General features: G+C 68.5%; 109 protein-coding genes, 1 tRNA gene and 2 pseudogenes (2 of these 112 cut by a window edge). 46 read left to right on the forward strand and 66 right to left on the reverse strand.

Annotated features, from left to right (window positions below; genetic code table 11):
• The 3 genes from K883_RS06420 to K883_RS06430 form a co-directional block, all read left to right on the forward strand.
• On the forward strand, positions 1-559 hold the 3' portion of the coding sequence (locus K883_RS06420; protein WP_036454047.1) for a TetR/AcrR family transcriptional regulator. 113 nt of this gene lie to the left of the window's left edge; the window shows 559 of its 672 coding nt (coding positions 114-672); the start codon falls outside the window, past its left edge; the stop codon is at positions 557-559.
• 5 nt (positions 560-564) lie between these two features.
• Positions 565-1,191, forward strand: a complete 627-nt coding sequence (locus K883_RS06425; RefSeq protein ID WP_036454049.1) for a hypothetical protein — start codon at positions 565-567, stop codon at positions 1,189-1,191.
• 808 nt (positions 1,192-1,999) lie between these two features.
• Positions 2,000-3,394 carry an NAD(P)/FAD-dependent oxidoreductase gene (locus K883_RS06430; RefSeq protein ID WP_009952488.1) on the forward strand — a complete coding sequence of 465 codons (1,395 nt, stop codon included), beginning with the start codon at positions 2,000-2,002 and terminating at the stop codon, positions 3,392-3,394.
• Here K883_RS06430 and K883_RS06435 read toward each other — a convergent pair.
• From K883_RS06435 to K883_RS06460, 6 genes are all read right to left on the reverse strand, one after another.
• Complete coding sequence (locus K883_RS06435) at positions 3,391-4,635, reverse strand: O-succinylhomoserine sulfhydrylase (RefSeq protein WP_036454051.1); 1,245 nt, start codon at positions 4,633-4,635, stop codon at positions 3,391-3,393. The genes K883_RS06430 and K883_RS06435 overlap by 4 nt on opposite strands.
• A 7-nt stretch (positions 4,636-4,642) precedes the next feature.
• A complete protein-coding gene (locus K883_RS06440) occupies positions 4,643-5,083 on the reverse strand; it encodes a rhodanese-like domain-containing protein (protein ID WP_036454053.1) in 441 nt (146 codons plus the stop codon).
• Between the two features lie 115 nt (positions 5,084-5,198).
• Positions 5,199-6,395, reverse strand: coding sequence for a formate-dependent phosphoribosylglycinamide formyltransferase (purT, locus tag K883_RS06445; protein WP_036454054.1), 1,197 nt, complete (start codon positions 6,393-6,395; stop codon positions 5,199-5,201).
• 29 nt (positions 6,396-6,424) lie between these two features.
• Positions 6,425-7,072 carry a PaaI family thioesterase gene (locus tag K883_RS06450; protein WP_009956038.1) on the reverse strand — a complete coding sequence of 216 codons (648 nt, stop codon included), beginning with the start codon at positions 7,070-7,072 and terminating at the stop codon, positions 6,425-6,427.
• Positions 7,069-8,367: an adenylosuccinate synthase gene (locus K883_RS06455; RefSeq protein WP_014385923.1), complete on the reverse strand. Its 1,299-nt coding sequence runs from the start codon at positions 8,365-8,367 to the stop codon at positions 7,069-7,071. Before K883_RS06455 ends, K883_RS06450 begins: the two co-directional genes overlap by 4 nt.
• A gap of 208 nt (positions 8,368-8,575) precedes the next feature.
• Positions 8,576-9,490 carry a histidine phosphatase family protein gene (locus K883_RS06460; protein WP_014385924.1) on the reverse strand — a complete coding sequence of 305 codons (915 nt, stop codon included), beginning with the start codon at positions 9,488-9,490 and terminating at the stop codon, positions 8,576-8,578.
• A 285-nt stretch (positions 9,491-9,775) separates the two neighbouring features.
• On the opposite strand from K883_RS06460, the gene K883_RS06465 reads away from it, so the two are divergent.
• The 3 genes and pseudogenes from K883_RS06465 (at position 9,776) to K883_RS06475 (ending at position 12,151) form a co-directional block, all read left to right on the forward strand.
• Positions 9,776-10,423, forward strand: coding sequence for a hypothetical protein (locus K883_RS06465; RefSeq protein WP_014383409.1), 648 nt, complete (start codon positions 9,776-9,778; stop codon positions 10,421-10,423).
• A 9-nt stretch (positions 10,424-10,432) separates the two neighbouring features.
• A complete protein-coding gene (locus tag K883_RS06470; RefSeq protein ID WP_009957199.1) occupies positions 10,433-11,215 on the forward strand; it encodes a site-2 protease family protein in 783 nt (260 codons plus the stop codon).
• Between the two features lie 40 nt (positions 11,216-11,255).
• Positions 11,256-12,151, forward strand: a pseudogene (locus tag K883_RS06475) (cation diffusion facilitator family transporter).
• 4 nt (positions 12,152-12,155) lie between these two features.
• On the opposite strand, the gene K883_RS06480 reads toward K883_RS06475, so the two are convergent.
• On the reverse strand, positions 12,156-12,569 hold the full coding sequence (locus tag K883_RS06480) for a DUF3151 domain-containing protein (protein WP_014381301.1): 414 nt from the start codon (positions 12,567-12,569) through the stop codon (positions 12,156-12,158).
• A gap of 123 nt (positions 12,570-12,692) precedes the next feature.
• Between K883_RS06480 and K883_RS06485 the strand changes: the two genes are divergently transcribed.
• On the forward strand, positions 12,693-13,574 hold the full coding sequence (locus K883_RS06485) for an Rv0361 family membrane protein (protein ID WP_009957195.1): 882 nt from the start codon (positions 12,693-12,695) through the stop codon (positions 13,572-13,574).
• An 86-nt stretch (positions 13,575-13,660) separates the two neighbouring features.
• Here the strand turns inward: K883_RS06485 and fbaA are convergent, their stop codons facing one another.
• Entirely contained in the window at positions 13,661-14,692 is a 1,032-nt protein-coding gene (gene fbaA, locus K883_RS06490; protein ID WP_014385926.1) for a class II fructose-bisphosphate aldolase, read from the reverse strand.
• Between the two features lie 92 nt (positions 14,693-14,784).
• On the opposite strand from fbaA, the gene K883_RS06495 reads away from it, so the two are divergent.
• Positions 14,785-15,477 carry a DedA family protein gene (locus tag K883_RS06495; RefSeq protein ID WP_009957193.1) on the forward strand — a complete coding sequence of 231 codons (693 nt, stop codon included), beginning with the start codon at positions 14,785-14,787 and terminating at the stop codon, positions 15,475-15,477.
• 15 nt (positions 15,478-15,492) lie between these two features.
• Here the strand turns inward: K883_RS06495 and K883_RS28495 are convergent, their stop codons facing one another.
• The 9 genes from K883_RS28495 to clpB all read right to left on the reverse strand — a co-directional run bounded on the left by K883_RS28495 (position 15,493) and on the right by clpB (position 26,183).
• The gene (locus tag K883_RS28495) at positions 15,493-16,842 is read right to left on the reverse strand and encodes a 3-oxoacid CoA-transferase (protein WP_009957192.1); all 1,350 of its coding nucleotides are present in this window, start codon (positions 16,840-16,842) and stop codon (positions 15,493-15,495) included.
• On the reverse strand, positions 16,839-17,978 hold the full coding sequence (locus K883_RS06505) for a glycoside hydrolase family 76 protein (protein ID WP_009957191.1): 1,140 nt from the start codon (positions 17,976-17,978) through the stop codon (positions 16,839-16,841). Before K883_RS06505 ends, K883_RS28495 begins: the two co-directional genes overlap by 4 nt.
• A 152-nt stretch (positions 17,979-18,130) precedes the next feature.
• Positions 18,131-18,778 carry a TrmH family RNA methyltransferase gene (locus K883_RS06510; protein WP_014381302.1) on the reverse strand — a complete coding sequence of 216 codons (648 nt, stop codon included), beginning with the start codon at positions 18,776-18,778 and terminating at the stop codon, positions 18,131-18,133.
• Positions 18,775-19,686 carry a hypothetical protein gene (locus tag K883_RS06515; RefSeq protein ID WP_036454058.1) on the reverse strand — a complete coding sequence of 304 codons (912 nt, stop codon included), beginning with the start codon at positions 19,684-19,686 and terminating at the stop codon, positions 18,775-18,777. The genes K883_RS06510 and K883_RS06515 overlap by 4 nt, the downstream gene beginning before the upstream one ends.
• Positions 19,687-19,915: 229 nt before the next feature.
• A complete protein-coding gene (pyrE, locus tag K883_RS06520) occupies positions 19,916-20,455 on the reverse strand; it encodes an orotate phosphoribosyltransferase (RefSeq protein ID WP_008261506.1) in 540 nt (179 codons plus the stop codon).
• Positions 20,442-21,215, reverse strand: a complete 774-nt coding sequence (locus K883_RS06525) for an SDR family NAD(P)-dependent oxidoreductase (protein ID WP_008261508.1) — start codon at positions 21,213-21,215, stop codon at positions 20,442-20,444. Before K883_RS06525 ends, pyrE begins: the two co-directional genes overlap by 14 nt.
• 50 nt (positions 21,216-21,265) lie before the next feature.
• Entirely contained in the window at positions 21,266-22,144 is an 879-nt protein-coding gene (gene ttfA, locus K883_RS06530; protein ID WP_020823691.1) for a trehalose monomycolate transport factor TtfA, read from the reverse strand.
• An 89-nt stretch (positions 22,145-22,233) separates the two neighbouring features.
• Complete coding sequence (locus K883_RS06535; RefSeq protein WP_008261510.1) at positions 22,234-23,517, reverse strand: acyl-CoA dehydrogenase family protein; 1,284 nt, start codon at positions 23,515-23,517, stop codon at positions 22,234-22,236.
• Positions 23,518-23,636: 119 nt separating this feature from the next.
• On the reverse strand, positions 23,637-26,183 hold the full coding sequence (gene clpB / locus K883_RS06540) for an ATP-dependent chaperone ClpB (RefSeq protein ID WP_008261516.1): 2,547 nt from the start codon (positions 26,181-26,183) through the stop codon (positions 23,637-23,639).
• A gap of 133 nt (positions 26,184-26,316) precedes the next feature.
• Here clpB and K883_RS06545 point away from each other — a divergent pair, with 133 nt between their 5' ends.
• From K883_RS06545 to K883_RS06555, 3 genes are read left to right on the forward strand one after another with little or no spacing between them, the layout of a single operon-like run.
• Positions 26,317-26,751 (forward strand): DUF3060 domain-containing protein, encoded by a 435-nt coding sequence (locus K883_RS06545; RefSeq protein WP_008261517.1) that lies wholly within the window; start codon positions 26,317-26,319, stop codon positions 26,749-26,751.
• Positions 26,752-26,783: 32 nt separating this feature from the next.
• A complete protein-coding gene (locus tag K883_RS06550) occupies positions 26,784-27,974 on the forward strand; it encodes an FAD-binding oxidoreductase (RefSeq protein WP_020823693.1) in 1,191 nt (396 codons plus the stop codon).
• 2 nt (positions 27,975-27,976) lie between these two features.
• Complete coding sequence (locus K883_RS06555) at positions 27,977-28,888, forward strand: aldose 1-epimerase (RefSeq protein WP_020823694.1); 912 nt, start codon at positions 27,977-27,979, stop codon at positions 28,886-28,888.
• 137 nt (positions 28,889-29,025) lie between these two features.
• Here K883_RS06555 and K883_RS06560 read toward each other — a convergent pair whose 3' ends face one another.
• The 4 genes from K883_RS06560 to dnaK are packed head-to-tail and all read right to left on the reverse strand — an operon-like array spanning position 29,026 to position 33,143.
• On the reverse strand, positions 29,026-29,421 hold the full coding sequence (locus tag K883_RS06560; protein WP_008261523.1) for a heat shock protein transcriptional repressor HspR: 396 nt from the start codon (positions 29,419-29,421) through the stop codon (positions 29,026-29,028).
• Complete coding sequence (dnaJ, locus tag K883_RS06565; protein WP_020823695.1) at positions 29,421-30,599, reverse strand: molecular chaperone DnaJ; 1,179 nt, start codon at positions 30,597-30,599, stop codon at positions 29,421-29,423. The genes K883_RS06560 and dnaJ overlap by 1 nt, the downstream gene beginning before the upstream one ends.
• Positions 30,600-30,648: 49 nt before the next feature.
• A complete protein-coding gene (gene grpE / locus K883_RS06570; RefSeq protein WP_036454061.1) occupies positions 30,649-31,287 on the reverse strand; it encodes a nucleotide exchange factor GrpE in 639 nt (212 codons plus the stop codon).
• Positions 31,284-33,143, reverse strand: a complete 1,860-nt coding sequence (gene dnaK, locus K883_RS06575; RefSeq protein ID WP_014385934.1) for a molecular chaperone DnaK — start codon at positions 33,141-33,143, stop codon at positions 31,284-31,286. The genes grpE and dnaK overlap by 4 nt, the downstream gene beginning before the upstream one ends.
• Positions 33,144-33,461: 318 nt before the next feature.
• Between dnaK and K883_RS06580 the strand changes: the two genes are divergently transcribed.
• From K883_RS06580 to K883_RS06600, 5 genes and pseudogenes are all read left to right on the forward strand, one after another.
• Entirely contained in the window at positions 33,462-34,055 is a 594-nt protein-coding gene (locus K883_RS06580; RefSeq protein ID WP_020823697.1) for a hypothetical protein, read from the forward strand.
• 111 nt (positions 34,056-34,166) lie between these two features.
• Positions 34,167-35,360 (forward strand): putative alpha/beta hydrolase, encoded by a 1,194-nt coding sequence (locus K883_RS06585; protein ID WP_020823698.1) that lies wholly within the window; start codon positions 34,167-34,169, stop codon positions 35,358-35,360.
• 10 nt (positions 35,361-35,370) lie between these two features.
• A complete protein-coding gene (locus K883_RS06590) occupies positions 35,371-35,931 on the forward strand; it encodes a hypothetical protein (protein ID WP_014712488.1) in 561 nt (186 codons plus the stop codon).
• Positions 35,931-36,647, forward strand: coding sequence for a hypothetical protein (locus tag K883_RS06595; protein ID WP_014712489.1), 717 nt, complete (start codon positions 35,931-35,933; stop codon positions 36,645-36,647). The genes K883_RS06590 and K883_RS06595 overlap by 1 nt, the downstream gene beginning before the upstream one ends.
• Before the next feature lie 79 nt (positions 36,648-36,726).
• A pseudogene (locus K883_RS06600) lies at positions 36,727-37,460 on the forward strand (hypothetical protein).
• A 44-nt stretch (positions 37,461-37,504) separates the two neighbouring features.
• Here K883_RS06600 and K883_RS06605 read toward each other — a convergent pair.
• The gene (locus tag K883_RS06605) at positions 37,505-38,854 is read right to left on the reverse strand and encodes a sugar porter family MFS transporter (protein ID WP_179945085.1); all 1,350 of its coding nucleotides are present in this window, start codon (positions 38,852-38,854) and stop codon (positions 37,505-37,507) included.
• 705 nt (positions 38,855-39,559) lie between these two features.
• Here K883_RS06605 and K883_RS06610 point away from each other — a divergent pair.
• The 5 genes from K883_RS06610 (at position 39,560) to K883_RS06630 (ending at position 47,741) form a co-directional block, all read left to right on the forward strand.
• Positions 39,560-40,108 (forward strand): hypothetical protein, encoded by a 549-nt coding sequence (locus tag K883_RS06610; RefSeq protein ID WP_020823703.1) that lies wholly within the window; start codon positions 39,560-39,562, stop codon positions 40,106-40,108.
• Positions 40,109-40,204: 96 nt separating this feature from the next.
• A complete protein-coding gene (locus K883_RS06615) occupies positions 40,205-41,860 on the forward strand; it encodes an Hsp70 family protein (protein ID WP_020823704.1) in 1,656 nt (551 codons plus the stop codon).
• 249 nt (positions 41,861-42,109) lie between these two features.
• A complete protein-coding gene (locus tag K883_RS06620) occupies positions 42,110-45,091 on the forward strand; it encodes a (Fe-S)-binding protein (RefSeq protein WP_036454066.1) in 2,982 nt (993 codons plus the stop codon).
• Between the two features lie 32 nt (positions 45,092-45,123).
• A complete protein-coding gene (locus K883_RS06625; RefSeq protein ID WP_008261567.1) occupies positions 45,124-46,428 on the forward strand; it encodes a pyridoxal phosphate-dependent aminotransferase in 1,305 nt (434 codons plus the stop codon).
• Between the two features lie 32 nt (positions 46,429-46,460).
• Positions 46,461-47,741, forward strand: coding sequence for a YibE/F family protein (locus K883_RS06630; protein ID WP_020823706.1), 1,281 nt, complete (start codon positions 46,461-46,463; stop codon positions 47,739-47,741).
• Between the two features lie 59 nt (positions 47,742-47,800).
• On the opposite strand, the gene rfbA is transcribed toward K883_RS06630, so the two are convergent.
• The 3 genes from rfbA to K883_RS06645 are packed head-to-tail and all read right to left on the reverse strand — an operon-like array spanning position 47,801 to position 49,871.
• A complete protein-coding gene (gene rfbA / locus K883_RS06635; RefSeq protein WP_008261569.1) occupies positions 47,801-48,676 on the reverse strand; it encodes a glucose-1-phosphate thymidylyltransferase RfbA in 876 nt (291 codons plus the stop codon).
• A 35-nt stretch (positions 48,677-48,711) separates the two neighbouring features.
• Complete coding sequence (locus K883_RS06640) at positions 48,712-49,086, reverse strand: nuclear transport factor 2 family protein (protein ID WP_020823707.1); 375 nt, start codon at positions 49,084-49,086, stop codon at positions 48,712-48,714.
• Between the two features lie 29 nt (positions 49,087-49,115).
• Positions 49,116-49,871, reverse strand: a complete 756-nt coding sequence (locus K883_RS06645) for a maleylpyruvate isomerase family mycothiol-dependent enzyme (protein WP_020823708.1) — start codon at positions 49,869-49,871, stop codon at positions 49,116-49,118.
• A 100-nt stretch (positions 49,872-49,971) separates the two neighbouring features.
• On the opposite strand from K883_RS06645, the gene K883_RS06650 reads away from it, so the two are divergent.
• Positions 49,972-50,628: a class I SAM-dependent methyltransferase gene (locus K883_RS06650; protein WP_036454068.1), complete on the forward strand. Its 657-nt coding sequence runs from the start codon at positions 49,972-49,974 to the stop codon at positions 50,626-50,628.
• Positions 50,629-50,877: 249 nt separating this feature from the next.
• The gene (locus K883_RS06655) at positions 50,878-52,200 is read left to right on the forward strand and encodes an MFS transporter (RefSeq protein ID WP_020823710.1); all 1,323 of its coding nucleotides are present in this window, start codon (positions 50,878-50,880) and stop codon (positions 52,198-52,200) included.
• Between the two features lie 18 nt (positions 52,201-52,218).
• Here K883_RS06655 and K883_RS06660 read toward each other — a convergent pair whose 3' ends face one another.
• From K883_RS06660 to K883_RS06690, 7 genes are all read right to left on the reverse strand, one after another.
• Entirely contained in the window at positions 52,219-53,178 is a 960-nt protein-coding gene (locus K883_RS06660) for a TauD/TfdA dioxygenase family protein (RefSeq protein ID WP_020823711.1), read from the reverse strand.
• Positions 53,179-53,297: 119 nt separating this feature from the next.
• Positions 53,298-54,623 (reverse strand): UDP-glucose dehydrogenase family protein, encoded by a 1,326-nt coding sequence (locus K883_RS06665; RefSeq protein ID WP_036454069.1) that lies wholly within the window; start codon positions 54,621-54,623, stop codon positions 53,298-53,300.
• A 96-nt stretch (positions 54,624-54,719) separates the two neighbouring features.
• A complete protein-coding gene (locus K883_RS06670) occupies positions 54,720-56,162 on the reverse strand; it encodes a DUF7159 family protein (RefSeq protein ID WP_231504807.1) in 1,443 nt (480 codons plus the stop codon).
• Positions 56,163-56,350: 188 nt separating this feature from the next.
• Positions 56,351-57,457: a DUF7159 family protein gene (locus K883_RS06675; protein WP_036454072.1), complete on the reverse strand. Its 1,107-nt coding sequence runs from the start codon at positions 57,455-57,457 to the stop codon at positions 56,351-56,353.
• 170 nt (positions 57,458-57,627) lie between these two features.
• A complete protein-coding gene (locus K883_RS06680; protein ID WP_051701146.1) occupies positions 57,628-59,772 on the reverse strand; it encodes a DUF7159 family protein in 2,145 nt (714 codons plus the stop codon).
• Positions 59,773-59,820: 48 nt separating this feature from the next.
• Positions 59,821-60,393, reverse strand: coding sequence for a dCTP deaminase (gene dcd / locus K883_RS06685; RefSeq protein WP_036454075.1), 573 nt, complete (start codon positions 60,391-60,393; stop codon positions 59,821-59,823).
• Positions 60,394-60,422: 29 nt separating this feature from the next.
• Positions 60,423-61,058, reverse strand: a complete 636-nt coding sequence (locus K883_RS06690; protein WP_179300167.1) for a hypothetical protein — start codon at positions 61,056-61,058, stop codon at positions 60,423-60,425.
• A gap of 174 nt (positions 61,059-61,232) precedes the next feature.
• Between K883_RS06690 and K883_RS06695 the strand changes: the two genes are divergently transcribed.
• Positions 61,233-61,306: transfer RNA gene (locus K883_RS06695), tRNA-Gly, on the forward strand.
• 55 nt (positions 61,307-61,361) lie between these two features.
• Here the strand turns inward: K883_RS06695 and K883_RS06700 are convergent.
• Complete coding sequence (locus K883_RS06700) at positions 61,362-62,558, reverse strand: site-specific integrase (protein WP_036454076.1); 1,197 nt, start codon at positions 62,556-62,558, stop codon at positions 61,362-61,364.
• On the reverse strand, positions 62,551-63,066 hold the full coding sequence (locus K883_RS26240; protein WP_218917175.1) for a helix-turn-helix domain-containing protein: 516 nt from the start codon (positions 63,064-63,066) through the stop codon (positions 62,551-62,553). Before K883_RS26240 ends, K883_RS06700 begins: the two co-directional genes overlap by 8 nt.
• A gap of 136 nt (positions 63,067-63,202) precedes the next feature.
• Here K883_RS26240 and K883_RS06710 point away from each other — a divergent pair, with 136 nt between their 5' ends.
• The 8 genes from K883_RS06710 (at position 63,203) to K883_RS26520 (ending at position 69,266) form a co-directional block, all read left to right on the forward strand.
• Complete coding sequence (locus K883_RS06710) at positions 63,203-63,391, forward strand: helix-turn-helix domain-containing protein (protein ID WP_036454077.1); 189 nt, start codon at positions 63,203-63,205, stop codon at positions 63,389-63,391.
• A 9-nt stretch (positions 63,392-63,400) separates the two neighbouring features.
• Entirely contained in the window at positions 63,401-63,715 is a 315-nt protein-coding gene (locus K883_RS06715) for an HNH endonuclease signature motif containing protein (protein WP_036454079.1), read from the forward strand.
• Positions 63,716-63,767: 52 nt separating this feature from the next.
• Positions 63,768-65,189 (forward strand): hypothetical protein, encoded by a 1,422-nt coding sequence (locus K883_RS06720; RefSeq protein WP_156035619.1) that lies wholly within the window; start codon positions 63,768-63,770, stop codon positions 65,187-65,189.
• Positions 65,190-65,315: 126 nt separating this feature from the next.
• Positions 65,316-65,705: a hypothetical protein gene (locus K883_RS27450; RefSeq protein ID WP_156035621.1), complete on the forward strand. Its 390-nt coding sequence runs from the start codon at positions 65,316-65,318 to the stop codon at positions 65,703-65,705.
• Positions 65,702-65,941 carry a hypothetical protein gene (locus tag K883_RS06730; RefSeq protein WP_036454084.1) on the forward strand — a complete coding sequence of 80 codons (240 nt, stop codon included), beginning with the start codon at positions 65,702-65,704 and terminating at the stop codon, positions 65,939-65,941. Before K883_RS27450 ends, K883_RS06730 begins: the two co-directional genes overlap by 4 nt.
• Positions 65,942-66,438: 497 nt before the next feature.
• Positions 66,439-67,143 carry a phage major capsid protein gene (locus K883_RS06735; RefSeq protein WP_179945047.1) on the forward strand — a complete coding sequence of 235 codons (705 nt, stop codon included), beginning with the start codon at positions 66,439-66,441 and terminating at the stop codon, positions 67,141-67,143.
• A gap of 229 nt (positions 67,144-67,372) precedes the next feature.
• Positions 67,373-67,588 (forward strand): hypothetical protein, encoded by a 216-nt coding sequence (locus K883_RS06740; protein ID WP_036454086.1) that lies wholly within the window; start codon positions 67,373-67,375, stop codon positions 67,586-67,588.
• A gap of 514 nt (positions 67,589-68,102) precedes the next feature.
• Positions 68,103-69,266 (forward strand): helix-turn-helix domain-containing protein, encoded by a 1,164-nt coding sequence (locus K883_RS26520; protein ID WP_179945048.1) that lies wholly within the window; start codon positions 68,103-68,105, stop codon positions 69,264-69,266.
• Here K883_RS26520 and K883_RS06750 read toward each other — a convergent pair.
• From K883_RS06750 to K883_RS28165, 3 genes are all read right to left on the reverse strand, one after another.
• Positions 69,252-70,136, reverse strand: coding sequence for a DNA-methyltransferase (locus K883_RS06750; RefSeq protein WP_036454088.1), 885 nt, complete (start codon positions 70,134-70,136; stop codon positions 69,252-69,254). The genes K883_RS26520 and K883_RS06750 overlap by 15 nt on opposite strands.
• A gap of 120 nt (positions 70,137-70,256) precedes the next feature.
• Positions 70,257-70,490, reverse strand: coding sequence for a hypothetical protein (locus K883_RS06755; RefSeq protein WP_036454090.1), 234 nt, complete (start codon positions 70,488-70,490; stop codon positions 70,257-70,259).
• 278 nt (positions 70,491-70,768) lie between these two features.
• Positions 70,769-71,155 (reverse strand): hypothetical protein, encoded by a 387-nt coding sequence (locus K883_RS28165; RefSeq protein WP_008261595.1) that lies wholly within the window; start codon positions 71,153-71,155, stop codon positions 70,769-70,771.
• Between the two features lie 255 nt (positions 71,156-71,410).
• Between K883_RS28165 and K883_RS06765 the strand changes: the two genes are divergently transcribed.
• Complete coding sequence (locus K883_RS06765) at positions 71,411-72,217, forward strand: L,D-transpeptidase (protein WP_036454092.1); 807 nt, start codon at positions 71,411-71,413, stop codon at positions 72,215-72,217.
• Positions 72,218-72,352: 135 nt separating this feature from the next.
• Here K883_RS06765 and K883_RS06770 read toward each other — a convergent pair whose 3' ends face one another.
• Positions 72,353-72,850 (reverse strand): hypothetical protein, encoded by a 498-nt coding sequence (locus K883_RS06770; protein ID WP_036389690.1) that lies wholly within the window; start codon positions 72,848-72,850, stop codon positions 72,353-72,355.
• A gap of 390 nt (positions 72,851-73,240) precedes the next feature.
• Here K883_RS06770 and K883_RS06775 point away from each other — a divergent pair, with 390 nt between their 5' ends.
• The 4 genes from K883_RS06775 to K883_RS06790 all read left to right on the forward strand — a co-directional run bounded on the left by K883_RS06775 (position 73,241) and on the right by K883_RS06790 (position 76,961).
• Positions 73,241-73,579 carry a DUF732 domain-containing protein gene (locus K883_RS06775; protein ID WP_036454094.1) on the forward strand — a complete coding sequence of 113 codons (339 nt, stop codon included), beginning with the start codon at positions 73,241-73,243 and terminating at the stop codon, positions 73,577-73,579.
• 153 nt (positions 73,580-73,732) lie between these two features.
• Positions 73,733-74,077 (forward strand): DUF732 domain-containing protein, encoded by a 345-nt coding sequence (locus K883_RS06780; RefSeq protein ID WP_036454096.1) that lies wholly within the window; start codon positions 73,733-73,735, stop codon positions 74,075-74,077.
• A 44-nt stretch (positions 74,078-74,121) separates the two neighbouring features.
• A complete protein-coding gene (locus tag K883_RS06785; RefSeq protein WP_036454098.1) occupies positions 74,122-75,525 on the forward strand; it encodes a mannitol dehydrogenase family protein in 1,404 nt (467 codons plus the stop codon).
• Positions 75,522-76,961 (forward strand): FGGY family carbohydrate kinase, encoded by a 1,440-nt coding sequence (locus tag K883_RS06790; RefSeq protein WP_036454100.1) that lies wholly within the window; start codon positions 75,522-75,524, stop codon positions 76,959-76,961. The genes K883_RS06785 and K883_RS06790 overlap by 4 nt, the downstream gene beginning before the upstream one ends.
• Here K883_RS06790 and K883_RS06795 read toward each other — a convergent pair.
• The gene (locus K883_RS06795) at positions 76,897-78,405 is read right to left on the reverse strand and encodes a bifunctional phosphatase PAP2/diacylglycerol kinase family protein (RefSeq protein ID WP_036454102.1); all 1,509 of its coding nucleotides are present in this window, start codon (positions 78,403-78,405) and stop codon (positions 76,897-76,899) included. The genes K883_RS06790 and K883_RS06795 overlap by 65 nt on opposite strands.
• Before the next feature lie 41 nt (positions 78,406-78,446).
• Between K883_RS06795 and K883_RS06800 the strand changes: the two genes are divergently transcribed.
• Entirely contained in the window at positions 78,447-79,220 is a 774-nt protein-coding gene (locus K883_RS06800; protein WP_036454104.1) for a hypothetical protein, read from the forward strand.
• Here K883_RS06800 and K883_RS06805 read toward each other — a convergent pair.
• From K883_RS06805 to K883_RS06815, 3 genes are all read right to left on the reverse strand, one after another.
• Positions 79,208-79,879, reverse strand: coding sequence for a GAP family protein (locus K883_RS06805; protein WP_036454106.1), 672 nt, complete (start codon positions 79,877-79,879; stop codon positions 79,208-79,210). The genes K883_RS06800 and K883_RS06805 overlap by 13 nt on opposite strands.
• 67 nt (positions 79,880-79,946) lie before the next feature.
• The gene (locus K883_RS06810; protein WP_036454108.1) at positions 79,947-80,621 is read right to left on the reverse strand and encodes a GAP family protein; all 675 of its coding nucleotides are present in this window, start codon (positions 80,619-80,621) and stop codon (positions 79,947-79,949) included.
• A gap of 30 nt (positions 80,622-80,651) precedes the next feature.
• Positions 80,652-80,957 carry a hypothetical protein gene (locus K883_RS06815; RefSeq protein ID WP_036454109.1) on the reverse strand — a complete coding sequence of 102 codons (306 nt, stop codon included), beginning with the start codon at positions 80,955-80,957 and terminating at the stop codon, positions 80,652-80,654.
• A 72-nt stretch (positions 80,958-81,029) separates the two neighbouring features.
• Between K883_RS06815 and K883_RS06820 the strand changes: the two genes are divergently transcribed.
• On the forward strand, positions 81,030-82,565 hold the full coding sequence (locus K883_RS06820; protein WP_036454111.1) for a glycosyltransferase family 39 protein: 1,536 nt from the start codon (positions 81,030-81,032) through the stop codon (positions 82,563-82,565).
• Between the two features lie 3 nt (positions 82,566-82,568).
• On the opposite strand, the gene K883_RS06825 is transcribed toward K883_RS06820, so the two are convergent.
• Entirely contained in the window at positions 82,569-83,396 is an 828-nt protein-coding gene (locus tag K883_RS06825) for a glycoside hydrolase family 16 protein (protein ID WP_009956078.1), read from the reverse strand.
• Between the two features lie 116 nt (positions 83,397-83,512).
• Positions 83,513-84,532, reverse strand: a complete 1,020-nt coding sequence (locus K883_RS06830; RefSeq protein WP_008261621.1) for an NADP-dependent oxidoreductase — start codon at positions 84,530-84,532, stop codon at positions 83,513-83,515.
• A 57-nt stretch (positions 84,533-84,589) separates the two neighbouring features.
• Here K883_RS06830 and K883_RS06835 point away from each other — a divergent pair, with 57 nt between their 5' ends.
• Positions 84,590-85,249: a DUF3060 domain-containing protein gene (locus tag K883_RS06835; protein ID WP_008261624.1), complete on the forward strand. Its 660-nt coding sequence runs from the start codon at positions 84,590-84,592 to the stop codon at positions 85,247-85,249.
• A 14-nt stretch (positions 85,250-85,263) separates the two neighbouring features.
• Here the strand turns inward: K883_RS06835 and K883_RS06840 are convergent, their stop codons facing one another.
• The 4 genes from K883_RS06840 to K883_RS06855 all read right to left on the reverse strand — a co-directional run bounded on the left by K883_RS06840 (position 85,264) and on the right by K883_RS06855 (position 90,613).
• Positions 85,264-85,650 (reverse strand): hypothetical protein, encoded by a 387-nt coding sequence (locus K883_RS06840; RefSeq protein ID WP_008261626.1) that lies wholly within the window; start codon positions 85,648-85,650, stop codon positions 85,264-85,266.
• 66 nt (positions 85,651-85,716) lie between these two features.
• A complete protein-coding gene (locus tag K883_RS06845; RefSeq protein ID WP_008261628.1) occupies positions 85,717-87,108 on the reverse strand; it encodes a DUF7159 family protein in 1,392 nt (463 codons plus the stop codon).
• Between the two features lie 132 nt (positions 87,109-87,240).
• Positions 87,241-89,229: an Hsp70 family protein gene (locus K883_RS06850; protein WP_014385958.1), complete on the reverse strand. Its 1,989-nt coding sequence runs from the start codon at positions 89,227-89,229 to the stop codon at positions 87,241-87,243.
• A 154-nt stretch (positions 89,230-89,383) separates the two neighbouring features.
• Positions 89,384-90,613 (reverse strand): hypothetical protein, encoded by a 1,230-nt coding sequence (locus K883_RS06855; protein WP_008261630.1) that lies wholly within the window; start codon positions 90,611-90,613, stop codon positions 89,384-89,386.
• 38 nt (positions 90,614-90,651) lie between these two features.
• On the opposite strand from K883_RS06855, the gene K883_RS06860 reads away from it, so the two are divergent.
• Together K883_RS06860 and K883_RS06865 are read left to right on the forward strand one after the other, a co-directional pair.
• Positions 90,652-91,284, forward strand: coding sequence for a TetR/AcrR family transcriptional regulator (locus K883_RS06860; RefSeq protein WP_008261631.1), 633 nt, complete (start codon positions 90,652-90,654; stop codon positions 91,282-91,284).
• Between the two features lie 105 nt (positions 91,285-91,389).
• Positions 91,390-91,866, forward strand: coding sequence for a nuclear transport factor 2 family protein (locus K883_RS06865; RefSeq protein ID WP_170320616.1), 477 nt, complete (start codon positions 91,390-91,392; stop codon positions 91,864-91,866).
• Between the two features lie 4 nt (positions 91,867-91,870).
• Here K883_RS06865 and K883_RS06870 read toward each other — a convergent pair whose 3' ends face one another.
• A complete protein-coding gene (locus K883_RS06870) occupies positions 91,871-92,530 on the reverse strand; it encodes a L,D-transpeptidase family protein (protein ID WP_008261633.1) in 660 nt (219 codons plus the stop codon).
• A 98-nt stretch (positions 92,531-92,628) separates the two neighbouring features.
• The gene (locus tag K883_RS06875; RefSeq protein WP_036429544.1) at positions 92,629-93,273 is read right to left on the reverse strand and encodes a phosphatase PAP2 family protein; all 645 of its coding nucleotides are present in this window, start codon (positions 93,271-93,273) and stop codon (positions 92,629-92,631) included.
• Between the two features lie 80 nt (positions 93,274-93,353).
• Here K883_RS06875 and K883_RS06880 point away from each other — a divergent pair, with 80 nt between their 5' ends.
• Positions 93,354-93,836: a hypothetical protein gene (locus K883_RS06880; protein ID WP_008261638.1), complete on the forward strand. Its 483-nt coding sequence runs from the start codon at positions 93,354-93,356 to the stop codon at positions 93,834-93,836.
• On the opposite strand, the gene K883_RS06885 is transcribed toward K883_RS06880, so the two are convergent.
• Positions 93,820-94,104: a hypothetical protein gene (locus K883_RS06885; protein ID WP_008261641.1), complete on the reverse strand. Its 285-nt coding sequence runs from the start codon at positions 94,102-94,104 to the stop codon at positions 93,820-93,822. The genes K883_RS06880 and K883_RS06885 overlap by 17 nt on opposite strands.
• A 47-nt stretch (positions 94,105-94,151) precedes the next feature.
• Here K883_RS06885 and bluB point away from each other — a divergent pair, with 47 nt between their 5' ends.
• Both bluB and K883_RS06895 read left to right on the forward strand, forming a co-directional pair.
• Positions 94,152-94,820, forward strand: a complete 669-nt coding sequence (gene bluB, locus K883_RS06890) for a 5,6-dimethylbenzimidazole synthase (RefSeq protein ID WP_008261643.1) — start codon at positions 94,152-94,154, stop codon at positions 94,818-94,820.
• 69 nt (positions 94,821-94,889) lie between these two features.
• On the forward strand, positions 94,890-96,296 hold the full coding sequence (locus K883_RS06895) for a sulfatase family protein (RefSeq protein ID WP_008261645.1): 1,407 nt from the start codon (positions 94,890-94,892) through the stop codon (positions 96,294-96,296).
• 28 nt (positions 96,297-96,324) lie between these two features.
• Here the strand turns inward: K883_RS06895 and K883_RS06900 are convergent, their stop codons facing one another.
• Positions 96,325-97,104, reverse strand: a complete 780-nt coding sequence (locus tag K883_RS06900) for a trans-aconitate 2-methyltransferase (protein WP_008261646.1) — start codon at positions 97,102-97,104, stop codon at positions 96,325-96,327.
• 176 nt (positions 97,105-97,280) lie between these two features.
• Between K883_RS06900 and K883_RS06905 the strand changes: the two genes are divergently transcribed.
• On the forward strand, positions 97,281-98,468 hold the full coding sequence (locus K883_RS06905) for an alpha/beta hydrolase family protein (RefSeq protein WP_008261648.1): 1,188 nt from the start codon (positions 97,281-97,283) through the stop codon (positions 98,466-98,468).
• Here K883_RS06905 and eccE read toward each other — a convergent pair.
• The 14 genes from eccE to mrf form a co-directional block, all read right to left on the reverse strand.
• Positions 98,458-99,480, reverse strand: a complete 1,023-nt coding sequence (gene eccE / locus K883_RS06910) for a type VII secretion protein EccE (RefSeq protein WP_036429549.1) — start codon at positions 99,478-99,480, stop codon at positions 98,458-98,460. The genes K883_RS06905 and eccE overlap by 11 nt on opposite strands.
• Positions 99,481-99,482: 2 nt before the next feature.
• The gene (gene mycP, locus K883_RS06915; RefSeq protein ID WP_008261653.1) at positions 99,483-100,892 is read right to left on the reverse strand and encodes a type VII secretion-associated serine protease mycosin; all 1,410 of its coding nucleotides are present in this window, start codon (positions 100,890-100,892) and stop codon (positions 99,483-99,485) included.
• On the reverse strand, positions 100,889-102,313 hold the full coding sequence (gene eccD / locus K883_RS06920; RefSeq protein ID WP_085976522.1) for a type VII secretion integral membrane protein EccD: 1,425 nt from the start codon (positions 102,311-102,313) through the stop codon (positions 100,889-100,891). Before eccD ends, mycP begins: the two co-directional genes overlap by 4 nt.
• Before the next feature lie 78 nt (positions 102,314-102,391).
• Positions 102,392-103,315, reverse strand: a complete 924-nt coding sequence (locus K883_RS06925; RefSeq protein WP_020823732.1) for an ESX secretion-associated protein EspG — start codon at positions 103,313-103,315, stop codon at positions 102,392-102,394.
• A gap of 20 nt (positions 103,316-103,335) precedes the next feature.
• Positions 103,336-103,626, reverse strand: coding sequence for a WXG100 family type VII secretion target (locus K883_RS06930; protein WP_008261663.1), 291 nt, complete (start codon positions 103,624-103,626; stop codon positions 103,336-103,338).
• A 43-nt stretch (positions 103,627-103,669) separates the two neighbouring features.
• Positions 103,670-103,963: a type VII secretion system protein EsxG gene (esxG, locus tag K883_RS06935; RefSeq protein ID WP_008261664.1), complete on the reverse strand. Its 294-nt coding sequence runs from the start codon at positions 103,961-103,963 to the stop codon at positions 103,670-103,672.
• Between the two features lie 64 nt (positions 103,964-104,027).
• Positions 104,028-105,518: a PPE family protein gene (locus K883_RS06940; protein WP_036454114.1), complete on the reverse strand. Its 1,491-nt coding sequence runs from the start codon at positions 105,516-105,518 to the stop codon at positions 104,028-104,030.
• Between the two features lie 2 nt (positions 105,519-105,520).
• Positions 105,521-105,829 (reverse strand): PE family protein, encoded by a 309-nt coding sequence (locus K883_RS06945; protein ID WP_008261668.1) that lies wholly within the window; start codon positions 105,827-105,829, stop codon positions 105,521-105,523.
• 2 nt (positions 105,830-105,831) lie between these two features.
• Positions 105,832-109,821, reverse strand: a complete 3,990-nt coding sequence (locus K883_RS06950; RefSeq protein ID WP_020823734.1) for a type VII secretion protein EccC — start codon at positions 109,819-109,821, stop codon at positions 105,832-105,834.
• On the reverse strand, positions 109,818-111,437 hold the full coding sequence (eccB, locus tag K883_RS06955) for a type VII secretion protein EccB (RefSeq protein WP_020823735.1): 1,620 nt from the start codon (positions 111,435-111,437) through the stop codon (positions 109,818-109,820). Before eccB ends, K883_RS06950 begins: the two co-directional genes overlap by 4 nt.
• Positions 111,434-113,287 carry a type VII secretion system ESX-3 AAA family ATPase EccA3 gene (eccA3, locus tag K883_RS06960; RefSeq protein ID WP_003879178.1) on the reverse strand — a complete coding sequence of 618 codons (1,854 nt, stop codon included), beginning with the start codon at positions 113,285-113,287 and terminating at the stop codon, positions 111,434-111,436. The genes eccB and eccA3 overlap by 4 nt, the downstream gene beginning before the upstream one ends.
• 479 nt (positions 113,288-113,766) lie before the next feature.
• Complete coding sequence (locus K883_RS06965; protein WP_008261692.1) at positions 113,767-114,672, reverse strand: class I SAM-dependent methyltransferase; 906 nt, start codon at positions 114,670-114,672, stop codon at positions 113,767-113,769.
• Between the two features lie 81 nt (positions 114,673-114,753).
• Positions 114,754-115,008, reverse strand: coding sequence for a type B 50S ribosomal protein L31 (locus K883_RS06970; RefSeq protein WP_020823736.1), 255 nt, complete (start codon positions 115,006-115,008; stop codon positions 114,754-114,756).
• Positions 115,005-115,343 carry the end of a ribosome hibernation factor-recruiting GTPase MRF gene (mrf, locus tag K883_RS06975; RefSeq protein WP_020823737.1) on the reverse strand. 861 nt of this gene lie beyond the right edge of the window, so only the last 339 of its 1,200 coding nucleotides appear in the window; the start codon falls outside the window, past its right edge — the gene reads right to left on this strand; the stop codon is at positions 115,005-115,007. Before mrf ends, K883_RS06970 begins: the two co-directional genes overlap by 4 nt.

A 115,343-nucleotide genomic window follows, 5' to 3' on the forward strand; every position in this document is an offset into this window, starting at 1 on the left:
CAGGACCGGGTTTCACCAGATGTCCATGCAGGACCTGGCCACCGAGGCCGAGGTCAGCGTCGGCCTGCTCTACAAATACTTCGGCGGCAAGGAAGACCTGCTGCTCGCCACGATCGTGCGGATCCTCGACGCGTTCCGCGATCAGCTGGCGCCGGTCATCGCCGCCGCCGGCGACGACGTCGTGGACCAGCTGACCGCGGGGGTCCGACGCTACATCCAGATCGTCGACGAGAACCTCGACGGCGTGGTCCTGACCTACCGGGAGAGCCGAACCCTCGGGGCGCCCGGCCGCACCCAGATCAAGGACCTCGAAATCGCCACGGCCGCACCGCTGCGCGCGGTGATCGAGGCCGGCGTCGCCCAGGGCGTCTTCCGCGGGGTCGACGTCGACCTCGCCGTGTTCGACATCATGCTGCTGGCCCACGGCTGGGCGCTGAAGCACTGGCACTTCGGGCCGACCTACACCCTCGACGAATACATCGCGTTGCAGATCCGCCACGTGCTGGGCGGATTGATCGCCGACGACCGCCGCGTCGACTACGCGCACGTGCTGGAATGAGGGGCATGGGAGTCACCGCACGCCGCGTCCGCGGCACGATCGCCTTGTTGGCCCTGGGAGCCGCCGCCGGCCTGCCCGCGGCGGGCGCCGATCCGGCCGCGGCGCTGCCCCCGATGGCGTCCAGCGGCAGCGGGCCGATCATCGGCGGGGGTTCCGCGGCGGCGCAGGGAATCGCCCAGCAGCTCTTCAGCTTTGGCAATCCTAACGTCGTTCAGGAGGTCGACGGCTCGGACGCGGCGCAGTTCATCACGTCAGCGGCGGGAGCCGCCGACCCGCAACTCGCGGGGCCCTTCTCGCTGCTGCGCCGGGCGTTGGCGTGCCAGACCGACAATTCGGGATTCGGGGCGCGCGCCTATCGCCGCACCGACGGGCAGTGGGGCGGCGCGATGCTGGTCGCGGCCAAGAGCGCGACGCCGAGCCTCGACGGCCTGGTGGGCTGCGTGAAGACCAATTGGCGAAGGACCGCCGCGGGCGGCGAAACCGCCATGTGCAACAACGGCTGGACAACGCCGACGTCCTACGACAGCCGCCGCGGCGAGACCTATTACATCCTGCTCGCCGGCACCGCCGCCGACTTCTGCAGCGACCTCAACGCCAAGTACAAGAGCGACGCCGGCGCGTGGCCGTTCTGAGCGGCCGCGATGCCCTCCCACCCGTCGCTGAAACAAATTGCCATCCCGACGGTTTCGCCGCGCATCGGGCGGCGCGAGCTCGGGACGTATTTGAATTCATATCCAATTTGCGCAGCCGCGCCGCCGAGCGGCGGGTAAATAGCGATCCAATATAGCCGCGACATGGGCCCCGCGCAGGATAATTCCCATTCACCGGGCCACCGGATTTTGCTGAATTCCGTTCGCGGCCAGGCGGATGGATCCGAGCTGGGTTCGTCGGTCATCCGTTTGACGAATTGGTCGGAAATATTCGCGAAATCGCTTATCTGCGAGCGATTGACAACGTAAGCTCGCCGACATCGGGCCTTAGAATGTCGTCTCCCAGACGTAGGGGGTTCTAATGTCACGTCGTACTAGCAAAATCGTCGTCGCTGTGGTGCTGGCTTTCGCAGCGCCAATGACCTCGGCGTGCACGATTCCGCTCGTAATCGACTGTGGACCCGGTTTGACCTGCACCGGATAGCGGTAACCGAACGGGCCCCGAGCTCAATTGGGGCCCGTTCACTCACATCACGCTTCGCGTAGCGAAGACCACAAGGTGATCGGCCCGGGCCGCAGCATGCCCTGATCCGCGACGCGGCCCGGCCGGGATCCGTTACCACACACGTCATTTCGGGTTATGGCGTCCGTAGAGATGTCGAGATCGGCTTGGCCGCAGGCATTTTCGGCCTCTGCGGCTCCTTCTGCCGGCCCGGTGGCTCCGACGCGCCGCGCATCCGCGCGCACGCCGGCCTCGCCTTTCGTGGGTGCGGCGTCGTACGGTGGAGGCATGTCGCGCCATCGTGTGGTCATCATCGGAAGCGGTTTCGGCGGGTTGACCGCGGCAAAGGCGCTCAAACGCGCCCCCAAGGGCACCGAAGTCGAGGTCACCGTGATCTCGAAGACGACCACGCACCTTTTCCAGCCGCTGCTGTATCAGGTGGCCACGGGCATCCTGTCCGAAGGCGACATCGCGCCGACCACCAGACTGATCCTGCGCCGGCAGCGCAACGTCCGGGTGCTGTGGGGCGAAGTCTCCGCCATCGACCTCACCGCCAAGACGGTCACATCGCACCTGATGGGCATGGAGACGGTGACGCCCTACGACAGCCTGATCGTGGCCGCCGGCGCACAGCAGTCCTACTTCGGCCACGACGAGTACGCCGCCTTCGCGCCCGGGATGAAGAGCATCGACGACGCCCTGGAGTTGCGCGGCCGCATCCTCGGCGCCTTCGAGGCCGCCGAGGTCGCCACCGACCCGGCCGAGCGCAAACGCCGCCTGACCTTCGTGGTGGTCGGCGCCGGGCCCACCGGCGTCGAGCTGGCCGGCGAGATCGTCCAGCTGGCCGAGCGCACCCTGGCCGGCGCGTTCCGGACGATCACCCCCAGCGAGTGCCGCGTCATCCTGCTCGACGCGGCGCCCGCGGTGTTGCCGCCGATGGGCACCAAGCTGGGCCTCAAGGCCCAGCGGCGGCTGGAGAAGATGGACGTCGAGGTCCAGCTCAATGCGATGGTGACCGCGGTCGACTACATGGGCATCACGATCAAGGAGAAGGACGGCGGCGAGCGCCGCATCGAATGCGCGTGCAAGGTGTGGGCGGCCGGCGTGCAGGCCAGCTCGCTGGGCGCGATGCTCGCCGAACAGTCCGACGGAACCGAAACCGACCGCGCCGGAAGGGTGATCGTCGAACCCGACCTCACCGTCAAGGGGCACCCGTATGTGTTCGTCGTCGGCGACCTGATGTCGGTGCCCGGCGTGCCCGGGATGGCGCAGGGCGCGATCCAAGGCGCGAAATACGCCGCCACCGTCATCAAGCACGCGCTCAAGGGTGAGGACAATCCCGCCGACCGCAAGCCCTTCCGGTACGTGAACAAGGGCAGCATGGCGCTCATCTCCCGCTACAGTGCCGTCGCGCAGGTCGGCAAGGTGGAATTCGCCGGGTTCTTCGCCTGGCTGGCGTGGCTGGTGCTGCACCTGTACTACCTCATCGGCCACCGGAACCGGCTGGCCGCCATGTTCGCCTGGGGGATCTCGTTCCTGGGCCGCACCCGCGGCCAGATGGCCATCACCAGCCAGATGATCTACGCCCGGCCGCTGGTGAACTGGGTGGAGCAGCAGGCCGCCGAAGGCACGCTCGCGGCCGCCGAGCGCGCCGAGACGGCCGAGCAGAAGGCGGCCGGCTAGCTCAGGGCCCGATCGATGTCGGCGATCAGGTCGTCGGTGCCTTCCAGGCCGACGGAGATGCGGACCACGCCGTCGCCGAGCCCGATCGCCGCGCGGCCCTCCGGGCCCATCGCCCGGTGAGTGGTGGTCGCGGGATGTGTGACAAGGGATTTGGCGTCGCCGAGGTTGTTGGAGATGTCGATCAGCGTCAACTTGTCCAACACCTCGAAAGCCCGCTGTTTGGCAGAGTTTTTTGAGCTGTCCGGCACTTCGAGCGCGAAGGTGATCACCGTTCCGCCGCCCGACATCTGGCGCTTGGCCAGGTCGTATTGCGGGTGTGAGGACAGATAGGGGTAGCGCACCCAGCTCACCGCCGGATGGGTCTCGAGGAATTCGGCGATCCGGTACGCCGAGGAATTGCTGTGCTCGACCCGGATGGCCATCGTCTCAAGGCCTTTCAGCAACACCCAGGCATTGAACGCGCTCATCGCCGGGCCGGTGTGCCGCATCAGTTTCTGCACCGGGCCGTCGATGTACTCCTTGTCGCCGAGGATGGCCCCGCCCAGCACCCGGCCCTGGCCGTCGATGTGCTTGGTGCCCGAGTACACCACCACGTCGACGCCGAGCGGGACGCCCTGCTGCAGCAGCGGTGTGGCGAAAACGTTGTCCAGCACCACCTTTGCGCCCGCGGCGTGGGCCAGCTCGGTCACCGCGGCGATGTCCACCAGCGACTGCATCGGATTCGACGGGGTTTCGAAGAACACTGCTCGAGTGGGCTTGGAGGGGTCGGTCAACGCCTGTTCCCACTGGGACAGGTCGTCGCCGTCGACGAAGACGGTCTCGACACCCCAGCGCGGCAGGATCTCGTTGCACACCACGAAACACGAGCCGAACAGGCTGCGCGACGCGACCAACCGGTCCCCCGCGCCCAGCAGCGCGCCCAATGACGTGAACACCGCCGCCATGCCGCTCGCGGTGGCAAACGCCGCCGGTGCCCCTTCGAGCAGGCGCAGCCGCTCCTCGAACATCGTCACAGTCGGGTTGCCGTACCGCGAGTAGACGAAGCGGTCAACCTCGCCGGTGAACGACTGCTCGGCGACCGCCGCGGTTTCGTAGACGTAGCCCGACGTCAGGTACAGCGCCTCGGCGGTCTCGTCGAACCCCGAGCGCAGCAGCCCACCGCGCACGCCGATGGTCGCCTGGCTGACGCCTTCGGGCAACGGTGCGGGAGTGCGAACCGAGTCGTGTTCGGCGGGCGTCATGCCCGGATCAACCTTGCTTCCAAGGCAATCCGATCGCCCGCCACCCCGACTCGCCGCGATGACCGTTGGCGTCCAGCTGGCCCTCGAAGCCGTCCAGGATGTTGTAGGCCGGCGTGATGCCCAGCTGGGTCGCCACCTCGGCGGCGCCGATGGAGCGGTTTCCGGAGCGACACAAAAACAGCACCGGGCGATCCGCGCCGGTTTCGGCCGGCGCCACCTGCTCGCGCAGCTGGTCGGCGAAATTCGCGTTGGGCCTGCCGTCGGAGGAATTCCATTCGAGGAACAGCACCTCGCGGCCGAGGCTGGACAGATCGGGCACCCCGACGAATCGCCATTCGGCGTCGGTGCGCACGTCGACCAGCACGGCGTTCGGATTGTCGCTGAGCAGTTTCCATGCCTCCAGGGGCGAGATGTCGCCCGCGTAGGAGTGTCCGCGCTCTGTGCTCATGCTCGTATTCCCTCGTCCTTCGTACGCATCGTCAGCCACCCCGGCGAGATTGCCCCCGCGCGGCGCTACCTGACCTGCGATCGTATCGAGACCGGCGCCGCGCGCATCTCGGGGCTCAGCCGCGGGGCGCCGGGGCGGTCAGCCGTTCGGCGGCCTGGCCGGCGCGTTCGCGGGCCGCCGTCACCTCCGGCGCGGTCGCCAGCGCCCGGAACCCGCTGCCGGAGACGCGCAGGTCGCTCTCCGGGACGCTCAGCGCGCCGATCAACGCGGCGGGGTCATGGGGACCGGCCGGGCCCGCCACCCGGGCGGCGGCCGGCGACACCATCATGGTGTCCACCGGCAGGCCCAGGATGGTGCGGGCCTGCAGCTCGAACGCCGAAAGTCGCTGGCTGCGCAGGGTCACCCAGGCGCTGTCGGCCGGGCGCGACGTGACGTCGGCGAAGTACACCTCGTCGCCGTTGACCATCAGTTCGACCCCGAACACGCCACGCCCGCCCAGCGCCTTGACGATCCGCGCGGCGATCGACCTCGCGGCATCCGTCGCGGCCGCGCTCATCTTCTGCGGCTGCCACGATTCCAGCACCTGCCCGTCGGACGCGCGATGCCCGATGGGTGAGCAGAATTCGATCGCCGGCCCCGACGGGCCCTCGCTGCGCACCGCCAGCAGGGTCACGTAGAACTCGACCTCGACCACGGTTTCGGCCAGCACCCGGGCGGAGGACTGGTCGCCCACCGCGCGGCGCCAGGCGGGTTCGATGTCCTCGCGGCGCGCCACCACCGACTGCCGCTGCCCGGTCGGCCCGGCCACCGGCTTGACCAGCAGCGGGTACCCGGCGTGCGCGCCGACCGCCTCGAGTTCGCCCAGCGATCCGACGAACCAGAACGGCGCGGTGGGCAGCCCCAGCTCGTCGGCGGCCAGCCGGCGCAGCCCTTCGCGGTCGGCGGTGAGCCGCACGGCGCGGGCGCTGGGCACCAGCTCGCCGTCGAGGGCGTCGAGGGCCCCGGTGGCGACCGCGTCGGTGGTGGTGACGACGAGGGTGGGTTGCAGCCGCCCGATCGCCTGCGCCAGCTCGTCGGCGTCGGTCATGTCGAGCACCAGCGCCTGGTCGGCGACCCCGTGCGCGGGCGCGTGGGGGTACCGGTCGGCGGCGATCACCCGGGCCCCGAGGCGTCCCAGGGCGATCGCCAGCTCCCGGCTGATCTCGCCGGAACCCAGCAGCAGCACCGTCGGGCGCGCGTCGGCGGGGGCCGGTGGGGGCACGACGAGCGCCGTCGTCTCGTCGTCGCGTCCGTCCGTCACGCCGTCAGTCACGGCTCAAGGATAGGTCGGTTCGGCGAGTGCTAGGGCTGACCGGGAAGCAGCCGCACCATCAGGCCGTTGCCCTCGGCCAGCACGGTCTGCTCCTCGTCGACCAATTCGGCGGAGACGAACGCCTTGCGGCCCTCGGTGCCGGTGACCCGGCCACGCACCAGCAGCGGCACGTCGATCGGGGTGACCTTGCGGTAGTCGACGTGCAGGAAGGCCGTGCGGCTGATGGGCCGGTTGGCGGCGTGGGAGATCATGCCGAACATGTGGTCGAACAGCAGCGGCAGCACGCCGCCGTGCACCGCGTGGTTGCCGCCGACGTGGAAGCGGCTGAAGTGGCCGGTCATTTCGACGCCCTCGGGGTCGTACCGCGTCAGCACCCACGGCGGCAGCAGCAGGCTGCCCATGCCCGGCAGGTCGGGGGTGCGGCCCGCGGGCGCCTGGCCCTCGGCCTCGGCCTGAAACGGCCCCAGCAGCTCGGTCAGCGCCGCGACCCGGTCGGCGGCGTCGTCCCAGACGTCGTCGCCCGGGTCGGCCGACACGGCGAGGTCCTGCAGCCGGCGCATCGAGGCGACGAACCGGGCGAAGCCGGGTCCGGGGCTGGCGGGCCCGTACTCCGGGAAGCCGCCGTGGTGTTCGTATTCGGGATCGAGGTCGATCGGGTTCGGTTCCGGGTCCGTCACGCGCGGGCCGCCAGGACGTCGCGGCGCACGATGGTCTGTTCGCGCCCGGGTCCCACACCGATGCACGAAACATGGGCTCCCGCAAGCTCTTCGAGCCGAAGCACGTAGTCGCGGGCCTTGGCGGGCAGGTCGTCGAACTCGCGGGCGTGCGAGATGTCCTCCCACCAGCCGGGCAGCTCCTCGTAGATCGGCTCGGCGCGGTGCAAATCGCTTTGGGTCATCGGCATCTCGTGGATGCGTGCCCCGTCGATCTGGTAGCCGACGCACACGGGAACGGTTTCCAGGCTGGACAGCACGTCGAGCTTGGTCAGGAAGTAGTCGGTGATGCCGTTGACCCGGGTGGCATAGCGGGCGATGACGGCGTCGAACCAGCCGCACCGCCGGCGCCGCCCGGTGGTGACGCCGAATTCGCCCCCGGTCTTGGACAGGTATTCGCCGTTCTCGTCGAACAACTCGGTGGGGAACGGGCCGGAGCCCACGCGGGTGGTGTAGGCCTTGAGGATGCCCAGCACCGCGGTGATCCGCGTCGGCCCGATCCCCGAACCCACCGCCGCCCCGCCCGCCGTCGGATTCGACGACGTCACATAGGGATACGTGCCGTGGTCGACGTCGAGCAGGGTGCCCTGCGAACCCTCCAGCAACACGGTTTCGCCGGACTCCAGCGCGGTGTTGAGCAACAGCCGGGTATCCGCGATGCGGTGCGCGAAACCCTCCGCCTGCTCGAGCAGGGCCTCGACCACCTGGTGCGGGTCGAGCGCCTTGCGGTTGTAGATCTTGACCAAGATCTGGTTCTTCAGCTCCAGCGCGGCCTCGACCTTGTGGGTCAACACCTCCCGGTCGAGCACGTCCGCGACGCGGATTCCGATCCGGGCGATCTTGTCCTGGTAGCAGGGCCCGATGCCGCGGCCGGTGGTGCCGATCTTCTTGTTGCCCATGTAGCGCTCGGTGACCTTGTCGATGGCCACGTGGTAGGGCAACAGCAGGTGCGCGTCGGCGGAGATCAGCAGCCTCGAGGTGTCGACACCGCGGTCTTCGAGGCCTTTGAGCTCGTCGAGCAGCACGCCGGGGTCGATCACCACACCGTTGCCGATGACGTTGGTGACGCCGGGCGTGAGCACGCCCGACGGGATCAGGTGCAGGGCGAAGTTCTCCCCCGTCGGCAAGACGACCGTGTGCCCGGCGTTGTTGCCACCCTGGTAGCGCACCACCCACTGCACCCGCCCACCCAGCAGGTCGGTGGCCTTACCTTTGCCCTCGTCGCCCCACTGGGCGCCGATCAGGACGATTGCCGGCATGAGTTTGCTCCCGCCTGCCTACTGTGGTTCTGCTGGCAGAACGCCAGATCTTGCACCTCTGCAACGGTTTTCGACATCGCCCGATGGCTCGCACTGCCGTCGGGTGACGGCGCCTCGGTTGGCCGCGTCGTGACCGTGCGCGTAGCTGCACGCGTCTTTGCTTGCCGCGCTCACGTGGCGATCCTAGACGTCGGGCCTCGCATGGTGCTCAGGGGCTTGCCGCCACCGGCGGCTTCGCCGCGCACACGCCGTTGCGCGACGGCGCGTCCAGCATCAGGCACAGGCCGTTGGCGTCACGGTCGTATCGCTTGGCCGCCCAACCGGGCCACGCCGGTTTCCCGTTCCAGCTGACCAGCGTCCAGCCATCGTGGGGATTGCCCTGGATCTCGACGATGCCGGTGTTGGGCAGCGGGTCGAAAAGCAGGAGCAACTGTTCGGGGTTTGTGACGGTCGTCATCGTCCCGATGCCGATGTCGAATTCGCTGGAGAACGCGACCTCTCTGATCCTGCCGTCGGACGCGCGGACCGGGTTGGCCAACGCGCTGCCGTACATCCTTGCGAGCATGTCGTTGAAGCCGCTCGCGGTCGTCGCCGCGTTGCCGGACATCGTCTGGAGCGCGCCGCTGAAACGCCTGTGGAACTCGTACCCGTTGGGGTCGGCCGAGCCCGGCGCGAGCATCGGCACGACGCGCAGCCCGAGCAACCACGCGACCGGTGCCAGCAGGTACGCCAGCCCCGCCAGGCTGAACTGCGGCATCCCGTTGAAGATGCCCGCGTCGATCTCGTTGAGCCCGGGCAGCACCTGCACATTCATCCCCAACGCCGCCGCCAACGGCGCCGCGGTCTGCTGCGTCCTGATCAACTGCGACGCGAAGATCGCGGCGACCGGGCCCTTCGCCGCGAGCACATTGGCGACGTCCTGCGCCTGTTGTTGGCCAAGCGCGGTGAGCGCGGCCCCGGGCACCGCCGTATCGATCACCCTCGCGGCGTTGGCCACCGACTGCCCGTGGCGCACCAAATCGATCACGATCGACTCGTCGGCCGACGCCCGCGCCGATGCGAGGCACAGCAGGACGGCCGAAAGCAGCACGGCGCCAAGGCGACCGAGGTGCGTCGTCAGCAACGGAGGCGGGCGGGGCCGGCGCCGTACCCGAGCGGCGCGGGCCGCACGGCGGAGAAAATGGGGGTGAGGCGGCGAATGGTCGTTCTCCGTTCTCTCAGCCACTCGTTGGCGGGATTCCGCACAACGTAGGCCCTGTGGCAGGAGTAAAGTATCCGGGTGTTTCCAGGCGGCGCCGCAACAACTTTCGCAGTCCGACACCATGTTGTGACTGTGTCGTTATGGCCCATTGATCGAGCCAGAGTCGTTGGAAGTCAAACAGATTGGATCAGCTTGATTGGATAGCTTGTGACACAAGACGATCCGGCCGCCGCGGTCCTGGTGTTCACGCACGGGCGGACCTACGGCCCGTTGCGGGGGTTGCGCGCCCACCGCATCGCCGGCGAACCCGACCTCGACGCCGCGATAGGCCCCTTCCCGCGCCTGGTCGTGGTGGGCGCCGACGCCGACCTGGCGGCGGTGCTGACCCGGCTGCTGCGCGCGGAGCGGCTCGACGTCGAGGTGGCCTACGTGCCGCGGCGGCGCACCCGGGCGACCCGGATCTATCGCCTGCCCGCTGCGCGCCGGGCGGCGCGCCGGGCCGTCCGCGGTTCCGCGCAACGGGTGACGCTGATCCGCGACGAGACCGGCTCGGTGGTCGTCGGGCGCGCCGCCTGGGTGCCGCCGGACGGCGAGCGGGTGATCCACGGCGAGGCGGTCGTCGACGACACCACGTTGTTCGACGGCGACGCCGCCGGCGTGCTCGTCGAGCCGACGCTGGCCATGCCCGGCCTGCGGGCCTCGCTCCAGGGGCGCTGGCGCCGGTGGGTCACCGGCCGCGCGGCCCAGCTCGGCAGCACGGGCGTCGTCGTGCTGCGCGACGGCGTCCCCGCCCCCCGGCCCGGCCGCCGCTCGGCGTTCTACCGCAACATCGAGGGCTGGCTGCTGGTCCGATAGTTTCGTGCGGTGAGCTTCCCCTCGCCCCAACGCGAATCGGTCCGGCCCAGCCCGATCTTTTTGGCCCTGCTCGGGTTGACGGCGGTCGGTGGTGGACTGGCCTGGCAGGCCGGCTACAGCGCGCGGCCGCTCGCCTATGTCGGGGTGTTCATCTTCGTGATCGCCGGCTGGCTGGTGTCGCTGTGCCTGCACGAGTTCGGGCACGCGGTCACCGCCTGGCGGTTCGGCGACCACGACGCGGCCGTGCGCGGGTACCTGACGCTGGATCCCCGCCGCTACGCCCATCCGGCGCTGTCGCTCGTGCTGCCGTTGGTGATCGTCGCGCTGGGCGGGATCGGCCTGCCCGGGGCGGCGGTCTACGTGCGGACGTGGTTCATGACGCCGGCCCGTCGCACGCTGGTCAGCCTGGCCGGGCCGGCGGCCAACCTGGTGCTGGCGGCGCTGTTGCTGGCGCTGATCCGGTTGTTCTTCGACCCGACGCACGTGGTGCTGTGGGCCGCGGTGGCGTTCCTGGGATTCCTTCAGCTCACCGCCGTCGTGCTGAACCTGCTGCCCATCCCCGGGCTGGACGGCTACGACGCCCTGGAACCGCACCTGAACCCCGAGACGCAGCGCGCACTGGCCCCGGCCAAGCAATGGGGCTTCGTCATCCTGCTGTTCCTGCTCCTGGCGCCGGTGCTCAACCACTGGTTCTTCGGGATCGTGTTGTCGCTGTTCGACCTGTCCGGCGTGCCGGACGTGCTGGTGAGCTGGGGCAACGGGCTGACCCGCTTCTGGAGCCGCTGGTTCTGACCCTTGCCATATATGCGTCGTCACGCATATATTTCCGGACATGGGCGCCGGCCACAATCACACCCCGGCCGAGACGGACGACGCTCGGCTGATCCCGCGCATGGTCACCGCCGCGGCGATCCTGGCGGCGTTCTTCGTCGTGGAACTGGCGACCTCGCTGCTGATCAACTCGATCGCGCTGCTGGCCGACGCCGGCCACATGCTGACCGACGTGGTCGCCGTGTTCATGGGGCTGGCCGCCGTCACGCTGGCCCGCCGCGGCAGCTCGTCGCCGGCCCGCACGTATGGCTGGCATCGCGCCGAGGTATTCACCGCCGTCGCGAACGCGGGCCTGCTGATCGGGGTGGCGGCGTTCATCCTCTACGAGGCCGTCCGGCGGCTCAGCGAGGCGCCCGCCGTCCCGGGCGTGCCGATGATCGTCGTCGCGCTGGCCGGGCTGGCCGCCAACTTCGCCGTCGCGCTGCTGCTGCGGTCCCACTCGTCGGGGAGCCTGGCCGTCAAGGGCGCCTACATGGAGGTCGTCGCCGACACCGTCGGCAGCCTGGGCGTGCTGATGCAGGCATGGTCACCGTGACGACGCACTGGCCCTACGCCGACGTGGTGGTTGCCGTGCTCGTCGCGCTCTGGGTGCTGCCCCGGGCGATCGCGCTCGCACGCGACGCGCTGCGGATCCTTTCCGAATCGTCACCGACCCACATCGACGTCGAGGAGCTGCGCAGCGCCCTCGGCGCCGTCGACGGCGTGACCGGGGTGCACGACCTGCACGTGTGGACGCTGTCGCCGGGCAAAGACATGTGCACGGCGCACCTGACCAGCACCGGGGACCCCGCCCGGGTCCTGCATGACGCGCGGGCGGTGCTATCGGCCCGCGGGCTGGAACACGCCACCGTTCAGATCGACTGCCCCGACGACACCGATTGCTCGGAAAGCTTTTAAGGCGTTACAGCCCAAGCGCTTTGCGCGCCTCGGGGTCGCAGTCGTCGAGCAGGTCCAGGCACCGTGCGTACTCGTCGGTTTCGCCGATCGTGTCGGCGGCGCGCGCCAGCGCGGCCACACAGCGCAGGAAGCCGCGGTTGGGCTCGTGCGAATACGGGACGGGGCCAAAACCCTTCCAGCCGTTCCGCCGCAGCTGGTCCAGGCCGCGGTGATAGCCGGTGCGGGCGTACGCGTACGCGGTGATCGCCTGGTCGTCGGCCAGCGCCTGCTCGGCCAGCGCCGCCCAGGCCAGCGACGCCGTCGGATGCGCGGCGGCGACGATGCCCGGCTTCTCGCCGGCCAGCAGCTCCGCCTCGGTGTCGGGGTCCCCGGGCAGCAGGATCGGGTCGGGCCCTAGCAGATCCTTCATCGGCGTCATGGCTCTATTCTGCAGCTCGCCCGTTTTGCCCGCAGGACGCACCTCGGCCATCGCCCCGGGCCGGGGTCTCGGTCGCTAAGCTCTGCAACTACCCCACTCGACAGCGGGAGGACAGTAGTACTTATGCCCAACCCATCCGAGCCCGACCGCGGCGGCCCGCCGAACCGGCCCGGGTTCGATCCACGCGAGTCTCGCAACGATCCGAGCGACGAGTGGGGGGCCGAATCCGGCCCCGAAGCCGGCTTCGAGACCGGTGACGACGCCACCGAGAGCGTGCCCATGGTCCCCAACGACGCCGAGACCGAGACCGTGGTGATCAACAAACCCGATCCGCGCAGCGGTCCCCAGGAAGTGCCGGAGGCACCGCAGCGCGAGCGTCGCTTCACCGCCCCGGGGTTTGACGCGAAAGAGACCACCATCATCTCCACCACCCCGGAGCCCGCCACCGAGGTCTTCGCCACGCCGGGACAGGACGGGACCGCGCAGTTCGGGGCCCCGCCCAAAGCCGCTGTCCCGCAATCGATCCCACCCCGGCTCGGCGGGAAGCTGCGCACCTCCAGGCAATTCAACTGGGGGTGGATACTGGCGATCGTCGTGATCGTGCTGGCGCTCGCGGCGATCGCGATCCTGGGCACGGTGCTGCTCACCCGGGGCAAACACACCGGCGTCTCGCAGGAAGACCAGGTCCGGCACACCATCGGCAACTTCGACGTCGCGATTCAGCGGGGCGACCTGACCACGCTGCGCACCATCACCTGCGGCACCACCCGCGACGGCTACGCCGATTACGACGAACGTTCCTGGGACGAAACGTACCGGCGGGTCTCGGCGGCCAAGCAGTATCCGGTGATCGCCAGCATCGACCAGGTCGTCGTCAACGGCCAGCACGCCGAGGCCAACGTCACCACGTTCATGGCCTACGACCCGCAGGTGCGCTCCACCCGCAGCCTGGACCTGCAGTACCGCGACGACCAGTGGAAGATCTGCCAGTCCGCCAGCGGCTGACCCGCTAGCCCGCCCCTGCCCGCCGAACGTGGAGTTGTTGCGCGAAATGGGGCGGATTCAGCCGCAGAAGTCGACGCTCGACGGGGTCAGGCGATCGACGTTCCGGCGCAGTGCAGGTCCGTGCACGCCTGGACCACCCGCTCGGACATCGACGCCTCGGCCTTCTTGAGGTAGCTGCGGGGGTCGTAGGCCTTCTTGGCCCCGACGTCGCCGTCGACCTTCAGCACGCCGTCGTAGTTGGTGAACATGTGGCCGGCGATCGGGCGGGTGAACGCGTACTGCGTGTCGGTGTCGACGTTCATCTTCACCACGCCGTAACGCAGGGCCTCCTCGATCTCCGACTTCTCGGATCCGGAGCCGCCGTGAAAGACGAAGTCGAACGGTTTCGTGTCGTCGGGCAACCCGAGCTTGGCCGCCGCCACCTTCTGGCCATGGGCCAGGATGTCGGGGCGCAGTTTGACGTTGCCGGGCTTGTACACGCCGTGCACGTTGCCGAACGTGGCGGCCAGCAGATACTTGCCGTGCTCGCCGTGGCCCAGCGCGTCGATGGTCTTCTCGAAGTCCTCCGGCGTGGTGTAGAGCTTGTCGTTGATCTCGTTGGCGACGCCGTCCTCTTCCCCGCCCACCACGCCGATCTCGATCTCGAGGATGATCTTGGCGGCCGACGCCTCGGTGAGCAGTTCCCGGGCGATCGCCAGGTTCTCGTCGATCGGCACCGCCGACCCGTCCCACATGTGTGATCCGAACAACGGCTCGCCGCCCCTGCTGACCCGCTCGGCCGAGATCGACAGCAGCGGGCGGACGTAGGTGTCGAGCTTGTCCTGGGGGCAATGGTCGGTGTGGAGCGCGACGTTGATCGGGTACCTGGCCGCGATGGATCGGGTGAACTCGGCCAGCGCCACCGCCCCGGCGACCATGTCCTTGATTCCGAGGCCGGACGCGAATTCGGCTCCGCCGGTGGAGAATTGGATGATTCCGTCGCTGCCGGCATCGGCGAAGCCCTTGAGGGCGGCGTTCACCGTCTCCGACGAGGTGCAGTTGATCGCGGGGAAGGCGTACGAGTGCTCCTTGGCGCGGCGCAGCATCTCGGCGTAGACCTCGGGCGTGGCGATGGGCATGGCAACTCCCTTCTGCCCCTTCTGCGGCCGGGTCCACCCAGTATCGTCCAGGTCGGCGGGCGGCTCACCGCGGGCCGGTATGTTGATGGATCATGAGTACCGCCGTGACGGCCCTGCCCGCCATCCTCGACCCGATGTATTGGTTGGGCGCCGACGGCGTCTTCGGGTCGGCGGTGCTGCCCGGGATCCTGGTCATCGTCTTCATCGAGACCGGGCTGCTGTTTCCGTTGCTGCCCGGCGAGTCGCTGCTGTTCACCGGCGGTCTGCTGGCCGCGCATCCGCACCCACCGGTCAGCATCTGGGTGCTGGCGCCGTGCGTCGCCACGGTCGCGGTCCTGGGCGATCAGACCGGATATTTCATCGGGCGGCGGATCGGGCCCGCGCTGTTCAAGAAGGAAGACTCGCGGTTCTTCAAGAAGCACTACGTGACCGAGTCACACGCGTTCTTCGAGAAGTACGGGCCCTGGGCGATCATCCTGGCCCGGTTCGCGCCGTTCGTGCGGACGTTCGTCCCGGTGATCGCCGGGGTGTCCTACATGCGCTATCCGCTGTTCTTGGGGTTCGACATCGTCGGCGGCATCGCCTGGGGCGGCGGCGCGACCCTCGCGGGCTACTTCTTGGGCAACGTGCCGTTCGTGCACCACAACCTGGAAAAGATCATCCTCGCCATCCTGTTCGTGTCGATGATCCCGGCGTTCATCGCTGCCTGGCGCGGCTATCGGGGCCGCCGCCGCGTGACGGAGACCGCCGACAGGGAACCCGAGAAGCTGCCGGCCTCCGAGTAGCGGCCCGCGCGCGGCTCAGACCGCGACGGTGAAATCGCAGCCGGTCTTGGCGCGGACGTCCTCGACCGTCACCCCGGGATGCAGTTCCGTGAGCACCAGCCCCTGCCCCGGCTCGACGTCGAAGACGCACAGGTTGGTGATGATCATGTCGACGACGCCCTTGCCGGTCAGCGGCAACGTGCATTGCTTGAGGATTTTCGGGCTGCCGTCTTTCGCGGTGTGGTCCATGACGACGATCACCCGCTTGACACCCGACACGAGATCCATTGCGCCGCCGGGCCCTTTGACCATCTTGCCGGGCACCATCCAGTTGGCCAGGTCGCCGTTCTCGGCCACCTCGAGCGCGCCCAGGATCGACAGGTCGATGTGGCCGCCGCGGATCATCGCGAAGGAGTCGGCGCTGCTGAAAAAGCTGGAGCCGGGCAGGCTCGTGATGGTCTGCTTGCCGGCGTTGATGAGATCGGGGTCCACGCTGTCCTCGCTCGGGTAGGCCCCGATGCCGAGCAAGCCGTTCTCCGACTGCAGCGTGACGTTGATGTCGTCGGGAATGAAGTTGGCCACCAACGTCGGGATGCCGATGCCCAGGTTCACGTAGTAGCCGTCGCGCAATTCGCGGGCCGCGCGCTGGGCCATGAGCTCGCGAATAGGGCTGTCGTTCTTCAGCGCTGCGCCGCCGCTGGTGGTGCGGAACTCGATGCGCTTCTCGTAGCCGGTGCCCTCGATGATGCGGTCCACGTAGATGCCGGGGGTGTGGATCAGGTCCGGATCCAGCTCGCCGACCTCGACCAGCTCCTCGACCTCGGCCACCGTGACCGCCGCGCAGGTGGCGATCATGGGGTTGAAGTTGCGCGCCGTCTTGCGGTAGACGAGGTTGCCCGCCGTGTCGCCCTTCCACGCCTTGACGAGCGCCACGTCCGCCCGGATGCCTTCTTCCAGAACGTATTCCGTACCGTCGAAGACCCGGGTGTCCTTGCCCTCGGCGAGATTGGTGCCGTAGGCCGTGCGCGTGTAGAACCCGGGTATGCCGGCGCCGCCGGCCCGCAGCTTCTCCGCCAGCGTGCCCTGGGGCGTGAGCGCGAGGTCGAGCTCGCCGGCCAGCACCTGCCGCTCGAACTCCTTGTTCTCCCCCACATAGGAGGCGATCACCTTCTTCACCTGCCTGCCCTTGAGCAGCAGGCCCATGCCGAAATCGTCTACGCCGGCGTTGTTTCCGACGATGGTGAGATCCTTGATGCCGCTGTCCACCAGGGCCCGGATCAGCTTCTCCGGGATGCCGCACAGGCCGAAGCCGCCGGCGGCGATGGTGATGCCGTCCTTCAGCAGGCCGTGCAGCGCCGACTCCGCGTCGGGGTGGACTTTCTTCACAGGGCGCTCCTGTCCTCGTGCGACGATTCGGCGGAGACGTTACAGGCGGCCTCCATGAGCATCCACCCCGACAGCTGCACCGACAGGTCCCGCTCGGCGACCTCGGAGGCCATCACCGCGCCCTCGACGAACTCCGCCTCTTTGCCGTCCGCGGTGGGCACCTGGGCGTCGCGATCCCAGAACGGGCCGAACACCGGCAGCCCGTCCACCGTCTGGCGGTAGTCCCACGCCGACTTCCCGCTGGCCAGCACGATCTGGCGGGCGGTGTCGCGGGCCATCGCGTCCTCCGGCGAATCCCCCGGCAGCGTGGTCGCCACCAGCGCCAGGTAGCGGGCGGTCACACCGGCGAACAGGCCGCCGTCGCCGCCGCCGGTGCCGACCAGCACGCCCGCCGGGGCCATGTGCTCGCGCACCGCCGCGACCAGCCGATGCACCCGCGCGGCGTGCCGGGCCCTCACCTCCACCCCGGCGCGGGCGGCCAGCTCGGTCTCGAGCCCCAGCACCACGCCCTGGCAGTACGTGTACTGCGCGCGCACCAGCGACCCCGCCTTGATGCCGTCGAACACCAGGTGCGTCTCGGGGTCGATGAGCGTCGCCTCGATCCAATTCGCCATCTGCTCGGCACGTTTCAGGTGATCGCCGTACCGGGCGAGGAAGATCCCCGCGGGGCCGTTGGCGGGGGCGTTGAAGAACTTGTCCTGCTTGCGCCAGGGGATGCCGCCGCCGTCCTCGGGCGACCACGCCGTCAGGAATTGGTTCGCCAGCTTGGGCAACGCTTTTCGGCGCTCGACGCCGGCGATGCGCGCGGCACGTTCGAGCGCCAGCGCCAGCCAGGCCATGTCGTCGTAGTAGTTGTTGATCCACGAGAAGTTGTTGCGCAGCCGGTGCGAACGGACCTGCCGGTTGATCTCGGTGTGCCGGTGGGGCTGGGGATCACGCTGCTGGGCGTCGATGAGGCAGTCCAGCAGATGCGCCTGCCACCAGTAGTGCCAGGTCCCGAACAGCCGGTCTTTGCGCTGCGCCGGCCAGGCCACCACCCCGAGCTGTGTGGCGGGTAGACCCCACAGCCGCTTCAGGTGCCGTTGTGTGACAGCGGCTTCGCAGCTGGCCGCCCGGTTGGCCCATAGCTGATCCATACCTGCCGATCCTGCCCCATGCGTGTGAGCGCGCGGCGTCGAGTGTGAACGCAGGGCTTTCGGTGTGCATGTGCGGCGGCGACACGCCGAGCTGGCCCGCCGTCAGCGCACAATCAACGCCGCCGGTTCACACTCAACGCGCCCGGCGGGTGTCACCAGGCGCGGGACAGGTCGGCGTGCTGCTCCACCCAGGTGTGCATGGCGATCCCCGCGGCGACGCCGGCGTTGATGCTGCGCGTCGAGCCGAACTGGGCGATCGACACCGTCAGGGTCGCGCCGCTGCGGGTGTCGTCGGTGATGCCGGGCCCCTCCTGACCGAACACCAGCAGGCACTCGCGCGGCAGCGCGGTCTCCTCGAGCCGCGCCGCGCCCGGGACGTTGTCGACGGCGACGACGGTCAGGCCGGCGTCCGCCGCGAAGTCGAACAGCTCGGCGGTGCTGTCGTGGTGGCACAGCCGCTGATAGCGGTCGGTCACCATGGCGCCGCGGCGATTCCACCGCCGCCGCCCCACGATGTGCACGGTGTGCACGGCGAAGGCGTTGGCGGTGCGCACCACCGAACCGATGTTGGCGTCGTGACCGAAGTTCTCGATCGCCACGTGCAGCGGATGCCGTCGCCGGTCGATGTCGGCGACGATGGCTTCCCGGGTCCAGTACCGGTAGGCGTCGACGACGTTGCGGGTGTCGCCCTCGCGCAACAGGATCGGGTCATACCGCGGGTCGTCGGGTGGTTCGCCCGGCCAGGGCCCGACGCCGGCGGGCGGGGTCGCGGACCATTCGGTGGGCCCGGGTCCGCTCATCGCTGGGTCCACACCCCGGCGTGCGTGCCGTCGATGGCCAGGGTCGCGTAGAGCAGCGCGTCGTTGATCTCTCCTTGGGTGCACAGCGAGGCGTTGACGTGCACAGCGTCCAGCGACGCGTCGGGCAGGATCAGCACCGACGAGCCGTAGGTCGCGCAGGCGGGGTTGAGTCCCGGGGCGGGCAGCGTCGGCGAGGCCAGCAACATCATCGGGCCGCCGCGCTTGGCGGACTCGTCGCGGTAGCGGGCCGCGATGGCGGTGGCCTCCAACCCGAGCAGCATGTAGCCGTTGCCGGTGAACGCCCCCGGATCACCCAGTTGCGCCTTGGTCACCGGTTTGCCGTCGGCCCGCCACGCCGTCAGGCTGGCGGTCTTGACCGCCAGCCCGCCGCTGTCGTTGGGGTTGGTCGGCAGGAGGCCGACCGGGAAGGCGACCGGATAGGCCGACGAGCTGTTCGGGATGCGGTCGCGCGGCGAGTAGCCGTAGATGCCGCGGACCTGACTCCGATCCTTCAGCGGCCCAAGGCAAACCGTGCCGGTGAGCCGGTCGGGCGGCGCGGACAGCGGTGCGCGAATGTCGTGCACGCCGGTCTTCGCGTTCTCGCAGCTGCCCAGGCCGTCGGCCTCCATGGGGTGGGCCAGCGCGCCGTACAGGCCGAAGCGGATGTCGGTGGGTTTGGCGTGCGGGGCTTGCGCGTCCTTGGCGGACGCGACACTGGCGTCGACGTCCACCAGCACATAGTCGCCGTCCCAGCGCAGGTTCGACACGGACATGTTCCAGCCCAGCAGCGCCAGCGATTCGCCGAGCCGCGCGCCCTGGGCCCCGTAGGGCGCGGCGGCGGGGTTGGTCGATGAGCAGCCGGCCAGGCAGAGCGCCAGGCACGCGGCGATCGCAAGGACGGCGCGCATCGAATCAGCGCCTCGGGGTCGGACCCGAACGCATGGGCCACGCGAGGCACATGCGGCACAGCAGTCCCCGCCGGAAGGGAGTGGCGAATTGCCCACCTCCGAGCGACAAGTCGGGCGCCTGCGCGCCTCGACGCCGTTGTCGCTGCGAGGCGGGCACCACGCACATCGCCCCGGCCAGGGACCGCTGCGGCGGGTGTGGCAATCGGTGCATCGAAAAAGTCGCCGGCACCTAGCCCAGCCCCAGCTCGGCCAGTCCCAGCACGCTGCGGTACGGCAGCCCCTCCGCCTCGATGGCCTCGGCGGCGCCGGTGGCGCGATCCACCACGGTGGCCACCCCCAGCACCTCGCCGCCCGCGTCCTGCACGGCGCGCACCGCGGTGAGCGCCGAGTTGCCGGTGGTGCTGGTGTCCTCGACCACCAGCACCCGCTGCCCGGAGACCTCGGAGCCTTCGATAAGTCGTTGCAGCCCATGGGCTTTGGCGGACTTGCGCACAACGAACGCGTCGATCGGCCGGCCCGGCGCGTGCATGATGGCGGTGGCCACCGGGTCGGCGCCCAGGGTCAGCCCGCCCACCACCGCGTAGTCCCAGTCGCTGGTCAGCTCGCGCATCAGCTTGCCGATCAGCGCCGACGCGCGATGGTGCAGGGTCGCCCGGCGCAGGTCGACGTAGTAGTCGGCTTCCTTGCCGGACGACAGCGTGACCCGGCCGTGCACCACCGCCAGGCGGCGCACCAGCTCGGCCAGCTCCTCGCGCTCAGGTTCGGCCACGGCCACCACCGACTCGTTTGGTGACCGCCCGCATCAGGGTCCGCGGGATCATCCGCTCGGCGGCGATGATCGCCTTGTACTGCAGACCGGGAATGCTGATCACCTTGCCGCGGGCGATGTCGGCGAGGCTCTGGCCGACCACGTCGTCGACCTCGAGCCACATGAACGACGGCGACTTGGACATGTCGATGCCGGCGCGGGCGTGAAATTCGGTGCGCACGTAGCCCGGACACACGGCGTGCACCGAAACCCCGGTGCCCTGCAGCCCGACGGACAAGCCCTCGCTGAACGAGATCACCCACGCCTTGGACGCCGAATACGTCGAGCCCCGCCCGGGCACCAGCCCGGCGACGCTGGCGATGTTGATGACCGTGCCGGCGCCCGCGTCGAGCATGCCCGGCAGCGCCGCCCGGGTCAGGTGCATGACCGCGGTGACGTTGACGTCGAGCTGGGATTGCAGCACGGCGGGGTCGGTGGACCAGAAGTCGCCGGACGTCGCGAAGCCGGCGTTGTTCACCAGGACGCGCACTCCGGCGGCGAGGCGACCGCACACCCGTTGCCGGTCGGCCGCATCGCCCAAGTCGGCGGGGAGAACCTCGACGTCGCCTGCGGTGCTCTTCAATTCGTCCGCCAGCCGGTTCAACCGTTCGGCGTCGCGGGCGACCAGCACCAGGTCGTAGCCGTCGCGGGCGAAGCGTCGCGCGTACCCGGCGCCGATCCCGGAGGTGGGCCCGGTGATCAGGGCGACGGGGCGGGGCATGAGCGCCATCCTAGTGACGGCGGCCCCACCGGCCTCCCGGCTACCCGCCGTCAGCGCTGATAGTTGGTGGCCTGGTGGCCGTTGCGCCCGGTCGGGGGCGGGCGGCGCAGCGTATCGGGGCGCGGCTCCGGTCGCGGCTGGTCGCGGCGCACCGGCTCGGCCGCGCGGCGGCCCGGCGCGGCGTCGGGCCCGAGCAGGCCGGCCACATCCTGCTGCGCGCGCCGGGGCGGCAGCTCGGCGCGGCCCGCCGGCGCCAACGGGCGGCTCGGCGACGCGTTGCGCGGTCCCGCCGGTGCCCCGGACTCCTGCGGGGTCTCCTCCGGCAGCGGCGGCAGCACGCGCAACAGGTCGTTGAACTGCCGCACGGTGCGCAGACCCTCGTCCCACTGGGTGCGGGTGCTGGTGATCGGCATGGCGACCAGCGTCCAGTTCTGCTCGTTCCACATGATCTCGGCGGAATCCGGCGCGGTGTGGGCGAAGGTGACCATGCGGCGGTCGCAGGCCCGGCGGGCGGCGTCCAGGTTGGTGGAGTACACCATCCGCGGCCCGATCGCGCCCAGCAGCCAAATGTCGCTCTCCCGTGGCTCTTTGAGCCCCTTGAGCCGCAGGTCCACCACGACGTTGGTGCCAACCTTGCGGTGCAGCGCGATCACCGTGGCGACCTCTTCGAGGTCGAAGATGTAGACCGCCTCGCCGCGGATCTGGCCCAGCACCACGTTCTGCGCGGTCACGTCACCCACCGTCGACATCACGCCGCGCTTCCAGCGCTTGAGGATGTCGGCCGATTCCCGCTCGTAGTCGAATCCGTGCGACCGCGCCCACGACTTACGGCGCCTGCTGCGTCCGCGCCGACGGTCGACATCGACGTACAGCAGCACCCCCGCGCCGACGAAGCACAGCGCGGAGAGCGTGAACCAGAGGGGGACCATCCAAAACAGCGTATCTGCTATTGGCCCGGAACACAGAAGGCGACCAGGTCACAACCCAATCACAGGATGCAGTGCGGCCCGGGCGGGCGTCAGCGCCGGCGGGCGAAGTACTTCTTGGAGTCCTCGGCCGCGGCCCGCAGTTCGGGTTCTGCCTGGAACTTCGGCTCGAATTTCGCCCACGCCGCCTCCCGCTTGGCGGGGAAGTACTCCGTCGGCCAGTACGGATGCTGCTGCGGGCTGTAGTCGCGCAGCAGGCGCCGGGCGACGGTGGCCTTGTGGACCTCGTCGGCGCCGTCGGCCAGCCCCATCGTCGGCGCGCTCGCATACATCGCCTGCAGCGGCGTCAGGTCGGTGGTTCCGAGTGACCCGAGGATGTGCAGGGCGTTGTACGACACGTCGCGCAGCACCTTGGCCATCGTGAACTTGACCGTCGCGATGTCGGTGCGGGCCTCCTTGGTGCTGGAATTGTCGATCTTCCACGCCGTTTCGAGCACCAGCAGCCGCAGCATGCGGATCGCGGCGTAGGAGTCGGCGATCTTCTCCTGCACCATCTGATGCTCCGCGATGACCTTGCCGTGCGACTCCCGCGACAGCGCCCGCTCGCACATCATGTCGAACGCGAGCCGGCACTGGGCGATGGTGCGCATCGCGTGGTGGATGCGGCCACCGCCGAGCCGACGCTGGGCCAGCGTCTTGGCGCCGTCCTCGGGGCCGAGCAGGTGGTCGAGCGGAACCCGGACGTCGTTGTAGATGATGTGGTTGTGGTTGCGCGGCTCGGGCTGGATCTCGACGCCCGGGGTGCGGCGCGGCACGACGAACATGCCGTTGGTGCACATCACGAAAAGGATGTCGGCCACCCGTCCCGCCGAGGTGAACCACTTCTCGCCGTTGATGACCCATTCGTCGCCGTCGCGCACGGCGTGGGTCTTGAACAGGCTGGGGTCGGATCCGCCCTGTGGCTCGGTCATCGAATACGCCGAGAACATGTCCTGGTTGAGCAGCGGCTCGAGCCACCGCTTCTTCTGCTCCTCGGTGCCGAACGCGGCGAGCATCTCCATGTTGCCGGTGTCGGGTGCGGCGGCGCCGAACATCTGCGGGGCCTGCGGGTAGCGGCCGATGACCTCGTTCAGTAGCGCCAGCTTGAGCTGACCGAAACCGGGGCCACCCAACTCCTCGTCGAGGAAGATCGCCCACAGCCCCTGGTCCTTGATCTGCTGCTGCAGACCGCGCACGTAGGCCTTCACCCGGGGATCGGGCGAGCGCACCGCGTAGGGGAACACGAAGTCCAGCGGCTCGATCTCCTCGCGGCAAAAATCCTCGACCCAGTCGAGCTTCGCCTGGAAATCCGGCTCGGTGCTGAAGTCCCACGCCATGTTGGCCTCCGATCTGCCGTCGGTGGGACGCTACCAATGCGCGTCCAATCGCCGAACGTCGACTTGTTGGGCGGTTTCCGGGGAAAGAACCACAACAAGTCGACGTTCGAGCGCGCGGCTCAGCCCAGGATCAGGGAGTCGCCGTCGGGGCTGACGTTCACCGGCACGGTGTCGCCGTCGTGCACGTCGCCGGCCAGCAACAGCTTGGCCAGCTGGTCGCCGATGGCCTGTTGCACCAGCCGGCGCAGCGGCCGCGCGCCGTAGACCGGGTCGAATCCCCGATGCGCCAGCCACTGCTTGGCCGGCAGCGACACCTCGAGGGTGAGGCGGCGCTGCGCCAGCCGCTTCTGCAGCTGCGCCAGCTGGATGTCGACGATGGCCACCAGCTCACCGGGCTCCAGGCCGGCGAAGACGATGACGTCGTCGAGCCGGTTGATGAACTCCGGCTTGAACGCCGAGCGCACCGCGGCCATCACCTGCTCCTCGGTGCCGCCCGAGCCCAGGTTGGACGTCAGGATCAGGATGGTGTTGCGGAAGTCGACCGTGCGGCCCTGCCCGTCGGTGAGCCGGCCCTCGTCGAGCACCTGCAACAGCACGTCGAACACGTCCGGGTGCGCCTTCTCGATCTCGTCGAACAGGATCACCGTGTACGGACGCCGCCGCACCGCCTCGGTCAGCTGACCGCCCTGGTCGTAGCCGATGTAGCCGGGAGGGGCGCCGACCAGCCGGGCCACCGAGTGCTTCTCGCCGTACTCGCTCATGTCGATGCGGACCATCGCGCGCTCGTCGTCGAACAGGAATTCCGCCAGCGCCTTGGCCAGCTCGGTCTTACCGACACCGGTCGGGCCCAGGAACATGAACGAACCGGTCGGCCGGTTGGGGTCGGCGACGCCCGCGCGGGCGCGCCGCACGGCGTCGGACACCGCCGTCACCGCCTTGCGCTGCCCGATGACGCGCTTGCCCAGCTCGTCTTCCATGCGCAGCAGTTTGGCGGTCTCGCCCTCGAGCATCCGTCCGGCCGGGATGCCGGTCCACGCCGACACCACGTCGGCGATGTCGTCGGGGCCGACCTCCTCCTTGAGCATTACGTTCTCGCGGGCCTCGGCCTGCGGAAGCGCGGCGTCGAGTTTCTTCTCGACCTCGGGGATGCGGCCGTAGCGCAGCTCGGCGGCCTTGGCCAGGTCGCCGTCGCGCTCGGCGCGCTCGGACTCCCCGCGCAGCGCCTCGAGCTGCTCCTTGAGCTCGCGCACCACGTCGATCGCGTTCTTCTCGTTCTGCCAGCGCGTGGTGAGCTCGGCGAGCTTCTCCTTCTGGTCGGCCAGCTCGGAGCGCAGCTTCTCCAGCCGCTCTTTGGACGCCTCGTCCTCTTCTTTGGCCAGCGCCATCTCCTCGATCTCGAGGCGGCGAACCAGGCGCTCGACCTCGTCGATCTCGACGGGCCGCGAGTCGATCTCCATCTTCAGCCGGCTGGCGGCCTCGTCGACCAGGTCGATGGCCTTGTCCGGCAGGAACCGCGCGGTGATGTAGCGGTCGGACAGCGTCGCCGCGGCCACCAGGGCCGAGTCGGTGATGCGGACACCGTGGTGCACCTCGTAGCGGTCCTTGAGCCCGCGCAGGATGCCGACGGTGTCCTCCACCGACGGCTCGCCGACCAGCACCTGCTGGAAGCGGCGCTCCAGCGCGGCGTCCTTCTCGATGTACTTGCGGTACTCGTCGAGCGTGGTGGCGCCGACCAGGCGCAGCTCGCCGCGGGCCAGCATCGGCTTGATCATGTTGCCGGCGTCCATCGCACCCTCGCCGGTCGCGCCGGCGCCGACGATGGTGTGCAGCTCGTCGATGAAGGTGATGATCTGCCCGGCGGAGTTCTTGATGTCGTCCAGGACGGCCTTGAGGCGTTCCTCGAATTCGCCGCGGTACTTGGCGCCGGCGACCATCGAGCCGAGGTCCAGGCTGATGACGGTCTTGTCGCGCAGGCTCTCCGGCACGTCGCCGGCGACGATGCGCTGGGCCAGGCCCTCCACGATCGCGGTCTTGCCGACGCCGGGCTCGCCGATCAGCACCGGGTTGTTCTTGGTGCGCCGGCTCAACACCTGCACGACGCGGCGAATCTCGTTGTCACGCCCGATAACCGGGTCGAGCTTGCCCTCGCGGGCGCGCGCGGTCAGGTCGGTCGAGTACTTCTCCAGCGCCTGATAGGTGGCCTCGGGGTCGGCGCTGGTGACCCGGGCGCTGCCGCGGACCTTGACGAACGCCTCCCGCAACGCCTGCGGCGACGCGCCGTGCCCGGTGAGCAGCTTGGCGACGTCGGAGTCGCCGGTGGCAAGGCCGACCATCAGGTGTTCGGTGGAGACGTATTCGTCGTCCATCTCGGTGGCCAGTTGCTGGGCGGTGGTGATTGCGGCCAGCGACTCGCGCGAGAGCTGCGGCTGCGAGCTGGCGCCGCTGGCCTGCGGCAGCCGCTCGAGCAGGCGCTCGGCTTCGGCGCGGATGGTGGCGGGCGCGACCCCCACGGCCTCCAGCAGCGGCGCGGCGATGCCGTCCGCCTGGGTCAGCAACGCCATCAGCAGGTGGGCGGGCCGGATCTCCGGGTTACCGGCGGCCGAGGCCGCCTGCAGCGCCGAGGTCAGCGCCGCCTGGGTCTTGGTGGTCGGGTTGAAAGAGTCCACGACGCCTCCATTCGGGTCGAAAGGGAGCTGGCAAAAATGCTTGTCTGCTTGTTCAACGTCGTCAATGTTGAGTCTGTTCCGCTCAACTCTACCGAGTTTTGGGCACTACGCCGTACGGGGTACCCCCGTAGCGATGACGCAGACGATGCAACACCCCGACCAGGCCGCCGACCCCACCCGAACCCCGCGCCGGGGCAGGAGCTTATGGCTGGCCGCCCTCGCCGGAGTGGCGGTCGCGGGCCTTGTCTCGGTCGGCCTGCATACCGACCTCGCCCACGGCAGCCAGTCCAGTGAGGTGCCCGACGCCGGGACGCTGCAGGTGAGCGGCGCCGGTACGACGAAGACGCTGCCCTGCCACGCCGGCTACCTGTCGGTGAGCGGAAAGAACAACACGATCACCCTCACGGGCCACTGCACCAGCGTCACCGTCTCCGGCAACGACAATCGCGTCGCGGTCGACAGCACGGACGCGCTGAGCGCATCCGGAGCCGGCAACGTCGTTGTCTACCACTGGGGTTCACCCAAGATCGTCAGCGCCGGGACAGCCAACGTCGTCCGGCAGGGCTGAATCCACGGAATCCGAGCCTAGAATCGGGGCCCGTGAGCCTCGAGGACGTCCAAGCGCTGGCCGTGCTGCGCGACGCCTTCGAACCGGACGCCGCGGGCCGCTCGGGCTCCCAGGGTGATTCCGGCGAGCTGGTGCACCGCTTCTACACCCATTGGTTCGCCCTCGACGCCTCGGTGCGCGATCTCTTCCCACCCGAAATGAGCGCCCAGCGCGCCGCTTTCGGCCACGCGTTGCACTGGGTGTACGGCGAACTGGTCGCGCGGCGCGCGCGGGAGCCGGTGGCGTTTTTGGCCCAGCTCGGGCGGGACCATCGCAAATACGGTGTGCTGCCGCATCATTACGACACCCTGGGCCGCGCATTGCTGGCGACGCTGCGCTCGCATCTGGGTGCGGCCTGGACCGGCGCGGTCGACGACGCGGCCAGGCAGTCGCTGAACCTGATCACCGGGGTGATGAGCGGCGCCGCGGACGCCGAGGAGGGACCCGCCTGGTGGGACGGCACCGTCATCGAACACCTGCGGGTGTCGCGGGATCTGGCGGTCGTGCGGCTGCAGCTCGACCAGCCGATGCACTACCACCCCGGGCAATACGTCAACGCCCATGTGCCGCAATGCCCGCGCCGCTGGCGGTATCTGAGCCCCGCCATTCCCGCCGATCCCAGCGGCGGGATCGAGTTCCACGTGCGCCTGGTGCCGGGCGGCCTGGTCAGCACGGCGATCGTCAACGAAACCCGCATCGGCGACCGGTGGCGGCTGTCCAGCCCACACGGCGGCCTGGGTGTCGACCGAGACGGCGGCGACGTGCTGATGGTCGCCGGCAGCACGGGCCTGGCGCCGCTGCGGGCGCTCATCATGGACCTGTCCCGCTACGCGGTCAACCCGCGGATACATCTGTTCTTCGGCGCGCGCTACCGCTGCGAACTCTACGACCTGCCCACCCTGTGGCAGGTCGCGTCGCACAACCCGTGGCTGTCGGTGTCGCCGGTCTCGGAGTACAGCGCCGACCCGGCGTGGGCCGCCGACTATCCCGACGTCACGCCGCCGCGGGGCCTGCACGTGCACCAGATCGGCCGGCTGCCCGACGTGGTGACCAAGTACGGCGGCTGGGGCGACCGTCAGATCCTGATCTGCGGCGGGCCAGCGATGGTCAGCGCCACCAAGTCCGCGCTGCTCGCCAAAGGCGCTCCGCCCGAACGCATTCAGCACGATCCGCTCTGGAGGTAGCCATGCACGTCGTCACCCTGCGCGATCCTTCGTCGCCACTGGTTGCCCAGTTCGTTCCGGACGCGGGGATGATCGGCACGTCGCTGCGCGACGCCGACGCGGAGTTGCTCGGCCAACGTCGCGGTCTGGACGCCTATGTCAGCGACGGCAAGACGATGGGCATCCCGATCCTGTATCCGTGGGCAAACCGGTTGGGCGGGAACACCTATACCGCGCAGGGCGCGACGGTGGACCTGACGCCGGGTGAGAACGGGGTGCGCGCCGACCCCAACGGGTTGCCGATCCACGGCGTCCTGGCCGCCTATCCCGGCTGGCGGGTGACGGACGAGTCCCCGAACGAGCTGACCGCTCTATTGGATTTCGGTGCCGATCCACGACTGCTGGCCAGCTTCCCGTACCCGCATGTGCTGACGGTGACCGCGCGACTGGCCGATCGCGCCCTGACGGTGCGGACCACCGTCGCCGCCACCGGCGACTCGGCGGTGCCGCTGTGCTTCGGGTTTCATCCCTACCTGCAGCTGCCAAACGTGCCCCGCGGTGACTGGGTCGTCGAGACGCCGGCGCTGCGGCACCTGAATCTTGACGACAGGGGGCTGCCCACCGGAGAGACCGAGCTGCAGCCGGCACGCGAAGAGGCGTTGCGCGACAAGGCCTTTGACGATGCCTGCGACGACGTCACCGAGGACGCGGTGTTCGCGGTGTCCGGGGGCGGACGCCGCATCGAGGTGCATTTCGAGCGGGGCTATCCGGCGGCGCAGATCTTCGCGCCGCCGGTCGACGATCCGTCCAAGGCCATCATCTGTTTCGAGCCGATGGCCGCACCGACCGACACGCTGCGCCGCGGCGGCTATCGCTGCGCTTCGCCGGATGAGCCGGTGGTGACGCAGTTTTCGATCCGGGTGCGATCACAGTGACCACCTGGGTCACCGCAATCGCTGTCTGCTGATCACCAGGAGCATGCGAAAAGCGCTAGCACATGCGCTAGCGCTTTTGCGAATGTTGTGTGCCCCGGAGACAGGAACCCTTGGGGCGCAAGCGAACTTCCCGACGATTAACGCCCCCGGCGCGGCTGCCACACCACCAGCGCGGTGCTCTTGGGCACCACCGCCACGTCGCGGCGCTGGCTGGCGCGCAGCTGCGCCAATTCCTCGTTCAACTCTTTGATCCGTGCCTGCAGCGCCTCGACCTGGTTGGTCAGCTCGATGATCCGCTTGATGCCGGCGAGGTTGACCCCCTCGTCCTGCGAGAGCCGCTGCACCTCACGCAGCAGGTCGACGTCGTGCTCCGAATAGCGGCGTCCCCCACCGGAAGTGCGGCGCGGGCTGACCAGGCCGAGGCGGTCGTAGGTGCGCAGGGTTTGGGCGTGCATACCGGCCAGCTCGGCGGCGACCGAGATCAGGAACGTTCGGGCATCCTCATTTCTTGAATTGCTCGAGCCCTTGGCCATCAGCGATTACCCGCCCATCCTGCCCGGGGGTCAAACCCGCTGGAGCGCTCGGCGGCGGCGTACGCCTCCAGCGCCTCCTGGGCCGCGCCCTCCAGATTCGGTGGCACGGCGACCTTTACGGTGACCAGCAGGTCGCCGTTGCCGCCGCTGCGCTTGGGCACACCGCGTCCGCGCACTCGCAAGATCCGGCCGTCGGAAGTTCCCTTGGGCACCCGGACACCGACTTTGCCGTCCAGCGTAGGCACCGAAATGGTTGAACCCAAAGCCAATTCGGTGAAGCTGACCGGAACGGTGACGGTCAGGTCGTCGCCGTCGCGGCCGAACACCTTGTCCGGGCGCACATGCACCGTCACGTACAGGTCACCCGACGGCGCGCCGCGCAGACCGGCCTCACCCTGGCCGGGCAGCCGGATGCGCTGTCCGTCCTCGACGCCGGGCGGGATGCGCACGTTGATGGTGCGGGTCCGGGTGGTCACCCCGGTGCCCTTGCACTCCTCGCAGGGGTGCTCGATGATCGAGCCGCTGCCCCGGCAATCGGTGCAGGGCTCGGAGAAACCGAACGCGCCCTGGTTGCGGTTGATCACGCCGGAGCCGTTGCAGGTGGGACACACCTTCGGGCTGGTGCCCGGCCGCGCCCCGCTGCCATGGCAGTTGGTGCACGGCGCCGGGCTGGTCAGCCGCAGCGGCATCGCCACACCCTTGGCGGCCTCGACGAAATCCAGCTGGGTCTCGGTCTCGAGGTCGTTGCCGCGGCGCGGCCGGCTGGGCCGGCCGCCGGCGCCGCGCCCGAACAATCCGCCGAACAGGTCGCCGATGTTGGTGCCACCGCTGCGGCCGGCGGCATCGAACAGATCGTTGAGGTTGAACTCCGCCCCATCGCCGCCGACGTTGAAGCCACCGAAGCCGCCGGTATCGAACCGGCGCCCGCCAAAACCGCCGCCGGCGAACAGCCTTCGGGTTTCGTCGTATTCCTTGCGCTTGGCCGGATCGGACAACACGTTGTGCGCCTCCGACACGGCTTTGAATCGTTCACCGGCGGCGGGATTGTCCGGGTTGGCGTCCGGGTGCAGATCGCGCGCCAGTTTGCGGTAGGCGCGTTTGATCTCTTCGGGACTGGCGTCAGAGGAGACGCCCAGCTCCTTGTAGAAGTCTTTTTCGACCCATTCACGCTGGGCCATGTCGCGTCACCCCCTCACCTGTGGCGTTGCGTTGTGCTGATTGTGTGGTCTAGTCACCGGACGTGCCGGCGTTATCGTCCGATTCGACCGGCGCGGTTTCCTCAGCCTCACCGGCCGAGGCCGATTCGTCGCCGTCGTCGACCGTGTCGACGACGCCGACCATGGCGTGGCGCAGGATTTGATCGCCGAGCTTGTAGCCCTGCCGCATGACGGTGCCGATCACCGGGCGAGATCCGTCGCCCTCGTGCTGGACGGCTTCGTGCAGCACCGGGTCGAAGTCCTCGCCCTCCTCGCCGAACGCCGTCAGGCCGAGCCCGGTCAGCGCGCCCTCCAGCTTGTCGGCCACCGCCTTCAGCGGGCCCGACTCGAGGTCGCCGTGCTTGCGCGCCCGGTCGAGATCGTCGAGCACGCCCAGCAATTGGTTGACGACGGCGGCCTTGGCCCGGTCCGCCGCCGCCTGCTGGTCGCGCAGCGCCCGCTTGCGGTAGTTCGCGAAGTCGGCCTGCACGCGTTGCAGATCGGCGGTCAGCTCGGCGAGCTTGCCCTCGCCCTGAACCGCCGGCTCGTCGGCCGGGGCCGGCCCTCCCGGCGTATCGCCGGGAGGGACCTGCCGTACTTCACCGGTCTCAGGATCGATTCGCCGCTTGTCGGTGACGGTCACCTGTTCTTGTGGGTTTCCTTCTGTCACTTGGACTCCCGGTCGTCGTCGACCACCTCCGCGTCCACGACGTCGTCAGCGGAGCCAGCCTGCCCACCACCGGTCGCGTCCGCCTGCTCGCCCGCGGCCTGGGTGGCCTCGTAGATGGCCTGCCCGAGCGCCTGCGACTCCTGACCCAGCTTCTCCATCGCCGACTTGATCGCGGTGATGTCGGTGCCGCCCAGAGCCGTCTTGGCCTCGGCGATCGCGGCGTCGACCTTGGACAGCGTGTCCTCGGGAACCTTCGACCCGCCCTCGGCTTCGCGCTGGTCCTTGACGAACTTCTCCGTCTGGTAGACCAGCGATTCGGCCTGGTTGCGGACGTCGGCCTCCTCGCGGCGCTGGCGGTCCTCCTCGGCGTGCGCCTCGGCATCCTTGATCATCCGGTCGATCTCCTCCTTGGACAGGCCGGAGCCCTCCTGGATTTTGATCGTGTTCTCCTTGCCGGTGCCCTTGTCCTTGGCCGTGACGTGCACGATGCCGTTGGCGTCGATGTCGAAGGTGACCTCGATCTGCGGGACGCCGCGGGGCGCCGGCGGGATGCCGGTCAGCTCGAAGGAGCCGAGCAGCTTGTTGTGCGAGGCGATTTCGCGCTCACCCTGGTAGACCTGGATCTGCACCGACGGTTGGTTGTCATCGGCCGTGGTGAAGGTCTCCGACCGCTTGGTCGGGATCGTGGTGTTGCGCTCGATGAGCTTGGTCATCACGCCACCCTTGGTCTCGATACCCAAGCTTAGCGGCGTAACGTCAAGCAGCAGAACGTCTTTCACCTCGCCCTTCAACACGCCAGCCTGAAGAGCGGCACCCACGGCCACCACCTCGTCGGGGTTGACGCCCTTGTTGGGCTCCTTGCCGCCGGTGAGCTCCTTGACCAGTTCTGTCACCGCGGGCATCCGGGTGGAACCACCCACCAGGACCACGTGGTCGATCTCGGAGACCGAGATGCCGGCGTCCTTGATCACGGACTGGAAGGGCTGACGGGTGCGGTCCAGCAGATCCTGTGTGATGCGCTGGAATTCGGCGCGCGTGAGCTGCTCGTCGAGGAACAGCGGGTTCTTGTCCGCGTCGACGGTGATGTAAGGCAGGTTGATCGAGGTGCTCTGCGAACTCGAGAGTTCGATCTTGGCCTTCTCCGCGGCCTCACGCAGCCGCTGCATCGCCATCTTGTCCTTGGTCAGGTCAATTCCGCTGGTGCCCTTGAACTTGTCGACGAGCCAGTCGACGACGCGGTCGTCCCAGTCGTCCCCACCGAGGTGGTTGTCACCGCTGGTGGCGCGGACCTCGACCACGCCCTCGCCGATCTCGAGCAACGACACGTCGAACGTGCCACCACCGAGGTCGAAGACCAGGATGGTCTGCTCCTTCTCGCCCTTGTCCAGGCCGTAGGCCAGCGCGGCGGCGGTCGGCTCGTTGACGATGCGCAGGACGTTCAGGCCGGCGATCTGGCCGGCTTCCTTGGTCGCCTGACGCTGGGCGTCGTTGAAGTACGCCGGCACGGTGACCACCGCGTCGGTGACGTCCTCACCCAGGTATGCCTCGGCGTCGCGCTTCAGCTTCATCAGCACGCGGGCGCTGATCTCCTGGGCGGTGTATTTCTTGTCATCGATCTCGATGGACCAGTCGGTGCCCATGTGCCGCTTGACCGAACGGATGGTGCGGTCGACGTTGGTGACCGCCTGGTTCTTGGCGGGCTGGCCGACGAGCACCTCGCCGTTGCGCGCGAACGCGACGATGGACGGGGTGGTCCGCGAGCCCTCGGAGTTGGCGACGACGACGGGGTCACCGCCTTCGAGGACTGCGACGACGGAGTTGGTGGTCCCGAGGTCGATACCGACCGCACGAGCCATAGTGATTCCTCCTGATTGTGTAGAGCTTGTCTGGTGCCACTATGCTGAGTGAACCCCGCTCAAGCCTGCCCCCGAGGGCGATAGGCTGTCAACCTAGTCTTGAGCCTGGTTCACTCAACTTGTCGATCATGTTAACGGCCCGCGGTCCCGTGTTGTTCCCGGGGCCAGCGGTGGCGGCGCACAGTCGCCCCGCGAGTCGGTCACGCGGCGGTAAAGCTTCACCATCGGCGCCGCATCGATAGGCACTCGAGTGCAGCGACTGTCGTCGGAGGGTGGGTAACCTGAGTGCCGCCATTCGAATCGTCTGGGGAGCGGCGGGTGCGGTTTTCGGATAATGCGCGGCGGAGCCTGGCCGGTGGTTCGCTGCTGCTCGTAGCCCTGTTCGCCGGCCCCGGGCTGGTGTCCGGCTGCAGCTCCGTCATCGGCGGCCGGCCGGTGGCTTCGCCCGGGGCGGGCGCGAGCGAACCGTCCTTCCCCACGCCTCGATCCACGCCGTCGTCGCCGTCGGCGACCGCCGCTCCGGTCCCGACGGCTCCGGCCGCGCCGACCGGCCCCACGAATCCGGCCGGGGCCATTCCGCTGCCGCCCGACCAGAACGGCTACGTCTTCATCGAGACCAAATCCGGCGTGACCCGCTGCCAGATCAATAAGGACACCGTCGGCTGCGAGGCGCCATTCACCAACTCCCCGCTGCAGGACGGTGAGCACGCCAACGGCGTCAGCATCACCACCGGCGGCAAGGTGCAGTGGGTGCTGGGCAACCTGGGGGCCATCCCGACCGTCAGGATCGACTACCAGACCTATGCCGCCCAGGGCTGGACGATCATCGCCAATACCGACGGCACTCGCTTCACCAACGACCAGACCAAGCACGGCATGTTCGTCAGCATCGAGAAGGTCAACACGTTCTAGGGCGGTAACCTTGTCGACGGCGTGGCGGGGGATCGGTCTGCCGCGTGATGTCGCCGACCAGCTACCGGTGCTCGCTCAGGCCCGGCCTAACCAAGAAGCCCTGACGATTCCATGCAACTGCGCTACATCAGTGTCGCGGCGCTGATCGCCGAGGCCGGTGGTGATCCGTGGGCAATCAATCAGAGCCTGCAGGCCGGTAACCCGTTTCAGATATCTCAGCTGGCGGAGGCTTTCCTCAAGGCGGGCCGATGCACCGCCGAGGCCACCAATGCGTTCGACCAGGCCCGCAGCCGCTTCGACGCCGCCTGGAACCATCAGAACGGGGACCATCCGATCACTGGGTCAGACGAGGTCCAGCGAGTGACGAAAGCCCTTGGGGCGCAGTCCTTGCAGCTGCCCAAGATCGGTGCCGACCTGGAAAACATCGCCGCCAACCTGGCCGAGGCGCAAAAGGCCGCGGCCGGACAGATCGCGGCGCTCGAAGGTCAGTTGCAGCAGCTGGACGGCTTCATCGGTCAAGCGGTGGAGCTGGAAAAAGATCCCACCCTCACCGCGGAGGACCGACACGCGCTGGACGCGTTCATCAGCGGTCGCGAAGACGACGCGATCCGCGACACCAAAGCCGCGCTGGGCCAGCTGCAATCGACCCGCGACGGCTACGCCAACTCGTTTCAGAACGCGATGGGGACCCTGCACGCGGACGGTTACGACCTCACACCTGCCCCGGCGGCACCCGCACCGGCGGGTGCCGACCCGGCACCGGCCGGCCAACCCGGCGGTGGACCCGCCTTGGCCCCGACGAAGGGCGAGGTGCTGACCGGGACCGCGGGCGCGATCGCCGGTGGTACCGCCGACGGCGTGCGTGGGGCGACGACCAAGCTGATCGCCGAGTCGCCGGGCACGGGACCCGGTAAGGCTGACCCGGGCTTATTGAAGTGGTTCGAGGACCCGAAGATCGGCGGCATCGAGCTGAAGGGATTCTCCCGCGTCGGCGGGGTGGTTGCTGCCGCCAGCGCGGTACCCGCTGTCATGTCCGATATCCACGACGGGAACTCGGTTGCGGAGGCCGTCACCCGGGAGGGTGCGGGCGTCGCCGCCGGTCTGTGGGCGGGCGCGCAGGCTGGTGCGCTGGTCGGTTCGATTGTTCCGGGCGCAGGGACTGCGGTTGGTCTGGTGGTGGGTGCCGGTGCCGGAGCAATCGCCGCCTTCGCGGCGTCCAAAGCGGTCGAAGTGAGCTGGGAGCCAGTTTCGGATGCGGTCGGGAGCGTGGTGCACGGCGTCGAATCCGTCTTCGGCTTCGGATAGGACGACCGCGATGCGATTCGATGAGTTCACCAAACAGCATGGCCTCGCTGTGTCTCCGGTCGATCGGTTTGCCAGATTCCTTGTTGAGGTGGGGGTGCCACCACGTTGGGAACTCTTCGATTCCGCCATCGGTACACGGGTCTGGGTTTGGCGCGACGACCCGCTCATCGACGTGTTCTGCGCCAACGCGGTGTTGACGATGCATTGCGTCGAGACCCCCCTGGATCCCGACGGAGTGTTCGCCATGTTGTCCGAGCAGCAGTCGCAGTCGGTGCCAAAATGTCATGAACTACATCGAGAATTCACCCGAGCCAAAGAGGGCGTCGGTATGGTGGGGGCGCTCACGATGCAGATCGCCCATGAGCTCGGCACCATCGACAGCGCGTCACAGTCCCGGATCATCACCGCCGAACAGGAGACCTTTATTGCGCAGCTGACGGTAACCGCGCTACACGATTCGCCGGTGGATCGGGCACATATCTGGCTGACCGCCCGACCGGGTCCGGCGGCAAATCCGGCGCCCCCCAGTCAGCAACGCGCCCGGGTGATCGGAACGCGAGAGGGGCCGTGATGGCCGGCGGCAAGGCAAAGGGCCGCTGGCGGGTGCTGCGCTATTCCTTCGGTGGCGCCTTGTGCCTGTTGGCCGTTATCAACGTGCTGGTCGGATCTAGTTGGTCTCTTTCTCTCGCCGTCGCTGCGACCGGAGGCATCATCCTCATGGGTCAGCGCCGGATTTTTCGCGCCGCGGTCAGCCGGACCGTTGACACGATCGTCTGCCGCTACATTCCCTGGTACGAGGGCAACGCCTACAGCACGACAATGTTGCTCCCGCTGATGGGAGTCGCGTCGGTCGCCTTGGGGTTCGCTCCCGGCAATCCGGCATGGCTGCGCTTCACCGGATTCCTCCTTCTTGGTGTGACCCCATTGACGGTGTGGGGCGTCGTTCGCATGTGGCGACGTTGCCTCCTCTGCTTCAGCTCGCGGATGTTGACCGTGCGATTGGCCGAGGGTAAGGGCGACTTGACCGAAATCCGGCGTGAGCTCGTTGAGTCGATCGAGCCCAGGCACCTCCCGCAGCCGGCAGGTGGTACGTCGTTACAGGTCGCCATCACTTACCAACCCGCGGACGCCGGCGGGGATGTCAAGACCGTGCTGCTTGGCCTGCGGCTGACTGTTCAGCCGATCAACCTGCTCAACGCGCTCGTCGCCTGGAAAGACGGCGCCCACCAAAACCCGAGCGAGCTGCTGGACCGGGTCGAAGGGATTCTTCGAGGCAATCCACAGTGACCGCCCGACCGGGGCCGACGTGCTCAGTGTCTGTGGGTCGGCACCCCGACCCCGTAACCGCAACACGAGACGGTCACTGATGGCCGACGGCACCGCGAAATACCGTCGGAGGCGGGCGCTGCGCCATTCCTTCGGTGGCGCCTCGTGCCTAATGGCGGTCATCGGCCTAATGGTCGGAGCCAGTTGGTCTTTGTCTGTCGTCCTCGCTGCGATCGGCGCGGTCATCCTTATCGGTCCGCGGCGGATTTTTCGTGCCGCGGTCAGCCGGACCGGCGATGAGATCGTCTGCCGCTACATTCCCTGGTACGAGGGCAGCGCCTACAGCACCACACTGCTTCTCCCGCTGACAGGAATCGCCATGGTCGATTTGGGGTTCAGACCGGGCAATCCGGCTTGGCTGTGGTACGGCGGGGTCATCCTGCTAGCCATCTCCGCCTTATTGATGGGAACCTCCATCTGGATCTGGCGCCGATCACTTCTTCGTATCACCCCGTCGGTGTTGACTGTGCGAATAGCAGAGCGCGGCAGCGAGTTGACCAATATTCGGCGCGAGGATGTCCGTTCGATCGAGCCCAAGCTCGTTCCGAACGCGGCGGCTGGTACCGAGCGGTTGCAGGTCGAAATCGCCTACCAGCCCGCTGATGTCAGCAACGAGACGACCGCGACGGTGATGCTCGGGATGTATCTGACCGTTCAACCGATCAACCTGCTCAAGCCCTCGTCGCCTGGAAAGACGGCGCCCACCAAAACCCGAGCGAGCTACTGGACCGGATCGAACGAATCCTTCGTGGCCAGTCAACGGGCGGCGCGTGATCGCGTCGGACAGCCCGAAATAACCTGCTCCGCAACTGAATTCGTCATCGCGAGAAGTCTGAAGGTCGAAATTTCCCCTCCGCCAGATTCTTTTCGATTTCCTCCAAGCTTTTACCGGTGAGGTCGGGCATGCGGAAGAACACGAAGATCCACGCCGCCACGTTGAACAGCGCGTAGAGCCACATCGAGGGGCCGGGCCCGATCGCATTGATGAGCGACAGCAGCGTCAGCGTGATGAGCAGGTTGGTCCCCCACAGCGTCGCCGAATGCACGGCGGTGCCCTCCGGTCGCACCGCCAGCGGATAGGTCTCCGAGCCGGTCAGCCATCCCATCAGCTGCAGGCCGCCGGCGTTGAACACCATGAAGGCGATCAGGCAGATCATGATCTGGGCGATCACATCGTGACCGCTGTCGGCGGTGACGAAGAGCAGGCCGAGCGCGAACAGGCTGATCGCTGCACCCGGCACCATGATGAGGGTGAGCCGGCGCCGGCCGACCCGGTCGATAATGGCCAACCCAACCAGTTGGGCGATCACGTACGTCGCACCCAACGCCAGCGACACCAGCAGAGCCATGGACCTGTACACACCGCTGTTGGTCAATATGGTCGGCGCGTAATAGATGATCATCTCGATGCCGCTGAGCTGAGTGAACACCGCGATGCCACAACCCAGCACCAGCGCCGGACGCACCCACGCGTCGCGCAGCCCAGCCCACCCGCGGGTAGTGGCCTGGCGTTCCATGCGCGCGAGTTCGGTCGCCTCGTCCAGCTCGGCACCCACGTCGTAGCCGTCGGGCCGGACCCGCTCCAACACGGCTCGTGCAGCGTTTCGATCGCCTCGCTTGACCAGCCAGCGCGGACTTTCCGGTAGGCGCAGCAACAGCCACAACATGATCGCGGCGGGGACGCACGCGATCCCGGTCGGCCCCCGCCAGGAGACCGAGTCGGAGATCCCGACGAGGTTGGCGACCAGGATGCCCACCCCGATGGCGATTTGGAAGCACAGCACCAACCGCCCCCGGTAGGCCGTCGGCGAAAGCTCGGCAACATACATCGGTGCGGTCTGCGTCGCCCCGCCGACCGCGAAGCCCAGGACCAGCCTTCCCAGCGACAGCACCACGACATCCGGCGCGTCGGCACACCACAGCGCGCCGACGATGAACACCACCGACAGCATCAACAGGGTGCCGCGGCGGCCGAACCGATCGGAAAGCCAGCTGCACGCCAATGCCCCGATGATGGCGCCGAGCAGGATGCTGGCGGCGACCACCTGCTTCCAGGCCGCGGTGATGTTGAACTCCTCGGTGAGCAGCAATAGGGCCCAGGAGATGACACCGGTGTTGTAGCCGTAGAGCATGCCCGAGATCGCCGAGACGAGGGCGATGACGACCACGGCGCTCGTCAGTTGGTTTCCCGCCTCCGCGCCGGCGCCGGCTGCACCGTGCGACGCTTCCTCGTGAGCCGCATCTGCGCACTTTGCCGGGTCGGTCCCATCGCGCAATTCCGCCTCGCGATGCCGCCCGTTCGCCGCGGTCGGGGCGTCATCGCCGGCTTCTGACCACCATTCGCGGTCTGTGGGATCGGCGGCCATTAGCAGGACCGATCGTTGTAGCTCAGACGACGAACCCGGGGCGCATGGGCGGGCCGGCCGGGCATCGTGATCGCCTCCCTACCCTGCGCTCGGATTGCATGGCCGCTCGCCGCGGCGCTAGGACCCGATGCCATACCGGGCGTCGCTGCTGTGACGGCGGGTACGTGTTGGTCGCTGGCGGCTTACTCGCCGGCCTGCCCAGGCCCGGGAGGCGCCGCGCTCGATGTGGGCTTGCCGTTCGACTTCCACATCGATTCGGGAAAAGAGACTGTCACGAATATGTTTGTAAGTCAAAAGCGATGGGGCGGTCGAATTGTGCTGAACTGCAATATCATTCGGCCGGAAATGGTGTTGCGGGTGTGTTGAGCGCCACAGTCTGGCGGTAGGCTGTGGACCCTGAGTGCACGCTCTGTGTGGGCACCCGCACCCCTCCTTCTGAGCGACGCGACCGCCCCCTTAGGGGTTGGCATCAGCAGGCTGGCAGGTGCGGTCAGTACCATCGGTGCCGTGGCATCCAACGGTCCACGCGATGGCTTCCACAATCGGCCGACGCAGCATGCCGACTTCGGCATGAGCGAGCCGCCGACCGGTGAAGTCCCGCCACCGAATTTCCCGCCCCAGCCGCCCCACGGGTTCGAGCAGCCCCGCGGCATCGACCCGTTCGACCAGGAGCCCGAGCCGACGCCCTGGTACCGCAAGCCCGCGATGCTCATCGCCTGGCTGATCTCCGTCGTCATCCTGATCGGCCTGATCGTGTTCGGCATCATCGAGCTCATTCACGACGACCAATCCGTCAACCACGTCCCCAAGTCGACGACGAGCACCACCACGACAACGACAACAACGACGCCGACGACCACCACGACCACGACGACCACCACCGAGTCCAGCAGCAGCGCCGAAGAGCAGCCGCCGGCCCAGCAGCCGACGCAGCAGCAGCCCACCGGGCAACAAACGCAGCAGCCCACGCATCGCCACCATCTGCCGCAGCTGCCGCCGGTGATCACCATTCCGCAGGTGCCGACGGTCATCACGGTTCCGCCGGGCCTGCGTTAGCGAGTCGGCGGCAGGCCGATCACGCTCGGCGACGCGGCGCCGGCGGCGCCCTAGACTCGCTGCAATCCACGGGACTACTGACACAGGGGTGCGGACATGAGCCAGTCGCTCGGGCTATCGATCGGGGTGGCCAATCTGGTGGCGGCCCGCGCCGGCAGCGCCCCGGTCACCCGCAGCTCGGTGGTCACCCTGTTCGAGCACCGTCCCACCGAAGTTGGCCTGCCGGAAGAGAACCCGAACCTGACCACACCCGGCCTGGTGCTGCGCGGCTTCGTCGAGCGGGTGGGCGACCGCGCGCCGTTGGTGGCGGCCGACGGCACCAAGTACCTGGGCGCGGCGCTGACGGTCGAGGCGATCGAGGCGATGGCCCGCTCGGTCGGCTACGGAACACCGATCAGCATCGCGGTCCCCGCCTACTGGTCCGACGAACAGTTCACGGCGCTGCGCGAGGAGTTCTTCGCCCAGTCCGACCTCGCGCGCGGCGGGGCCGCGCCGATGCTGGTTTCCGACGCCACGGCCGCGGTCGCGGCCCTGCGAGGCACGCCGGGATTTCCGGGCGACGGCGTGGTCGCGCTGTGCGACTTCGGCGCCGGCGGCACCACCGTCACGGTGCTGGACGCCAATGCCGGCTTTGCGCCCGTCGCCCCGGCCATGCGGCACACCGACTTCTCCGGCGACGCGATCGATGCGCTCATCGTCGATCACCTGCTGGCCTCCGATGTCAGCACCGCCGTCCTGGGCGGCGGCGCGCGGATGGGATCGCAGACCCGCCTGCTGGCCGCCTGCCGGCGCGCCAAGGAACAACTGTCGACCGCCGCGGTGAGCACCGTCGCGGGGGCGTCCGGGGAGGCCGCCCAACTGACCCGCACCGAGTTCGAGCAACTGATCTCCCCACCGCTGGACCGGTTTGTCACCTCGCTGCAAGACACCTTGCGGCGCAACGGAATTCCGAACACCAACCTGCGCGCCGTGGCGATCGTCGGCGGCGGTGCAAGCATCCCGCTGATCACCGCGCGGTTGTCGCAGCGCTTCGGGGTCCCGGTCCGCAGCGCGGCGCAGCCGGCGTCACTCGCCGCACTCGGCGCCGCGGCGCTCGGTGCGCAGTACGCAGCGGGGGGCGCCGTGGAGACGCCGACCGAAATGGTCGGCACCGCGGGAATCGGGGCCACCCAGGCCGCGTGGGCCGCCCAGGCCACCGATGTGGACGACGCCCTGGCGTGGTCGCAAGACGCCGACTCCTACGAGCCGGTGCCCTATACCGGCCGCGACGCAACCGGCGAATATGCCAGCGAGGCACGGGAATTCGAGTACGCCGAGCAGGGCGGGCTGCCCTGGTACAAGCGCACGGCGCTGGTGTTGACCGTCGTTGGGGCGGGGGTGGCGGTGCTGGTCGCTGCGGCACTGGCGATCGGCCTGTTGATGACGAAGTCCACCCCGGCCCCCCCGAAGTCGCCGTCCAGTCCACCGCCGCCGCCGCAGACGGTGACCATCACCGGGCCGGACGACAGCACCACCGTCACCGTCGTTCCGGCTCCGCCGCCACCGTCCAGCGAGGCGCCGGCCACCACGACCACCACGACACCGCCGCAGGAGCCGTCGACCACGACGACGACACCCCCGCCGAGCACCACGACGACCACCACCGCGCCGCCCACCACGACATCGCAGGCGACCACCACGTCCGCGGCGCCGACGACGACCACCCGGGTGCGACCCCTGCCGCCGATCTTCCAACCCCCATTCGGGCGCTGACGCGAACGATTGCGTCTGGCCGGAAAAGGGCTCCGAAAAGGGTCATTTAACGAAATTTGGTGGCGCTGGTCACTCCGACAAACGTCACACCCGGCGAGCGGGTATCAACGAGCAGGCCAGAGGCACCGACGAACCCGAAGTTAGGGCAGCCTTTCTCGCGCCGAAAGCCGCGAAGATGTAACTATGAGCGGGGCTTAAGCAGGCAAATAAAGCACAGGCCGAATTATCGATGCATTGGGGAGACCTTCTGTGACAACGCAGATGCTCATCAGGCTGGTCGTGGGCATGGGCATGACGCTGGTCGTGGCCGCGCTCGCCGCACGACGGGTCCTGTGGCTGTTCAAGCTGATCACGTCCGGCAAGCCGGCCCCGGGGCACACCGACGAACCCGGCAAACGAATCTGGGCCGAGCTCTCCGAGGTCTTCGGGCAGCGCAAGCTGTTGAAGTGGTCGATCCCCGGCCTGGCGCACTTCTTCACGATGTGGGGCTTCTTCATCCTGCTCACGGTCTACATCGAGGCCTACGGGCTGCTGTTCCAGGACAACTTCCACATCCCGTTCATCGGGCGGTGGGACGCGCTGGGCTTCCTGCAGGACTTCTTCGCCACGGCGGTCTTCCTCGGCATCGCCACCTTCGCGGTCATCCGGTTGATGCGCAGCCCGAAGGAGATCGGCCGCTCATCCCGGTTCTACGGCTCGCACACCGGCGGCGCCTGGCTGGTGCTGTTCATGATCTTCAACGTCGTGTGGACCTACGTGCTGGTGCGCGGATCCGCGGTCAACAACGGCACGCTGCCCTACGGCAACGGGGCCTTCCTGTCGCAACTGTTCGGCGCGATCCTGCGGCCGCTGGGGCAGCCCGCCAACGAGATCATCGAAACGGTGGCCCTGCTGCTGCACATCGCGGTCATGCTGGCGTTCCTGATCATCGTGCTGCACTCCAAGCACATGCACATCTTCACTGCGCCGATCAACGTCATCTTCAAGCGGCTGCCCGACGGTCTCGGCCCGCTGCTGCCGCTCGAGCACGACGGCAAGCCGATCGACTTCGAAAACCCGCCCGACGACGCGACATTCGGGCGCGGCAAGGTCGAGGACTTCAGCTGGAAGGCCATGCTGGACTTCGCCACCTGTACCGAGTGCGGGCGCTGCCAGTCGCAGTGCCCGGCGTGGAACACCGGCAAGCCGCTGTCCCCCAAGCTCGTCATCATGGACCTGCGCGACCACTGGATGGCCAAGGCGCCCTACATCCTGGGGGACAAGGAGAGCCCGCTGGAGAGCACGCCGGCGGGCGGGCTCGGCGAGGAGCTGTCCGGCGAAGAGCACGCCGAGGCCCACCACGTTCCCGAGTCGGGCTTCGGCCGCGTCATGGGCTCGGGCCCGGAGCAGGCCACCCGGCCGCTGGTCGGCACCGAGGAGCAGGGCGGCGTCATCGACCCCGACGTGCTGTGGTCCTGCGTGTCCTGCGGCGCCTGCGTCGAGCAGTGCCCGGTGGACATCGAGCACGTCGATCACATCATCGACATGCGCCGCTACCAGGTGATGATGGAGTCCGAGTTCCCGTCGGAACTGTCGGTGCTGTTCAAGAACCTGGAAACCAAGGGCAACCCGTGGGGCCAGAACGCGTCGGACCGCACCAACTGGATCGACGAGGTCGACTTCGACGTGCCGGTCTACGGCGAGGACGTCGACAGCTTCGACGGCTACGAGTACCTGTTCTGGGTCGGGTGCGCCGGCGCCTACGACGACAAGGCCAAGAAGACCACCAAGGCCGTCGCCGAGCTGCTGGCCATCGCCGGGGTGAAATACCTGGTGCTCGGCACCGGCGAGTCCTGCAACGGCGACTCCGCGCGCCGCTCGGGCAACGAGTTCCTGTTCCAGCAGCTGGCGCAGCAGGCCGTCGAAACCCTGGACGGGCTGTTCGAGGGCACCGAGACCGTCGACCGCAAGATCGTGGTGACCTGCCCGCACTGCTTCAACACCCTGGGCCGCGAGTACCGCCAGCTCGGCGCGAACTACTCGGTGCTGCACCACACCCAGCTGCTCAACCGGCTGGTCCGGGACAACAGGCTGGTGCCGGTGACGCCGGTGTCCCAGGACATCACCTACCACGACCCCTGCTACCTGGGCCGGCACAACAAGGTCTACGAGGCGCCGCGTGAGCTGATCGGGACCTCCGGGGCGAACCTGACCGAGATGCCGCGGCACGCCGAGCGCAGCTTCTGCTGCGGCGCCGGCGGCGCGCGGATGTGGATGGAAGAGCACATCGGCAAGCGGATCAACCACGAGCGCGTCGACGAGGCGCTGGCCACCGGGGCCACCACCATCGCCACCGCGTGCCCGTTCTGCCGGGTGATGGTCACCGACGGTGTCAACGACCGGCAGGAGGAGGCCGGGCGCAGCGGCGTCGAGGTGCTCGACGTCGCCCAGATCCTGCTCGCGTCCCTCGAGTACGACAAGGCGACGCTGCCCGAAAAGGGCACGGCCGCCAAGGAAGCCGAAAAGCGGGCGGCCGCGGCGCCCAAGGCCGCGACGGCCACGGCGACCGCTCCAGCCGAAGAGGCCGAGGAGGCGCCCGCCGAGGCGGCCCCGAAGGCCGCGGCCGCACCCGCCGCTCCCGTCAAGGGGCTGGGGATCGCCGGCGGCGCCAAGAAGCCCGGGGCCAAGAAGGCGGCGCCCGCCACCGAAGGCAGCGAAGGCAAGGCCGAAGCGGCGGCGCCGGTCAAGGGGCTGGGCATCGCGGGCGGCGCCAAGAAGCCCGGGGCCAAGAAGGCGGCACCGGCCAAGGCCGAGGCACCTGCCGAGGCGGCCGCGCCCGACGCCGAGACCGAGGCCAAGGCACCCGCCGCGCCCGTGAAGGGCTTGGGCCTGGCCGCGGGCGCCAAGCGACCCGGCGCGAAGAAGGCGGCCCCGAAGGCTGAGGCCCCCAAGGCCGAAGCGCCCGAGGCCGAGGCGGAAGAGGCACCGGAAGCGAAGACCGAGGCCAAGGCGCCCGCCGCGCCGGTGAAGGGCCTGGGGATCGCCGCGGGCGCCAAACGACCCGGCGCGAAGAAGGCGGCCCCGAAGGCCGAGGCACCGAAAGCAGAAGCCCAGCCCGCCGAACAGGCGCAGGCAGAACCGGCACCGAAAGCGGAGCCGGCAAAGCAGGCCGACGGCGACGACGCATCGTCGCAGCCGCCGGTCAAAGGCCTGGGCATCGCCCGCGGGGCGCGTCCCCCGGGCAAGCGCTGACCTGCGATTTTTGCGCTTGACAGCAAATTTCAGTGGACAGTGATGGCACCATTGGTGATGTGACCACCCACCAGCTGCCCCATCAGCTGCCACCGCACCCGTCGGCCCACCACCGGCAGCAGCGCACTTTCGCGCAGTCGTCGAAGCTTCAGGACGTCCTGTACGAGATCCGCGGCCCGGTACATCAGCAGGCCGCGCGGCTGGAGGCCGAGGGTCATCGCATCCTCAAGCTCAACATCGGCAACCCGGCGCCGTTCGGCTTCGAGGCGCCCGACGTGATCATGCGCGACATGATCCAGGCCCTCCCGTACGCGCAGGGTTACTCCGACTCGCAGGGCATACTGCCGGCCCGCCGCGCGGTGGTCACCCGCTACGAGTTGGTCGACGGATTCCCCCGCTTCGACGTCGACGACGTCTACCTGGGCAACGGGGTCTCCGAGCTGATCACGATGACGCTGCAGGCCCTGCTCGACAACGGTGACGAGGTGCTGATCCCGTCACCCGACTACCCGCTGTGGACGGCGTCGACGTCGCTGGCGGGCGGCACCCCGGTGCACTACCTGTGCGACGAGACGCAGGGCTGGCAGCCCGACATCGCCGACATGGAGTCCAAGATCACCGACCGCACCAAGGCGCTGGTGGTGATCAACCCGAACAACCCGACCGGCGCGGTGTACACCAGCGAAGTGCTCACGCAGATCGTCGAATTGGCACGCAAGCACGAGCTGCTGCTGCTCGCCGACGAGATCTACGACAAGATCCTCTACGGCGACGCCAAGCACATCAACCTGGCCTCGCTGGCGCCGGACATGTTGTGCCTGACGTTCAACGGGCTGTCCAAGGCCTACCGCGTGGCCGGGTATCGGGCCGGCTGGCTGGCGATCACCGGGCCCAAGGACCACGCCGGCAGCTTCATCGAGGGGATCAACTTGCTGGCAAACATGCGGCTGTGCCCCAATGTCCCGGCGCAGCACGCGATCCAGGTCGCCCTCGGCGGCTACCAGAGCATCGACGACCTCGTCCTGCCCGGCGGCCGGCTGCTCGAGCAGCGCGACGTCGCCTGGACCAAGCTCAACGAGATTCCGGGGGTGTCCTGCGTCAAGCCGGACGGCGCTCTCTACGCCTTCCCGCGTCTGGACCCCGAGGTCTACGACATCGACGACGACGAGCAGCTCGTCCTCGATTTGCTGCTGCAGGAGAAGATTCTGGTCACCCAGGGCACCGGCTTCAATTGGCCCGCACCGGATCACCTGCGCATCGTGACCCTGCCGTGGGCCCGCGATCTGGCGGCGGCCATCGAGCGGCTGGGCAACTTCCTCGTCGCCTATCGCCAGTAAGCACCCAGGAAACCGCCTCTACGCTCGACCGGGTGACGCACTCCCACTCGCACAGCCTGCCACCGGGCCCGTCCGGCATCGATCCGTTGCCCGCCAGGATCGTCGTCGGGCTGCTGGTCGCGATCGGTGTGGCGGTGGCCGTCGGCGCGATCCTGTTGTGGCCCAGTCGGCAGCGCGTCGACATCCCGATGCCGCTGCAGAACGCGTCCGGCGGCGCGGTGAGCACGCAGGCCGGGCACGTGCTGTCCAGCGGGTTGGGCGACTGCGGCAGCCCGTCGGTCAGTCAGGTCCTCACCGGCCCGCCCCAGCCCGCCGCGCCCGGCGCCGGGCGCTGCGTGTTGACCCAGGTCGCCGTCGATTCCGGGCCGAACGCGGGCGCCACCACCCTGCTCGAGTCCTCCCCCGGGCCGGGTCAACCGAAATTCGCGGTGGGCGACCGCATTCGGGTCGTGCGCCAGGTCGACGACCAGGGCGCCACCAGCTACGCGTTCTACGACTTCGAACGGGGTTGGGCGCTGGTCGGTTTGGCGATCGCGTTCGCGGTGGTGATCGTGGCCGTGGCGCGCTGGCGCGGGCTGCTCGCGCTGGTGGGCATCCTGGTCGCGTTCGTGGTGCTGGTCATGTTTCTGCTGCCGGCCCTGCGGGACGGCGCCCCCGCGGTGCCGGTGGCGCTGGTGGCGTCGGCGGCGATCCTCTACGCGGTCATCTATCTGGCCCACGGGGTCAGCCTGCGGACCAGTGCCGCGCTGCTGGGCACCCTGTCGGCTCTGCTGCTCGCAGCCGGATTATCTTGGGCGGCAATACAATTGGCGCAACTCACCGGTCTGTCGGACGAGCAGAACACCACCGTCAGCGCGTACCTGGGCAACGTGTCGATCGGTGGCCTGCTGCTGGCCGGTTTCATCATCGGGTCGCTGGGTGTGCTCAACGATGTGACGGTGACCCAGTCCTCGACGGTGTTCGAGCTCGCCCGCCTCGGGGGCTCGCGGAGGGCGATCTTCGTGGGCGCCATCCGGGTGGGGCGCGATCACATCGCCAGCACGGTCTACACGCTGGTGCTGGCCTACGCGGGCAGTTCGCTGCCGCTGCTGCTGCTGTTCAGCGTCGCCAACCGCTCGCTGACGGACGTGCTGACCGGGGAGAGCGTGGCCATCGAGATCGCCCGCTCGGCGGTGGGCGGGATGGCGTTGGCGCTGTCGGTCCCGCTGACCACGGGGATCGCGGCGGTGCTGGCGAAGCCTAGCGACGGTCGCAAGCGCGGCCGTGGCGATCGCAAGCGCGGCGAAGCCGGGCGCAGCGGGTCGCCACCATAGGTTGAAGCCGCGCGCCGGGGGCACCTCCCGCTTGCGGGGGACGGGCCGCCGCCACCGGCCTAGTGAAACCGGCTCCGCTCCAACAGGTTCAGCAGGTAGGAGCCATACCCGGACTTGAGCAGGCTGTGCGCGCGCTGCGCCAATTGCTCATCGGTGATCCAGCCCTGCTGCCACGCCACCTCCTCGGGCACGCTGACCTTGAGACCCTGGCGTCGTTCCAGCGTGCGGACGAAGTCGCTGGCGTCCAGAAGCGAGTCGAACGTGCCCGTGTCCAGCCAGGCCGTGCCGCGGGCCATCACCTCGACCGAGAGCCGGCCCCGGTTGAGATAGATCTGGTTGACCTCGGTGATCTCGTACTCGCCGCGCGCCGATTTCTTGAGGCCCTTGGCGATTTCGATCACGTCGTTGTCGTAGAAGTACAAACCCGGCACCGCGTAGTTGGATTTCGGTGTCTTGGGTTTCTCTTCCAAGGACAGCGCCAGGCCGTCGTCGCTGAATTCGACCACACCGTAGGCCGACGGGTTGGCCACCCAGTACGCGAAAACTGCTCCCCCGCTTATGGTTTGGAATCGGCGCAAACTGGTGCCCAGTCCCGGTCCGTAGAAGATGTTGTCTCCCAACACCAAAGCCACCGACTCGTTGCCGATGTGGTCGGCGCCCAGCACGAACGCCTGGGCCAGACCGTCGGGCCGGTCCTGTGTCACGTAGGTGATGTTGACGCCGAATTGCGAGCCGTCTCCCAGGAGCCGCTGAAATCCCGGCGCGTCATGCGGGGTGGTGATCACCAGGATGTCGCGGATTCCGGCCATCATCAGGGTGGACAGCGGGTAGTAGACCATCGGTTTGTCGTAGACCGGCAGCAACTGCTTGCTGATGCCCGTGGTGATCGGATGCAGGCGGGTGCCCGACCCGCCGGCCAAGATGATTCCGCGCATGGATAGCTCCTGGTGCCTGTGGTCCTGGTCTGGCCCTAGTCGACGGCGTCGGATTCGGTGAGCTCGGTGGCCGCCAGCGCCGACGCCAGGCTGTCGTGCCGGAACACGGAGGTGACGTGGTCGCGCACCACCCGGAACGTCAGCGCGGCGTCGTTGGCGGCCCCCGGATCGGCGGTGCTGCCGGGTTTGAGTTCGACGGCCACGACACCGTCGTGCACATACATCCGGCCGAGCTCGGTCGCCGGCCGGTGCGAGGCGGCCCAGCTGCGCAGCGCCTCGTGACCCTGTGCGGCCCCGTGCGCGTCGCCCATCTCGATGTCGTCGCTGGACAGGGAGGCCAAGGTCTCGATATCCGCGGCGTTGAGGGCGTCGTGCCATGCCAGAACGGTGGCGATCTCCGATGTGGTCATGGTGTGCAAATTACCGTGCGGCGCCGCGGCTAGAGCGGCGTACGGTCCAACCAGCGCTCCCACACGGCTTCGTCGCCGAACAGTTGGACGCCCGTGTCGGCCAGCGGGCGTCGGCGCAAAATGGCCAGCAGCAGCTCGGTGGCGCCGCCGCGCAGTGCCACGCTGCCCTTGCCGTGCTCGTGCGACCACGTGACCCGGCCCTGATCGACGGCGGCCGTCCACTCCCCGGCCTCGCCGAGGCCGGGGTCGGTGGCATGCAGGTGCAGGGTGGTCCCGTCCTCGAGGGGAAGCGGCGCCCCCTGGCCGCGCGCCTGGATCGCGACCCGCTCCAGCCATTCGGTGATCCCGTCGGCCGCGATGTCGGGTTCGAGGGCGAAATCGGTGCCCAGCGCGATCGCGGCGTCGGCCCGGTGCACGGCCACCTCGTGCAGCCGGCGCCGGATCCACCAGTTCGCCGGGCGCGGCCCGAGGAACGTCCAGACCGGCGTCTCCACCCCGGTCAGCTCGACGGCGTCCACCAGCCGTTGGGCGCCGCCGTGGAGCCAGGAGATCGCGTCGGCGGGGTCGGGCGGCGGCTTGCCGCCCTCCACGGTGCGGGGGTCCAGGTAGCTCTCGAGCCGGTCGCGCACGATCTGGGCCGCCCAGCGGTCGCCGCGCCCGACGTGGCGGAACAGCTGCCGCAGGGTCCACTCCGGGCAGGTGGGCACCGGCGTCGACTCGTCGGCACCGTCGAACAGCTCCGCGAAAGCCCGGTTCTGGTCGAGGAATGCGCCAGCGTAGTCCACGCCGGTCAGGCTACTCGCGTGGGCCGCGCACGCTCGCCTTGCCGTGGGGATCCCGCGCCCTGCAGACTGTCGTCGATGACGAGACGATGGACCAGGTGCCGTGCTTGCTGACAGCGCGGGCCTCCCGGACGCGCACGCGGCAATCCGCGCTTTTTGGGAGCGCGAGGGTGCGGAATATGACCAGCGGGCCGCGCACGGAATCTCCTCGGAGCCGGAACGTCGACTGTGGACGGCGGCGCTCAGCGCAATCCCCGAGCGTTCGCGGGTGCTCGATATCGCCACGGGCACGGGCTTTGTCGCGTTGTTGCTGAGCGAGCTCGGCCACCGGGTGACCGGCATGGATGCCTCCGAGGCGATGTTGGCCCGGGCCCGCGCCAAGGCCGCCGCCACCGCCGCGACTGTCGAGTTCGTGGAGGGTGTCACCGAAGAGCTGCCGTTCCCCGACGCCAGCTTCGACGCGCTGACGGCGCGGCACTTCATCTGGACCTTGCTCGAACCGGAGAAGGCCTTCGCGGAGTGGCGCCGGGTATTGGCCCCGGACGCGACGCTGATCGCCGACGTCTCGCTGAACCCGCATGTGGCGAGCCACCATTACGCCGACGACGTCGCCGCCGCGTTGCCGTTTCGCGCACTCTCCGACGCTGCGCCGGTGGCCGACGCGCTCCGGTCGGCCGGGTTCGAGCACGTTCGGATCGACCTTTCCCGAGATGGCGGGGAATACCCCCGAGCCATGCTGCACGCCCGGACCGGCCAATAGCGCAGAGCCGCAACATATTTCATGACTGTGGCGCTGGACGGCGGGCGCCGGGTTCCTCCGAAATCGGGTTGTGCCGCGTAATCAGTTGCTTTCAAGCTGATTTCAACCGTCGTCAATCGCGCCCGATGGCGCTGAACTGGGCAGGGGCTCCGGACGGTCGTACTCGCCGCGATGCCCCACTCGCGCCGGTCATTTCGATCGCCGGCGCGGGTGCGCGGAGCTTGACCGGCCGACCATTCGGAGACCTCGATGACGATCGCAGAACAGGAAAGCAGCCGGGCGGTGACCCCGCTCGAAGAGGCGGCGCCAGTCCCGGGCATGCGCCGGGTGGCGCTGGCCCGTCTCGCGGGCAGCGTGCTGGAGTGGTACGACTTCTTCCTCTACGGCTTCGCGGCCACCCTGGTCTTCGGTCCGCTGTTCTTCCCGCGCGCCTCGGCCACGGCCGGAGTGCTTGCCGCACTTGGCACTTTCGCGGTGGGGTTCGTCGCCCGCCCTTTGGGCGGGGTCGTCTTCGGGCACTTGGGTGATCGCCTCGGTCGCAAGAAGATGTTGGTGGCAACGCTTTTGATCATGGGCATACCGTCGTTTCTGATCGGGTTGCTGCCCAGCTACAGTGCGATAGGGTGGTCGGCGCCCGCGCTGCTGGTGTTGTTGCGGTTTCTTCAGGGGGTGGGGCTCGGCGGCGAATGGGCCGGCGCGGTCCTGGTGGTCACCGAGACCAGCCCGCCACACCGCAGCGGTTTCTGGGGATCGCTGGTGCAGACCGGGGCGACCCTGGGCCAGGGGTTGGCCACCGGCTCGCTGTTCATCCTGGCCTCGTTGCTGAGCGAGCACAGTTTCGTGACTTGGGGTTGGCGGGTGCCGTTCCTGTTCGGGATCGCGCTGAGCGTGGTCGGCCTGTTCATCCGGCTGCGGGTGATGGAATCGCCGGAGTTCACCGCGCTGCGCCGCAGCGGCGAACTGTCGCGTTTCCCGTTGCGCGAGGCGGTGCGTCAGCACGGCCGCACCATGCTGGTCTGCTTCGGGGTCTATTTGGGCGGCGTGACCGTCCCGTTCTTCGTCGAGACCGTCTTCCTCACCGACTACGGCACCAAAAGCCTTGCCCTGCCGGCCTCTTCGGTGCTGCTGGGCATCTCCGCCGTGCACGTCACCGTGTTCTGGGTGCTGACGCTGCTGGGCGGCTGGCTCGCCGATCGGGTCGGCGCGCCGCGGGTGGTCCGCGCAGGCCTACTCGGATTGCTCGTGTTGCCGACGGCGGGGGTGCTGGCGGTTCTCTCCGCCTCGTCGACTGTGGCGGCGCTGCTGATCACCGAGACCTTGATCGGCGCGCCGATGTGGGTCGTGTGGGGCGCATTGCCCAAATACCTCGCCGAGTCCTTCCCGGCCCGGGTCCGCTACACCGGAATGTCGTTGTCCGGCCAGAGTTCCACCATCATCGGCGGGCTCATCCCGTTGCTGCTCACCTCGGTGGTCGCCCAGGTGGGCGGGGCGTTGTGGCCGGTAGCGCTGACCACCACCGCGGTGGCGGCGTTCGGGCTGCTCGGCCTGCTGTGGTCGCACCGGAGCCCGTGAGGTCGGGTCCACGCCCTGTCAGGCGGCCCCGAAGAACTGGCCCTCCAACGGCTCCGATGGGCGCCCGTCCGGGCCGACCGGGATGTCGCCGACCAGCGTGATCCGATGCAGCACGCGCTCGTGATCGAGATGCTCGAAGTCGCGCGGCGCGAGATGCAACGTGGCCCGATTGTCCCAGAACGCAACGCTTCCCGGCTCCCACTTGAATCGAACCGAATACTCCGGGCGGGAGATCTGCTCGAACAACAGGTCCAGGACGTGACGACTCTCCCGCGGGGACAGGTCGACGATCTCCTTGGTGAAGAACTGGTTGACATACACCACGCGCTCGTTGGTCTCGGGGTGCACCCGAACCACCGGATGGATTGCCGCCAACGGCTTACCGCGAACCAGCTCGCCGATCTTCTCGGCGCTGCGTTCGAAGGCCAGCGTGGCGCCGAACCGGTGCTCGGCGCGAAGCCCGTCGATGAACCCACGCACCAGTGGTGAAAGACCTTGGTAGACAGTAGCGACATTGGTGAACAGCGTGTCGCCGCCATAGGGCGGGACCACTTCGGCGCGCAGTATCGAATGCGACGGCGGATTGATCAGCGGCGTCACGTCGGCATGCCAGTTCGGCCCGTTCCGATTCTCCTTGTGCCGGTACTCGGATCCGTACCGGCGGTCGTAGGCGGCCGGCGACACCGTGTGGATCTGCGGGAAACCCGCAGGGGCGGAATCGCCTTCGTACGGATGGGCGGCGGTGACCTTGCCGAATTGCGCGCCGAAGGCGATCTGCGCCGCATGGTCGAGCTGTTGATCGCGGAAGAACACGACCTTCCACTTGTGCAGCGCCGTGCGGATGACATCCTTATCCGCGTCGCTCAAAGGGGCGGAGATGTCCACGCCGTCGATCAGGGCGCCGGTCCACCCGGACAGGGGGATGACCTCGATGCCGGTTTTGGTGGAAGCGGTCGCGGTCAGATCGGTCGTCGTCAAGGCGCGTGATTCCCCTCGGTAGTGAAAACACCTACGGTGTCGGACTTTTGAGGGTAACGACGATCCGATCCCGCGAGAGGGGTTGAAATCGAACTGAAGGAAAGCCCGCTCTTGTGTCCCTACGGTCGCGGCGCGCCGAGCCGATACACCCGCCAGCCCGCCCGCTGCCACCGGGCGGTGTCCAGGCAGTTGCGGCCGTCGACGATGACGCGGGCGCGCACCCCGTCGGCCAGGTCGTCGGGATCGAGGTCGACGAATTGCCGCCACTCGGTGAGCACCAGCACGGCATCCGCGCGCTCGCAGGCCTCTTCGACCGAGACCGCATAGTTCAGGGTCGGGAACAGGCGCTGCGCGTTGTCCAGCGCCTTGGGGTCATAGACGTTGACCGCGGCGCCGTTGAGCTGCAGTTGCCCCGCCACATTGAGGGCGGGCGAGTCGCGCACGTCGTCGGATTCGGGTTTGAACGCCGCGCCGAGCACCGCGACGTTGGCGCCCAGCAGCGATCCGCCGCACGCCGCGCTGGCCAGTTCCACCATCCGGGTGCGGCGACGCATGTTGATGCTGTCCACCTCGCGCAGGAACGTCAGCGCCTGGTCGGCCCCGAGTTCGCCGGCGCGCGCCATGAATGCCCGGATGTCCTTGGGCAGGCAGCCACCGCCGAAACCCAAACCGGCGTTGAGGAATTGGCGTCCGATGCGGGGATCGTATCCGAGCGCATCAGCCAGCAGGCTGACGTCCGCGCCGGCCGCCTCGCACACCTCGGAAATGGCGTTGATGAACGAGATCTTCGTCGCCAGAAAGGCATTGGCGGAGACCTTCACCAACTCCGCGGTTTGCAGATCCGTCACCAGGAACGGCACCCCCGCGTCCAGCAGTGGGCCATACAGCTCACGAACGGCGGCCTCGGCGCGCACCGAATCCTGGTGTATCCCAAGCACAATGCGGTCCGGGCGCAGGGTGTCCTGCACCGCGTAGCCCTCGCGCAGAAACTCCGGATTCCAGGCGATTTCGACGTCCACCCCGCGCGGCGCCAGCGCGGCGGCGCGTTGGTTCAACTCGGCCGCGGTGCCCACCGGGACCGTCGATTTGCCCACCAACACCGCCGAACTGGTCAAACGGGGCACCAACTCGTCGATCACGGCATAGACGTGGCGCAGATCGGCGCCGTATTCGCCCTTCTTCTGCGGTGTGCCCACGCCCAGGAAGTGCAGGTCGGCGAAGTCGGCGGCCGCGTCGTAGTCGGTGGTGAACCGCAGTCGTCCCGCAGCCAGGTTCTCGTTCAACAACTTTCGCAAGCCTGGCTCGTAAAAGGGGATGTCACCCCCGGCGAGCTTGGCCACCTTGCCCGGGTCGATGTCGATCCCGAGGACGTCGTGTCCGAGCGCCGCCATCCCGACCGCGTGGGTGGCACCGAGGTATCCCGTGCCGAACACGGTGCATCGCATACCACTGGTGTAAGCGACCCCGATGAGCTAACCGCGTCGCCGGGCTAAGCGGGAGGCAAACGGAAGATGACGGGTGGCCGCCGCTCTGCCGGCCTGTTAAATCCCCGGGATGCCCGGAATGTTGATGCGTGGGCCACCACCGCCGAAACCGCCGTGACCGTGGCCACCGCCGAAACCGCCGCGCGGACCGCCGCCGAAGCCGCCGCGCGGACCGCCGGGGAAGCCGTCGTCGTGGTCCCCGTGGCCTCCACCGTGACCGGGGCCCCACCCGCCACCGGGCGGACCGCCGATGCCTGGGATCGGCAGCGGGATCGGCACCGGAACGGGTGCCACCGGCGGCGGAGCGGGCGGCGGGGCCGCCGGAACCGGGATCGGCGCGGGCGCCACCGGGGCCGGAGCCGGAGCGGCCGGAGCCGGCGCGGGAGCCTCTGGAACGGGCGCCGGCGCCGGGGCCTCCGGGGCGGGCGCGGGAGCCGCGGGCGCCTGGGCAGGCGCCGGAGCCGGGGCCGCGGGCGCCGGGGCGGGCCGGGTCGGCGCGACCACGACGTTCTCGTTCGGGCTGGGCCGCACGTTCGCGGTCGGGCGGATGGCGATGGCCAGTGAGACGACCAGCGCCACCACGCCGATGACGAAGACCGCCGCCACGGCGCTGCCCACCAACTTGAAGTTGCGCCCGCGATAGTCCGCGCCGACGAGCTCGGTCGCGGCGGTCTGCGAGCCGGTGAAGAAGTCGTCGGGGTCGTCGGGCACGGCGCTGTACGCCAGGGCATCTACCCCGGCGTCGCCAGGCGCGTCGAAGTAGCCGGGCGCCACGGCCAGCGGATTGATCGCGCCGGTGCCGGGATCCTGCGCGTACGCCAGGGCCGCGGTGGACGACGCGAACAGCGGAGCATGCGCCGATGCCAGCGCGGCGCCCCGGGCCAGCGCCGTTTCCGGTTCCTCGGCCGCCGTCAACGGCAGAGTGGTGGCCGCCTCCAGCGCTGGCTTGATCAGCGGGATGTCGATGCCAGAGCCGACGACGAACACGGCGTCCGGGCGGCTTTCCATGTTCTCCGCGCCGGAGACCAGGCGCGTCAGCTCGGCGACGGCCGCCTCGTCGTCTTCGGGGAGGACTTGGCGCCGGACGTCGGCGATGGATCCGTCGGCGCTGTCGACGATCGCCAGCGTCGCGGTGTCGGGCTCGATGTAGAGCAGCGCGGTCTGCGCGTAGTTGGTCCGGTGGCCGACCGCTTGGGCCAGCGCGGCCGCGGCCAGGAAGGCCGAGACCAGCATCACATTTTCGACCTTGTGGGCGGCGAGCTTGTCGCGCAGCGCGGCCGCCTCGACGGGGTCGGTGAAGGTGACCCCGGTCGACGCCAGTTGGTAGCCACCCTCCGCCGCGCCCTGACGCGTCCCCAAGATGGCGGAGACTACCTGGTCCGAGGCGGTGACAGTTGCTGCGTCAGTGGACGTCGTCACGTCGAAATTGTCTTCATCGACGGTCGCACCGTCGCCGTTTTCCCCCTCGACCAGCACCATCCGGACTGCGGTCGGCGCCATCGACACACCAAGTACGGTGTCCAAAGCTCCTCCAATAGTCGGTTGCTAGTCATTCGCGGTGAGGGCGTCGCCGTCGCACGAAATGATGGCGCGTGACATCGCTGAGTCCCCACCGTTATTCCCCTAGTGCCCCGATTTTACGCGTGTTCGGCGGCCGGGGGGTGGGCCGGGACCCGTCCGCGGCGGGGTTACGGGACCGGGAAATCGGGCCCCAAATGGCGATGCAGCCAGTCGTCCCAGTGTGGGTGGTCGCCGGATTGCGGCGGGGACGGCGCAGGTGCCTGGGGCGCTTCGGGCGCCGGCGCTTCGGGCGGCGCCGGCGCAGGGGCCGACGGAGGGCGCGGGCCGGTGTTCGGGGGCGACGGGGGCTGCGGAGCGACGACGTTCGTGCTGACCTCCGGTGGTTGGTCCGTGCCCGGATCGCGGCCGAAGAGGAGCGCGAGCGCCAACGCGACGAAGCCGGTGACGAAAATGGTCATCACGAGCGCGACGGTGGCCGCCGGCTTTCGGCTGTGCCGCTCGCGTGACCGGGCGGCCCGCGCGTCGGGGTTGTGGGCGGACCCGGCCGCCTCGGTCGAGGAAATCCGCGCGGACGGCATCGTGATCGTCCGCGGCGCGCCCAACCGTGCGTTCGCCGCGGCCAGCGAGGCACCCCGGGCCAGGGCCATCTCGGGTTCCTCGGGCGTGGTCACCGAGAGCGACGTGGCGGCCTCGAGCGTTGGCTTGATCAACGGGATGTCCACGTCCGAGCCGACGAGGAACAGCCCGTCAGGCCGCGCCCGCATTGATTCGGCGCCCGAGACCATCGCCGTCAGCTTCGCCAGCGCGACGTCGTCGCGGCCGGGCAGCGGGTGCCGGTGCACGTCGGTGACGGTCCCGTTGGAGGTGTCGACGACGGCGAGGGTCGCGCTGGTGGGTTCGACGAGCAGCAACGCGGTGCGGGCCCAGTTGGTTGCGCTGCCCATCGCCTGCGCCAGCGCCGCGGCGGCCATCACCGCCGAGACCAACATCACGTTCTCGATCCTGCGCGCCGCCAACACATCTCGCAGGGCCGCCGCCTCGGCCGGGTGGGTCCAGCTCACTCCGCTCGATTTGAGCTGGTAACCGCCCTGGGCCGCGCTGTCGCGAGTGCCGAGGATGGCCGCGACGACGTGATCCGCGGCGGCAGCTGGGGTCGGATCGCCGACGACATCGAAGCCGTCCTGATCGACGGTCACCCCGCCCGCGGCCGCGCCTTCGACGAGCACCATGCGGACTGTCTCCGGTGCCATCGACACACCGAGTACGACCTCCACCGCTCCTCCAAATCGCCAGACGCTTGGTTGCTGTGCTGCGCCAGCACAGCCGCGCCGGCGCCGCATGGGGGTTCGCGACGCCACCCTAGCTTGCTGAGTTATCGGTGGCCGTGACCGCCGAAGGTGTGCCCCATGCGCCGCTTGGTGGGGGGAGGTTCGGCAAACCGAGGCTATTTGTGGCCGCCGCCACCGCCGCCGTGACCGCCGCCGAAGCCGCCACCACCGTGACCACCGCCGAAACCGCCCAGGCCGCCGCCGCTGTGGCCGCCGCCGAAGCCACCCAGGCCACCGCCGCTATGCCCGCCGCCGAAGCCACCGCCGCCTTTAGGCGCCGGCGCAGCGTGGCCACCGCCGAGTCCTCCGCCGGGCGCAGGAGCGTGCCCGCCGCCGAGTCCTCCGCCGGGCGCAGGAGCGTGGCCACCGCCGAGTCCTCCGCCGGGCGCAGGAGCGTGGCCGCCGCCAAGTCCGCCTGGGCCTCCCCCACCAGGCTTCGGTACATGGCCGCCGCCCGAACCGGGCGTTGGAACGTGGCCGCCACCCGAACCCGGGGTCGGGACATGGCCACCGCCGGAACCACCCGAACCCGGCGTCGGAATGTGGCCACCTCCAGAACCGGGCGTCGGGACGTGGCCGCCACCGGAACCACCTGATCCGGGCGTCGGCACGTGGCCGCCACCGGAACCACCCGAGCCGGGCGTCGGGACATGCCCACCACCGGAACCACCCGAACCCGGCGTCGGGATATGCCCACCACCGGGACCCCCCGAACCCGGCGTCGGGACGTGACCGCCACCGGAGTTACCCGGAGCGCCCGGCTTGGGCGGGGTGCCTTCACCGGGAGGCGTCTGATGCGGTGGCGACTGCGGAACGGTGCCGCCCACCTTCGGGGGCGTCGGCGGCTGAGGAATTTGCACCGGCTGTTGGGGCCGCGCCGGTTGAGGGATTGACACACGCGGCGGCGCCTCGAACAACGGGGGCCTTACCACCGGGTTGGGAACAGGGATGCGCACCGGCACCGGAACGGGAACGGGCGGAACCACGACGGGAACGGGGACCACCGGCGGCGCCGCCGGTACGGGAGGGGCTTCCGGCGGCGGAGGCGCGGGCAGCGGCGCCGCGACCGGGGGGTTCAACGGCTTGGGGGCCGCCACCGGGGCCGGCAGGCTGATCTTCGGCTCCGGCGCGGACGCCTGCACGGGCGCCGGCGCCTGCTCGGTGGGAACGATCAGGTGCTGGTTCGGGGTGGGCTGCAATGCGACGGTGCCCGTCGTGCGGATCCCGATCGCGAGCGCGATCTCGAGCGCCAACACCGCGCTGATGCCCGCCACCGCCAGCCCGCTGCCGATCAGCAGGGCCGGCCGCCGCTGCGGCTGACTGTCTTCGGGGAGGAAGAGCCGTTCGATGACCACGGTCGGCGAGTCGGCGTCCTCATCGGCCACCGCGCTGTAGGCGAGCTCGTCGTCGCCGGCGTCGGGACCGAACGGGACATAGAGGTACTCGGGCAGGGAGTGCTGGTCGACGGCGCCGGTGCCGGGGTCCTGCGCATAGGCCAGCGCGGCGGTCGAGGAGGCAAACAGCGGGGCGTTCGCCGACGCCAGCGCCGCGCCGCGGGCCAGCGCCGTCTCCGGCTCCTCGGCCACGCTCACGTCGAGCGCCGTCGTCGTCTGCAGCGCCGGCTTCAACGAGGCGACATCGACGCCCGAGCCCACCACGAACAGCCCGTCCGGGCGGTATTCCAGCTTCTCCAGCCCGGCGACCATTCCGCTGAGTTGCTCGGCGGCGGCGCCGTAGGACTCGGCACGGATCTGCTGCTTGTACACATCGGGGATGGAGCCGTCGGAGGTCTCCACGACGGCCAGCGTGGCGGTATCGGGCTCGACCAGGAGGACGGCGGTGCGTTCGTAACCCATTGCGCCGCCGACGTTTTGCGCGAGTGCCGCCGCGGCGAGAAACGCCGATACCAGCATCACGTTGTCGAGCCGGTGAGCGGTCAGCGCGTCGCGCAAGGCGGCGGCTTCGAACTGATCGGTCCACGTCACCCCGATGGACGACAGCTCGAGGCCGGCATCGGCGGCACCCTCCCGGGTGCCCAAGATCGCCGAGATCACTCGGTCGGACGCGCTCACGGTCGCCGCGTCGTCGGCGCCGGTGACGTCGATCGCGTCCTCTTCTACCGTGGCGCCGTCGGCGTATTCGCCTTGCAGGACAACCATTTGGATCGACGACGGTGCCATCGACACCCCGAGCACGATATCCAAAACAAACCCCTCCAAAGGCATTGCGGTGAACCACGGCCAGGCGGAGGTAAAAACCATGGCTAACTAAGTATCGCCCAGAACGGGGGCAAGCGGGCCCCGCAGAACCTATGTAGACGATATGAAGTTCTGATACGAGCGCGACGGCGTGGGTCCTCGCTGGCCCTGGTACTTCGAGCCCACTCGCGAACTGCCGTAAGGGTGTTCGGCCGGGCTGGTCAACCGCAAGATGCACAGCTGCCCGATCTTCATGCCCGGCCACAGCGTGATCGGCAGGTTCGCGACATTGGACAGTTCGAGGGTGATGTGACCGCTGAAGCCGGGATCGATGAAGCCGGCGGTCGAGTGCGTCAGCAGGCCGAGGCGGCCCAGCGACGACTTGCCCTCCAGCCGTCCCGCGAGGTCCTCGGGCAAGGTGATGAGTTCCAGCGTCGAACCGAGCACGAACTCGCCGGGATGCAGCACGAACGGCTCCCCCTCGGCCGGCTCGACCAGGGTGGTCAGCTCGTCCTGCTGCTTTGCCGGGTCGATGTGGGTGTAGCGGGTGTTGTTGAACACCCGGAACATGCAGTCGAGGCGAACGTCGATGCTGGACGGCTGCACCAGGGCGTCGTCGAAGGGGTCGATGCCCAACCGGCTGGCGCTGATTTCGGCCCTGAGGTCGCGATCGGAGAGCAGCACGCGACGAGCCTATCTGCTGCGCAGCGGGTTCAGCGGAGATAGACCTCGTCGCCGGTCGGATATCCGCCGCCGGTGGTCGTGACGTGCACGTGGTCGTAGTGGCCGAGCCGGCTGGCCTGCGCTCCGCCGGGTGTGTAGTAGACGCCCCGCCAGATCGCGTCCTGGATCCCGAACCGGGTGGCGTTCTGCATCACGTAGGCGACGATCGAGTCGCCCAGCGCGATGCCCTCGGCGCTGCCAGGGTTGGGGATCATGACGTCGAGCGCCAACCCCCGGGGATGCCAGGGCAGCGAATCCGGCCGCACCCCACCGATCTCGTGGATCTGGGGGAACTCCGCGCTGATGCTGCGCTCGACCAAGATCGTGCGGACCTGAAGGCCCTGCTCCGGCGCGACGCCGGCGGGCAGGAAGCGCGATCGCGTGTGGTAGCGCGATGCCGCGGCGGGCTCGCCGTCAACCAGCCCTTTAGCGGGCCGCTTCGACGCGGCTGTCACGATTTGCACGCAACAGGGGGCGGGCTCGCTGATCACGGGTTTGGCCTGGTTGTGCGGTGCAAATGGATGGACATCGGCGGACACCGCGAAGAACACCGCCGCGGGGGCGAGCACCGCAGCCAGGGCCACTGACGGTCTACGTCGCTTCCTGGCTAATTCGTGTCGACCCACCCGGAGCACATTACGTTGCGATAACGAAATAATAAATCTGAGCGTTATGAGAATAGTTAGATAGGCGTCTTAGATTTCGTGGTCGCGCTCCTGGGCCGGGTTGTCGGGGGAGGTCAGGCCGCCCGGGCGCGCCTGCCGGCCCGGTGATGGATGCTAGCCTTCTGAGGCGACTGTGCCGATGTAGTTCAATGGCAGAACATCAGCTTCCCAAGCTGAATACGCGGGTTCGATTCCCGTCATCGGCTCCACGACTACCTGCGGTGATGCACTCAATCGCTCGACGCCCCAACCTCCGTGTTGCGCTCAATGTTGCAAGTAGTCAATGGACGTCGCAGCGAGCTTCAAGGCGTCGTCCTGGGAGTGCGCGTAGAGCTTCATCGTGAGCGATGCGTCCTTGTGTCCGATCCACGCTGCGATCACAGCGACGGGCACCCCATCGAGGTGCATCAGCGTGGCCGCGGTGTGTCGAGCACCGTGCAGCTTCAGATGTCGCATGCCCACACGGGCGAGCGTGTCGCGCCAGTATCGGGATAGCACAGCGGGCGAGTAGGGATCACCCACCTCGTTGGAGATGACATAAGCGCCTGAGCGATACGCAGTGCCGGCCTCGATGCGTTCCTGACGTTGACGCTCGCGCGCATCACGTAGGGCGACGACGAGGCGTTCTGGGAGCGGGAGCGTGCGCCTTGACGTGAACGATTTCGGGTCGTTCTCGACCGCGCGCCCGCCAGCAGAGACGCGATTGTTGGCGATGGTGAGCGTGCCGCTATCGAAGTCGATGTCCGACCATCGAAGCCCAGCGATCTCGCCACGACGCAGACCCGACAATGCCAAATGCCAAGCGTGGGCCAGACGGTCATCCTTCAATGCAGCGAGCAGACGTTGTACCTCGCTTTGGGTGAAGGTGTCGAGCGATTGGTGAGACGACGCCACGCGGGTCACGCCCACGGCGACGTTGCGGGGCACGAAGCCTTGGCGGTGTGCGTCCTCGAGCAATCGGGCCGTGGCGGCGATCACTTTGTTTACGGCCTTTGGTCCCCACGGCTTGCGCGTGCGGCCTTTCGGGAACTTCGGGCTGCCTGGTGTGGTCGTCCCGCCTTCTACAAGCGAGCGCACCATCCGGTCGATGTGAGCCTTTGTCAATTGTTGGAGGTTCATGTCGCCATGGAACTGCTTGAGCACGTCAAGGTCGTAGGTCAGCTTCGACAGCGACGTGGCGCGCAGATTGTGACGGGCAGCGATGTAGTCGTCTACGGCCTCTGCGACGGTGAGTTTCCTACGGGCCACGAACGTGCCCCTGGACGCTTCGTGCAGAACCTCGGCGAGGGCATCGCGGGCTTCGCGCTCAGTCTTGAATCGCCGTCTCACGTGTCGGCGCTTGCCGGTGGTCGGGTCGTCGCCAACAGTGGTGAACAGCTCGTAGCGCGTCAGAGCGTTTCCACTGCGTCGATGCTTGATCTCGACTTTCTTGATTTGAGGCGGGAGCTGTTGCCTACTCATCGACAACCCAACTCCACATGCTGCGGCCCTGGTCGAGGATCTCGTCGGCGCGGACCTCGACCTCGTAGGCCGCGTCGGTGTTGCCGCGCTTCTCGTAATCGCGCTGACGTTCACGCTCGCGCTCGTAATCCCAGTAGGTGCGCAGCGACGTGTGGGCGTCCTCATCGCGGCCGCAAAACCACTTGACCGCTTGCACGGACGGCACGTGGTGGTTAGGCGTGACTTCGACCTCACCGTCGATCATGTCGGGGTAGATCAACGACAGAGGTTCCACACCAAGCGCTTTCGCAAGGATCACTAGCTCTGACGTGTCGAGCTTGCCAAGGCGATTGTTGCTCTCGATCTTCCCAATGGCCACCCGATGGATCGGATATCCCAATGCAGCGGTTGCCTCCGCGAGCTGCGTGACGGACATCTTCAGTTTCGCTCGGCGCTCCCGCACTGCGCGCCCGATGCGTGCTGCGGTCGCTTCCTGCCAGCGCTTAGCGCCCTCGTCAATCTTCGGCATCATGCCATCCTAACTTCACTTTAGTCGCATAGCCGCACATTTGAACTCCGTCCGGTCGTGTTCACGATACGACATGTTATCGTTAATGCGTCCGCGATCAAACTTTGTAGTCGTATTCCAGAAACTAGGAGATCACATGACGACGATTGACCGCCTGTACACCCCTGATCAGGCCGCACGGCTCCTCGGGTGTGGGCGCACGAAGGTCTACGGGTTCATGAGGAGCGGCGCGCTGCGGAGCGTGAAGCTCGGCGGGTCACGACGCATTCCGCGCAGCGCACTCGACGAGTTCATCGAAAGCCTTCAAAATGCCACCGCCAGTTGACCTACTCGCATGAAGACCAACGCCCACGGCCCGAATGCGTGGCTTCGCATCCAGAGACGAACGCTGGCGCGCAATCAGCGAAACAACGACGGTCGATGCCAAGCGGGATTCGACGGATGCCTCGGTGTGGCCAGGGAGGTTCACCACGTCATCGAGCGCGTCAACGGCGGCACCGACGACGACGGGAATCTTGTTGCGATCTGCGAAACCTGCCATACCCGACTGACGGTCGAGGCGAACCAGGCACGAGCCTACGCACGCCGTGAAGCCGAGAAAGCTGCCAAGCGCAAGAACCATCCAGGACGACGGGACCGACATGAGTAGACCTCAAACGCGTTGTGCGCGAACTAGAAAAAGCAACCGGAGGAATGGACACGTGACCGACACAGCTAGCGCTGAGCACCGACCTGAGAGCCCACTGGGACGGTACGCAGCGATCAAGTACACGTACGGCCAAGACGAAACCGGCAACATGACCATCCTCGAGGAACAAGTGGTGTCGACTATGCCGCGACCAGGCAAGCCCAAGCACAAGGACTTCTGGGAGAGCCGCAAGAATCTGGACTATGTGCGTCGGTTCATGAACTCGCACGGTGCGTCTGAGTGGGCGGGCCTGGGGTCGATGCTCGAAGTCGTGGCACAGACCATCCCCTCAGACGTCGTGCTCCCAGACCACACGGGCGACTTCGGATCGCTGAACGCCATTGCGGGTTTGGGTGGTCGATCCGGTGGGGGCAAGAGCACGGCGATGAAGCTCGGACGTCGAGTGCTGCACGTAGCGAACTTCGAACTCAACCCCTTGAAGATCGGCACGGGCGAGGGCATCCCAAGGTTGTACGGCGATTACATGGGCAAGGACGAGGGGGTCGTCTACACCCGTGATGCGGCCATGTTGACGGCGCCCGACGTGGCGACTCTATACGCCCAGATGAAGCGGTCGGGCGCGACGCTGTTGGGGGAACTGCTCTCTGCGTGGGATGGAGACAACGTCGGTCATTCCGTGGCTGCGAAGGACAGGCGCGTGTTTCTTGGGCAGCATCGCTACCGTTGGGCGCTCGTCATGGGCATTCAGTTTCTCGAAAGCCAACAGTTGCTCGACACCGAAGGTGCGGGCCTGATGCAACGCATCTTGCTGTGGCCCACGACGTTTACGGATCCCATCGACCGTTCACAGCCGCGGGCGGAGCCGCTCGACTTCGTGCCGCCGCGACGACTGAATCTCGCTGACGAAGCAGAGGACGCGTACTACCAGTCGATGGGAGTCAATCGCCCATGGTCGGAGCTAAAGGCCATCGGCGTGCCTCAGTGCGTAGTCGATGACACCGACGACTTCGATCTTCGGCGACGGCGCGAGGACTTCACCGACCCTCTGGATTATCACCTGAATCTGCTACGCCTAAAGCTGGCGGCTCGACTTATGTGGTTCGACGGTCGAGAAGACATGAACGTCGAGGACTGGCAACTCGCGGGGTACGTTATCGACCGCATCCACAAGCCCACACGCGAAGCGTTCCGCGAAGGCGCGGCTGAAGCTCGACAGAAAGCGATGTCGCGTCAAGAAACTGATCGAGCGCTGGCGCGTGGGTCTGCGGGTGACTACGCGCTGAAGGCCGCGCACCTGGCAGACAAGCTGTACGACAAGGTTGGCGACAAAGAAGTCACCGGCGGCCAGTTGAAGCGTTGGGCGTCGAGGAATCCGGCGTTGGATGACGCGATCGGACTGCTCGTCTCGTCGGGCAGGTGGGCGAAACGGCGCACGGACACCGCCCGTGAGGGATGGCGATACCGGCGACCGTGAGCAACCGGCCATCGAAGTTTGCATGTTTGCATGTTTGCATCGTTGTCGCGGCCAAAATGGTGTTCAAAGTTATTCACGTGTAAATAGCACCCATCTTTTTATCTATTTCTGCACGTCACGGCTGGTGTGGACATTTTTGTGCTGAAACCTTGTCGATTTTTCGTCAATACGATGCAAACAACAAACAATGCAAACTTTGAGGTGGTTGCAAACAATGACGACGCCATCGAGATACGCATTCTTAGAATCGTCGTATCGAACGTCACGGAGGTTGATATGTACGAAATGGGGCCCAATGCTCAAGTGGTCAGTGACAACGGTTCCCTGACCGGAAACGTCATGTACGACTACGAAGGCCGACAGATCAGCGTGCCATTGGACTACCTGTGCTTGGACTGCTCATCGCCGACCATCGAGGTTGACGAGGACTACGAAGGGCACTTCGACGTCTTGGCCGCTTTTCACGATCCGACATGCCCACAGCGATGGGACGTGGTGGACAGGTGGCAAGCATGACGTACGACGAGCGCCTGCTCAAAGCTGACCACGTCAATCTCAAGGACGGATTCACGTCCGATGCCGATGGACGGATTCTGTCCGTACGCGAGGACACGAAGATCCCCCTGAAGCCGTTCAACCCGCTCGACGCGCCCGAGGAAATTTTACTTCCCGAGGACCTGCAAGATTTGAACGACGATCTACCCCCGAACGAGCACGCACTCGCCGAGTGGCGCGCTCACAAGCAGCGTTAGAGGCACCTCAGCGTGACGCTGCGCGACTCTTGATCGTGTGACGTGACAATCGTTGCAGCGCAATAGATCAGGACTATCACGACGCTTACGAGTCGCCATTGAGTCTTGAATTAATGGCGCGTAACGTCGCTGGCACGCCTACCAGCGCGGCAAGCTGGACGTCCGACGGGACGTAAAACACGGAATGTGCCGACGGGCCTCGTACGGATATCTCCAATAGAACCTCTCCCATGAGCGCATCCGTGCACTGCGCTATGACCCGCTGACGATCCAGCAGCGCTTGGCAATGGGAATCCCCTAACACTCCCCGAGCACGCGACGCGTGTTCTCACTCAAAGGAACTCACAACCATGTCCAAAGTAATTACCCCTACTAGCCCCGAAGCTTGGGCGCTCGACGTACTAGGCGTTGCTCCCGAGCAGACGATCCCGCAGTCGATCCTGATTCAGGCGACGACCAAGGCCGGCGATGTCGAAGGCGATGATGTCTTCGTCCGCGTGCCGATGATCAACCTGGATGCCGATACGGGCTTCGTGCCCGAGGGCAACGACATTCCCGAGGCTGACCCCGACCTGTCGGAATTGGTCATCGCCACGGGCAAGGTCGCTGTCCTGGTGCGGATCTCGCGTGAGCAGTTGGTACAGCCCGCTGCTTCGGAGGTCGTCAGTGCCGAGATTCGACGGTCGGTGCTCAAGAAAGTCGACTGGGCATTGCTGCAACAGCCCGCTCCGACTGCACCGGCGACATTCCCGCCCGCAGGACTGATCTCTCACGCGGTGTACTCGGGTGTGGTCCAGGACAACCTGGATGCGGTCGTCGATGCCGTCGCGTTTATCGAAGGGCTGGGCGGGTCGTGCACCAACATCATCGCGGCACCGGATGCGTGGGCCAAGCTGGTCAAGCTGAAGACGGCGACGGGATCGAACCAGTCGCTCATCGGTGCAGGGACGGAATCGGCACAACGAACGCTGTTGTCCATTCCAGTCAACGTCACCAGTGCGATGACCTCGGGGCAGATTCTCGCGGTCGACAGGAGCAAGACCCTGTCTGCGTATGGGTCGATCCAGATCGCACGAAGTGAGCACGCCTACTTCAACTCTGATTCGTGGGCGCTGCGCGCCACGCTGCGATTCGGAGCCGGATTCACTGAAGTCGGTGCGGGCTTGCTGCTCGACGTCGGTCCGGTCGAAGAGACCCCGTAACAACTGAATAGCTGCACCCTCGTGCTGCACAGGCGGTGGTGCGCCGACCTCGAAGGGCGATGCTTCCCCAACCCACGGGCATCGCCTTTCTTGGTAGGTACATCAACCTGTCAGGCGTGAGTAGTACCTCGTACACGCGCTGCACGCTTGGAACGTAACCTGTTGTAGCACAGTAAGATCCATGTGTAACGCTGTTGGGTTGTGTTGTGAAGTCTCTTAGAATTGATGCATGACGAACACGACGAACACCCTCGAAATCTACTCGATCAACGATGCCGAAGACTCCGATCCTGATCCCATCTACGAAGGCGACGACGACGGGATGATCCGCGCCTTTGGTGATGTGTCGCTTGATTTTCTGTTTCACGATGACGACATGGGCACCAACGTCTACAACGTCGTGCGTGCTGATGGTGTCGTGATCGCCGTCGCATACCGCGACTGACTACACCCACCCGACCGCCTGCACTCGCGCCTCACGCGTGCGTGTGGGCGTTCTTCTATGCGTGTGGGCATTCTTCTATTCGCGCGAGGCGAATCGCTGCGCGTCGACCCCCTGCGCCCCACCCCCCACAGAGCGCTTCAGCTCCGCGTAGAGGCTTTGACGCTCGCGCTGTGTACGAGTTCCCCAGCTTTAATTCAAAAGGCTTCGTATATGCACGATTCCGGCCGCGACCTCGCCACATGCACTTTCAAACGCGCTATTGCACCCTCAAATTAGCTGCGGTATACGCGTATGCGCGTGTGGGCCGCGCCTGCGCGTCCCCGTAGACGTCCGCGCGTTGCGTCGCGTGCAATTGCGTCGGGCGCGTCACGCGTGGACGCCGTACGCGTCTTCGGCAGGCCCACAGCGGCACCGAACGACGACCACCGCGCGCTTCCGTTTTACGGGTTCGCCGGTTCATCGCCGGACGGCTGTGGCAGTCTTACCTCCGTTGTCCAATGAGGGGGTGACACGGGTGCCAGAGCGTTCGGAGATCGTGTCGCGGCTTCTCGCGCGTTTACGGACCGCTCGGGAAAAGGCCGGCATATCGCCTGAAGACCTGGCGGCCGACTTAATCCTCGGCCCAGGGTGGATCGAGCGATTCGAGTCCGGAGAATCAATACCCGACATCGACACTCTCTTTGTGCTCATCGACCGCATCGGTGTAGATCCCGCGAGCATCTTTGCCGACGTCCACGATGAGAGCGCCGAAGCTAGCGCCGCGGAGCTCAGTCGGCTTATCCGCGCCGAGGAAGACGGATCAGACCTCATCATCCATTTCGCGTATGCAAACTATGACGCGCAATACCGGCTACCTAAGGCGACATTAGAACAGTTCGAAGAAGTGCTCCTTACGCTTCGTAATGGTCTAGCAAAACTTGTGTCAGTCACCGGAAATGCCAGCGCCGAGAGTCAGATCAAAACGTCAGCTGTTGCTTCCGCCTTCATGAAAGCTGTTTCGCTGTGGCCAAGCGCCAATCCCTCAGATGTGTGGTGGTTCATCATTTATCGCGCGTATTGCGATCCGTATAACCACCCAGCAGAATTCGCGCGCATGTCATTCGAGCAATCGTGGAAGCGAACGGGCGGATGGGCGTTAGAGGAAATTTGCGTTCGTCACTATGCACCGGAACTTAAGAAGCACGGCATTACGATTGAGATTGCAACCGGCCAACGGAAGCAGACATTACTTTCTAAGCTTGAGATTGGTCGCCGTCTTATCGTTGACAAAGTTGACGTTATTCTCACAGGTCCAAAGGACGTCGTATTCGGCGTAGTGCACGTGAAGGCCAGTTTCGCAGAGCGGCGAACCGATGATGTACCGATGTCGGAAGCCTTAGTGCGGAGTGGCTATTTCTCACCTCTATGGACCATGGATTGCAAGTCGGGACCGAGCACTCATCCCCATAACCGTGGCGAACTCGGATCCGCCACAGGCAACCGAAGTGAAAAACGCATCGGCATCGAAGACGAGGCTGAATTCAGCGCCTGCTACTCCTACAATCGGAACACATTGCCGACGGTGCATCCGCCCAAAACGAAAGCCGACATCGTGATCTGTGACTTCAACGATCCCGACGACCTGTTCACGAAGGGCGTTTTAGACGGTTGGAAGAGGTTCAAGTCAACCCGGAAATAGCTGGGGACGTGACTCGGCAGCTACTAGGCGCTCATTCGAGGCTTCTACTTGCTCAGCGTCGATTTCAAAACCCAAGTAGGAGCAGCCAAGGGAAAGTGCCGCGAGGCCGGTTGTGCCACTGCCGGAGAACGGATCCAGCACCACGACCTCATCGCCCGTCCGACCAAGCGCGTCGATACATTGACGCGGTAGCGCCAAGGGGAACCGCGAATAGTGCGCAAGCCCGTCGATTTTCTCGTTAGGAAATTCCCAAACGCTCTTGACAGGAGGTGACGTCGTGAATGCGTGCCGCTCATCGCGAGCAAATAGGTAAATGGACTCGTGTGCCCGGTGCGGCCTACGGCAGCGGCCCTCGGGCATGGGATTCTTCTTGCGCCAGATGACTTCGCCGCGGAATAGCCAACCATCGTCACACATGCCGATTACCATGCGATATGTCAGAGCTAGAAGATTGCCATAGGTTAACCACGGGGTGTCCTTCTTTAGGAAGGCCTTTCGTTTGGCGCGTGGCTTAACGTACGCGGAGTTTGTCTCATTGAGGCCAACCTTGTCGGGCCCCAAGGAGCTATACGCGTGGTCGTCCAGCCGCCAATTGACAGGTGTGTTGTAAGCGTCGCCGATGTTGATCCACACCAGCCCGTCTTGCTTTATCTTCGGCTGGATGACGCGGAAGATCTTCGTCAGTGCCTCGACGTAGTCACGAGGATCGTCTTCGACCCCCATCCCGTCCGACATCCGCTGACCCCAATAGGGGGGCGAGGTCACGAGTACGTCGATGCTCTCGTCGGGCAGGTTTGCCGCGAGTTCGGTGCAATCGCCCTGCACTACGCGGTTGCGCACGTACGGGCCGATTTTGTCCTGATCGGTCACTGATGGCCTTTCGTCGGTTTGAGTGAATGCTACGACCGACCGACGACACTCTGCTGCATCCGCGCAGCGCGTGTGGATAAACGGCCACCCGGGCACGAGGGTCGTCGGTCGGTGGTGTTGTCAGGCGCTCTTGGCCTCGTCTTCCTTCGCTTTCTTCGCGCCTTCGCGCTCAGCGGCCCACTTCGTGAACTTGGCCTTGAGCGGTGCAACGTCCTTGTTCGTGAACGTGTAGCGCGATCCTGACCCGACGCCTTGCGACGTGGCACGCAGGAACACGCGCAGGGTCTTGGGGTCGGTGTCCAGTCGTTCGGCGACGGCCTTGGTGGTCAGCGAGTTGTCGGCGGGTGTGGTCATTGGTTCCTCCTGCTTAGGTGTGCTAACGAAAGCATCGTAAGAGGACCAGCGCTCAAACCTAACCCCCTACTGGCGGTAGGCCTTGCGACGTGCGAGATTGTCGCACCGATGTTGCAAGTCGTGCTGAACAGCAACGGATCGCTCCGAACGCCGCCGGACGATAGTGCCAGCAAGACAGGCATTTTCTGAACCGACGTGAACGCTTCCGGACTGACTCAGCCACCTTCCCAAGCTGAATACGCGGGTTCGATTCCCGTCATCGGCTCCACGATGACAGCTCAGGCTGCGGCAGCCAGCGTCCGCGCGTAATTCACTTGCTGGGTGACACTGATCGTCGCCTGAGGTCCCGCAGCGGGAAGCAGTGTCGAGTGGAAGAACCCGTCGCCCTGAACGGTGACCTGGATATAGCCCGTGTATCTGCGGTCCTTCATCAGCAGGAAGAGCAGTCCCAGCAGGCAAAACCAGACGAAGATGATGCAGAGGACAATGCCGGCGGTGGAGATGCTTTCCGAATAGTGCGACATGTCGGTCACGGTCCACACCGTGCCCTTTATCGGGTGCACGCCGGCCGGCGTTGCTACCCAATGCTGCGAGAAAGAGATGTCGCCGAGTGTCCCCAGCCATTGCTCGGGCTCGCCACCCTGGTACTTGATCGGGTCTGCCACTCGGCGATTAAAACACGGACACTCCGCTGGTAAGAGCCGAATTTGAATTGACTCTGCCAGCGGGGCGGGGCGCGCGTCTCGCGGCTTCACAATTGCCCCGGTCGCCCGTCTCGTCGCCAGGCCGCCGAACTAAACGTCCGTATCCAAAACGTGACCGTTGCGTGGCCAAATATCCACGTGCCCTTGCGCTTTCGCAGGTCAGACGCCATTTATCATCCCTATTGCAACGATGTCAGTTAAAAGGGAATTGAGGCCATGCGGACCGGTGTTCGGTGTGTTCTTGGGGTCGTCGGGGTCGCTGCCGGAATGGTCGTAGCGCCGGCCGGTGTGAGCCTCGCGTCGGCCAACCTGTCGCATGGCCCGGCCATCGCATCGGTTTCACCGACGCGCGGCGAGGTCGTCGGCGTGGCGCATCCCGTGGTGGTGACGTTCCGTGCTCCGGTCATCGACCGGCGCGCCGCCGAGCGGGCGGTTGAGGTCAAGTCGACGCCCTCGATGACGGGCAAGTTCGAATGGCTCGACAACAAGGTCGTCCAGTGGGTGCCCGACCGATACTGGCCGGCGCACAGCACAATTGCGCTGACGGTGGGCCAGGCGACCTCGGAGATCAAGACGGGCCCCTCGATCATCGGCGTGGCCAGCATCTCGCAGCACACGTTCACCGTGAGCATCGACGGAGTCGAGGCGGGACCGCCGACCCAACTCCCGGCGCCGCATCATCGGCCGCACTTCGGGGAGCAGGGCGTGATGCCGGCCTCGCTCGGCAGGCCGGAATACGCGACGCCGGTCGGCTCGTACACCGTGCTCTCGAAAGAGCCTGCGGTGACCATGGATTCGAGCAGCGTCGGCATCCCCGTCGACGACCCCAACGGCTACCTGCTCACGGTCAACTACGCCGTCCGCATCACCAACCGCGGACTATTCGTGCACTCGGCCCCCTGGGCCGTCCAATCACTGGGGCTCGAGAACGTCAGCCACGGCTGCATCAGCCTGAGCCCCGATGACGCCGAGTGGTACTACAACCACGTCAACGTCGGCGACCCGGTGATCGTCCAGGAATAACCAAGGCGCAATCTTCACGAAGCTCCGCACCCACATGCACGACGGGTGCGGAGCTTCGATTACGTTGAGGGTACAGGCTTTCCGCAACGCAACGGGCCCGCTGGTAGGAACCAGCGGGCCCGCACACGTTCGAGCTCAGCTCGCGGGGCCCGGGCGAATCGGCTGACCGGACGTCGGCCCGCCGGTGGGCGCCGGGCCGGTCGGCGCGTCCTTCACCCCGGCCATGTCGATGATCGGAGCGGCGGCCTCCAAGGGAGCGCCCGCCACCGGCCCGCCCAGGGCGATCAGCGGCGCACCGGCGGGCACCACCGGCACCGGCGGCACGACCGGGACGGGCGGCGCAAGCGGCAGCGGCGGCACGATCGGCACCGGAGCACCGAGCGGCACCGGTCCGGGCACGGCCATGGGCACGCCGGACATGTCAGTGAGCGGCGCCGCGCACATGTCCGCCGGCGCGCCCGCGGCCACGGGACCTCCGGCGGCCGGCGCCGCATCGCCCGCTTGCCCCTGGATGCACGCGTGGCCGCCCGTTATCAGCGGGGCGGCCGCCGCGTCGGGGCTCAACGCTATAGCTGCTCCGCACAACCCAGCGCCGGCAACTACTTTCATGTTGAACCGATCGACGATCGCCATCAGCGCCAACTCTCCTTCATTCACGCTCAGCTATTTCCGCAATCAATCAGTGCAGCAGGCCCGCCTAGCCGTACCGAGGCCGTCCTTCACGACCGGGCCAATTGTCAGCAGCCGACACGCGACACGAGCCACGCCGCACCGCGCCGTTTCCAAATGGTGACGTCACAACGCTGTCACGAATCGGAACACCGCCGACGGACATCCCTGACCTGCGCCGACACGCGTGCGTTCCGGAGCTTCTCCCGGGCCGGCCGCCGACTTCGAATCCCGCGGACTTTATTTACCCGCAGGTCATTCACAGGGAATTTTTGATGCACAAAGTCTGTCCAGGAGGTTACATAGAAGTGAACACCGTGAGAGCAACCGTTGACAGACAGAGGGGAAGGGCATATGTCACCACGTCGTCTAGCTGGCGGTTTCATCGCCTCGGCGCTGTTCGGTGCCCCGCTTCTCGCCGGCCTCGTCTGGGCCAGCCCCGCGCAGGCCGACGCGGCCAGCTTTCTCAATGACATGCACAAGGACGGGATCCACGCCGTGACCGGCGGCGACGCCGCACTCCTGCAGGCGGGCCTGAACATCTGCCAGCAAATTTCCTGGGGCGCCCCGCCCGCGCAGCTCGAGGGCCTGGCGCTGCAGCGCTCCGACGAACGACAGGGAGCCGGCGGCCTCAGCCCCCAGCAGGCCGGCGACATCGTCGTCTTCGCCATGCGCGATCTGTGCCCAAGCTAGCCACGCCGAGCTGAGTCCTCGCACACCGCGCGCGCAGCCGCGCGGCCAGTCTTCGCCGACTATTCATCCTCCGGATCTCCCGCGCGGCGGTCCATGCACTTTTGTGTAAAGGTGCATCATCCGCATCGCGCAGAGACACAAGGAGAACGTGGGATGGCGGCACGCAGGCTGCACGGCCGGTTCATCGGAGCGGCGCTGACGGTGGGTCCACTTCTGATCTCGGGGATGGCCTGGGCCGGCCCGGCGCGGGCCGACCAGGCCGCCTTCCTCAACGACCTGCACAACGCCGGGATCCACGCCGTCGACGGCGGCGACGACGCGCTGTTGCAGATGGGCGCGGATCTGTGTCAGCAGCTTTCGTGGGGCGCTTCGCCGCAGCAGCTGGAGCTGCTCGCGCTGCAGCGCTCCGATGCCGACCAGGGCTCCGGCGGGATCAACGGCCGCCAGGCCGCCGACGTGGTGATCTTCGCCCTGCGCGACCTCTGCCCCAACGCCTAGCAATCAGCTAGCCGCAGCGGGGTCCGCGCTAAGGTGACACTCGAGTGAAGCTGAACGCACGGAACCTGACCGGTCTCGACATCCCCGTCCCGACCTATGACCGCAGCCAAATCGGCATCGGCATAGCGCATTTCGGTGTCGGCGGCTTTCACCGTGCCCACCAGGCCTGCTACGTCGACCGGCTGCTCAACGCCGGGCTCGCGCGGGACTGGGGCATCTGCGGTGTCGGCGTGCTGCCGGGCGACCAACAGATGCGCGACGCGCTGCGCGACCAGGACCACCTGTACACGCTGACCCTCGGACACCCCGACGGCACGCGGGAACCGCGGGTCATCGGCTCCATCGTCGACTTCCGTTATGCGCCTGAGGATCCCGACGCGGTCATCGAACTGCTCGCCGCCCCGGCGACCCGGATCATCTCGCTCACCATCACCGAGGGCGGCTACCAGCCGCCCTTGAGCGCGGTGTTCGGGTTGGTGACCGAGGCGTGCGACCGGCGCCGGGCCCGCGGCCTGCCCTCCCCCACCGTCGTGTCCTGCGACAACATCGTCGGCAACGGGGACACGGCGCGGCGCGCATTCACGTCCTACGCACAGCGCATCAATCCCGAACTCGCACAGTGGATGAACGAGAAGACACGCTTTCCCAACTCGATGGTCGACCGGATCACGCCCGTGACCACGCCGGACGTGGCCGAGCGGCTGGAGGCCGAATACGGCGTGCGCGACGCCCGGCCCGTGGTGGCCGAGCCGTTCGCCATGTGGGCGATCGAGGACGACTTCGCCGACGGGCGCCCGCCCCTGGACCAGGCCGGTGTGCAGCTGGTCGACGACGTCGCCCCGTACGAGGCCATGAAATTGCGGTTGCTCAACGCCGGCCATCAGGGCCTGTGCTACTTCGGATACCTGGCCGGATACCGCCTGGTGCACGAGGCCGCCCAGGATCCGGTGATCGCCGAATTCCTGGCCCGCTACCTGGATTCGGAGGCCATGCCGACGCTGACACGAATCCCGGGGCTGACCGAGTTCCGCAACGAACTCCTCCCCCGGTTCGCCAACGCCTACGTGCGCGACACGGTCGCCCGGCTGTGCGCCGACTCCTCGGACCGCATCCCGAAATGGCTGCTGCCGGTCGTGCACGACAATCTGCGCACCGGCGGTCCGGTGCGGCTGTCCGCGGCGATCGTCGCGAGCTGGGCCCGCTACGCCGAGGGCGTCGACGAACAGGGCCAACCGATCGAGGTGATCGACCGGCTGTCCGACACGTTGGTGCCGCTCGCCCGCTCGCAACGCGACGACCCGGACGCGTTTCTGGCCAACCGCCCGGTGTTCGGCGACCTCATCGACGCCCCGCGCTTCCGCGACGCCTACCGGTGGGCACTGGACTGCCTGCACCGCCGCGGCGCGCGCGCCACGCTGCGGGCCCTGATCGGGGACGACGCGTCATGACGCTGGTCGCCGGGATCGACTCCTCGACGCAATCCTGCAAGGTGCTGGTGTGCGACGCCGAGACCGGCGCGGTGGTCCGCGAGGGCCAGGCCGGCCACCCGAACGGGACCGAAATCGACCCGCACGCTTGGGAATCCGCCGCGCGCGACGCCATTGCGAACGCGGGCGGGCTGGACGGCGTCGATGCTGTGGCCGTCGGCGCGCAGCAGCACGGCATGGTGTGCCTGGACGAAACCGGCGCGGTGGTGCGGCCCGCGCTGCTGTGGAACGACGTGCGCTCGGCCGACGCCGCGCACGCCCTCGTGCGCGAGCTGGGCGGGGCGCGCGCGTGGGCCCAAGCCGTCGGCGTCGTGCCGCTGGCCGCGATCACCGTGGCGAAGTTGCGCTGGCTCGCCGACCACGAGCCGCGCCACGCGGACCGCACCGCGGCGGTCTGCCTGCCCCACGACTGGCTGACGTGGCGGCTGCACGGTGACGCCGACATCGCGGCGCTGACCACCGATCGCAGCGACGCCAGCGGCACCGGCTACTACGACGCCGCCACCGGCGACTACCGCCTCGATCTGCTGGAGCTCGCGCTGCGCGGCCGCCGTCCGCGGCTGCCCACCGTGCTGGACCCATCCAACGGAACAGGCAGTGGCACAACACTATTCGGCGCGGGTCTCGGGGACAACGCCGCCGCGGCGCTGGGCCTCGGCGCCGAAGAGGGCGACGTGATCGTCTCGATCGGCACGTCGGGGGTGGTGGCCGCCGTCACCGCGGATCCGGTCCGCGACGACGCGGGCTACGTCGCCGGATTCGCCGACGGCACCGGGCGCTACCTTCCGCTGGTGTGCACGCTCAACGGCGCGCGGGTGCTCGACGCCGCGGCCGCGATGCTGCGGGTCGACCACGACGAGCTGTCGACGCTCGCGCTGTCGGCGTCCCCGGGCAGCGAAGGTGTGGTGATGGTTCCCTACCTGGAGGGTGAGCGAACGCCCAACCGGCCCAACGCAACCGGGGCTGTGCACGGCCTGCGGGTCTCCAACGCGAACCCGGCCAACCTGGCCAGGGCCGCGGTGGAGGGACTGCTGTGCTCGCTCGCCGACGGCGTCGCGCATCTGACCGCGCGCGGCGTCGTCGCGCGCCGCATCCTGCTGGTCGGCGGCGGCGCGCAATCCAGGGCGCTGCGCGAGATCGCGCCGGCGGTGTTCGGCATGCCGGTGCTGGCGCCCGCCCGGGCTCAGTACGTCGCGGCGGGCGCGGCGCGGCAGGCGGCCTGGACGCTGAGCGGCTCGCCCCGGCCGCCGGCGTGGGAGCCGCCGCCGACGCACGAATACACCGCCGACCCCTCGCCCGAGGTGCCCGCCCGCTACGCGCGGGTACGCGATCTCACCGAGGGGGCCGCGCGTCGGGAAGCGGACGAAACACCGGAAGGATCCGGTATTTCGCGGTGAAGCGGGCCTGGTCGTATTTGTCCCCGACCTCACCGTCGCGGGCAACGGTCGTGGGACCGTCGACGGCGCTGAAGCTGAATTCGGGCACCTGCAACTCGTGGTAGAGCGGGCTGCGTTCCAGCCGGCCCAGCGCCAGCGCGGTCAGGATCCGGGTCCTGGCCCACGGCCGGCCCGCCTCCAGGATGCGGACATCGATCAGGCCGTCGTCCATGCGGGTCCGCCGCGCCGGCGCGAAACCGGTGGGCAGGTACAGCGAATTGCCCAGGAAGAACAGCGAAGTCAGCAGGGTCTTGTTGTCGTAACAGATGCGCACCGGCTCTTCCTTGCGCAGCGTGCGCAGCATCGCGTAAAGACCGGCCAGCGGCTTGCCGATGCGCTTCTCGAGCTTTTCGCGCCGCCGCACGAACGCCGGGTAAGCGCCGATGCTGGCGGTGTTGAGCACCATCTGAGAGTCGTTGAGGCACACCAGGTCCACGCACGCCACGCTCCCGCGCCGAATCGCGTCGACGGTCTTGGCCACGGTGTCGCAGCCGATGTCCTTGGCGAAGTGGTTGAACGTGCCGGCGGGGAAGACCGCCAGCGGGAGCCCGGCGTCGATGGCCACCCCGGCCGCGGCCGCCACCGTGCCGTCGCCACCGCCCACCGCGAGCACCTCGGCACCGGCGGCCGCGCCGCGCAAGACCTCGACAGGGTCGTCGTCGGGACCCAGCTCGCGGATGTCCACCTTCGGCAGCTCGGCGCGCACCTCGTCGAGCACGCGGGCCCCGGTGCCGCTGCCCGACTCCGGGTTGATGACCAGGACCACGCCGGCACCGTCGGGCCGCGGCGGCGTCTCGACGCGCAGCGGTTCCGTTCGCGGAAGGGCGGTTTCGACGATCGGCGGCACGAGCCGGCCACCCAGCACGGCCAGGCCGGACCCGATCCCGAACCCGGCGATGACATCGCCCGGGTAATGCGCGCCGGTCGCCACCCTCGACAGGCCCACCAGCCCGGCCAGCAGCGCCAGCCCGAAGCCCAGCGGCGGGTTCTCCAGGCCGACCCCGACGGCGAACGCGGCCGCGCTGGCCGAATGCCCCGACGGCAGGGAATTCGACGTCGGGCGGCGGCGGACCTGCCGGACGAGGGGCACCAAGTCGTAGCCGGGACGCGGGCGCCGCCGGATGCGCTTGGCGAACTGATTGGTGACCAGGCTGGTGGCGGCCAACGTCACCAGCCCGCGGGTCGCGCCGCGCTGCGCGCTTTGCCTGCCGGTGGCCAGCAGGGCCGCGCCGATGGCCAGCCACAGCTTGGAATGGTCGGCCGCGCGCGTCAGCGACGGCATGACCGTGTCCAGCAGCGGGGTGTCCGTCTCGGCGATCGCGTCGAACAGTTCGCGATCCAGCGTGCCGAGCCCTCGGGTGATCTGTTTGATGCCGCGCGCGCGTCGCCAGGGCCGCCTGTTCATTCGCTCCACCCTAACCATGGGTGACAATCGTCCGGAAAGACATGGACGCACAGGGCTATTGCACGAGGTGGCGGGAGAACGCCGAACGCCGCGGCGTGCCCCCGCACGCGGTCGCCGAGATCAGCCGGCGCCACGACATCACGCGCGCCAGCTTCGTGGTCCTCGCGAGGATGCAAGAGATCAAGGACCCGGCCGGCCAATCCTTCTTCCTGCTGCCGCCCAGCGTCCGCGGGGGCGACGCCCGCGCGGCGGCGCTGATGACCTACATCCTGAACGCCGGCACCGACTACGGCGCGGCGGGCAAGCGACCCACCGACTTCCCGGCCACCCCCCACTGCGCCGCCGAGGTGACCCGAATCCGCTTGCGACAGCAGGCAAACGGCTGGAGCTACACCCGCGACGTCCCGTTCGTGCACCGCAACGGGGGGCGCCTGGTCACCACCCCCAACGGCATGCTGATGGGGTTGGGCGGCAACTGGATCCAGCGGCTGTTCAGCCAGCGGGGCGGCACCACGTGGGGCGACATCTTCATGGTGAACCTGGGCCGGCTCGGCGACCCGGCAGAGCAGCTGCGCCGGGTCGTCGCCTCCGGGCACACCTGGTGCCTTGACGGGCACGGCGCGCCGCGCTGCACCCGGCTGGACCTGGACCGGGTGCTGCACCACGAAGAGCGGCACGCGCAGCAATGGGCGGCCCGCGGCTATCTGGGCATGCTCACCGGCTACGGTCGGGAGTTGTTCCGCGAGTTGGCCTTTGGGGCGACCAACAGGCTCGAAGCCGACGCCGGCCTGGCCGACGGCGGCTACAGGGCGTGAATCCCGTGGTAGAGCACCATCGCGCCGATCACCACCAAGACGGCCGCGAGCAGGGCGGCGTTGTTGCTGTCCATCCAGTCCTTGAGGCGCGCCAGCGTGTCGTCGAGGCGGCTGCCGGCGGCCACGTAGGCCAGGATCGGGATCGCGACGCTCGACGCCGCGATGGCGACGAAGAACGCGGCGGCCGCCCAGTCGCCGGCGACGCCGAGCCCGCTGGTGCCGATCCCCAATCCGGCCGGGACGCAGATGAGCGCCACGTCCGGGCGCACCAGGGCCAGCACCGCGCCCGTGATCCCGGCGCGCGCCGGGGTGATGTTGGCGAACGAGCGCATCCACGCCGGCGACTCGGATTGGTCGTTTCGGCGGAGCCACCGGAAGACGCCGAACGCGATCAGCGCCGCGCCCAGCACCACGCGCAGCCACGACGACCACCGCGGCGGCGCCTTGTCCAAGCCGCCGAGCAGCCCGGAGGCCGCGACGGCCAGCGCCGTCAGCGCGGAGAGGCTGAGCAGCCAACCGCCCAGGAACGCCAGGCTGCTCGGCCGCGGCCGCGGCGCCTGCAGCACCAGCACCGCCGGGATGACCGTGAGCGGCGACAGCGAGATGACCAGTCCGAGCGGAACGAGCCCGGTCAGCACCGTGCCCCAGCTTCCTGCCATGGGCGGCATCCTCCCATTGCCGCGGGCGAAGTGACGCGCAAACGCGCCGGAGTCGGCCGAACGCGGGTCAGGCGAGCGCGCGAATCCCGTTGTAGAGCACGATCAACCCGATCAGGAACAGGATCACGGCCAGCATCGCGTCGTGGTTGGCCTCCATCCAGGCCTTGAGACGTTCCAGCGTTCCCTCGAAGCGGTCACCCGAGCCGGCATAGGCCAGGATCGGGATGGCCACCGTCGACGCGGCGACGACGACGAAGATCGCGGCCGCGACCAACTCGCCGCCGGCGCTCAGGCTGCTGTTCCCGACGGCCAAACCCGCCGCCGCGCACAGGATGAGCACCTCGGGCCGCAGCGGCACCAGGACCGCCCCCACCACCCCGGCGCGCGCCGGGGAGAGCGTGGAAAACGACCGCATCCACCGCGGCATGCTGCGGTTGCGGTGCCGGGTGAACCAGTGGAACGCCGCCAGCGCGAGGAGCGCCACCCCGAAGACCAGGCGCACCCAGGACGCCCATTTCGGCGGGGTCGCATGGAAGCCGCTGAGCGCCTCCGAGCCGGCGACGAACGCCGCCGTGAAGGCGACCAGCCCCACCAGCCAGCCGCCGAGGAAGGCGAGACTGGCCGGGCGCGGCCGGGGCGCGTGCAGCACGAGCACCGCGGGGATGACCGTGATCGGCGACAGCGCGATGACGGCCGCCAGCGCGACGAGCTTGCTCAGGACCGAGGCCCAACTTGCGTCCACGGGCAGCAATCATCGCATTGCGCGGTGCGGTCAGGCTTTGCGGCGCAGCGTCCAGGCCGGCACCCAGTGCGTCACGGTCTTGCGCCGGGATCCGTAGGCGACGGGGTAGGTCACCAGCCCCCACCAGTCGCCCTGCTCGCACAGGGCCCAGCAGCTCAGCCGGCCCTCGACGACCTTGTGCAGCTGCAGGCCGTTGGGCTGATAGCGCCCCGACCGGTGCGGCTCGCGCGGGAACAGCACCGTCAGGTCGACCAGGACGGCGATCGGCGGGCGGACCGCGCGAAACGGGTCACGAACCGGTTGCCCGTTGTACCCGATCGGTGCGAGCCGTCCCATTGATCGATCATACGTTCGAATCAAGGGCCCCGGTCGGCCGATCGCCCCGGGCCGTTCTGGCACCATAGGCGTGTGTTCAGCCCCGGCGTGCTCGGCAGCCGCCGGCCTGCCGTGGCGGCCGCGCTGGACCCGTTGCTCGTCGCGGCGCTGGCCGTCGCGGTGAGCATGGCCGGGGCAGCCCGGCCCTCCTTCTGGTACGACGAGGCCGCGACCATCTCGGCCTCCTACAGCCGTTCGCTGGCCCAGATGTGGCACATGCTGGGCAATGTCGATGCCGTCCACGGGCTGTACTACCTGCTCATGCACGGCTGGTTTCAGGTCTTTCCGGCCACCGAGTTCTGGTCCCGCGCGCCCAGCGGCCTGGCGGCGGGGGCCTCGGCGGCCGGCGTCGTGGCGCTGGGCAAGCAGTTCTCGTCGCGGACCGTCGCGATCGCGTCCGGCGTGTTCTGCGCGATCCTGCCCCGCACCACGTGGGCGGGCATCGAGGCGCGGCCCTATGCCCTGTCGATGATGGCCGCGGTGTGGCTGACCGTCCTGCTCGTCCACGCCGCGCGCCGCGACACCCGGCGGTTGTGGCTGGGTTACGGTGTCGCGCTGGCCCTCTCGATCGTGCTCGACGCGTATATCGCGCTGCTGCTGGGGGCGTACGTCGTCTTCGTCGTCGTCTTCCACCGCGGCCGAACCGTGTTGGCGCGCTTCGCCATTGCCTCGGCCGTGGCGGTGGGTGCGGTGTTGCCGCTCCTGTTGACGGTCGCCGGCCAGGCGCACCAGATCAGCTGGGTCGCCCCGATCGGTCACCGCACCATCGAAGACGTGGTGATGCAACAGTATTTCGAGCGAAGCCCCCCGTTCGCCATCCTGGCGGCGCTGCTGATGTGTGCGGCTATTGTGTTGTGGCTCAGCGGGTCCGCGCGGCTGACGCCGTCGGAGCGGCAGCTGTTGGTGCTCGCGGCGGGATGGCTGGCCATTCCCACCGCCGCGATCCTGACCTACTCGGTGCTGGTGCACTCGATCTACACGCCGCGCTACCTGTCGTTCACCGCGCCCGCGATGGCGCTGATCCTGGGGGTCTGCGGCGGCGCGGTGGCCGCCAGGCCCTGGGTCACCGCGGCGCTGGTCGGCCTGTTCGCCGTGGCGGCGGCGCCGAATTATGTTCGGGCGCAGCGCAACCCGTACGCCAAATACGGGATGGACTACAGCCAGGTGGCCGACCTGATCACCGCGCGGGCCGCGCCGGGCGATTGCCTGCTGGTGAACGACACGGTGACGTTCATGCCGGCCCCCATGCGCCCGTTGCTGGCGGCGCGCCCGGACGCCTATCGCAAGCTGGTCGACCTGACGCTGTGGCAGCGCGCGACCGACCGCAACGACGTCTTCGACACCAACCTCATCCCCGAGGTCGTCGCCAAGCCGTTGAGCCACTGCGGCGTGGTCTGGATCATCACCCAGGCCGACCCGTCACAGCCGGCGCACGAGCGGGGCGCCGCGCTGCCGCCGGGCCCCCGCTACGGGCCGACCCCGGCGTTCGCGGTGCCGCACGACCTGGGCTTCCGGCTGGTCGAGCGGTGGCAGTTCAACCTGGTTCAGGTGCTCAAAGCCACGAAATGACCGCTACCAGATGCGCAGGTAGTCCACCAGCATGGACGCCGGGAAGACACCCGCGGCGGGGTCACCGGCGCCCACCCCGCCTACGGCGAGCGTGAACATCGGGGTCATCCAGTAGCCGGGGTTGTTGAACGGCCACCGGAAGTCGTCGGGCGCGCCGCCGGCGACGTGGATGGGCTTGTTGGGCACCTTGTAGTACTGCGCCCCGTCCCGGAAGAACTCGAATCCCTCTTCGCCCCAGTGCATTCGCCACGTGTGCCAGTTGCCGTCGACCAGACCGGGAATCGACCTGCCCTCCCAGGTCTTCCCGTTGGACGCCGCGTGGACCGTGGTGCCGGGGGCCCAGTCGCCGTTGCCGTACCACTCGAAGATGTCGACCTCGCCGTCGGGCAGCGGGTCCTCGTTGACACCCCAGAAGGACGGCCACAGGCCGGGGAACAAGCAGTCCAGCTTGATCCGCGCCTCCCAGGTCTGGTTGATCATGCTGCGGAAGTTGCCGCGCAGCTTGCCGCTGTAGTAGGTGTTGCTCATCAGATCGTGGGTTGCGCACAGGACGAGGTTGGAATTGCCGTCCTGGAACACGTTTTGGCGATCGTCGCGGTAGATCCCCTCCACGGGCGGGAACACGTCGTCCTGCCAGGTCTGAATCGTCCACTTGCCGGGATCGGGAGGCGAGCCGGCCGGCCCGTCGAACTCGTCGGCGAAGATGTAGGGCCCGCCGCCGGCGGCCGGCGGCGCCTGCGGCGCCGGCGGGGTGGCCCAGGCACCCGGCAAGCGCATCGCAGCCCCCAGCATGCCGAGCCCCGAGATCAACATCATGCTGCGACGATCCATCTACAAACCACCCATCGTTGAAAGCCGGCACGTCAAGCCCGGCGCGCTCTCCCCAGGCAACTCTCGCAAACGGTGTTATAACACCACGCGGTGGGGGTGCGGCGCATCCCGCGGCCTCAGCGCGCGCCGGGTTCGCTGATTTTGACCAGCGTCTTGCCGACGTTGACGCCGGTGAACAGGCCGTTGAGGGCGTCGACACACGACTCGATGCCCTCAAAGATGGTCTGCCGGTGGTGAAGTCGGCCCTCGGCCTCCCAGCCGCGCAGCGCGGCGAACGCCTCGTCGAAGCGGCCCCACTGGTCCAGCGCGTTGAAGCCCTGCATCAGCGCGGTCTTGGACAACAGGTTCACGTAGTTCGCCGGCCCCGGGTGGTCGCCGGTCAGGTAGCTGGAGATGACGCCGCACAGCACCACCCGCGCGCGGGGGGCCAGCCGGCCCAGCACGGCGTTGAGGATGGGCCCGCCCACGTTGTCGAAGTAGACGTCCACCCGTTGCGGGCAATGCTTTTTGAGCGCCGCGACGATGTCGTCGTTCTTGTAGTCGATGCACGCGTCGAACCCGAAGTCCTCCACCACCGCCCGGCATTTCTGCGGGCCGCCCGCGATGCCCACCACCCGGGCGCCGGCGATCTTGGCGATTTGCCCGGCCACCGATCCGGTGGCCCCCGCGGCCGCCGACACCACCACCGTCTCCCCGGGCTGCGGTCGGCCGATGTCGGTCATCCCGAAATAGGCGGTGGCGCCGGTCGGCCCGTACACCGACATGATCGCCAGCTGGTCGTCCTCGCCCGGGATCGGCGTGCTGAACAGGTCGTCGCGGATGATCACGTATTCCTGAAACCCGGTCAGCGTCGTGACGACGTCGCCGACGGCGAACGCGTCACACCGCGACGCGACCACCTCGCCGATGCCGGCCGCGCGGATGACCTCACCCAGCTGCACCGGCGGAAGGTAGCTGGGCTGGTCGTCGAGCCAGGTGCGGGCGGCCGCGTCGATGCCGACGTAGGTGGTGCGCAGCAGCGCCTCCCCCTCGGCGGGTTCGGGCGCGGGCGCGGTGACCATTTCCGTGTCGTCGGGCCGGACGAGCCCCGACGGGCGACGACGCAACAACACCTGGCGGTTCGGCAAATCGGGCACGATCCCCAAAACTACCGAACGGGCCGAAAACGCAGAAGCGAATGGCATATTCAATGCATGGCAGCAAACGATGACCCGGAAGAGCGGATCCGGGAACTCGAGCGCCCGCTCGCCGAGTCGGCGTGGGCCTCAGAGCAGGGCAGCTCCGCGTCCGCCGGCCAGGCCCATCCGCCGCCGACCCCGGGCGCCCCGCCACCGCCGCCGGCGTGGACCTACGGCGGCCCGGTCACCGGACCGCCGCCGCCGAGCCCCTCGGGCAACCGCGTGTGGTGGATCCTTGGCACCGTCATCGTGATCGGTGTGATCGCACTCGCGGGAGGCATCGCCGCCTTTGCCGCACACCAGATTTCCGGCGTGAAGTCATTCATCACCTCGCCGCCGAGCGTCTCGACGAGTCCCGCCCCGTCGGCCTCGCGGCGAGCAGCGCCGTCGACCTCACCCGCCCCGCCGCGCGGCGCCCGGCTCAGCGTCGCGGGCATCAACGAGAGCCGGACCATCGCGTGCAACGACAACATCGTCAGCGTCAGCGGCGTGTCCAACACGGTGACGATCACCGGGCATTGCGCCAGCCTCTCGGTCTCCGGGGTGCAAAACGCGGTCACCATCGAGGCCGCCGACGCCATCACCGCGTCGGGCTTCAACAACAAGGTGACCTACCACTCGGGCACGCCGAAGATCAGCAACTCCGGCGACTCGAACGTCGTCACCCAGGGCTGAGCCGAAAACGACTGCTACGCAGTCTCTTCGGAGTCGTCGTCGAGGACGCTGACCGCGATGCCATAGGGCAGGAACCGCACCTTGCGTTTCGGGTCGAGGTTGTCCTTGTTCGCGCGCAGGGCGTCGAGCTCGGTCGCGTAGACCTGTTCGACGCGCGCGCCGCCGCCGTCGTCCACGGTGTAGATGGCCCACACGCCCTCGCCGGCCTCGCCGGCGGTCTCGGGCGCGGGGCGGGGTCGCCGCGACATGTCCTCGAAGATCGTCGACCAGCCCGACCTGCCACCGGGAGCGGCGACGAACCTGCTGACGCGCTCGAACACGTCGCGCAGCCCTTCGCTGCCTTCGCGGATCATGCGATCGAATTCGTCCGGGTCGAATCCGAACCCACCGTGCTCGCCCATCCGACCTCCTCGCCAGCGCGTGCCGTCATTGCCAGTGTGCGCTCAACTCCGCGCGTGTGCCACGTGCTAGGGGGCCGGGGGCGGCGCCGGCGGGGTGATCGGGATCGGCACGGTGACGAACGGGAAGTGCAGGTACATGGTCACCGGCGCGGGCCTGGGCGGCGGCGGCGCGGCCGGTGGCGGCGGCGGCGGTGCGACCGGCGGGGGCGCGGGGGCAGGCGCGGCCGGCGGGGGGGCCGCCTGCTCTACCGGTTGGGGCACGTACTGCGGCGTTTGGCGGGTCGGGGCGCGACGGACGGGCGCCGGGGGCGCCGACGTGGCCGTGGTCTGCGGCGCGGGTTGCTGCGCGATCGGGGCGGGCGCGGGCGCGGGGGCGGCCACCTCGGCGGTGGGCGCGGGCGCCGGCGGGGACGTGCTCGGAGCGGGCGGCTGCGCTTGGGGCGGGGTGCTGGGCGGCGCGGCCGGCAGCTGGATGCCGGGGGTGGCAACGCTGACGCCGGCGTTGTGCCCCTCACCCGTCGGCTGATCCGCCGTCAGCGTCACCAGCACGACCCCGGCGATCACGGCGGCGATGCCGGCCAGGGCGCTGCCGGCGAGCAGCATGGCGCGGCTCCGGCGCGGAGGCCGCTGGTCTTCGTCTTCCTCGGCGTCGTCGGCCAGGGCGCTGTACGCGCGGAAACCGGTGCCCGTGCCGGCGTCGCCCCACAGGTCGAGGTGGCTCGGACCGACGGCCAAAGGGCCGAATTCCCCGGTGCCCGGGTCCAGGGCGTAGGCCAGGGCCGCGGTCGACGACGCGAACAGCGGCGCGTTCGCCGAGGCCAGCGCGGCCCCGCGGGCCAGCGCCATGTCCGGCTCCTCGGGTCCGGTCACCCGCAGCGAGGTGGCCGCCTCGATCGCGGGTTTCAGCGCAACGATGTCGGCGCCGCAGCCGACGATGAACACGCCGTCCGCCGCGGACCCGCCCGCGTCCAGACCGGCGACCATCGTCGCCAGCTCGGCGGGCGCCGCGGTGCCGGTGATCCGGCGCCGGTGCAGGTCGACGATGGAACCGTCGCCGACCTCGACCACGGCCAGCGTCGCGCTGGCGGTCTCCACGAACAGCATCGCGATGCGCTCGTAGGCCAGCGCGTCGCCGACCGTCTGCGCCAGCGCGGCCGCAGCCAGCAAGGGCGCGACCATCATCACGTCGCCGAGATCGCTGGCGTTGATGGCCGCCCGCAGGGCGGCGACGTCGGCGGGGTTCGTCCAGGTGACCCCGGTGGAGCTCAACCGGTGGCCGCCCTCGACCACTCCTTCGCGGGTGCCGCCGATCGCGTCGATCACCCGATCGACCGCATTGCCGGCGGCACCCACCTCGAACTCTTCTTGTTCGACGGTCACACCGTCGGCGTCTTGGCCTTCGATCGCTACCAGGCGGACCGTCCCGGGAGCTATCGACACCCCAAGCACGATGTCCACGTAACGCCTCCAAGGTCTTTCGAACGCCCCCCGAGCGAGGGCATGACGGGGAAACCCCATCCGAACTTGGTGACACAAACGTTACCCGCGCGCGCATGGCCGCGCAGATGGACCGCCTAAGCAGGACCGACGCTAATAACCCGGGCCCCAGTAGGGATTCTGCGAACTTCCCGGATACTGCGGATACTCATTCCCCGGATACGGCTGGTACTGCGGATACTCGTTCGACGGGTACTGCGGCGAGTACTGCGGGTACTGGGGGGTCGCCGGGGCCTGCTTCTGCGGAACCTGGATCGGTATCGGCACCGGCAGCAGCGGGACGTGGATCCACTCCGTCGTCATGGGCACCGTGGTCGTGGTGCTGGTGGTGACGGGCTCCTCACTCGTGGGCGGAGGCGGCGACGTCGTCGTGGCCGTCGGTGACGGCGGGGCCGTAGTGGTGACCGTCGGCTGCGGCGGCGCGGTCGTCGTCGGTGGTGCCGTGTGCCGCGGGGTGTAGACCGGCGCCGGCGGCGCCGTGGTCACCAAGACCGGAGGCGGTGGCGGTGCCGGCGACGGCGGGGGTTCGGGCGGCGGCGGCGCAGGACTTGGGACGGGTTGCGCGCTCGGCGGCGGGGGTGGGGGCACGGCGGTGGGCGGCGGCGGGGCGGCCGGAGCCGGCGCCGCAGGCTTGACGGACGGCGCGGGCGGCGGCGCGACCGACGGCGCCGGCGGGGCCTGACGGTTCTCGATCCCGGTCAGCGTGTAGGCCACGCCGCCGACCGCGGTCATGGCGACCACCGCGGACATCCCGATGATCAGCTGGGAGATCCGAAGGCGCCGCCAGGGCCGCCGTTCCCGGGGTGGGTCGATGACGTTGAGCCGCATCGACCAGCCGGCCGGACCGTCTTCGTCGTAGGTTTCGCCGCCGAATCGCATCCGCAGGTCGCCGGGGTCGTCGGTCTGCGACCACGCCAGTTCGCGATCCGTGAGCGCCTCGTCGTCGATCACCAGCACGTCGCCGGCGCCCAGGTCCACGACGTCGCCGGCGGCGTCGGCCGTCGCGAGCAGCCCGATCGACGTGCGGGTCCGCAGATCCAGCTCGCCCCCGCGGGAGGCCAGGATCAGCGCGCCGCAGGCCGCCGCGAAGGCCGGCTGCGACGGCGTCAGGATCGGCGTGCGCCCGTGCATCGAAAGTCGTTCGGTCACAAGCGGAATGCGTGCCCCGCCACCGACCGTGACCACCGCCGCGAGGTCCGACCAGCTCTTGCGGTAGCGCACCAGCATGTCGTCGAAGGCATAGATGAAGCCAGTCAGCCGATCCTGGATCAGCTCTTCGAGGTCGTCCTGCGTCACCGTCAGGCTGCAACTGCGCCCGCCCAGCTCGGCGACGATGTCGGTGGCCATGTCGACCGAAAGGCGTTCCTTGGCCGCGCGGCACTGTTCCCTGAGTTCGCCGAGCTGCCCGACACCGGCGGTGCTGCCGGGGTCCAGGCCGCTGCCGTGGCCCAGCTCCTCGAAGGCGCGCAGCTGCAATTCCTGGTCGATCTCGTCGCCGGACAACGCGGTGTAGCGCATTGTGGCGCTGACGAGTTCGAAGTCACCGGCAATGTTCACCAGGGTGGCTGACGTGCCGCTGCCGCCGAAGTCGAGCAGCCCGACGATGCCGTCGTCGGGCAGGCCGAGCTCGGATTTCACCGCGGTCAGCGACGCGATCGCGTCCGAGACCAGGCGGGGCGCCATTCCGCTTCGGACGAACCCCACATGCGTCCGCAGGGCGTCGCGCAGCGCCTGCACCGTGCTCGGTTTCCAGTGCGCGGGAACGGCGATGGAGATCTCCGAAGCCGCCGCATCGGCGCCGGCGGCGAGCACCATCGCGTCCAGGGCCTCCACCGTCAGCAGCTCCGGATCATGCGCGGAACCGTCGGGCGACACCAGCGCGACCGAGTCCCCGATGCGCTCGACGAAGTTTCTCATCGGCACGCCGGGTTCGGCTAGCGGCGGATTCTCTTCGGGCACACCAATTTTCGGTGCACAGTGCGGATAAAGGGTGAGCACGCAGCGGCGGTTAACCGGTGGGCTTCCATTACGCGCAGCGACCAGGTTCGTGGTCCCGATCGACAACCCAAGTGGGTCGTACATAGAGCGAAAACCTTCGTCTATAGGGGTCGGTGGCCAGCGTTAACCATAGCCTCGGACACGCCCAAAGCCGATGCTTCGCAATGTCATTGGTATCCGCTCGATGCACTTGCGTCACCGAAGCGGTACCGAAAACCCCTTGACAAGTAGCTTTTCGTTACAACACCGTCAGCGGCAGCGAACGCCTGGGCTCGAACTGGAAGGTCGATCCGCCGCTGACCCGGACCACCGAAACCTCTGGCAGTTCCTCGGTGGGCGAGTCGGTTTCAACCAGTTCGGCGGTCCAGTCGGTGGCGGTTCCGCTAAGTCGAACCTCGATGCGCGGATCCACCGCGGTGGCGATCGCCTGCAGCGGCTGCACGGATTCCGGGGAGCACAACGAGATCCAGGCACGGTCGTCGTGCGCCGGCGACGGGCGGACGTGCAGCCGGTTCGACTCCGTCTCGGCGACAACGTAGCCCGCGGGGTTCAGCAGCGGGTGCAGCTCGAGCACCCGCAGGACGCCTTCGGCCCCGCCCGGAAGCTTCAGCGCGCGGTGAATGCGTTCGGCGGCCACGCCCGCGATGCCGATCAGGCCGCGGGTGCACACGCCGAGGGATTCGTCGTCGCCGGCGGCACGCGCGGCCACCGCGATCGCGAACGACAGATACAGCAGGTGCATCTGCAGGCACACCTCGTCGGCCATCCGGACCAGCGCCGAATGCGAGAAGGCGGCGAAGTCGAAGTCGGACAGCAACGGGCCCGAGTAGTCCGCCTGCCCCTCGTCCGAGCGATCGATGGGGTCGAGTTCCCATGTCGCGGCGCGGGTTTGGCTGACGACCTCCAGGGCCGGGATGGCCTGCGCCTCGGGGTAGGACTCGTCGATGATGACGGTCCACGCGCAGTGCGGATGCCGGTCCGCCGGCGTTCGCGGCGGGCGGTGGATGGGGCGCACCTGCGCGCGCGGGTTGGTCGCGATCGCGGTGGCGTCAAAGGTCGGGTCCTCGATGGTGTGGCACATCCCGAAGACGTACTGTTCGCCCATCGGCTCCACGTCGAGCAGGGCGCCGCAGTGGTCCAGCTGGAATTCGCCGTGCCAACGGTCGTGGACGGTGTAGCGGAAATCCATGAATTGCGGTGGCGCACCGATATCGAGCTGCAGGCCCTTGAAAATCGTGGGCACGTCGTCGCCCTCGTAGTTCAGCGCTTTCTGCATGCGCCGGGTGTAGATCGGGCTGGCGCCCGCCCATTCCTCGATGGCGATCTGGACCATCTCGTCGCGGCCGAACGAGGAGATGCACCAGGCCATCCCCGACCGGTCGATCAGCTGTCCGATCAGCAGCAGTTCGGGAACCAGGACGACGAGTTCGTCGCGGGACAGTTGCGCGTATCGCGAGGGGCTGCTCACGCCCCAAAAATAGACTCGGCTATGTTATAAAGTCAACAATGTCCATCGTTGCCGGCCAGCCGCCCGGTCGCCCCGTCGGGCCCACCCGGCGTACCACCGCGCCCCGCAAGCGCGGCGATGACACCCGGGCGAAGATCATCGACGAGACGGTCCGCTGCATCGTGGAGGAGGGGTTTTCCGCCGCCACCGCCAAGCACGTGGCCGAACGCGCCGGCGTGACCTGGGGGGTAATCCAGTATCACTTCGGGGACCGCAACGGCCTGCTGATGGCGGTCGTGGACGACGGCGTGGCCCGCTTGGTGGACAGCCTGTCGTCGGCCGACGTCAGCGAGCTGCCGCTGCGGGAACGCATCGAGGTCGTCGTCGACACCGCGTGGGGCTGCTACAGCAGCCCGACGTCGATGGCCGCCTTCGAAATCCTGCGCGAGACCCGCGGCGGCGGCGACCCGTCGTCGCGGCGTCACCTGCTCGACATGAACGCCGCGATCGGCCAACTGGGGCGGTTGATCACCACCGAACCCGCGCATGCCGGTGTGGCCGAGGTCATTTGGGCCACGTTGCGCGGTGTGGTGCTGGCGCAGATGGTCACGGGCACGGCCATCGATTGGAGCCTGGAACGGCGTGCCCTCATCGACATGGTCACCGCCTACCTTGCCGACCGCGACACTTAAACTACGCACACGACACGCCGCGCAATGTGGCCGTGGTTTACGTCTCGGCGACCGGCTCTTCGATGCGAACTTGGGCTGCTCACCAGCGTGTGCTGCAATGACCTGATGACCCTCGACGATCTCGCCGATATCGAAGCGATCAAGCAAGTCAAATACCGGTATCTGCGCGCGCTGGACACCAAGCATTGGGATGACTTCGCTGACACCCTGGCCGAGGACATCAAGGCCGATTACGGGCCGTCGATCGGCAACGAGCTGCACTTCACCAACCGCGCCGAGTTGGTGCAGTACATGCGAACGTCGCTGCCCGCGAACGTCATCACCGAGCACCGGGTGACCCATCCGGACATCACCGTCACCGGCGACACCGCAACGGGCAGTTGGTATCTGCAGGACCGGGTCATGGTGTCCGACCTGAACTTCATGTTGATCGGGGCGGCCTTCTACCGCGACACCTACCGCCGCACCGAGGCCGGGTGGAAGATCAGCGGCACCGGTTACGACCGAACCTATGACGCCACAATGTCTTTGGAGGGCACGAACTTCACGCTCAAACCCGGTCGGGCCATCGCCACCGACTGAGGCGCTACTTCGTGATGGCGATGACGGCGCCGGGCCGCAGCCACTTCATGATCGACACCAGCTGAGCGTCGTCGACGGCCACGCACCCCTCGGTGGGCTTGCCGTCGGTGGTGTGGAAGAAGAACGCGGCGCCCCCGCCCGGGGTCTTGTTCTTGTTGACGCCCATCACGACCGCGTGCTTGTACTGCGAGATCTGCAGGTTCTCGCTCTCGGCCGTGTTGAACGGGCACTGGGCCTTCTGGCACACCTGCATCGAGTTGAAGGTGGCGCTGTGGTCGTCGCCGCTCCACCAGTAGTTTCCCCCGGTGATCTGGGTGTAGGGCAGCCCGGTGCCGGGATTCGGCGCGGTGCCGAAGGCGGAGTCCAGGGTGTAGACGCCCATCGGGGTGGCCGGGACGCCGCTCTTGGCCTGCGGCGCCATCCCCGCCGAACCGACGTGGGTGGGAATGCCGGAACGCAGCGACTGCCAGCCGGTGCCGGTGCGCTGGAAGACCTCCATGGTCGCGTTCGAGCCGCCGGTGCTCACCACCGAAACCACCTGTGTCGCATTGCCGACCGCGTTCGCGAACCAGGGAGCGCCGGCAGCCGCGCCGATCGGCGCGAGCACCACCGAGGCGAAAATCACGCACGCCGCAGCGCACAGTGACGTGAGCAGTCGGTGCATGCACTCCATCGTCAGACCCGCGCATCCTCGCGGTCAAGTAAAGCTTTAGCCCCGGTTAGGTCACCGCGTCGTGACCAAATGCCCACCGCCGCAGGGCTTTAGCTCGGGGGGTCGGGGGCGGAGGGACGAAAACCCCAGAGGCACACCAGGAAATACAGGTATCCCAGCGACCAGCCGGCCAGCACATCCGACGGGTAATGCACGTTCAGCGCCACCCGGGAGAGGCCGACCGCCGGCAGCGCCACCGCCACCGCGGCGACCGCGGCGCGCCGCGCCCCCACGTTCATCATCGGCAGCGCAAACGACAGCATCGCGAGCAGCCCGGCGGTCGCCTCGAGCGCATGACCGGACGGAAACGAGGTAGCGGACGCCGGGACCAGCATGGTCGGCGGCCGCGGGCGGTCGGCCAGCGCCTTGGCCGCCGCCGTCGCGAACTCGTTGCACGGCGCGCACGCCAGCACCAGCACCAGCGCGGCCCGCAGTTGGCGCATCACCAGGGCGAGCACCGTCACGGAGATCCCCAGCACGGCCAGCACGCCCGGTCCCAGCACGAACGACACCGATTCGGCGAACCGCAGCCACGACGGGTGCTTGATCGCCAGCGCCCGCGCCCCGTCCAGCAGGGACCAGTCCACGCGGTACAGCCACGCCCAGTGCTGGCGGTAGCCCACCCACATGAGCGCGTACACGGCCGCGGCCAGCGCGGCGATCCCGGCGGCCAACGGCGTCCTCGGGCGGGTCATCACCCACCGATACCAGCACGGCCGCGGCGGCGGCCGTGCGCCCGCCCCACGGAGTCGCGCCGCGCGGTCATACTGGCGGTATGGCCGTCTTTGTCCGCAGGTTGTTCGGCATCGGCAAGCTGCCCGACGAGCTGCACGCCCAGGTCGAATCGGAAGGCCTTATCTACCTTGCCGATTACGTCGCGGTGACCCGGCGTTTCAGCGGCACCATCCCCGGGGTGCGGTTGCCGCACGGCGTCGCCAGCTACACGGGGTCGCTGGCCTTCACCTCGGAGCGGGTGCTGGCAACGCTGTCGATGCTGCCCCGGCTGGCCGGCCCGACGGTCAGCGTGCGCTGGGACGCGCCGCAGACCGGCGCCGCGAACGTGGAGATCTCGTCGACGGGCCTGCAGGTCGACCTCGATGTCTCCGCCGTCGACGCAAAATTCAGCGGCGAGTTGTCGCTGCACTACAAGGTCGCCATCCCGGCCGAGGTGCTCGACACCCTGCCGCGGCGGTCGCTGGCGTTCGACATGCCGCCGGAATACGTGTTCCGCGCGGTCGGCGTTACCTATAGTCCCTGATCGTGATCCGCGGCCACGGCGGCTGCCGCAGCACCGCCAGGCTGCCGATCACCCCGGCCAGCAGGCCGGTGATCACCCCGATCAGGGCGATGCGATTCGCGTCCACGGCCGGCGTCCAGGTGGCCCGGCCGTTGCGGATGGCGAAGACCCCCAGCGGTTTGGCGACCACGATGACCGTGGTGCCGTCGGGGGTCTGGTAGGGCTCGCCATAGCCGCGGCCGGCGGCGGGATCGGCGGCCAGTTGCTCGAGGACATCGGAAGGCTTCACGGGACACTCCCTTCGGGACACGTCCACGCTAATGCGGATTTCCTACGATGGCTGACGTGACCGATCAGGCATTCAGCCCGCAGGAGCGGCGCGCCGTCTATCGCGTCATCTCCGAACGCCGTGACATGCGCCGGTTCGTTCCCGGCGCCGTGGTGGACGAGGAGCTGCTGGCGCGCCTGCTGCAGGCCGCGCACGCCGCGCCCAGCGTCGGGCTGATGCAGCCGTGGCGCTTCATCCGGATCACCGACGCTGCGCTGCGGCGCCGCATCCACGCACTCGTCGACGAGGAACGCCCGCGCACGGCCGCCGCGCTGGGCGAGCGGGGCGACGAATTCCTGGCGCTCAAGGTGGAGGGCATCCTCGATTGCGCCGAACTGTTGGTGGTGGCACTGGGCGACGACCGCGACAGGCACGTGTTCGGGCGGCGCACCCTGCCGCAGATGGACCTCGCGTCGGTGTCGTGCGCCATCCAGAACCTGTGGCTGGCAGCGCGATCCGAAGGGCTCGGCATGGGCTGGGTGTCGCTCTTCGATCCGCAACGGCTGGCCTCGCTGCTCGACATGCCGGACGGGGCGGAGCCGGTGGCCATCCTGTGCCTGGGGCCGGTGCCCGAATTCCCCGATCGCCCGGCCCTCGAACTGGACGGCTGGGCCGTGGCGCGGCCGCTGTCGGAGTTCGTCTGCGAGAACCGGTGGGGGCGCCTCCCGTCCGCCTGACGAGCCGACGCGGCGGGGATCGCCGCAGCACGTTGCGGTATCGTCGCCGGTCGCGGGGCGAGGTGAGAGGTGACGCAATTGACGCCGGGCAAGGACAACGTGCTGATCGTGCACTGGCACGACCTGGGCCGCTACCTCGGCGTCTACGGGCACCCGGACGTGTCGAGCCCCCGAATGGACCGCCTTGCGGCCGAGGGCATCCTGTTCACCCGGGCACACGCCACCGCGCCGCTGTGCTCGCCGTCGCGCGGGTCGCTGTTCACCGGGCGCTATCCGCAATCCAACGGCCTCATCGGCCTGGCGCACCACGGCTGGGAATACCGCAGCGGAATCCGCACACTCCCCCAAATCCTGTCCGAATCGGGTTGGTATTCGGCGCTTTTCGGCATGCAGCACGAGACGTCCTACCCTAGGCGGCTCGGTTTCGACGAGTTCGACGTATCGAACTCCTACTGCGACTACGTTGCAGACAAGGCCGACGAATGGTTGCGGCAAAGCGCCGATGGCCTGGTGGGACAACCCTTTTTGTTGACCGCCGGGTTTTTCGAGACGCACCGCCCCTACCCCGAGGACCGATACACCCCGGCGGAGGGCGCCGACGTCGAGCTGCCCGACTACCTGCCCGACACCCCCGAGGTGCGTGGCGACCTGGCCGCCTTCTACGGGGCGATCAGCGCGGCCGACGCCGCCGTCGGACGGTTGCTGGACACGCTGGCGGACACGGGATTAGACGCCACCACCTGGGTGGTGTTCTTCACCGACCACGGCCCGGCGTTCCCCCGCGCGAAATCCACGCTGTACGACGCGGGAACCGGCATCGGCATGATCATCCGGCCACCCACCGACCGGGGTGTGACGCCACGCGTCTACGACGAGCTGTTCAGCGCCGTCGACCTGGTGCCAACGCTGTTGGGGCTGTTGGGAATCGACGCCCCCGCCGATGTCGACGGTGTCTCGCACGCGGGCATCCTGCTGGAGCCGGACCCGCCCACCACGCCGGTGCGCGACGAGGTGTACACGATGAAGACCTATCACGACTCATTCGATCCGATTCGCGCGGTCCGCACCAAGGACTACAGCTACATCGAGAATTACGCGTCGCGGCCGCTGCTGGATCTGCCCTGGGACATCGAGGAAAGCCCGTCGGGGGTGGCCGTGGCCCCGCTCGTCACGGCGCCGCGGCCCGAGCGGGAGCTCTACGATCTGCGCGCCGATCCCACCGAAACCACCAACCTGCTGGCCGACGACGGCACCGACGCCTCCGACGTCGAGGACGTCGCGGCCGATCTCGCTGTCCTGCTGCATGATTGGCGGCAGCGCACCGGCGACGTCATCCCCTCGGAGTTCGCCGGCACCCGCATCGCCGCGCGGTACACCGAGACGTACCTGCAGATCCATCACGGCGCCAAGCCGACCCCGCGGTCGGCCATCGCCGCCGACCGGGGCATCGAAGAAGGCAAGCCCGCGCAGCGATAGTCGCGGCTGGCCCGATGGTGGCGGCCCGCTACGCGCGGCCCGCGCCGCCCACCACGGCGACGACGAACACCCGCCGGAACGGGAAGATCGTCGAACCGTCGGAGCGCGCCGGATAGGCGTCGGACAGCAGCGGAATCAACTCCTCGCGGAACTGCTGCCAGGCGTCGTCGTCGAGCCGCTCGCGCACCGGGACCAGCGCCGTGCCGGTGATCCACTCCAGCACCGGATGCTCGCCGGTCAGCTGATGCAGATACGTGGTCTCCCAGACGTCGACCCGGCATCCCGCGTCCAGCAGCAGGTTGGCATAGTGCGCGGGCGGCTGGACCACCGCGCCGACGCGAAACGGTATGTCGCGCAACAACTTCGCGTACGGCTCACGGCGGGCCAGCGCCCGCACCGCCGCGTAGGACGGGGATTCGAAGTTGCCCGGCATCTGCACCCCGATCCACGATCCGGGCGCCAGCTCGCCCGCCCACCGCAGCAACAGGTCGGCATGCTCGGGCACCCAGTGCAGGGCCGCGTTGCTGACCACCACGTCGGTGTCGGGCTGGGGCTTCCAGTCGCGCAGGTCGCCGGTGACGGCGTCGATGCCGCGCTCCTTGGCGGCGGCCACCATCTCCGGGGAGCTGTCCATCGCCTCGATCACCGCGTCCGGCCAGCGCCGGCCCAGGTATGTCGTCAGGTGTCCGGGCCCGCAACCGAGATCGACGACGCGGCGCGCCCGCTCGGCGCCCACCCGCGACAGCAGATCGTAGAAGGGCCGGCCGCGGTGATCGGCAAAGGCCAGGTAGACGTCCGGGTCCCACATGTCGGTCCTCCTGATCAACGCGCCGTCGCTAGCCGGCTGATAGCAAACCGTATTACCCCTATGGTGCACCGGCATCACCGCCGTGGTCCCGGGATAAGACCGTAGCGACCGAAACCGGTCGAACATCCTGGAAGCGCGAGCCCGTCCGGCTACCATCGGCGTTCGTGGCGCCCGACATGGATCCGATCGACCCGCCGGTCCCCGTTCCAGACGTTCCCGGCGCCGATGTGCCGGCCGGCGCCGGCGGATTACCCCCCCACTCGGCGTTGTCGCCCCGTCAGCGAATGGTAGTCGAGGCATCGGCCCTCGGAGATCTGGCCCTGCGCACCTGGGTGGCCTCGCTGCTCACCACCACGGTGACACCGTTCGTGGTCGCGGGCGCCCTGCGGCAATCCGATGCCTCGACCGAGCGGAGCAACCTCGACTTCTACGCCGAGCTGGGGGCGGCGGGAGATCCCGCGCGGTCCTTTCCGGCGCCCACCGAGTTGCCGCGGGTGACCTCGCGTCGCGCCAGCCCGCTGGCGGAGTGGGTCGCGCGCGGCACGGTCGACAACATCGCGTTCCCCAGCAGCTTCACCGCGATCAACCCCGCGATGCGCGCGCGCTGGAGCGCGTGGGGATCCAACAACATGGTGCGCGCGCAGCACTGGCGCCACGACGACGGGCCGCGGCCCACGCTGTGCGTCATCCACGGCTTCATGGGGTCGTGGTATCTGGCCAACGGGCGGTTCTTCTCGCTGCCCTGGTACTACCGGGCGGGCTACGACGTGTTGATGTACACGCTGCCCTTTCACGGCAAGCGGGCCGAAAAGTTCTCGCCCTTCAGCGGTTTCGGCTATTTCGCCGGCGGCCTGTCCGGTTTCGCCGAGGCGATGGCCCAGGCCGTGCACGACTTTCGTTCCGTCATCGACTACCTGCGCCACACCGGTGTCGACCGGATCGCGCTCACCGGCATCTCGCTGGGTGGCTACACCTCGGCGCTGGTGGCCTCCGCCGACGATCGGCTCGAGGCCGTCATCCCCAACTGCCCGGTCGTCACTCCCGCGACGCTGTTCGACGAATGGTTCCCGGCCAACAAGCTGGTGCGGATGGGCCTGCGCCTCTCCGATATCAGCCACGAGGCGTTGAGCGCCGGCATGGCGTACCACTGCCCGCTCAGTTACCCGCCGCTGGTCGGCCGGGACCGCCGGATGATCATCACCGGCCTCGGCGACCGGATGGCGCCGCCGGACCACGCCGTCAAGCTATGGCAGCACTGGGATCACTGTGCGCTGCACTGGTTTCCGGGCAGCCACGTGATGCACGTGAGCCAGTTGGACTACCTGCGCCGGATGACCGCGTTCCTGCAGGCGGTCATGTTCTAGCGGCCTCGAGGGTCTCGGTGGTCGCCGAGCTGGTTTCCGGGCCGCCGGCCGACGACGCCCGATGGGCCCCGCCGACCAGGGTGGGCCAGTGCAGCTGGGCGAGCAGGCCCGCGGGCGCGGTCGTGTGTCCGTCCAGCCGCGCCGTCGACAACAGGTCCAGCGCCGTCAGCGCGGGCAGGTGGTTCCCGCGCTGCGGGGTCAGCCCGTCCAGCGGCGCCGTGCGCTCCGGCGGGGTGTCGGTCTGGAACGCGCACGCCACCGCGACGGTCGGGTGGGCCTTGTCGCCGGCGATCTCCAGCGCGGTGCAGGTCTCGCGGGCGGAATGCGACCGGATGGCGTCCAGCGTCTCCGGCAAGGCCTCGTCCACCCGGATCTGGTATGCCGCAATGTAATCCGATGCGCCGCGCTGCACGCCGCGCCATCGCTCGCGGGGGTTGGACGTCAACAGCCGGGGAACGTCGTCGGGTGCGACGGCGGTCGCTTCCCATCCGATCTCGCGGAGGTGGTCGGCCAGGCGCCGCGCCGCGACCTGAGCGGTCTCCTGCAGCGGGATCCGCGGCGAGCGGGCCCGCAGCGCGGCCAGGTTTTCCGGCGCCGACACGGTGAGCCCGATCCAGGTCTCGCGCCGCGACGCGTCGGAGGCGTTGTCCCGGCTGGTGATCCGGATCTTGTCCGCCCGGATGCCGTAGCGGTCCAGGTAGCCGGCGATCAGCGGCAGCGGCAGCACGTCGGAGTCGTCCTCCGGTGCGCCCACCCGGACCAGGGCGGTGGTCGCCGTGGCGGGGGGCTGCGGGGTGAACGCGTTGGCGCGCCCGATGATCGCCAGGCGGCGGCGCACCAAGGTGGTGAAATACAGGCCACCCCACCAGCCGAACAGCACGATCACGACGGCCGCCGCGATGCCGAGCAGCCAGTAGTCTCGTGGCGATCGCCACGGGTAGGCCATAACCGCGGGCACAATGGCCAAGAGCGCCAACGTGATTCGCCCGCTCCCGGGGGTAGGTATCGACATTTTCACGGGGTGGGGTCCTTTCGACGGCGTGCGGCGATCGTGGTGACCGCGCCGGCCACGGCGACCAGCACGGCCAGCACGGCGGTGCCGACCACCGCGACGGTCCGCGGTGTGGTGTTCTCCGGCGCCGGCGCCGGAGGCAGAGCGACCTGCTTGGCCGCCGCCCCGCTCGGCTGGGCGCCGGCGGGTAATTGCCACGTCAGCGCGGCCACCGGGTCCACGCTGCCGGCGCCGACCACGTTGGACGGGTCGCGGGCGCCGTTGTGCGCGGTCGCGGTGATGCGATGCGTCACCGCGGTGGCGGACAGGTCGGGATACTTGCTGCGCACCAGCGCGGCGACGCCGGCGACGTAACCGGCCGCGTAGCTGGTGCCCTTGAGGGCGACCAGTTGCTGATGGTCGTCGGGCAGGCCGTTCGCCAGGCCCGCGCCGTCATCGTTGCCCACCGACACGATGCGCTCGCCCGGCGCCGCGACACCCACCCACGGGCCCGCCACGGTGAATTTCGACGGCTGGCCCTCCGGGGTCAGCGACGCCACCGAAAGCACGTAGGGCTGCCACAACGACGGGATGGACACGGAGGTGACGCCGGCCCAGTTGCGCGGATCGTTCGGACGGCTCAGGTCGGTGAGCGGATTGGATTCGCACGACGTCCCACCGGCGAACGATCCGGTCGGTCCGCTGTTGCCCGCGGCGGCCACGATCACCGCGTCCTTGTCCACCGCCGCGTAGCGCACGGCGGCACCGAGGGCGGCCTGGTCGACGGGGCGGTCGACGGGCAGGCAGGTGGCCGAGCCGACGTCGATCACCCGGGCGCCGAGGTCGGCCGCGTGCACGATGGCCCGGGCGAGGGTCGTGACCTCGGTCGACACCCGCGCCATCAGCGGGTCGCCGCCCGGCGTGCGGGGGGAGAACCTGGCCGACGACGTCCTGATCGACACCACCCGCGCCGCGGGGGCCACGCCCGAGAACCCGTCGTCCGGCGACGGCTGGCCGGCGATGATCCCGGCGACCAGCGTGCCGTGTCCGTCGCAGTCGGTCAGGCCGTCGGTGGCCTCGACGAAGTCGCCGCCCGGCTCGACATTGGGCAGCCGCGGGCCCGGCCGCACCCCGGTGTCGAGGACGGCGACCAGCTGACCGTCGCCACGCGAGAACTGCCATGCCGCAGGCAGATTCAGCGCCGACTGGCTGGGCGTGGGGGCGCCCGGATCGCTGCCCGGGATGACCCCGGACGTCACGCACGGTCCGCGCTGCTCCATCGGCTGCACCGGCCCCGGCGCCCCGCTCGGTGGGGGGACGCCGGGATCGACCGTCGGCGGGCTGATCGCGAAAGCCGGCGGACTCGTCCACGTCGCGGTGGCCGGCAACAGGGCCAACACCGCCGCGAAGCAGGCTGATGCCGATCGAATCATCGATTGAGCACCAGGCTGAACAACCCGACCACGAACGCCATGACGGGGATCAGCGAGGCGTCGAGTCCCGCCGCGGCGAAGCCCACCAGCCGGCGCACCGGAAGCGAATAGCTCTCCGGCTCAGCGATTCCCGGGTTCAACGCCAGCACGATCCACACCGCCACGAGCGCCAGGAGCACCACGGCCGCACCGAGGGCGGCGCCGTAGCGTCCCGTCGCCGTGTAGATCACCAGCAGCACGCCGGCGGTCAGGAAGGGCTGGGCGAGCAGCCATGCCTTGCAGGCGGCCGAATCCCACACCCGGGCGCGCAGCACCGATGCCGCGGCGGTCGCCCCGACGACGTACCAACCCGCGCCGCTCAGCGTCTCCGGGCGCAGCGCGATCGCGACCGAGCCCAGGACGCTGAGCAACACCGCGGCGGCGATGAATCCGCTCTGGTGGGCGTCGCTGATCCGGACCCGGCGGGGCAGGTCCTCGAGCACCTGCAGCGAGGGCGCCGACGGCGTGGGATCCCCGGGCGCCGGGATGACCGGCAGCGGGAAACGGGCCCACAGCGCGGACATTTGCGCCGCCTCGATGGTGACCAGCAGCGCGGCCACGATCAGCCCGCAGCCGATGGCGACCAGCTTGACGTGCCACAGCAATTCGGCTCCGGCGGCCAGCAGCACCGCGGCGCCCAGCACCGCGGTCGCGGTGAAGAATCCGGCGATGCGTTCCCGTTCGGCGCTGGGCACCATCAAGGCGATCAGCGACCACGCGGCGACACCGGCCGCGGCCAGCATCACCTGCGCCGGGCCGAACCTGCCCGGCACCGCCAGCACCAGCGCGGCGGCGATGGGCACCAGCGCGGCGATCGACAGCGCCGTGCCGGTGCGCGCCGAGCGCGCCGTGACGAGCAGGCCGACGATGGCGGTCAGCGCCGCCACCGCGCTGACCGCAACCAGCCCGGACAGCGCGCCGGTGGCGACGCGGTAGGTGACCGACAGGCCGGTCGCCAGGAAGGCCACGGCGATCGCCGCGGCCAGCGCGCCACGCTGGATATGCGTTGTGCCCCAAGGCTTGAGCCGAGAGGTGGAGAAAATCATCGCGGCGTCGGCGATGTCCTCGACGATTCCGGGTGCGGCCGGGCCGGCCGGCACCGGCTGCAGCGCGAGCAGGTCACCGTCGACGACGCCGACCGTGTCCAGGCTCGCATCCAGACTGAACGGCGCGCCACCGATGGGCGCCAGGCTCAGTTGGGTCGCGCCACCGACCTCGGCGGCGCCGCGCGAGCCGGAGGCATCCTCCGCGTCGCCGTTCGCGGTGGCCGGGACCACCAAACGCTGGACCGCGGGCAGGATTTCGCGCAGCGGCAGCTCGGCGGGCAGGGCCATTTCCGTCAACCTGCTGTCCGCGAGAATTGCCACGCGGACGATCGGCATGACGGTTCCGGACGTCACCGGACCCTCGAAGAATGTTGCGGCCGTTCCTGGAACATCGTGCTCTCTTCTCTATTTCTTTCAGTGTTGGACGGACAGTGTTGAAGGGGAAAAATCCCGCGTTGAACTCGAAAAGTCTCGTGCTAGCCGGTGTTCGGCGAACCATCCGGCGTCGGGCAATTGGGCGGTCAATTGTTCGATCGCGACGGCGATCGCGAACGGGGTGCCGGGCGCGAAGGTCGAAACCCACTCGCCGTCGAACGCGCGGGACGGGCTGACCAGGACCCGGCCCTCGCTTGCGTCGACAATGCTCATACCCACCTCGGTGGTGGAGTGTCGACCGTCGCGGTGGCAGCCGGCGACGATCTCGACGTAGCTTCGCGACCCGTTGAACACCGACTCCACCACAGGACGCGCCGATTGCGGAATACCAAGATAGTCAAGGACTTCGGTGAGTGGAGCACCGGAACGCAGCCGCTCGTCGGCGCGGGCGCCCACCCGGGTCGGCATGCTGAACTCGTCGAACCGAGCCGGTTGCCGCTGGGCGAGCCCGACGCACAGGACCGGAACCAGGGCGCGTGGATCGTCGATGTCCATGGCGGTGAACGTGATCAGCTGCGCGCTGCGCAACGCGACCACCGTCCTCGACGGCCGGCCGCCGGCCCCGGCGCGCTGCGCGACGATGCCGCGCAGTAGCTCGCCGGCGCCGCCGGCCGCACCGGCGTCCTTGGCGGGGCCGACGTAGCGCAGGTCGAGCCACCGCTCGGGAAAACACACCACTTTGATCCACTCGGCAACCGCGGGGTTGATGAGCCCGCCTTCCGATACCAGGCCCATCTGGGTGAGCTCCGCCTTCTGACGGTCGAGGAACGCGTTGCGTTCCGCGGCATCACGATAGGGGCAGGTGATTGCCAATACCCACGGGAAGCTTCCCGCCCCAATCGTTTCCGCGATGAACCACGCGTGGTCGACCGTCAGCTCGACGGCGTTGGGAGCTGGTTCCATCAGGCTCGTTCAGCCACGAACTAGCCGCCCCACTTGGCGGCTTCGGCCTGGTCGCGGGCCAGCATCGACATGGTGTTGGCCTCGTGGGTGCTGGCCATCGACTGGTACGCGCGCACCAGGCTTTCCATGGCCTGGTTCCACTGGGCCTGCCACACCTGGTAGGTCATACCGGTGTCACCCTGCCAGGCGTTGGACAGCGTGGCCTGTTCGGCGGAGATGTCGGCGCCGAGCCCCTGCATCGTGCCGGCGTAGCCCGACATGTCGGCGGCGTGGCTCAACATCGCCGGGTAGTTGTACATGATCTGCGACATCAGAAGTCCTTTCGCGGTTTGGTGGCGTCTAAGGGTGGCTGGATCAGAACGCGGTGTAACCGGAGGCGGCCGCCGCGTCCGCGGCCACGTAGGTGCCGGCGGCGTCGCCGAGGTTGGCCTGGGCGATATCCAGCAGCGTGTTGACCCGTGCGGCGACTTCCACGAACCGTGCGTGCGCGGCCTGGAACGCCGCCGAGGACTCGCCCTGGTGGAAGGCCTGCGCCGACATCGCTTCCTGCTCGGCCTGGCTGATCGTGCTGCGCAGCAACGCGGCCTTGGCGCTGAACGCCGACTGCGAGGCAACCAACTGCGGGATATGAGCGTCCAACATACTCATGGTGATTCCTTTCTATTGCGTCCGTTGGGGTTTGGAGTAGTTCACCTGGATGTGGCTGACTGCCTTATCCCCCCTTCCCCGGTTCGGCTGGGCCCCTACCGTTGACGGCGTCCTGCTCCCACGTGCCGGGCACCATCGGCATCCGTGGGCCGCCGCCGAAGTCGTCGTCGGCCAGCTTGGTCAATCCCGCCGCCTGAAACGCCTTCTGCCTCTGCTTGGTTCCGGCGAACCCGAGCGGTCCGGCCCCCTGGGCCGAAGCCACCGCGGCCGCCAGCTCTTCCTCGTCGCCGTAGTCCGGGGGCACACCGAAATCGGATTCCATGTCCGCGAATTCGTCGGCGTGGTCGTGCAGCGCGGCTCGCCGCCTGCGCCGCGCCCGCGCCTCGGCGCGGGCCGGTGCCGCCGCGCCGGCCGCCGGGATCGTCGCCGCGGGCGCCTTGGCCCCGCCGCGGCCGCCCACGGTGGGACCGACGCCGGTGTCCGGGTCAGCGCCGTAGGCGACCACGTAGGCCAAGTTTCCGGCCGCCGCCGCCGGCGCCGGGGCCGCCGGCGCGCCGGTGCCGGCCGCGACCGTGGTGGCCGGGGCGGCGGCGGGAGCCGCCACCGTCGGCGCCATGGCGACCGCCGGCAGCATGGACGGCTTGTTCGACGCCAGCACGGGGGCCACCGCGGCCGGGGCCGCCGCCTCCGGCGCGGCCTCGGCGGGCGTGGTGAGCAGGGAACTGAGGCCGATCCCCAGCAGCAGCGGAATCAGGAACGGTGCGGTCAGGATCGCGCCCCAGGTCGGCCAGCCGACGGCGTTGAAGAACACCTGGTAGGCGATGAAGAACAGCAGCGGTCCGTTGGCCGCCAGGAACGCCGGCAGGTTCGAGAAGAAGTCCTGCAGCATCTGCTGGATGTTCTGGAAGAAGTCCTGCAGGAACTTCGACAACTGCTGGATGAAGTTCTGCCACCAGTCCCCGGTGTTCTGTGCGGCGTTGGACGTGAGGTTGTTGGTCTCGCTCCCGGGATTGACGATGGTCGGCGCGGCCATGGTGCGGGGTGCGGCGGCCAGCGCCGAGCCCGAGACGGCCTGGTAGGTGCCCATGGTGGTGGCCGCCTGAACCCACATCCGCGCGTAGTCGGCTTCGTTGACCGCGATCGGAATGGTGTTGATGCCAAAGAAATTCGTCCCCACCAACACCGCGTGCACGGCGTGGTTGGTGGCGAGCTCCCCCAGTGTCGGCATCGCCGCCAACGCCGCCGTGTACGCCGTCGCCGCGACCTCTTGTTGCGCCGCGGCGCCCGCGCTGTCGGCACTGGCCTGCTGCAGCCAGGCCAGGTACGGCAGGTGGGCCGCCACATACTGCTCGGCGCTCGGCCCTTCCCACGCGCCCGCCTGCGCCTCCCCCAGCAGCGCGCTGAGTTCCCCGGCCGCCGTGGCGTATTGGGCGCTGAGCGAGGTCCACGCACCGGCGGCCGCCAACAGCGGCCCCGGTCCCGGACCGGCGCTCAGCAACGCCGAATGCACCTCTGGTGGCGACGCCATCCAGATGGGGGCGAGGGGGGCAGTCATCGTCAGGCGCCCGCGATCCCGAACGTCGCAGCGGCCGCGGTGTCACCCGCGAGATAGCTTGCGCCGGCTTCCCCGACGCCGAGACCGGCGCGGCCCAGCTCCTCGACGCCCTGGGCCGCCATGGCCGAGTGCTCCTGGCCCTGAGCGCTGAATCCCATGGCCGTCTGCAGCGACACCGGATCGACCGCCGGCGGGACCACCGCCGTGATCGCCGGGGCCGCCGCCGCGTGTGCGGCGGCCAGCCGTGCCGTCAGCGCCTCCACCGCGGCGCTGGTGGCGGCCAGTCCTTCGGGAACCACTCGCAGCGTCATCTCTACTCCTCCCGTTGCGCTTCACTTGCCATTACGGATTCCCCGATCAAGGGGTTGACCAACTGCACGTACGTCGGACCATCGCTGTCGCCCAACAGGATCGCCCGCCCGGCCGGCAAGCGGCCGAATCGTTGGCCGCGGATCTTGCCGCTGTCTTGCGGGTTGCCCGCCAGCATCAACGTGGTGGCCTGCAGGTCGTTGAAGCGGCGCAGCAGCGGGTTGGTCATCAACGCGTGCCCCGAACCGGTGGCCCGCGCGGTGACGATCACCCGGATCCCCAAATCGGCTGCCTGCGACAGCAACCCGATCAGCGGAGACCACGGGCGCTGCCCGACGTAGGGGCCGCTCATCGCCGGCGAATCCGGAATCTGGTCGACGTCGTCGATGATCAGGTAGTGCGTCTGGCCCGCGAACGTCCAGCGCGACAGCTCGGCCGGCGACAGGCCGGCCGGCGGCCGGCGCGACTCGATCAGGTTGGCCAGCCCCAGCATCGCCGGGATGATGCGGTCGATGTTGGCCGTGTACTCGTTGTCGGCGAACAACGGTTCGTCGACGAGGTGCAGCCGTCGATCCAGCACCGTGAAGGCCACCTGGTCCGGCGTGGAGTGTTCGCGGACCGTGCGAATGAGGTGGCGCAGCAGCGTCGTCTTCCCCGACTTGCTGTCACCGAACACCATCAGCAGCGGGTTGTCGGCGAAGTCGACCACCACCGGCGCGAGGTCCTCCTCGCGCTGGCCGATGACCACCTGCTCGGGCCCGCGGTACAGCGACCCGACGGCATCCGGGGCGAGGTTGGTGGGCAGCAGCCGCACCGGGGGCGCCGCCATGCCCGGGTAACGGTCGTTGATCGCGGCGATCTGGTCCAGCTCCGGGGTGGCGAACAGGAAATGCTCTGCGGCCATGGTCAATCCGCGACCCGGCTGGTCGTGCGGCACCGCTTCGGCGGGCCGGCGCAGGGCGCCCACCACCCGCACGTTGCTGTCCCGCGGATCGTGCAGCTTGAGCTCGAGCCGCAACCCCAGGCCGTCCCGCATCGACAGCGGCACCTCCAGCCAGCTGGGTGTGGTGACCACGACGTGGATGCCGTACGCCAGCCCGATGTTGACCAACTCGGTGACCTTGGCCAGCAACGGGTTTCGCGTGTTGAACTGGTCGGTGTTGTCACGGCCGAACGCGTAGAGGTTGTCGATGAGCAGGAACACCTCGCCGAACCCGTCGTCGGGGACCCCACCGCGGGAGTCCCGGAACGCCTCCCGGCGCTGCCGCGACAACAGCAGCTGCTCGAGCTCGCCGAAGGTGCGACGGATCCGTTCGGGCTCCAGCGCCGAGGCGACGCTGCCGACGTGCGCCAGGCCCTCCATCGCGCGGAGCTTTCCGCCGCCGTAGTCCAGGCAGTAGAACGTGACCTCGCGCGGCGAGTGCAGGCTGGCCGCCGACAGCATGAACGTCTGCAGCGCAGTCGACTTCCCCGACTTGGGGCCACCGTGGATGACCATGTTTCCGGCCGACGACGCGGCATCGAAGATCAGCGGGTCGCGGCGCATCTCGAACGGCTTGTCGATCTCACCCAGCGGCCACTGCCACTGCCGCGGCGGCAGACCGGCCCGGGCCAGCATCGCGCTCACCGGGATCGGCTCGTCCAGCGGCGGCAGCCACAACTGCGGCGCGCGCGGCCCGTACCCGGCCAGCTGATCGCCGATGGTGGCGATGAGCTTGCGCGGCGGCCCGGTCAGTTCGACCTCGTCGGGGCTGGTGATCACGGTGTCCTGATCGGGCTCGACCCGCCCGGCCGTGAACACCTTGGGCTCCGGGATAGACGGCACCACAAGCGATTTGGCCTTCTGCGGCGGATCGTAGATGCCGTCGACATAGGTGCTGCGGAACTTGATCGGGGTCGCGCCCGGCGCGGGCACCAAGAAGCCCACGCCCTTGTGCTCCTTGCCGGATTCGATGTGGTAGGCGTCCTCCACCCCGATGATCTGGCGGGACACGCTGGGACTGGCCACCTTCAACCCGATGCGGTAGGAGGTGTTCTTGTCGATGTCCTTGATCTTGCCGACATCCAGCGTCTGCGACGCGAACAGGATGTGGATGCGGAACGAACGGCCTTTGCGGGCAACGTAATCGAACAGCTCCGCGTACTCCGGGTGGTCGGCCAGCATCAACGTGAACTCGTCGGCCACCACGAACAGCGTCGGGATCGGCGCCAGGTCGTGCCCGGCCGCGATGGCGTTCTCGTACTCGACCACCGAGTTGAACGCGCTGCCCTGCACCCGGCGGCCGGCCTCGCGCAGCAGCGTCTCCCGGCGGGCCACCTCGCCGCGCAGCGTGTCGGCGAACCGGTCGGCCAGCGACTTCTTTTCGGCCATGTTGGAGATCACCGCGACAACCTGCGGGAAGTGGCGGAAGCTGTCGGCCCCCGCCTCACCCTTGAAGTCGGCGTAGATGACGATCAACCGGTCCGCGGAATGAGTCGTCAACAGCGACAACAGGATCGACATCAGGGTCTGGGACTTACCCGACCCCGTCATACCGATCATCAGACCGTGCGGGCCCATCCCGCCCTCGGCCTCGTCCTTGAGGTCGAACATCAGCGGCTCACCGGTCGCGGTGACCCCGATCGGAACGCGCAGCTCGTCCTCGCGGCGCCGCGGCGCCCACAGCGTCGGCACATCCAGGCGCGACGCGTCCGGGATGCCCAGCATCGTGGTGAACGTGGCGCCCCGGGTGGCCGCCGAACGCAACCCCGTGTGGGTCGGGTTGGAGTCCCAGCGCGACAGCTGGCGCGCCAGGTGGGCAGCCTCGTCGGCGCCCAGTTGGTCGGCGTCGTCGATGTACGGCTGCCAGCCGCCGGTCTGCCAACGCTCGATGGAGTGGGTCCGCCCGCCCGCGCCGTCCGCCGCGGTGATGCGCAGGATCGGCTTCTCGGGGTCCGAATACTGCTCGCGGTGCGGCGCGGTGACGCCGCGGTGCACGACGGTGACGCCCGCGCGGCCCATCGCCAGCGTCGAGGCGTTCAGGTCGTAGTCCGGGTCGTCGACGATAATCAGCAGGTGCCGCAGCGCGTCGGCGGGTTCGCCGGTGAACGCCGGGCGGTCGACGAGCGCGGACCCCAGCTTGGCGACCAGTTCGTCGACGTTGGTGGCCATGAAGCGGGCCGGCCCGACGCCGTCGAGCTCACCGGGAATGTCAATGTGCGGCAACCACTTCAGCCACGACCAGTCCGGGTTCTCGAGGTCGGGGGTGACCAGCGCGACCCCGAGCACGGTCGGGTCGTGCCAGGTGACCGCCTGGGCCACCCAGGCCCGCATCGCCGAGCGCGCCTCGTCCTCGGAGCCCAGCACGGTGATTCGCGAGACCTTGGCCAGGTCGATCCCGGTCGGCACGTCACGCACCGTGCGGTGGGTGTCGAGCAGGCTGCGTAATGCGCTGTGCGACACCGGTTCCAGGTCGATTTCGTCCGCGGTGTCGTTGACCCGCAGCGCGGTCGCCAGGGGCACGTGGTGGCGTCCGGCCCGCAGCACCAGGAAGTCGGGGTCGTGCGGGTCGCGCTCCCACTGACGGCGTGATCCGGGCACGGCGGCCAGCGCCGCGGGCTCCGGGTGGGACCATTGCGCGGCGGCGCGCTGCGCGGCGGCCTGGGTGCGGATGTTGTCCCGGACCACCGACAGGTAGCGCAGGTAGTCGGCGCGTTCGGCGTCGACCTCCTCGGTGCGTGTCTTGTTGTCGTTGCCGCGGTACATCGCCGTCGCGGCGAGCAGCAGCACGAACGGGAAGAACAGCGTCTGCGGGGAGATCAACCGCATTCCGGTCGCGAACAGCGCGACGATCATGCCGACGATCAGGATCACCAGCACGTACGGCATCGCCCGGCGCAGGAACGACGGCGGGATCACCCGCGGCAGCTCGGGCGGGGCCTCGATGGCGATGGTGCCCTTGCGGGTCACCGGCGGCGCCAGCCGGCGGCGCGCTTCGAAGATCAGTCGGCTCATCGGGGGGCTCCCTCGGCTTCCCTAGCAGCGGCAGTGACGCGGCCGGGCTTCTGGTCGGGCGTCAGCCCGTCGTGTGCCAGCAGCGCGTCGGCGCGCGATAATGTCGGGCCGCTCGCGAACAGCGACAGCACCGACCACGGGATCGGGACCGGCGACCCGGTAAGGCCAAGGGCCTCAACGGTTTTGTTCTGTCCGGCGGCCGAGTGCTCGGCCTCGTTGTCGATGCCGTAGCGGACACCGGTGTCAGAGACCCAGAACAGCGACCCGGCGCCCGGCGAGTTCGGCCCGCCGCCGACGGTCTGGGTGAAGTAGCCGGTGCCCGGCGCCAGGGCGACGCGGGCGGCGGTGGCCGGCGAGCCGCCGCCCACCAGGTCGACGGTGCGTATCGATTCGGCGACCGGCAGGGCCGAGCCCGTCAGCAGGTTCACCGAGCTGCTGGCGGCCTTGGCGGGCTTGCTCCAATAGGCGCACATGACGGGCGATTTGGCCGCATCCACCACCCCGACCTGCTGGTCGGGGTACCGCGCGGTGTCCAGCATCCGCGACACCGGCAGCTTGGCCACCGCGTCGGCGCCCAGCCGCGGGGGTTGGTCCAGCCCATAGGAATTCGTGTTCCGCAGGATCGCGGCGAGCACCGGCGAGATCTGCTGCAGGCCGTCCGGCAACACCGCGTAGTAGCGCGGCGCCCCGGAGGAGCTCTGGTCCAGGGTGTAGGACACCACGACCCCACCGATCGGTGCCGACACGGTAAAGGGCGCCGGCGCACCGGCGTTCGGGATGCCGGGCGCGGTCAGCGGCGGGGCTTCGGGAATCGCGTTGAACAGGCCCAGGGCGATCGGGCGGGGCGCGGGGATCTCGGAGTTGCCCTGCCCCAAGCCAAGTGCGTTCGTGATCGCGTGGTCGGTGAGGTTGATCTGACTGCGCTTGCCGTCCCACAACAGCCACGTGGTGCCGTCACGGTCGGCGAGCATCGCCTGCCGCGGCGGGAGCGTGGCGGCGCGGGCGCCGCTGCTGTCCGGCCGGCCGGCGATCACCGTGACACCGGTGCTGTGTGCGGCGTGCCCCCCGGGCTCGCTGACCGCGTCGCACACCGTCCAGTTCGCATCGGTCGAGGGGTTTTGCACCATCCGTTCCGGCGCACCGGGGATGCCGATCAGGTTGCCGCGCGGAAACCGGTCCAGCTCACTGCTTTTCACCATGGTCGGGTCCACCGGCCGACCCGTGATCAGTCGGGCCGAGGTCAGGTTGAGCACCGGATGCAGATCCTCACCGACACGGACATACAGCGCGGCGGTGGACCGGTCGGCGAGCACGGCGTTGGTGCCCGCCGTCCCGTTCGGACGGATCAGCGAGAACACGAAGCAGCCGGCCAAACCGGTGACCAGCAGGACGGCGCCCATCGCCACCGCGCGCGACTGCGTGCGCAGCGGGTCGACGAGCATCCTGGTGTCGTGCAACGCGATACCGGAGGCGATCCGGCGCATCACGAAACGCCAGCCGCTCACCTGGTGCCGGGTGACGAAGCCGCGGCGGTACTCGACCTGGTCGGGATTGTCGTTGACCGGGGTCCGAGACGAGAACGAACGGCGTTCGTCGGGTTGCTGATTGGACGTCATGCCGGCACCGACAGCCCGAGGCCGCGCAGCAGCGGCTCAACCGACCTTGCGACGTCGTCGTCGGTGATCGTCATCAGCTCCTCGTCACTGAATTCGCCGGTTCCGGCGTGTTCCGAATGGTCGAGCCGGAACTCTCGTTCTTCTTCGGAGCGTTCGACGATGTTTCGCACGAATCGACCGTTACCGGCGATGTCCAGGTTGCGTCGCGAAATCCCGTTGGCGTCGGGTGTCGACTCGGTCGCCAACTTCGTGAACAACTCCTCCATGTGGTCGAGCGCGGCCTTTTCGAAAATGCTGTCGCGCTGCTCGGCCATCTTGTTCGCGATCTCGACCAGTTCCGACGGTGCGTAGGAAGGGAAGTCGATGTTGCGGGTGAATCGGGAACGCAAGCCCTCGTTGGTGTCCAGGAACTTGTCCAGGTCGGCCCGGTACCCCGCGATGATGACCACCAGGCGGTCGCGGTCGTTCTCCATCCGCGCCAGCAGCGTGTCGATGGCCACCAGCCCAAAGTCGTTCTTGGCGCCGGTGGCGACCAGCGCGTAGGCCTCGTCGAGGAACAGCACGCCGTCGAGCGCGCTGTCGATGATCGCGTTGGTCTTGGCCTCGGTCTCGCCGATGTGCTGGCCGATGAGATCGGCGCGGTGCACCTCGCGGATGTTCTCCCGCTTCAAAAGCCCCAGGCCGCAATAGATCTTGGCGACCACGCGGGCGATGGTGGTCTTACCGGTTCCGGGCGGGCCGGCGAAGACCAGGTGGTGGGCGCGCTGCGCGACCGCGAGCCCACGCTGCTTGCGGACCAGCTCCATGGCGACCGAGCTCTTCAGCCGCGACACCTGGTTCTTGACCTCTTCGAGGCCGATGAACTCGGCGAGCTGGCGTTCGGCCTCGTGCAGCAGCACGGCCTTGCGTTCGTGGGCGGCGGGGTCGACGAAATCCTCGGCGCTGGGCTCGGTTTCGGGATCCCACGGATCGGTGCGGGCTTCGATGCGCGCCGCCGTGGTGGTCACGATGCCGAAACTGGTGTCGGTCAGGGCCTGTTCGACCTGTTCGTTCTCGGGGTGGGCCGCGTACAGGTCCTGCAGCACTTCGCTCGCCGAGTCCTCGTCGACGTGGGCGCGCAGCACCAGCGCTTTGGCCAGCGCGCCGTCGACGGCCGCTACCGCGACCGGCCCCTCGGGCTCCTCGAGATAGGACAGCGCCGGGGCGAACATGCCCAGCCGGGCCAGCGCGGTGCCGAGCGCGATCTTGGCCGCGTGCGAGAACGCCTCGTCCAGGTCCGTGTCGTTGACGATCGGGGTCAGCAGTTTGACGACGTCCGACCAGCGCTCGGCGCGGTAGTTGATGACGACGGACACCCAGCGGGCCTCACGCCAGTTCGGTCGCTCGGCCGTCAGGCCGGCGACGATCGCGTCGGCGTCAGCAAACCGTCCCGCCGTCGCGAGCGCGGCCGCGTAGGCAAGGTGGAAGTCGTCGGGAGTGGTCGCGCGGAACTGTAGATACAGTCCGGTGTCGTAGCGGAAGCCCAGCGAGTTGGGCGCCAGGTCGACCTGGCGCTGCAGCACGCCCGCGGAGGCCGCGGTGCGCGACACCGCCTCGAGCACCCGCAGGGACGTGTCTCCGGCGGCCGCCAGTCCCGTCCACGCGTCGCATTGGTCGTGGGCGATGCGGGTCAGCGCGGCGAAACCCGAACGCGCGGCGGCCAGGTCCGCCGGCCGCTGGCGCTGGTAGACGACGATGCCCAGCGCGCGGCAGCAGGTGGCGAACCGGCTGACGACGTCGCCGTCAACGCGCGTGTCCACGCGCGAATTGGCCGGCTGAACTGTGAGCATGCCGGTGTCACCGTGTTCCACGGCCGCGTCTTTTCATGTATGTAGTCTCCCCTAACCTGACCCGCCTGAAGTTAGCATTGCATAAGCTAACTGTCGAGGCGTTTGGGCCTGTCCGACTCACCACTGCACTGCCCTTCTTCTACCGCCGATGAGGACGTTCTGGAGAGGGTTTAGCCGCATTTTCGGCATACTCACAGCCGCACGCCGTGCGGCCTCACAGCAAGGCCTCACCTTACTGAAAATCATTTTCATTTTCAATCCCGGCACGCCACCTCGGCGCCCACCGGCTCGGCCGAGCGGATCAGGCACGACATCGTCCGCACCGGCGCGGTCATGGCAAGGACTCCTCGACGATCGGGTTGTGCTCGACGATCGCCCCGACCCGCAGGCCGGTGGAACGATCACGCAGCCACTAGTCGGCTGGCGGACCGAAAAAGTTCCGGCGGTGGTCGCTGCCCGAGCGAACTCGCCCGGCCTCCCGTGCAATCCGCCCCGAGGGCTCAGGTGCGGACGGCGCTCACCAACGTGTTGCGCGCGATCATCGGGCCGGCTTCGGTCTCCGGCCCCGGCACCGGGCGGCCGACCTCGCGCAGGTAGTCGGCCAACGGGGTGCCGACCGCAGTCCAGCCGCGGTTGCCGAACCACTCGGTGGCCGGCGCGCACTGCTCGTTGTAGACCAGCTGGAAGAACACGCGCTGGTCGCCCTGCGCGGTGGCCGCCCGTTCTTCGGCGACGGCGGTCTCGAAGTCCTCGGGGTTCATCGGGGCGCCGTCCTCGACGGCGACGTGGCTGCCGTGACCGGCCAGCCCGTCGATACCGGTGAACAGCTGCTCCTGGGCGCTCGCCGGGAGATAGATCAGCAGGCCCTCGGCGATCCACGCCGACGGTTTCGCCGGGTCGAAGCCGCTGTCACGCAGGGCTTGCGGCCAGTCCTCGCGCAAATCGATGGCGATCTCGCGGCGCTCGGCGCGCGGCTCGGCGCCGACGCCGGCGAGCACCTCCCGCTTGAAGTCGAGCACCTGCGGCTGGTCGAGCTCGAAGATCGTCGTCGCGGCCGGCCAGTCCAGGCGGTAGGCGCGCGAGTCCAGGCCCGCCGCCAAGACCACCACCTGTCGCACGCCCGCGTCGGCGGCGCGCCGGAAGTAGTCGTCGAAGTACTTGGTGCGGGCGCCCTGGAAGTTGACGAAGTTTTCGCCGAAGTCGGCGGTCTTCAGCTGGTGGTCGGGGTCCTTGCCGTCGAGGACGTCGGCGGCGGCACCGCCGACGGCGCGGCAGAAGATCTCCGCGTACGGATCCACGGCCAGCGGGTCGGGCTTTTGCGCCTCCAGCGCCCGCGCGGTCGCGACGAACAACGCGGTCGAGCCCACGCTCGTGGTGATGTCCCAGGTATCGCCTTCGCTTCGCACCCCGCCCACAGTACGCCGCCGCGACTCGGCCCCTTTTCGGCTGGCGCGCAACGGTAGTGGAGCGCGCCGGCGCGGTACGGGCTACCGGCGACCGTAGCGGCGGTGGAACTTCTCCACTTGTCCCGCGCTGTCGACGATGCGGCGGCCGCCGGTCCAGAACGGGTGGGAGTCGGCGGTGACGTCGACGACGACGAGCGGATAGGTCCGGGTTCCCCGCGCCGTCTGCCACTCGACCGTCCGCGGGCTGGTGCGGGTCGACCGCGTCAGGAACATGGCGCCGGTGGTGGCGTCCTGAAAGACGACGGGGTGGTAGTCGGGATGCACGCCGGGCTTCATGAAGGGTCCTTGCCTTGCTGGGTGTGGCCGGCCACGTTGTCGGCGGCCTCGGTCAATTCCGCGCACGGATCCTCGTGCCAATCGCCGAACGGGTCGTCGTAGGCGATCCAGGCGCGCGGGTTCCGCATCTCCTCCTCGGTGAGCAGCGCGCCGCGCAGGGCATCGAGGACCTCGTCGGTCCGGGCGCCGCACACCAGGATGGCCATCGCGGTGTGCCGATCGCCGTGCCGGTCGTCCCAGCCGAGCGCGGCCAGCGCGCGTCGCTCGGCGTCGACGCCGTCGCGCTCCGGCCCGCTCATCGCCGCCAGCCATTTGCCGGCCGAGCCCACCCGCAG

Source organism: Mycobacterium sp. TKK-01-0059, assembly GCF_000709305.1.
Taxonomy (GTDB): domain Bacteria; phylum Actinomycetota; class Actinomycetes; order Mycobacteriales; family Mycobacteriaceae; genus Mycobacterium; species Mycobacterium intracellulare.

Excerpts from the sequence above, each read along its gene's own strand:
- K883_RS06425 (WP_036454049.1), top strand. The coding sequence starts at position 565 with ATGGGAGTCACCGCACGCCGCGTCCGCGGCACGATCGCCTTGTTGGCC.
- K883_RS06430 (WP_009952488.1), top strand. The coding sequence starts at position 2,000 with ATGTCGCGCCATCGTGTGGTCATCATCGGAAGCGGTTTCGGCGGGTTG.
- K883_RS06435 (WP_036454051.1), bottom strand. The coding sequence starts at position 4,635 with ATGACGCCCGCCGAACACGACTCGGTTCGCACTCCCGCACCGTTGCCC.
- K883_RS06440 (WP_036454053.1), bottom strand. The coding sequence starts at position 5,083 with ATGAGCACAGAGCGCGGACACTCCTACGCGGGCGACATCTCGCCCCTG.
- K883_RS06455 (WP_014385923.1), bottom strand. The coding sequence starts at position 8,367 with ATGCCGGCAATCGTCCTGATCGGCGCCCAGTGGGGCGACGAGGGCAAA.
- K883_RS06480 (WP_014381301.1), bottom strand. The coding sequence starts at position 12,569 with ATGACGCCGATGAAGGATCTGCTAGGGCCCGACCCGATCCTGCTGCCC.
- K883_RS06485 (WP_009957195.1), top strand. The coding sequence starts at position 12,693 with ATGCCCAACCCATCCGAGCCCGACCGCGGCGGCCCGCCGAACCGGCCC.
- fbaA (WP_014385926.1), bottom strand. The coding sequence starts at position 14,692 with ATGCCCATCGCCACGCCCGAGGTCTACGCCGAGATGCTGCGCCGCGCC.
- K883_RS06495 (WP_009957193.1), top strand. The coding sequence starts at position 14,785 with ATGAGTACCGCCGTGACGGCCCTGCCCGCCATCCTCGACCCGATGTAT.
- K883_RS06505 (WP_009957191.1), bottom strand. The coding sequence starts at position 17,978 with ATGGATCAGCTATGGGCCAACCGGGCGGCCAGCTGCGAAGCCGCTGTC.
- K883_RS06510 (WP_014381302.1), bottom strand. The coding sequence starts at position 18,778 with ATGAGCGGACCCGGGCCCACCGAATGGTCCGCGACCCCGCCCGCCGGC.
- K883_RS06515 (WP_036454058.1), bottom strand. The coding sequence starts at position 19,686 with ATGCGCGCCGTCCTTGCGATCGCCGCGTGCCTGGCGCTCTGCCTGGCC.
- K883_RS06525 (WP_008261508.1), bottom strand. The coding sequence starts at position 21,215 with ATGCCCCGCCCCGTCGCCCTGATCACCGGGCCCACCTCCGGGATCGGC.
- ttfA (WP_020823691.1), bottom strand. The coding sequence starts at position 22,144 with ATGGTCCCCCTCTGGTTCACGCTCTCCGCGCTGTGCTTCGTCGGCGCG.
- K883_RS06535 (WP_008261510.1), bottom strand. The coding sequence starts at position 23,517 with ATGGCGTGGGACTTCAGCACCGAGCCGGATTTCCAGGCGAAGCTCGAC.
- K883_RS06545 (WP_008261517.1), top strand. The coding sequence starts at position 26,317 with ATGACGCAGACGATGCAACACCCCGACCAGGCCGCCGACCCCACCCGA.
- K883_RS06555 (WP_020823694.1), top strand. The coding sequence starts at position 27,977 with ATGCACGTCGTCACCCTGCGCGATCCTTCGTCGCCACTGGTTGCCCAG.
- K883_RS06560 (WP_008261523.1), bottom strand. The coding sequence starts at position 29,421 with ATGGCCAAGGGCTCGAGCAATTCAAGAAATGAGGATGCCCGAACGTTC.
- dnaJ (WP_020823695.1), bottom strand. The coding sequence starts at position 30,599 with ATGGCCCAGCGTGAATGGGTCGAAAAAGACTTCTACAAGGAGCTGGGC.
- dnaK (WP_014385934.1), bottom strand. The coding sequence starts at position 33,143 with ATGGCTCGTGCGGTCGGTATCGACCTCGGGACCACCAACTCCGTCGTC.
- K883_RS06585 (WP_020823698.1), top strand. The coding sequence starts at position 34,167 with ATGCAACTGCGCTACATCAGTGTCGCGGCGCTGATCGCCGAGGCCGGT.
- K883_RS06590 (WP_014712488.1), top strand. The coding sequence starts at position 35,371 with ATGCGATTCGATGAGTTCACCAAACAGCATGGCCTCGCTGTGTCTCCG.
- K883_RS06595 (WP_014712489.1), top strand. The coding sequence starts at position 35,931 with ATGGCCGGCGGCAAGGCAAAGGGCCGCTGGCGGGTGCTGCGCTATTCC.
- K883_RS06615 (WP_020823704.1), top strand. The coding sequence starts at position 40,205 with ATGAGCCAGTCGCTCGGGCTATCGATCGGGGTGGCCAATCTGGTGGCG.
- rfbA (WP_008261569.1), bottom strand. The coding sequence starts at position 48,676 with ATGCGCGGAATCATCTTGGCCGGCGGGTCGGGCACCCGCCTGCATCCG.
- K883_RS06640 (WP_020823707.1), bottom strand. The coding sequence starts at position 49,086 with ATGACCACATCGGAGATCGCCACCGTTCTGGCATGGCACGACGCCCTC.
- K883_RS06655 (WP_020823710.1), top strand. The coding sequence starts at position 50,878 with ATGACGATCGCAGAACAGGAAAGCAGCCGGGCGGTGACCCCGCTCGAA.
- K883_RS06665 (WP_036454069.1), bottom strand. The coding sequence starts at position 54,623 with ATGCGATGCACCGTGTTCGGCACGGGATACCTCGGTGCCACCCACGCG.
- K883_RS06670 (WP_231504807.1), bottom strand. The coding sequence starts at position 56,162 with ATGGCGCCGACCGCAGTCCGGATGGTGCTGGTCGAGGGGGAAAACGGC.
- K883_RS06680 (WP_051701146.1), bottom strand. The coding sequence starts at position 59,772 with ATGGTTTTTACCTCCGCCTGGCCGTGGTTCACCGCAATGCCTTTGGAG.
- K883_RS06700 (WP_036454076.1), bottom strand. The coding sequence starts at position 62,558 with ATGAGTAGGCAACAGCTCCCGCCTCAAATCAAGAAAGTCGAGATCAAG.
- K883_RS26240 (WP_218917175.1), bottom strand. The coding sequence starts at position 63,066 with ATGCCGAAGATTGACGAGGGCGCTAAGCGCTGGCAGGAAGCGACCGCA.
- K883_RS06710 (WP_036454077.1), top strand. The coding sequence starts at position 63,203 with ATGACGACGATTGACCGCCTGTACACCCCTGATCAGGCCGCACGGCTC.
- K883_RS06715 (WP_036454079.1), top strand. The coding sequence starts at position 63,401 with ATGAAGACCAACGCCCACGGCCCGAATGCGTGGCTTCGCATCCAGAGA.
- K883_RS06730 (WP_036454084.1), top strand. The coding sequence starts at position 65,702 with ATGACGTACGACGAGCGCCTGCTCAAAGCTGACCACGTCAATCTCAAG.
- K883_RS06740 (WP_036454086.1), top strand. The coding sequence starts at position 67,373 with ATGACGAACACGACGAACACCCTCGAAATCTACTCGATCAACGATGCC.
- K883_RS06755 (WP_036454090.1), bottom strand. The coding sequence starts at position 70,490 with ATGACCACACCCGCCGACAACTCGCTGACCACCAAGGCCGTCGCCGAA.
- K883_RS06765 (WP_036454092.1), top strand. The coding sequence starts at position 71,411 with ATGCGGACCGGTGTTCGGTGTGTTCTTGGGGTCGTCGGGGTCGCTGCC.
- K883_RS06770 (WP_036389690.1), bottom strand. The coding sequence starts at position 72,850 with ATGGCGATCGTCGATCGGTTCAACATGAAAGTAGTTGCCGGCGCTGGG.
- K883_RS06775 (WP_036454094.1), top strand. The coding sequence starts at position 73,241 with ATGTCACCACGTCGTCTAGCTGGCGGTTTCATCGCCTCGGCGCTGTTC.
- K883_RS06780 (WP_036454096.1), top strand. The coding sequence starts at position 73,733 with ATGGCGGCACGCAGGCTGCACGGCCGGTTCATCGGAGCGGCGCTGACG.
- K883_RS06790 (WP_036454100.1), top strand. The coding sequence starts at position 75,522 with ATGACGCTGGTCGCCGGGATCGACTCCTCGACGCAATCCTGCAAGGTG.
- K883_RS06795 (WP_036454102.1), bottom strand. The coding sequence starts at position 78,405 with ATGAACAGGCGGCCCTGGCGACGCGCGCGCGGCATCAAACAGATCACC.
- K883_RS06800 (WP_036454104.1), top strand. The coding sequence starts at position 78,447 with ATGGACGCACAGGGCTATTGCACGAGGTGGCGGGAGAACGCCGAACGC.
- K883_RS06805 (WP_036454106.1), bottom strand. The coding sequence starts at position 79,879 with ATGGCAGGAAGCTGGGGCACGGTGCTGACCGGGCTCGTTCCGCTCGGA.
- K883_RS06815 (WP_036454109.1), bottom strand. The coding sequence starts at position 80,957 with ATGGGACGGCTCGCACCGATCGGGTACAACGGGCAACCGGTTCGTGAC.
- K883_RS06825 (WP_009956078.1), bottom strand. The coding sequence starts at position 83,396 with ATGGATCGTCGCAGCATGATGTTGATCTCGGGGCTCGGCATGCTGGGG.
- K883_RS06835 (WP_008261624.1), top strand. The coding sequence starts at position 84,590 with ATGGCAGCAAACGATGACCCGGAAGAGCGGATCCGGGAACTCGAGCGC.
- K883_RS06840 (WP_008261626.1), bottom strand. The coding sequence starts at position 85,650 with ATGGGCGAGCACGGTGGGTTCGGATTCGACCCGGACGAATTCGATCGC.
- K883_RS06850 (WP_014385958.1), bottom strand. The coding sequence starts at position 89,229 with ATGTACGACCCACTTGGGTTGTCGATCGGGACCACGAACCTGGTCGCT.
- K883_RS06860 (WP_008261631.1), top strand. The coding sequence starts at position 90,652 with ATGTCCATCGTTGCCGGCCAGCCGCCCGGTCGCCCCGTCGGGCCCACC.
- K883_RS06865 (WP_170320616.1), top strand. The coding sequence starts at position 91,390 with ATGACCCTCGACGATCTCGCCGATATCGAAGCGATCAAGCAAGTCAAA.
- K883_RS06870 (WP_008261633.1), bottom strand. The coding sequence starts at position 92,530 with ATGCACCGACTGCTCACGTCACTGTGCGCTGCGGCGTGCGTGATTTTC.
- K883_RS06875 (WP_036429544.1), bottom strand. The coding sequence starts at position 93,273 with ATGACCCGCCCGAGGACGCCGTTGGCCGCCGGGATCGCCGCGCTGGCC.
- K883_RS06880 (WP_008261638.1), top strand. The coding sequence starts at position 93,354 with ATGGCCGTCTTTGTCCGCAGGTTGTTCGGCATCGGCAAGCTGCCCGAC.
- bluB (WP_008261643.1), top strand. The coding sequence starts at position 94,152 with ATGGCTGACGTGACCGATCAGGCATTCAGCCCGCAGGAGCGGCGCGCC.
- K883_RS06900 (WP_008261646.1), bottom strand. The coding sequence starts at position 97,104 with ATGTGGGACCCGGACGTCTACCTGGCCTTTGCCGATCACCGCGGCCGG.
- K883_RS06905 (WP_008261648.1), top strand. The coding sequence starts at position 97,281 with ATGGATCCGATCGACCCGCCGGTCCCCGTTCCAGACGTTCCCGGCGCC.
- eccE (WP_036429549.1), bottom strand. The coding sequence starts at position 99,480 with ATGTCGATACCTACCCCCGGGAGCGGGCGAATCACGTTGGCGCTCTTG.
- mycP (WP_008261653.1), bottom strand. The coding sequence starts at position 100,892 with ATGATTCGATCGGCATCAGCCTGCTTCGCGGCGGTGTTGGCCCTGTTG.
- eccD (WP_085976522.1), bottom strand. The coding sequence starts at position 102,313 with ATGCCGATCGTCCGCGTGGCAATTCTCGCGGACAGCAGGTTGACGGAA.
- K883_RS06925 (WP_020823732.1), bottom strand. The coding sequence starts at position 103,315 with ATGGAACCAGCTCCCAACGCCGTCGAGCTGACGGTCGACCACGCGTGG.
- K883_RS06930 (WP_008261663.1), bottom strand. The coding sequence starts at position 103,626 with ATGTCGCAGATCATGTACAACTACCCGGCGATGTTGAGCCACGCCGCC.
- esxG (WP_008261664.1), bottom strand. The coding sequence starts at position 103,963 with ATGAGTATGTTGGACGCTCATATCCCGCAGTTGGTTGCCTCGCAGTCG.
- K883_RS06940 (WP_036454114.1), bottom strand. The coding sequence starts at position 105,518 with ATGACTGCCCCCCTCGCCCCCATCTGGATGGCGTCGCCACCAGAGGTG.
- K883_RS06945 (WP_008261668.1), bottom strand. The coding sequence starts at position 105,829 with ATGACGCTGCGAGTGGTTCCCGAAGGACTGGCCGCCACCAGCGCCGCG.
- K883_RS06950 (WP_020823734.1), bottom strand. The coding sequence starts at position 109,821 with ATGAGCCGACTGATCTTCGAAGCGCGCCGCCGGCTGGCGCCGCCGGTG.
- eccB (WP_020823735.1), bottom strand. The coding sequence starts at position 111,437 with ATGACGTCCAATCAGCAACCCGACGAACGCCGTTCGTTCTCGTCTCGG.
- K883_RS06970 (WP_020823736.1), bottom strand. The coding sequence starts at position 115,008 with ATGAAGCCCGGCGTGCATCCCGACTACCACCCCGTCGTCTTTCAGGAC.